We start from the raw sequence: 115,343 nt of genomic DNA on the forward strand, positions 1-115,343 counted from the left end.
CGGCACGCCGCAAGCACGCCGGCTGACCCACCCACGGCCCCTCCCCCGGTCGGCCGCCGATCGACTACGGTCGGCGGCATGACCTGGGAGAGGCTCGACGCGGAGCTGGCCGACACAGCCGGCACGGTCTCGGTGTACGCGGGACGGCTTGACGCCGCACCCGCGTACACCCGACTGCCGCAGCGCACCCACTACGCCGCCAGCACCATGAAGGTCGCGGTGCTCGGCGCCCTCTACCGGGCCGCCGACACCGGCACCCTCGACCTGGACGCGCCGGTCCCGGTCGAGAACGAGTTCGACTCCGCCCAGCCCGACGCACCCCGGTTCCGCTGCGCCCCGAGCTACGACGACGACCCCGCCGTCTGGGCCCGGGTCGGCGGCGACGCACCCCTGCGCTGGCTCGCCCACCGCATGATCGTCCGGTCCAGCAACCTCGCCACCAACCTGATCCTCGGACACGTCGGCCTCCCCGCCGTCAACGCCGTCTGGGACCTCACCGGCGCCCACCACAGCCACACCGGGCGCGGCATCGAGGACTTCGCCGCCCGGAACGCCGGCATCGACAACCCGGTCACCGCCGCCGACCTCGCCACCCTGCTCGGCGCCATCGCCCGGGGCGCCCAGGTCCCCGGCCCGCTCGCCACCCCGGCGACCTGCGCCGCCATGCTCGACGTGCTCCTCGCCCAGGAACACCACGAGGACCTCGCCGCCGGCCTACCGGCCAACACCCGGGTCGCCCTCAAAAACGGCTGGGTACGCGGCGTCCGGCACGCCGCCGCAGTGATCTTTCCCGACGACGCACCCCCGTACACCCTCGCCGTCTGCACCAGCGACCACCCCCACGACGGCAAACCCGACCAGGCCGCCCGGCGGCTGATCGCGCACGTCTCCGCCACCGTCTGGGCCGCCCGCCGCGACCTCCTCCCCGACCGAACACCCCCCGAACGATGATCACCAGCCGGTAGGGTGCCGGAATGGCCATCGCCGCCGTCCGCACCCACCGGCTCAGCGCCCCACTACACACCCCGTTCGTCACCGCACTACGCCGAACCACCACGGTGCAGAGCCTGATCGTCGAGGTCGTCGACACCGACGGGCGCGCAGGCTTCGGCGAGGCACCCCAGGTCTGGCAGGTAACCGGGGCGTCAATCGCCGGGGCACAGGCATGCGTGGAGGAACTACTCGCCCCGCTCCTGATCGGCCGGGACGCCGACGACCTCGTCGCCCGCTGCACCGAACTGCACCGAGCCGTCGCCGGCAACGAGTCAGCCAAGGCCGCCACCGACACCGCCCTGCACGACCTGGCCGCCCGACGACTCGGCGTACCCCTGGTCCGGCTACTCGGCGGCACGCGCCTGCGGGTACCAACCGACGTGACCCTGGCCGCAGGCGAAGCCGGCGCACTCGCCGCCGCCGCCACGCACAGGATCGCCGAGGGCTTCACCGTACTGAAAATCAAGGTCGGCGCCGACGCCGCCGGCGACCTGGCCCGGGTACGCGCCGTCCGGTCGGCAGCCGGACCCGACACCCTGATCCGGCTCGACGCCAACCAGGGCTGGACCCCACGCGAAGCCGTCCGCGTCATCCGGGGCATCGAGGACGCGGGACTCGACGTGGAACTCGTCGAGCAACCGGTGTCCCGGTGGGACCTCGACGGACTCGCCTGGGTCAGCGACCGGGTCACCGTACCGATCCTCGCCGACGAGTCCGTCTTCGGGCTCCGGGACCTGGTCACCGTGATCCAACGGCGGGCAGCGGACATGGTGAACGTGAAACTGGCCAAGTGCGGCGGCCTCGGACCCGCGCGCGGCCTGCTGGAACTCGCCGCCGCACACGGCATGGGCACCATCGTCGGCTCGATGATGGAGAGCCAGATCGGCCTGGCCGCCGCCGCCAGTCTGGTCGCCGCGTACGGCACCAGCACCACCTCCGACCTCGACGCCGCCTGGTGGCTCGCCTCGTCACCGGTACGCGGCGGCATCCGCTACGACGGCGCCACCGTCGTCCTCGCCGACGCACCCGGCCTCGGGGTCGACGGTCTGGACTGAGCACCGGCACCGCTCCAGGCATCGATCCTTGCCGGTCGACGGCCGTTTCCGTAGGGTCGGCCGGAAAGGCTGGAGAGGTGGGTCCCAGGTGAGGACAGAGGCTGACACCGGATCACCACTCGACGCCGGCCCACCGGCCGGCACCCGGTTACAACCGGGCCAGGAAGCGGTGGTCCGGGTGGCGATCGCGACCCTCTGGGCCGGCCCGGAGGCGATCCGGGCGGTGGACGGGCCGGCACTCACCCCGTACACCACCGACATTCCGGGCTGGGTCTCCGGCATGACCGCCGAACAGCAGGTCGGTGACTGCGTGCTGAGCCAACTCCTGCTCGGCGAACGGGTGCTCGTCGAAGAGGTCCGGCCGGACGGGTGGGTACGCCTGATCGCCACCGAACAACCCGCGGCCAAACTCGACCCCCGCGGCTATCCCGGTTGGCTGCCGATAGGACAGCTCACCGCCGCACCAGCCGGCCCCACCACCGCGCCGCTCGTGGTCGACGCCACCGCGACCGCCCTGTACGCCGCACCGGAAGGCGAGGTGGTGCTCCCGGACGTGGCCCTCGGCACCCGACTCGCCCCTGCCGGGCCGGCCGACGGCGGTTGGCGCCCGGTGCACGCCCCCGGCCACCCGCGCCCCCTCTGGGTGCCCGACGACCATCTCGCCGCGCTCCCCGAGCGGCCACCCCACGCCACCGAGGTACTCGCGGTGGCGCACCGCCTGCTCGACGTCCTCTACCTCTGGGGCGGGGTCTCCGCGTACGGGATCGACTGCTCCGGGCTGGTGCACCTGGCCTGGCGCCGGTTCGGGGTCCACCTTCCGCGCGACGCCGACGACCAGGCCAACGCCACCACGCCCGTCCCGTTCGGCGCCGAACTCCCCGGTGACCTCTATCTTTTCGCCCGCCCCGGTCGCCGCGTACACCACATCGGCATCGTCAGCAGTCCGCCCGCCAGCGGCTGTGACCGGCGGATCCTGCACGCCTCGTACTCCCAGCGGCGGGTCGTGGAGGAGTCCGTCACCGGGGACCGCGAGGCGACCCTGGTCGGCGTACACCGGGTCCGCCTGCGCGGCGACGACCGGGCCGCCGGCACCCCGCACGGGGCGACCGACGGCCCGAACAGGTAGACCGCCCGGTCAGCGGCTGGCTTCGGCGAGTTCCTTGCGGCGGTCGCTGGCCGACTTGATCAGGCTGGCCACGGTCGCGACCGCGAGCGTGCCGAGGATGACCACCAGGGAGAGCCAGATCGGTACGTGCGGTGCCCACCCGACGTGCTCGCCGCCGTTGATGAACGGCAGGTTGTTGTCGGCGAGCGCCTCCAGCACCAGCTTGACCCCGATGAAGCCGAGCACCACCGCGAGGCCGATGTTGAGATAGACCAGCCGGTCGAGCAGTCCGCCGAGCAGGAAGTAGAGCTGCCGCAGCCCCATCAGGGCGAAGACGTTGGCGGTGAAGACCAGGTACGGGTTCTGGGTGATCCCGAAGATGGCCGGGATGGAGTCCAACGCGAAGATCAGGTCGGTGGTGCCGATCGCGATCATCACGACCAGCAGCGGGGTGAAGAGACGGCGCCCGTTCTCCCGCACGGTCAGGTGGCCGCCGGCGAAGTCGGACGAGATCGGCAGCGCCCGGCGGCTCCACCGGATCAGCAGGTTCTCCTTGAAGTCCTCCTCCTCCGGCTCACCCTGCCGGAAGAAGTTGATCGCGGTGTAGACGAGGAACGCGCCGAAGATGTAGAAGACCCAGGAGAACTGGGAGATCAGCGCGGCACCGGCGGCGATGAAGGCACCCCGCATCACCAGCGCCAGCACGATGCCGATGAGCAGCACCTTCTGCTGGTACTGCCGGGGTACCGCGAAGCGACCCATGATGATCACGAAGACGAAGAGGTTGTCCACCGAGAGGCTGTACTCGGTGAGCCAGCCGGTGTAGAACTCGGTCGCCGTGGAAAGGTCCGTGGTGAGCCAGAGCCCGACCCCGAAGATCAGGGCGAGCAGGACGTAGAACCCGACCCAGAGACTGGACTCACGGATACTCGGCTCGTGCGGCCGTCGTCCGATGATCAACAGATCAACGGTCAGCAGCGCGCCCAGCGCGATCAGCGTTACGACCCACACCCAGGTGGACACGTTCAGATCATTCCTCCGGCAGACACTCGGCACACCCGAAACGGCACACCCGTGCGGGCGTGCCGTCGCTGGTACTGCCGAATGTGGTGACTGTCGGAGGTCTCTTCCACCGGTGGCACCCGGAGCGATGTCCGCCTGCCACCGACCGACGGGCCGGGTCGATCACCGGACGAACCGGAAACCGACCGTGTTGACGACGCCGTCGCAGGGGAATACTCCCCTCCTCGTCCTCATCATCCCCCATGCCGTACTGATCGGGCACCTCGGGCGGATGCGTTCTTGCCCACCCTCGTGGTGCCGCGATCGGCAGTGCTCTGGTCGCCCTGCCACCGCTGGTGCGGGGACGTGTGGTCCACCGTTAGCGCAGTGACGTTCGGTGACGACCCGCACCGCCCGCTTGGCATCCTAGGAGGCTAGGTGTCACGGGCCACGCCGGGCGACCCGGGTTCACCACAACCGGTAACCCCGGGCTCCGGCGGTGGGACAACCATGAAAAGCTGTTCCGATGGTGCTCGAAGTTGCTCTGATTGATATCCTTCCCGGCCGCGAGGACGAGTTCGCCGCCGCCTACGCCGAGGGGCACAAGACCCTGCACGGCACGCCCGGTTGCCGGTCGGTCCGGATGACCCGGGGCGTGGAGTCGCCGTCCCGCTTCGTCCTGCTGGTGGAGTGGGACACGGTGGCGGCGCACGAGGAGAACTTCCGCGCCACCGACCGCTACGTCACCTGGCGGAACCTGATCGGCCCGTTCTTCGCCGCGCCACCCGTGGTGGAGCACTTCACCGACGTACCGGCCTGAGGCCCGCCGTTCTGTCGTACCCCGGGGCTAACCTTCCCGTCGTCCACAAGCGACGTGAGGGAGCCGACGCATGTACCGACAGGGCGACGTCCTCGTCCACCCGATCAACCCGGCCGAGGTTCCGGCCGGGTTGATCCCCGCCGGCCGGGACGCGCGAGGTCGGCTGGTGCTGGCCCGGGGTGAGGCGACCGGGCACGCGCACGTGGTCAACGGCTCCGGCGTCACCCTCTGGGCCCTGCCCGACCAGACCGAGCCGTCGTTTCTGCTGATCGAGGGCTACGGCCGGCTCGGTCACGAGGAACACGGGGCGATTCCGCTCCCCGCCGGCGCCTACCGGGTGGTTCGACAGCGGGAATACCTCCCCGGCGCCTGGCGGCCGGTGGCCGACTGATGACCACCGAAGCACGGTCGGACCGCGTCCTCCCCGGTCAGAGCACGCCTCGCTCCCCCGAGGCCGCCGGCCCTCCCGACGACCGCAGCGCCGCCGCGCTGGCCCGGACCGCCGACACCTGGCTGGCCCGGGGGCTGGCCACCGGCCCGGCCGACCGGGCGACCGCGGAGGCCGCCGTCCGGCGGGCGTACGCCAGCGCCGGGCTCGACGCACCCGAGACGATCATCTGGCTCGGCTCCCCGTACGCCGGCGCACTCGCGGCCGCGTTGCTCACCGACACCACCTCCGGCGCCGCCGGACCCGGCGGGTTCGGGGCCGCCGGGCCCGGCGGCCCCTCCCCGGTGACGCCACCACCACCCGGCGGTTCCGACGAGTCCCCGACCGGACGGGCACTGGCCGAGGTCACCGGGGCGATCCGGGCACAGGGACACGAGCCGCACCGCATCGTCACCGGCCGCTCCGTCCGAGCCCGCCTGCGCACCGCACCCTGGGCCGAGGTACGCGCCGACGCGGTCGCCCGGCTCGGCCCCGCCGGCTGGGCGGCCCACTGGGCGGCCGGCGGACAGCGGACCTGGCACCTGCTCAACGAGCGGGTGGTGACCCCGCTGCGGACCCGACTCACCGACGAGGTGACCCGGGAGATGCCGGCCGACCTGGTCAGCCGGGCCCGGACCGCCCTGCTCGACGTGGTGTTCGGGCAGCACGACGCGGCCTGGCTGAGCGCGTTCGACGACGATCCCCGAGTGGCCGGGCTGGCCGGGGTCGCGACCGCAGCCGGCTGGTGGTGGCCGTACGAACGGCTCGTGATCATGACCGAACGGCCGCTCCGCGTCGAACGGGACAACCTCGGCCGGCTGCACCACGGCGACGGGCCGGCACTGGTCTACCCGGACGGCTTCGGCCTGCACGCCTGGCGGGGCATGCCGATTCCGGCCGACGTCGCCGCCGAGCTTCCCCGGCTCACCGTGGACCGAATCCGGGCCGAACGCAACGCCGAGGTACGGCGGGTCATGCTCGAACACTTCGGCTACGACCGCTACCTGCGCGAGAGCAAGGCCAGAGCGATCCACCGCGACGAGTACGGCGTGCTCTGGCGGATCGAGCTGCCGCAGGACGAACCGCTGGTGATGGTCGAGGTGGTCAACGCGACCCCGGAGCCGGACGGCACCAGCCGCACCTACTGGCTGCGGGTGCCACCGCAGACCCGGACCGCGCACGCCGGGGTCGCCTGGACCTTCGGTCTGACCGAGCAGGAATACGCCCCGCTCGTCCAGACCTGAACCAGAACGGGTCAGCGCAGGGCGCCGGCCGGTACGCCCCATCGGGCACCGGCCGCGCCCGGCGCCGGAATCCGCTCCAGGACCCCGCCGGCGAAGACCTCGTAGAGCGGCAGCGTCTTGAGGTGCACGTACCCGATGTGGCAGTCGCAGGCGACGTTCGGACAGGGACGTGGGGCCAGTGCCGGCCGGTACGACCCGTCGTAGAGGTTGCCCAACGGGGTGTCGACGAAGTGACACCGCCGCACTGTTCCGTCCCCCCGGACCGAGATGACGCTCTCACCGGCCCGGCACGGTGCTCCGGTGGAGGGATGCGGCCGGACGCTGTAACCAAAGAGCGGGTCGATCGCGGTCCACTCCGCCTCCTCGGCGGCACTGTAGGTCCACCCGTCTGCGGCGTTGACCCAGAGGTACACCTCGTCCGGCAGGGCGGCCCGCAGTGCCCTCGCCTCGTCCAGGTGGGCCGGCAGCCCGACCACACCGACGGAATGGCGTACGCCCAGCTCCACCAGACGCGTACAGCGGCGCAGGAAGGTCGCCTGGTCCACCTGCCCCGGGTGGTAGGTCGCCCAGAGCGCCACCGCCTCCCGGTCCGCGTCGGCCAACCACTCCAGCCGGCCGGCGAGATTGGTCTGGATCGCGACCCGGCTCACCTGCGGCAGTCGGGAGAGCGTGACCATCGCCTCCCGGTACCAGGAACGGGTCAGTCCCTCACCCCACGGGGTGAAAAGCACCGAGATCTGGTCGTCGTCGGGATTGCGCACCACCCAGTCGACGAACCGGTGCAGCGCCTCCCGGTCCGCGCGCAGTTGCACGGGACTGTCCCGACGCTTGGCGAACGGGCAGTACGGGCAGTCGTAGTTGCAGCTCGCCAACGGCCCACGGTAGAGGATCGAGAGGTTCACCGCAGTGCGTACTCCGCCATCGCGAGACGCACCGGCCCGGAGACCAGCCAGGGGCCGATCGCGTCGGCCCGTTCCAGCCCGGTGTCGGTCAACGCCAACCGTCCGGTCCCGGAGGTCAGCCAGCCCCGCTGCGCCAACTGGTCCAGTTGGGGGAAGTCGTCGGCGACAGCGGTGCCGAACCGGTCGTGGTACGTCCCCGGCACGAAACCCTCCGCCCGCAGCAGGGACTTCACCAGCCAACGCCGCCGCTGCTCGACCTGGTCGAGTCGGAAGCCCACCTCGGCCACGTCGAAGTCGCTCTCCGGACGGCGCAGATAGTCGTCGATGATCGCCCGGACCTGCCCGATACCGACCGCGTAGTCGAAGGAGTAGTGCAGGTCGGTGGTGTAGGAGCGGGCGCCGCAGCCGAGCCCGACCATGCCGTCGTCCTGACAGCAGTAGTCGGGCCGGTCACCCCCGACGCCGCCCGACGCCCCGACCGGCCCACCTGCGGCGTCGGCGGTCCCACTCGCGGCGTCGTCCGTGGGCAGGTCGGCCCGGCGGAAGTGACGCAGCGAGAGCTGGCGGTAGCCGGCTGCCCGGAGGGCGTCCCGCCCCTGCCGGTACAGGTCGAGCCGCTGCCGGTCCCAGCTCTCGTCCCGGGCTGCCGGGGCGTCGTCGAGCGCGACCGGCGCGGCCCCGCCACTGACACCGCCACTAACACTGACACCGCCACCGGCACCGGCACCGCGCCGGCCGAGTCCGGTGAGCGGACGGACGTAGAGCGGGTAGAGGAAGACCTCCTCCGGCCGCCAGGCAAGCGTCGCGGTCAGCGACTGCGCCCAGGTTCCGGCCGTCTGGCCCGGAATGCCGTAGATCAGGTCGAGGTTCAGCTCCACCTGGTCGTACGCCCGGATCGTGGCCAACGCCCGCTCGACCTCGGTGCGCCGCTGCGGGCGACCGGCGGCGTGCGCCTCCCGGTCGAGGAAGCTCTGCACCCCCATGCTGATCCGGCTGGTGCCCCGCTCGGCGAGCACCGCGATCCGGTCCGGGGTGGCGGTGGCCGGCGAGGTCTCGACCGCCATCGGCACCGAGCCGAGCCGGGCACCGAAACCGTCCAGTACGTCGAACATCGCGGTCAGCTCGACCGCGGTCAGGTACGTGGGGGTGCCGCCGCCGATCGCCACCCGGGCGAAGTCGGCGTCGCCACCGAGCGCGTCCCGTACCCGGCGCGCCTGCCGGGCCAACTGGTCGAGATAGCCGCTCACCTGCTCGGCGGGCGGGTTCGCGCGGGTGAACAGGTTGCAGAACCCGCAGCGCATCTCGCAGAACGGCAGGTGCAGGTAGAGGAAGAGGGCCTCGCGGCGCTCACCGGCCCAGACGTCGGCGAGCGCCGGCCGTGGCCGCAGCGGCCGGTACGCGGTCTTGTGCGGGTACGCGTACAGGTAACCCTGGTACGGCGAGCCGTCCAGACCGGTCGGCTCGCTCACTCCCAGTCCCCCGGCTTGCCCCAGTCTCCGGGTGCGAGCACGAACTGCGCGTACGGCACCGTCCACACCACCTCGTGGCCGAGCCGGTGTCCACTGTGGCCTTCCTCGCCGTACGCGGTGCCGTGGTCGGCGCAGAGCACCACCAGGCAGGGCCGGTCCCGGGAACTGGCCAGGGCGAGGAGCCGGCCGATGTGGCGGTCGACGTACTCCAGGGCGGCGGCGTGACTGTCCCGGCTGTCCCGGTCCGCGCCGGGCAGGTAGTGCCGGTTCGGCTGGTGCATGGCGGCCACGTTGACAAAGAGGAAGAGCGGCCGTTCAGCGGGGACCGTCGGTACGACGGTGGCGATGCGGTCGAGTTGCGCCTCGAAGCAACCCGGCGCCGTCACCCCGAACTCGGGTTCCCAGTGCGCCTCGGCGAAGAGCCCGGGCAGGACCGCGCCGAGCGGTGGCTTGCGGTTGAAGAAGCCGACACCGCCGACGCAGACGGTGTGGTAGCCGGCCGAGGCGAGCGCCGTCACCACATCCGGGGCGTCGAAGACCCAGGTCTCGTCACCGGTGCTCTCGCTGCCGGGGAAGGCCGCGGCAAAGAGCCGGGGATGGGGTCCGGGCGTGGTCGGCGTCGGCAGAAAACCCGCGAAGAACGCCTGGTGGGCGGCGTAGGTGAAGCTGGCTGGGCTGTGCCGGCGCTGCCAGCCGTCGGGCAGTGCCCGCGCCAGGTTCGGGGTCCGGCCGGTGGCGATCAGCTCGGCGGCCACGTCATAGCGGAGTGTGTCCAAGGTGACGAACAGCAGGTCGTGGCTGCCGATCAGGTCCTTCATCCGGCCCACCCCCTCCGAGCGGCGGCCACCGCCAGCTCCGCCCGCCAGCGGTCGAACCGACCGTCGCACAGCGCGTGCAGTTGCGCGGCGCAGCAGTCCCGCCCCGCGTGGTCGAACAGGTTGGGCAGCAGGTCGCCGAAAGCGTTCACCTCGGCCACCATATGCCGCCGCCAGTCGATGCCGATCATCAGGTCGACCCCGGCGTGCAGGCTGCCCGGGAAGCAGGCCGCGGCGCGTACGCAGTCGCGCAGCGCGGCGTCGTACGCCGGTTCTCCCATCGCCGCACGGACCGCGCCCAGGTCGCCACGGTCGTTGCCGAGATGCAGATTGGTCAGCGGTCCGCGACTGGTCCGGACCACCACGTGCCCCGGCTCGCCGGCCACCACCAGCACCCGCAGGTCGATCGTCCGGCCGCCCAGGCCCGCCTTGGGAAACCACCGCTCGACGTGCAGGCCGTCCGGGGCGAGCCGGTCCACAATCGAGGCCACCTCACGCTCGTCGCGGTAGCGACGTACCCGCAACGAGTTGAAGAGGCGACCGTCGGCCGCCAGCTCGACCGAGGTGGTCGCCTGCACCCGGCCCGGTGCGACCTCCAGGGCCAGCACCCCGGATGCGGACGAACCGTGCGTCGGCTTCACGAACACCCGCGACCAACCGGCGGTACGCATCAACGCGCGCAGGTCGCGGTAGTCACCGGGTGGGGACGGCAGGGCCGGCGGCACCGGCACCCCGGCGCCGGCGAGCCGGGCATGGCAGGCCCGCTTGTCGAACATGACCGCGATGTCGTCGGGATCGTTGAGCAGGCTGGCCCCGGCGGCCGTCGCGGCTTCGGTCAACCGGGCCAGGGCGGCCCGCAGCCCGGCGTACCAGGCGGCGGAGCCGATGATCTCGCCGTGCGCGGCCGGAGTCGCGGCTCCGCGCAGCAGCCGGTCGACCTCGGCGTCCTCGCCGGGCGAGTCGACCCGGACGATCGCCCCGTGGGGAAGCCGGACCGGGCCGGCCGCCAGCTCGCGCCAGGGCAACGGGACGACCTGCCCGGGCCAGCCGACCTCGGCGGCGGCCCGGAACGCGTCGACCCGCCGGTTGCCCGGATTGCCGACCACGACCAGCGGTGTGCCGTCGGTCATTCCGCCACGGCCACGTACCGGTCGCCGTCCTGATCGGCTTCCTCCGCGTCGGAGAGGTCGACCTCGACCCCGGGCAGCTCCTCGACCAGCCGCGCGGCCAGGTCCGGGCTGAGGTAGTGGTGGTGCAGGTCGAGCCGGCGCAGGTGGGTCAGCGGCTGCCCGGCGAGCAGCGCCGCCGCACCCTCGTCGCCGAGGATGCCGAGCGACAGGTCCAACGTGTGGAGCCGGGCCACCACCGGGGCACCGGCCAGTGCCGCCGCCACCTGGTCGGCGATCTCCGCGTCGCGCAGCCCCAGGTAACCCAGCTCCGGCAACCGGGTGCCGGCCAGAATCGGCGCGAGGTCCGCCACACCCGCGTCGCCGAAGTACTCGTCGGTGCCGAGCCAGAGTTCGAGGTGGGTCAGCGCCGGCAGGTCGGACTCGGCGACGCCGCGTACCACCGTCGCGGGCAGGCCACCGGACTCGAAGGCCAACTCCCGCAGGGCCGGATGCCGGGTCGGGGTGAACGCCAGGCCGTCCGAGCCGCGCACCCGCAGGGTTTCCAGCTCCGGGTACGCCGCCAGCAACGGCGTCACGTCCGTCTGCTTGATCCAGGAGATCTCGCATTCCTCGGAGGTCATCTCGCCGAGGAAGAGTGCGCGCAACCCGGTCAGCCGGGGCGCCAACCCGACCAGCAGTTCGACCGGGGCCACCTCCTCGTACGCGGAGCCCCACTGGCCGATGATCAGCGCCTGGACAGCGTCGGGTCCGACCTCGTGGAGAAACTGCTCGACGAGTCGGGTGAAGTCCTCCACGGAGTCGTCGTAGTCGGCGGTCAGCTTCCAGGCCACCGCGCCAGGATCGGGCGGCAGCGCCGCCTCCGGCTCGAAAACGACAACCGGTCGGCCGGCGAACTCGGTGACGTGCGTGCTGATGGTCATGTACGCGGTCTCCCGGTCGTGGGGATGCGGGCGGGCGACACCATAGCAAGCCCGACCGACACCGCACCCCCGTCCACACCGTCCGCCAAAGGGTAAGGAAGGGCCCCTTATACAACGGATTCCGATAACAAGGGGCCCTTCCTTACCTCCGGGTTTCGAAGCGGGCGCGGCGGCCGAGGTCGGTGAAGCCGAGGCGGCGGTACAGTGCGCCGGCCGGGTTGTCCACGTTGACGTCGAGCAGCGCCTCGGTCGAGCCGGCGGACCGCATCCGGCGCAGTGCCGCGACCACCAGGGCGCCGCCGAGTCGCCGCCCACGGGCTTCCGGTCGTACGCCGACCTGCACGATCCAGCCCCGGCCAGCGGTGACGAAGCCGAGGTCGGCCCCGGTCGGATCGGTGACCAGCAACGTCCACTCCGGCTGGAAGTCCTCGTCGTCGGTGGTCCACTCCAGCCACTGTTGCGCCGTCCAGTCGGGAAAGCCGGGGCGTTCCCGGAACGCGGCCTGGTAGACGGCGAAAAAACGCCCGGCCAGCTCAGCCGACCAGGTCTGTACGGTCAACCCGGCCGGCAGGTCGACCGGGGGCGGCTCGGCGCCGGCCAGGTCGAACCGGAGCACGTCCTCGGCGAAGGTCTGTTCCAGGCCCCGGGCAGCGAAGAGGGTTCGCGCCCCGTCGGTGAGTGCCTCGGTCTCCACGGTGACCCGCTCGGCCCCGACCAGTGCCGGGTCGAGAGCCCAGTCGAGCAGTGCGGCCCCCAGACCCCGCCGCCGGTGCGCGGGGTCGACCAGGCCGGTGGCGACGGCTGCCCGTACCCCGTGGGTTTCCTGGGGTCGGAGCGCGCCGGCGGCGATGAGCGTGCCGGAGGGGTCCACCGCACCCCGGGCCACCCCACCGTCGGCGGCGAACCGGCGGGCCAGGAAGGACGCGTCGCTGACCAGCGGCAGCCCGCCGTCGACGGCCAGGCAACGGGTCGCCAGGGCGGCGACCGCCGGTAGGTCGTCGCCGGTCAGCGTTCGCCAGGTCGGTGGGATGTCCACAGTCGGTTCGGTCTCCACGATCGGGCATCGTAGGCCGGCGACACCCTGGCGCCCACCGATTTCCACCGCCGCCGGCCGCCCACCGGATTCCGCTGGCGGGCGCCCACCGAATCCAGCACCGCCGGTGGGCGCCAACCGCCGGAGTCTGGCGACCACGCCGACGCCGACCCGGCCGCCAATCGCCGGTGGCGGGCGGACGGGATCGGTACGGTGTCGGCAGGACCACGACGTCGGCGGAGGAGAGCCATGCGACTGACCAAGAAGGGGCACTCCTGCATGCGGGTGGAGCAGGAAGGCACCGTCCTGGTGCTCGATCCGGGTGCGTACAGCGAGCCGGACGCGCTGGTCGGCGCGGACGCGGTACTGATCACCCACGAGCATCCGGACCACTTCGCCGAGGACCGGATCCGGGCCGCCGCGCAGAACGACCCGAGGCTGCGTCTGTTCGCCAACCGGGCGGTGGCCGCGAAGCTGGACGGGCTCGGCAACCGGGTCCAGGTGGTCGGCGACGGCGACACCTTCTCGGTCGAGGGGTTCGAGGTCGAGGTGCACGGCGAACTGCACGCGGTGATCCACCCCGATATCCCTCGGATCACCAACGTCGGTTACCTGGTCAACGGCCGGCTCTTCCACCCCGGCGACGCGCTGACCCCGCTCGGGCGCCCGGTCGACACCCTGTTGCTGCCCGCGCACGCGCCCTGGTCGAAGACGGCCGAGCTGATCGAGTACGTCCGCGAGGTACGGCCGGAGCGGGTCGTCCCGATGCACGACGCCGGGCTGAGCGAGATCGGTCGGGGCATGGTGCGCACTCTTGTCGGCGGGGGTGGGCCACAGACGCCGGCGTCGTACCAGGTGGTGGGCGACGGCGAGACCGTCGAGGTCTGAGCCAGGGCCGCGCCCGGCGAGTCACTGCACCCCGGTCGCGTCCATCCCGCGCAGTTCCTTCTTCATCTCGGCGACCTCGTCGCGGATCCGCGCGGCGAGTTCGAACTGGAGTTCGCGGGCGGCGGCCAGCATCTGGTCGTTCAGCTCCTGAATGAGCTGGGCCATCTCGGCGCGGGCCATGCCGGCGCGGACCGGAGCGCCGCCGCTGCCCTTGCCGGCCCGGCTACGGGTCTCCGGCACCGGGGCCTTGCCCCGCGACATCTGGCGTACGGCGCCGCCGACGCGGGTGCTCTCGGTGTCCTCGGCCTCCCGGTAGATGTCGTCCAGGATGTCGTGGATCTTCTTCCGGAGCGGCTCGGGGGTGATCCCGTTCGCCGCGTTGTGCGCGACCTGCTTGGCCCGTCGCCGGTTGGTCTCGTCGATCGCGTTCGCCATCGACGGGGTGATCTTGTCTGCGTACATGTGCACCTGGCCGGAGACGTTACGGGCGGCCCGGCCGATGGTCTGGATGAGCGACCGGCCGCTGCGCAGGAAGCCCTCCTTGTCCGCGTCGAGGATGGCGACCAGGGAGACCTCGGGCAGGTCCAGACCCTCGCGCAGCAGGTTGATGCCGACCAGCACGTCGTAGTCGCCCTTGCGCAGCTCGCGGAGGAGTTCGACCCGACGCAGCGTGTCGACCTCCGAGTGCAGATAGCGGACCCGGATGCCGTGCTCCAGCAGATAGTCGGAGAGGTCCTCGGCCATCTTCTTGGTCAGGGTGGTGACCAGCACCCGCTCGTCCCGCTCGGTACGCAGCTTGATCTCGTGCATCAGGTCGTCGATCTGCCCCTTGGTGGGCTTGACGATCACCTCGGGGTCGACCAGCCCGGTCGGGCGGATCACCTGCTCGACGAACTCGCCCTGGGCCTGCTCCATCTCCCAGTTGCCCGGGGTGGCGGAGAGGAAGACCATCTGCCCGACCCGCTCCAGGAACTCGTCGAACCGCAGTGGCCGGTTGTCAGCGGCGCTGGGCAACCGGAAGCCGTGGTCGATCAGCATCCGCTTACGGGAGGCGTCGCCCTCGAACATTCCGCCGATCTGCGGGATGGTCACGTGCGACTCGTCGACCACGGTGAGGAAGTCGTCCGGGAAGTAGTCGAGCAGGCAGTGCGGCGGGCTGCCCGGCTGCCGGCCGTCGATGTGCATGGAGTAGTTCTCGATGCCGGAGCAGAAGCCGACCTGGCGCATCATCTCGATGTCGTACGTGGTGCGCATCCGCAGCCGCTGGGCCTCGAGCAGCTTGCCCTGCCGCTCGAACTCGGCCAGACGCTCGGTCAGCTCCTCCTCGATGCCCCGGATCGCCCGCTCCATCCGCTCCGGTCCGGCCGCATAGTGGGTGGCGGGGAAGATCAGCAGGTGGTCGACCTCACGGACCACCTCACCGGTGAGCGGGTGCAGGTAGTAGAGCTTCTCCACCTCGTCACCGAAGAACTCGACCCGCAGGGCCAGCTCCTCGTACGCCGGGATGATCTCCAGCGTGTCGCCCCGGACCCGGAAGGTGCCTCGGTTGAAGGCCATGTCGTTGCGGGTGTACTGGATGTCGACCAGCCGACGCAGCAGCTTGTCCCGCTCGACCTCCTGGCCGACCTTGATCCGCACGGCCCGGTCCAGGTATTCGTCCGGGGTGCCCAGCCCGTAGATCGCCGAGACGGTTGCGACCACGATCACGTCACGGCGGGTGAGCAGGGACATCGTCGCCGAGTGCCGCAGCCGCTCCACCTCCTCGTTGATCGAGGAGTCCTTCTCGATGTAGGTGTCGGTCTGCGGGATGTACGCCTCAGGCTGGTAGTAGTCGTAGTACGAGACGAAGTATTCGACCGCGTTGTGCGGCATCAGCTCGCCGAACTCCTTGGCGAGCTGGGCACAGAGCGTCTTGTTCGGCGCCACGACCAGGGTGGGACGCTGCAACCGTTCGACCAGCCAGGCGGTGGTGGCGCTCTTGCCGGTGCCGGTGGCGCCGAGCAGCACCGAATGACGGTCACCTCGACGCACCCGGCGCTCAAGATCGTTGATCGCCGTCGGCTGGTCACCGGAGGGCTGGAACTCACTGACGACCTCGAAACGGCCGTCCAGTCGTGGGATGTCGAGCGCCATGCCGACAACGGTACGCCGCAGGTATGACAGCCCTGGTAGGCAACGGTGGGTACACGATCGGCTTCGATATACGCATTGTGTGGTGGAGATCACCGCGCTACCGTTTCAAGGTAGGCCGCTCGCGGCGGCCGACCGGGCACGCGACCGGGCCTCCACACCGGCCGGTCACACCCGGCGCAGTGGTTGCAGCCCCGGCCCTCGTCGGCGTGCGCACCCGACGCGGTCGCGCCAACGCGCAGACCGGCCGCCGCGAGCGCCCCCATGCACGGGCAGGATCGCCCGGGGGACCGCCCTCCTCAGTCACTCCCCTCTACGTTCCCCCAGGTCACGTCACTTTGCCCCGGATTCGACGTTCAACCACGCGTGAGCACCTCGCTGCCCCCCACCGGGCGTCGACGACCCGGCGCTGGCCGCCCGCGACCACCCCGCAGGAGCCCACAACCGCCCACCGAGGGCTGGCGAGCCGCCCCGGCCGCCACCCGGCGTGCGCGGCTCGCGGCGCTGGCCGTACTCGGCTGTCTCGCGCTCAGTTCCGGCGCCGGACTCGCCGCCGGGCTGGTCTCCTGCACCCCGCCCGCCCCGACCGACCCGGCCCGCGCGCTGACCGCCGCCGAGGCGCACCGGCTGGCCAGCATGCGGATCGTCAACTACCGGCACGGCCGGGCCGGGGTACGCGCCACCCTCGGCGGGCCGGGCACCCAGATCCAGCTCACCGGCACCGTCGACTGGCCCCGGGGCCTGGCTTACCTCCGGGTCGGCGGACCGGGATCGGGCAGCCAGCGGGGACTGCTCCAGGCCGTACCCGGGCTGGTGGTGACCCGGCCCGACGTCGCGGCCGGAGAGCCAGCCGACCCACCGCCCACCGACGCGGACCAGGCCGACGAGCGACTGGAGCCACCGCCCGAGGTGCCACCGCCGGACGGTTGGCGGGCCCGCCGCCTCGTCACCAGCGGACCGGTACCGGCGGCGATCGACTCGTTCCTCGCCCTGCTCTTCGCCGTCGCCGCCGACCGGCCGGACCCGGCCGAACCGTTGCTCACCGGGGACGGAGCCCGCTGGCTCGGTCGGGACCACGCCGGCGGCGCAGACGTCGACGTCCTGCTCGGTCCCGCCGTCCCCGGCGGGACCGGGACGACCGGGGTGCCCGAGGTGACCGGGGGGCCTGGACTGACCGAGGTGCCCGCCGTGCCCGAGGTGACCGGGCATCCCGAACCGGGGTCCGAGCCCGGTCCGGGCGACGCGGCCGTCCCCCTCCCGGCCGCGCCGGACGGACTGGCCGGCGGGGCCGTACGGTACTGGCTCGACGACGACGGGCAACTGCACCGGTTCGAGGCCCTGCTCGCCGGCGACGTACCGGTGCAGGTCGACCTGGACCGGGCCGCACTGCCCGAGGTGAACGGTGTCGCGGCGCTCGGCGGCCCGCCGGTCGAACCCCGGGCGGTCACCGCCGACGAGGCCGACCTGCTCGCCCGGGTCCGGTCGGCCGCCCGAGCGCTCGGCGGGGCGGAGATCGGTCTCACCGTGCCGACCCAACCGGTGACCGAACTGCCGGCCGCCAACCTCCGCGCCGCGGGCTGGGCCGACTGGTCGCGCGGCGTCGCCTACCTCGGCGTGCACGAACTGGACCGGCCGGCTGATCGGACCCTGCTGCGGGCCGACAGCACCGGGGTGGCGGTACGCGACGTCCCTGCCCCGAGCCCCTCGGCCAGCACCCCCGACCCCGGCACCGGTACGCGCACCCGGCCGGCCGGTGCCGTACCGCCCCCGCTGCCGCCGCCCCGGGACCAGGAGTGGAGCTACCTCAGTTGGCAGCGGCGGACGGACGCGCTCGGCGCCCCCGACCTGGATCTGCTGCTGAACGAGGCGCTGGCGATAGGCGGCGCCGGTCTCGGGTCGGCCGCGCGGCTGCGCGAGTCGGCGAACTGGCTGCGCCAGGAGAGCCTGGACGGGCGACCGGTGGCGGTCTTCGAGGTGCCCAAGGAGGCCGAGGCGTCGGTCGGACGTGGGCAGGCCCGGATGCGCTACTGGGTCGATCGGACCGGGCTGCTGCGCCGGCTGGAGCTGCGTACGCGGATCGGCGCCTTCGCCCAGCTCGACCTGGCGCCGGGCCGGGTGCCGGAGCTGCCCGCAGTCCCGGTCGACTGAGCAAGCCCCCCGCCGCCGTGGGGCGGTGTGCCGTTCCGAGCGTGCGGCGGCGGTCAGGGACGCCAGTCGGTGGTGGTGGCCCAGCGCTCGGCCCGGAGGTGCTCGGCGTCGAACCAGGGGTCCTTGGCGGCGGCGTAACTGGCGGTGTCCGGTCCTCCGGCGACCAGCCCGCGCTTGAGCGCCAGATAGCCGGCGCGTTGTTCCTCGTCCGCGCGGAGGTGATCACGCATCAGCAGCGCGTAACGCCAACCGGGCGAGCCGACCACCCGCAGGTGCAGGTTGACCGGCCGGCCCGGGTCCGCGCCGCCGTGCAGCCGCTTCTCCCACCGGGCGCCGTCGGCCGGATACCGGGGCTCGTCCCACCAGTTCCCGGCCCGTCGGGGGAAGCCGGCGGCGGCGAGGGGAGCGGCGAGGGCGTCGGCCTGCGCCAACGAGTCGACGGTGAGCTGAAGGTCGATCAGGTCCTGGGCGGCCAGGCCCGGTATCGCGGTGGAGCCGATGTGGTCGATCCGGAGGTCGGTCGGGCGCAGCGCGTGCCGGACCCGGGCGGCGATTCGGGCGTACTGGGCCTCCCAGTGCGGATCGGCTTCGACGAGCGCCACCGGCCCGCCCTGAACCGGCACCCCGTCACGCAGGTTGCGCTCGTAGGGGACCAGCCGGTCCCGCCAGAGCGTCTCGACGGCCAGGTGCAGGTCGGCCAGGTCACCGTCGTTGGCGAGCACCACATCGGCGGCGGCCCGGCGCTGCGCGTCCCCGGTCTGCGCCCGGATCCGCCGTTCCGCTTCCTCGACGGTCATCCCCCGGTCCCGGACCAGCCGGTCGATCCGGATGGCGCGGTCCGCGTCCACCACGACCACCAGGTGGTACGTCGGCGCGAGTCCCACCTCGACCAGGAGCGGTACGTCGTTGACGACGATCGCGTCGGCCGGCGCGGCGGCGGCGAGTTCTACGGTACGGGCCCGGACCCGGGGGTGGGTGATCTGTTCCAGTCGCCGTCGAGCCGACTCGTCGGCGAAGACGAGCCCGCCCAGCGCTGCCCGGTCGAGGGCCCCTTCGGCGCCGAGCACCCCGTCGCCGAAGGCCGCGACGATCTCGGCCAGCCCGTCTGTCCCGGGTGCGACCACCTCCCGGGCGATCCGGTCGGCGTCGATGATCACGGCGCCGAGCTGGGCGAGTCGGCTCGCCACGACACTCTTGCCCGAGCCGATCCCGCCGGTGAGTCCGATCATCAGCACCGGCTCAGTCAACCCTGTCCGATCGAGCCGGGGCAAGTTACCGCGATTTGATCTTCAGTCGTCCGGGCGCGTCGCTCGTGGCCCGGCCACACCCCGGTACGAACGACGGTGGCCCCGTCCTCCCGTCAGGGAGGGCGGGGCCACCGCGATCGTGCCTAACCGCGGTTACCTACCCGCGAGTTGGTGCCTGGTGCTCACTTGCCGCCGGCGAGCTTCTCCCGCAGCGCGGCGAGCGCCTCGTCGGTGGCGAGGGTGCCTGCCGGCTCCTCCGCCTGACGGGCCGGCGCCGGGGTGGACGAGGAGGTTGCCCCGCCACCGGTGGTGCTGGCCGGAGCCGGGTTGGCAGCGGCCTCGGCGTCGGCGGCGCGGGAGGTCTGCACCTGCTTGGTGTGGGCCTCCCAGCGGGTCCGCGCCTCGGCGTACTGCGTCTCCCAGGTCTCGCGCTGCTTGTCGAAGCCCTCGAGCCACTCCCCGGTCTCCGGGTCGAAGCCCTCCGGGTAGATGTAGTTGCCCTCGTTGTCGTACGTCGCGGCCATGCCGTAGAGGGTCGGGTCGAAGTGCTCCTCGCCCTCGACGAAGCCCTCGTTGGCCTGCTTGAGCGAGAGCGAGATCCGCCGCCGCTCCAGGTCGATGTCGATGACCTTGACCATGACGTCCGAGCCGACCTGGACGACCTGCTCCGGGATCTCCACGTGGCGCTCGGCCAGCTCGGAGATGTGCACCAGACCCTCGATGCCGTCGTCCACCCGGACGAACGCACCGAACGGCACCAGCTTCGTGACCTTACCCGGGACGATCTGCTGGATCGCGTGGGTACGGGCGAACTGACGCCACGGGTCCTCCTGGGTCGCCTTCAGCGACAGGGAGACCCGCTCGCGGTCGAGGTCGACGTCCAGGACCTCGACCTCCACCTCCTGGCCGACCTCGACAACCTCGGAGGGGTGGTCGATGTGCTTCCAGGAGAGTTCGGAGACGTGAACCAGACCGTCGACGCCACCGAGGTCGACGAACGCACCGAAGTTGACGATCGAGGAGACGACGCCCTTGCGGACCTGTCCCTTCTGCAACTTGTTGAGGAACTCGGTGCGCACCTCGGACTGGGTCTGCTCGAGCCAGGCCCGGCGGGACAGGACCACGTTGTTGCGGTTCTTGTCCAGCTCGATGATCTTGGCTTCGAGTTCCCGGCCCACATACGGCTGCAGGTCCCGAACCCGACGCATCTCCACCAGCGACGCGGGCAGGAAGCCCCGCAGGCCGATGTCGAGGATGAGGCCACCCTTGACCACCTCGATGACGGAACCGCGCACGACGCCGTCCTCGTCCTTGATCTTCTCGATCGTGCCCCAGGCGCGCTCGTACTGCGCCCGCTTCTTCGAGAGGATCAGCCGCCCTTCCTTGTCCTCCTTCTGGAGAACCAGGGCTTCGATGTGGTCACCTACGGAGACCACCTCGGCGGGGTCCACGTCGTGCTTGATCGACAACTCGCGCGAGGGGATGACGCCCTCGGTCTTGTAGCCGATGTCGAGCAGGACCTCGTCCCGATCGACCTTGACGACGGTGCCTTCGACAATGTCGCCGTCGTTGAAGTACTTGATGGTCTCGTCGATCGCGGCGAGGAAAGCTTCCTCAGAGCCGAGATCGTCGTGGGTGACCCGGTTGGCGCTCGAGGGGGCCTCGATGCTGCTCGTCATGTGGGCGGTTGCTCCGGTCGGATGGGTGTCACAGCAGGCGTTTGTGTCGCAGTGACCTGTTTGCGCCAGCGGATCCGTCGCCGTACACACCAAACGATCATGCGTGAGACCGTGGGATATGCCCGTCGACCGCGGACCTGCTCCCTGCCGAGGCACACGATCCGCGAGCGCATCGAATAGCTTACCGTGCGCATTACCACAGCATGCAAGCCCTCCTGCCACCTATTGCGACACGCCGTCCACGACGCGGGAACTCGCCCTGTCGACAGCGCGACACGCGGGCGACGAGGCCGCCCGCGACGTGCGCGTACCCGGCCTCTAGCGTGGCCGGGGTGACTGACGACGAGGCCGAGGGTGTGACCCGGCGCACGGTGGGCGACGCGGAAACCCGGCGAGCGAGCCGGCAGTGGTGGGACCGGGACGCCGACGACTACCAGGACGAGCACGGCGCGTTCCTCGGCGACGTCGACTTCGTCTGGTGCCCGGAACGGCTGCGCGAGGCCGACGCCCGGCTTCTCGGCGACCTGACCGGCCAGCGGGTGCTGGAACTGGGCTGCGGCGCCGCCTCGGCCGCCCGCTGGCTCACCACCCAGCAGGCCCGGGCGGTCGCCCTGGACCTCTCCGCGGGCATGTTGCGGCACGCCGCGCGAGCCGCCGAGACCACCGGGGTACGCGTGCCGCTGGTCCAGGCGGACGCCCTCGCCCTGCCCTTCGCCGACGGCGCCTTCGACATCGTCTGTACGGCCTTCGGCGCGGTGCCGTTCGTGGCCGACTCGGCGGCGGTGATGCGGGAGGTCCACCGGGTGCTGCGGCCGGGCGGGCTCTGGGCGTTCTCGGTCACCCACCCGATGCGCTGGATCTTCCTCGACGACCCGGGCGAGGGCGGTCTGAAGGCGGTGCACTCGTACTTCGACCGGCGCCCGTACGTGGAGCAGGACTCGTCCGGGGTGCCCACCTACGTCGAGCAGCACCGGACCCTCGGCGACCGGATCCGCGAGCTGGTCGGGGCCGGGTTCCGGCTGCGCGATCTGGTGGAACCGGAGTGGCCGGAGGGACACGAGCAACTCTGGGGTCAGTGGAGCCCGTTGCGAGGCCGGATCTTCCCCGGCACGGCGATTTTCATCTCGGATAAACCGCTCACGGAGGGCGAATAGTCGAGACTCACCCACGCCCGGACCGGTCCGCCGGCTGCCGTCGCCCGGACCAGTTTTCCCATGGCGACACAGGGTAGACCGGTTCATGCACAAGGACGAGAAGCTGCACAAGGGCGACCGGGTGAGCTGGCGCAGTCACGGCGGGACCGCGTACGGCACCGTCCAGGAGGAGATAACGCTGCGGACGACCGCCGCCAGACGGACGGTCGACGCGTCCAGGGACGAACCGCAGTATCGGGTACGGACGGACTCCGGCGCGGAGGCCGTCCACAAGCCGGAGGCGTTGCGCCGTGCCCCGCGCTGACGACCGGGCCGACATCTACCGCGACTTCACCGACGCGGTGAACATGAAGCCGGGTGAACTACGGAACTGGCTGGAGACCGACGACTCCAAGACGGTCGGGCAGCACTCCGGCGGCGGTGAGTCGGTCGGACACGAGTCGGGGCGGCGGATCGTCGACCTGCTGCGCCGTAAGCGGGCGGAGTTGACCGACCGGGACTACGCGCACATGCGCAAGGTCGTCGGTTACGTGCACCGGCACATGGCGCAGCGCCCCCGGGGTGACGTCAGCCACACCCGGTGGCGCTACTCGCTGATGAACTGGGGGCACGACCCAATCAAGGGCTCGTGACCGCCGATCAGTGGTCGGCGCTGTTCCAGTCCTGACCCGCGCCGACCGAGACCTCCAGCGGTACGGAGAGCGGGTGGGCGTTGCCCATCTCCCGTCGGACCAACTCCTCAAGCTGCTCACGCTCACCGGGATGCACCTCGAAGACCAGTTCGTCATGCACCTGGAGCAACATCCGGGAGCGCAACCCGGACGCCCGCAACGCGGCCTCCACGTGCAGCATCGCCACCTTGATCATGTCGGCGGCGGAGCCCTGGATCGGGGCGTTGAGCGCCATCCGCTCGGCCATCTCCCGCCGCTGCCGGTTGTCGCTCACCAGATCGGGCAGGTAGCGGCGCCGGCCGAGCATGGTCTCGGTGTAACCGTCCCGAACCGCGCGGCGCACCACCTCCTGGAGGTAGTCGCGCACCCCGCCGAACCGGGTGAAGTACTCGTCCATCAGGCCACGGGCCTCGTCCGGCGCGATGTTGAGCTGCTGGGCCAGACCGAACGCGCTCAGCCCGTACGCCAGGCCGTAGTTCATGGCCTTGATCTTGCGCCGCTGGTCGGCGGTGACCTCGGCGACCGGCACGTGGAAGACGAACGAGGCGGTGGTGGCGTGGAAGTCCTCGCCCGAGTTGAACGCCTCGATCAGCGCCTGGTCGCCGGAGAGGTGCGCCATGATCCGCATTTCGATCTGGCTGTAGTCGGCGGTGAGCAGCGTCTCGTAGCCGGTGCCGACCACGAAGGCGCGCCGGATCCGCCGTCCCTCCTCGGTCCGGATCGGAATGTTCTGGAGGTTCGGGTCGGTCGACGAGAGCCGCCCGGTCGCCGCCACCGTCTGGTTGTACGTGGTGTGGATCCGGCCGTCGTCGGAGATCGACTTGAGGAGTCCGTCGACGGTCGACTTGAGCCGGGCCACGTCCCGGTGACGCAGCAGGTGCGCCAGCACCGGGTGCGGATTCTGCGCGTAGAGCCACTGCAACGCGTCCGCGTCGGTGGTGTACCCGGTCTTGATCTTCTTGGTCTTGGGCAGGCCCAGCTCGGTGAAGAGGATCTCCTGCAACTGCTTGGGCGAGCCGAGATTGAACTCCCGCCCCACCACCTCGTACGCCGCCTGCGCCGCCGCCTTCACCTCACCGGCGAAGTGCGCCTCCAACTCGGAGAGGTAGTCGGTGTCGGCCGCGATGCCGACCCGCTCCATCTCGCCGAGAACCCGGACCAGCGGCAGCTCCACGTCGGCCAGGAGCCGGGCGGAGAGTTCCCCGTCGCGGGCGAGTTCGGCGTCGATCGCGTCGGCCAGGTCGAGCGTGGCACGGGCCCGCAGCATCAGGTTCTGCTCGACCTGGCCGTCGTCGCCCAGCCCCTCGAAGGTGAGCTGGCCGGTTTCCGGCTGGTCGACCCGCAGTTCCCGGTGCAGGTAGCGCAGAGCGAGGTCGCCCAGATCGTAGGAGCGCTGGTCCGGCCGGGCCAGGTACGCCGCCAGCGCGGTGTCCCGGCCGACTCCGCGTAGCTGCCAGCCGTGCGCGGCGAAGGCCAGCAACGCCGGCTTGCTGTCGTGCAGGACCTTCGGCCGCGCCTCGTCGACCAGCCACTCACCCACCGCCGCCTCGTCCGTCGGGTCGAGGGCGCTCGGGTCGAACCACCCGCCGGCACCGGCGGCGGTGGCGACCGCGATCCCGGTCAGGGTGCCCGTGCCGCGCCCGAAGGTTCCGGCGACGGCGACTCCGGCCGGGGTGCCGGCCGGGGTGTGCTCGGCCAGCCAGGCCGCGACCGTGCCGGTGCCGAGCACCTCGGTCGCCATCTCGAAGCCCGCCTCCGCCTCCGGCTGCACCGCCTCCAGGTATTGGTAGAGCCGGTCCCGCAGGACCCGGAACTGGAGCGTGTCGAAGACCTGGTGGACCGCCTCGCGGTCCCAGCCGGCCCAGCGCGCGTCGGCCGTGCCCAGTGGCAGCTCCAGGTCGTCGACCAGCCGGTTGAGCTCGTAGTTGCGGATCACGTCGGCGAGCCGCTCCCGCAGGCTCTCCCCCGCCTTGCCCTTGATCTCGTCGGCGCGGGCGATCACGCCCTCCACCCCGCCGAACTGGTTGATCCACTTAGCCGCGGTCTTCGGACCGACCCCCGGTACGCCCGGCAGGTTGTCACTGCTCTCGCCGACCAGCGCCGCCAGGTCGCGGTACTGCTCCGGTCCGACGCCGTACCGCTCGGTGACCGCTGCCGGGTCCATCCGGGCCAGGTCGGAGACACCCTTGCGGGGGTAGAGGACGGTGACCGCGTCACCGATCAACTGGAAGGCGTCCCGGTCGCCGGTGCAGATCAGCACGTCCATGCCGCTCTCCCGGCCCTGCCGGGCGAGGGTGGCGATCACGTCGTCGGCCTCGTAGTCCTCCTTCTCCACCACCGGCACCCGGAGGGCGGCGAGCACCTCCTTGACCAGGCTGACCTGGCCGTGGAAGTCGGTCGGGGTCTCGGCCCGGCCGGCCTTGTACTCCGCGTAGCGCTCGGTGCGGAACGAGCGGCGGGAGATGTCGAAGGCGACGATCAGGTGGGTCGGCCGCTCGTCCCGGAGGACGTTGATCAACATCGAGGTGAAGCCGTACACCGCGTTTGTCGGCTGGCCGGTCGTGGTGGAGAAGTTCTCCACCGGCAGGGCGAAGAAGGCCCGGTAGGCCAGCGAATGGCCGTCCAACAACAGGAGGCGGGGTGCGTCGGTCACCCTGCCGACTCTAGTCGGGGCCACCGACATCCCGGTCACGCCCCACGCGGCAGGGCACACCGACCAAGGGGACGAACAACACGAGTTCGGGCCCGGCGCAACCGCGCCGGGCCCGAACTGGTCGGACGCGGTCAGGCCACGCCCAGGTACGCCTCCTTGACCGCCGGGTCGGTCAGGAGCTCCTGTCCGGAGCCCTCCTTGACGATCCGGCCGGTCTCCAACACGTAACCTCGGTGCGCCCGGGAGAGCGCCTGCTGCGCGTTCTGCTCCACCAGCAGAATGGTGGTGCCCTGCTCGTTGATCCGCGTGATGATCTCGAAGATCTGCTGGATCAACTTGGGCGCCAGACCCATCGACGGCTCGTCGAGCAGGAGCAACCGGGGCCGGGTCATCAGGGCCCGACCGACCGCCAGCATCTGCTGCTCACCACCGGAGAGCGTGCCGCCGGGCTGCTTGCGCCGCTCCAGCAGCCGGGGGAAGAGGCCGTACACCATCTCCAGGTCCTCGGCGATGCCCGCCTTGTCCCGTCGGGTGTAGGCACCCATCTCCAGGTTCTCGTGCACCGTCATGCCGGGGAAGACTCCCCGACCCTCGGGCGACTGACCGATCCCGCGGATCACCCGCAGGTCGGCCCGGAGCTTGGTGACGTCGACGCCTTCGAACTTGATCGAGCCGGCGGCGACCGGGCGCAGGCCGGAGATGGCCCGCATCGTGGTCGTCTTGCCAGCACCGTTCGCCCCGATCAGGGCCACGATCTCGCCCTCGGCGACGGTCAGGCTGATGCCGTGCAGCGCCTGGATCCGCCCGTACAGCAGGGTCAGGTTGTCGATCTCAAGCAGCATCTTCCGACACCCCCAGGTAAGCCGCGATCACCTTCGGGTCGTCGCGGACCTCGGCCGGCGTACCCTCGGCGATCTTCTGACCGAACTCCAGCACCACAATCCGGTCGGTGACGCCCATGACGAGCCGCATGTCGTGCTCGATCAGCAGCACCGTGACGCCACGGTCCCGGATCTTGCGGATCAACTGGAGCAGCGATTCCTTCTCCGCCGGGTTGAAGCCGGCAGCCGGCTCGTCCAGGCAGAGCAGGGTCGGATCGGTGGCCAGCGCGCGAGCGATCTCCAACCGACGCTGGTCACCGTAGGAGAGGTTGCGGGCGAGATTGTCCATGCCGCTGTTCACGCCGACGAAGTCGAGCAGCTCGCGGGCCTTCTCCTTGCCCTGCTTCTCCTCCCGCCAGTGGCGGGGCAGGCGCAACAGCGCGCTGGGCACGCTGGTCTTGTGGTGTGCGTCCGCGCCCACCTGCACGTTCTCCAGCACCGTCATCTCCGGGAAGAGACGGATGTTCTGGAACGTGCGGGCCACTCCAAGCTTGGTGATCTTGAAGCGCTTCTGGCCACTGAGCTTGCGACCCTGGAACCGGATCTCACCCTCGGTCGGGGTGTAGACACCGGTCATCGCGTTGAAGCAGGTGGTCTTCCCGGCGCCGTTCGGTCCGATCAAACCGAGGATCTCACCCTTGTAGAGGGTGAAGTCCACCTTGTTCAGCGCCACGACCCCACCGAAGCGCAGGGTGACGTTGTCGACCTCAAGCAGTGGCTCACGGCCGGCAGGCGGCACCGCCGGACCCGGGGTCTCCTCGCGCGGCGAGGGGATCTGTGCTGCCGGGCCGTGCGCGGCCTCGGCTCCGGCGCCGGCCTCCGGCGGGGAACCCACCTCGACCCGGGCGTCTGGAGCGAGGTCACGCTCACTGGTCACGTCCCGCTCGCTGCCCATCTGCGGCTCACTCAACGACCGCCACCTCCTTCTGCCGGTCCTTGAGCTCGGCGGCACGCCGCCGGTTCGGCCACAGACCCTGGGGCCGGAAAACCATCACGATGATCAGCAATGCCCCGAAGAACACGTAGCGCAGCGAGGTGGGGCTGATGTCGTACGCCTGGCCCGCGATGTTGACCGTCTCCGGCAGACCGAAGACGTCACCGACCGACCGTAGCCACTCCGGAATGTAGATCACCATGAACCCGCCGAGGATCGCACCCGGGATACTGCCGGCGCCGCCGAGCAGCACCGCGGCCAGGACCAGGATGGAGTTCTCCAGCGAGAAGGTGGAGGAGTTGACGAAGTTCGCCTGCCCCGCCCACAGCGACCCGGAGAGGCCGCCGACCGCCGCGCCGATCGCGAACGCCCAGAGCTTGAACCGGAACGTGGGCACGCCCATCAACTCGGCCGCGTCCTCGTCCTCCCGGATCGCGACCCAGGCCCGACCCACCCGGCTCCGGGAGAGATTCCGGATCAGGAAGATCGCGATGATGATCACCGTGAGCAGCAGCCAGTAGTACGGCTTGAACGCGAGGCCGAAGATCGGAGTACCGTCCGACCACTTGCCCGGCGGGTGCGCCACCTGTGGGATACCCCGGTCGCCGTTGAGGATCCAGTCCTGGTTCTTCGCGACGATCCGGATCATCTCGGCGAAGCCCAGCGTCACGATCGCCAGGTAGTCGCCGCGCAGCCGCAGCGTCGGCGCACCGAGCAGCACCCCGGAGAGCAACGACAGGGCGATCGCGATCGGCACCGTGACCAGCCAGGGCCACGGGCTCTCCAGCCAGTTGTACTCGGTGATGAGCTTGCTCTCCGGCGAGGTGAGCAGGGCCACCGTGTACGCCCCGACCGCGAAGAAGCCGAAGAAGCCGAGGTCGAGCAGACCGGCGTAACCGACCACCACGTTCAGCCCGAGCGACAGCAGCACGATCCAGGCGCAGTAGAAGAGCACCGCGGCCATGTCGTTGCTGGTGGTGTAGAGGGGAATCCACACCCCCGGGATGTTCAGGTACTCGTAGAACGACTTGTTCGGCAGGATGTAGAGGAAGGCCACGAAGACCACGAGCCCCGCGATCCGGACCGGCTTCGGCAAAGTGTCGAACACGTGCCCGACACGGCTGGTGGCCTCGCGCCACCGGGTTCGAAAGTCGGTCATGCCCGCGCCCTTCCCAACGACTCGCCGAGCAGACCGGTCGGCCGGAACATCAGCAGGGTGATCAACACGACGAAGGCGATCAGGTCACGCCACTGCGACCCGAAGACCGCCGAGCCGTAGTTCTCCACCAGTCCGAGCAGCACACCACCGATGGCGGCGCCCCGCAGGTTGCCGATGCCGCCGAGCACGGCAGCCGAGAACGCCTTGAGCCCGAGCAGGAAGCCGATGTTGTACCGGGTGTTGCCGCTCTTCATGTCACTGAAGACCGCGGCCACGCCGGCCATCAGGCCACCCAGGACGAAGACCAGGCCGATGACCCGGCTCTTGTTGACACCCATCAACGCAGCGGTGTTCGCGTCCTGGGCCACCGCCCGGATGCCCCGGCCGAATCGGGTCTTGTTCACGAAGAAGTCCAGGCCGACCATCATGATGATGGCCACGCTCAGGGTGAGCAACTGGACCGGCGTGACGTGGAACCCGCCGATGCTGATGATCGGATCGGTCGGCAGCAGACGCGGTGCGCCGATCTGACGCCGCTGGGTCAGCGCACCCAGCAGTTCCATCAGGAAGTACGACGCGCCGATGGCGGTGATGAGGAAGGCCAGCGGTGGGGCGTTGCGCCGTCGCAGCGGACGGTAGGCCGTCACCTCAAGCAGGAGGGCGGTACTGCCGGAGAGCACAGCGGCCGTGGCTATCGCGAGCACGATCAGTAACATCGCCTTCACCACCGAGGGTGCGTCGCTGTTACTGTCCAGGCCGAAGAAGCCCCAGGTCCACACGGCGGCGAAGGTGCCGATCATGAAGACCTCGGAGTGCGCGAAGTTGATGAGGCGTAGAACGCCGTACACGAGCGTGTAGCCGAGCGCGATGAGCGCGTAGATCGCGCCCTGGACCAGCCCGGTCGTTGTCAGTTCCGGGAATCCCCGGAAGAGTTCTGCAAAGTCCACCAAAGCTCCGAGGGGTTGCGTGATACGGGTGTGGCCGGCAAGATTGCCGGCCACACCAGCACTATTCGTATGTGTTACGCACCGATCCGGTCGCGCCTGGGGCCCGATCGGATCAGCCCTTCGGGACCTCCTGATCCGGCGCCCAGGCACCGTTGGTGGCCTTGAACGCCCAGACCTTGACCTGAGCCGGGTCCAGCTCGCCGTTCGCCTCCCACTTGTAGGTCACGCCAGAGGCGGCGCCGGCCTTGTTGTAGGTGCCGAGGTAGGCCTGGATGTCGGCGCGGGTGGTCTTGCCGGCCTTGATCGCCTCAAGGTAGATGTTGGCGAGGTCGTACGACACGTCGGCGTACACACCCGGGTCGACGTTGTACTTAGCCTTGAAGTCGGTCACGAAGGTGCCCTTGGCCGCGGTGGCCGGGCCACACGGGCAGGTGGAGATGGTGCCCTCGACGTCCTTCTGGCCGGTCACCGACAGCATGTTCGCGTCGTTGATGCCGTCGCCGCCGATGAACGTACCGGTCCAGCCGTTGGCGCGGAGCTGCTTGAGGAACGGCGCCGCCTCCTCGGTGTAACCCGCGTAGAACAGCACGGTGGCGCCACTGGTCTTGACGCTGGAGATCTGCGCGCCGAACTCCTGCGCGTTGTCGACCACCTTGTCGGTCTTGACGACCAGCGGGCCGAGCACCTTCTTCGCCTCGTCGGCGAGACCGGCGCCGTACGCGGACTGGTCGTCGATGACGAAGACCTTCTCCGCCTTGATCACGGACTTGATGTAGTTGGCGATCGCCGGACCCTGCGAGAAGTCGTTACCCACGCCACGGTGGAAGACCTTCCAGCCCTTGGTGCTCAGGCTCGGACGGGTGGCCGACGGGGTGATGCTCGGCAGGGTGGCCTGCTCGAAGATGGGCAGCGCGACCTCGGACTCACCCGAGAACGCCGGCCCGACCATTCCCACGATCTTCGTGTCGGAAGCCGCGCTGGTGGCGAGACCGCCGGCCAGGTCGGCCTTACCCTGCGAGTCGAACGGGGCCACCGTTACCTGGCAGTCCGCGTTCGCCTTGTTGTACTGCTCGACAGCAAGGTCGACACCCTGCTTCATCGGCGTCACCAGACCGGCGTCCGCACCGGAGAGCGCACCGAAGAAACCGATCTTGAGGTCGCACGCCTGGCTCCCGGAGCCGGTGCCCGAACCCTCGTCCTGCTTGCACGCGGTAGCGCCACCAACTAGCAGCGCCGCCATGGCGACACCGCCGAGGACGCGTACGAAGTTTTGCCTCAAGGCTGAAACCCCTCCTCCATCCACGAGTCCGGTGCCACGGGCAGATGAGCCACGACAGCCCCGAACGAGACCGTTCACCCGGTCTGGCGGGGGACGTTATCCCACCAGCCAGACATGCCGGTAGGTCTAGCTGCCCGCTTTCACTCAACCGTTACGTAGCGTGGCAAGGTTTGCGCTCTGTTGTTATAGATGCGAGGTTCACCAGAAAGATCAGAATGTCGATGAAAGCACTGCCTGCCAGGCACGGGACTCTCGGCCGTCATCGGTAACCATCACTACCTGCCCGGACGTCGCGGCGATCGATGCCGCCGTCTCGCCGCCCGCCGGCACGGCAACCGGCAGCGCCACCGGAGACCACCGTTCGGCGGTCGCGTCCGACGTCCACAGTCGGTGACCCTCCGCTGCGACCGTGGCCGCGAGAACCCGGTCGTCGTACGTCGCCACCGCCTCCACCCCGGCGATCATTCCGGCATCCGCGACGCCGAATCCGGCGGCGGCCCGCCAACCGTCACCGGCCGCCGCCCCGCCACGAACCGCCGGCCCACCCCCGGCCGTCGGGTCCGCCAGGCGCCAGGCGCCGAACGTGGTGCCCCGCGCTCCCAGCGCCAGCACCGCGTCACCCACCCGCACCAGCCGGTGGACTGCCTCGTCGGAACCGGTGGCGGGCAGGGGAATCCGGTTCCAGGTCGACCCGTCGGGCGACCACCAGACGAACGGATCGTGGTCCGCTCGCCCGGGCGCCCGTCCACTGCCACCCACCAGCCAGCCGTCGTCGACCGCGAGCGCGTCCGTCGCGGAGGTGCGCAGCTCGACGTCGCTGGCCAGTCGGGGTGCGTTCTCGACAAGTTGGAAGTCGGCGGCATCCGGCGACCGCCAGACCGCGGCTCCACTCTCCCGTCCACCGGCGATCAGCCACCCGTCCGGTCCGCCGGCGACCCGGCTGACGTTGACCGCGGCCGGCCCTCCGTACAGTTCGAACGCGGCCGACACCTCGACCAGCGCGCCATCCGGCAGTTGCCGCCAGGTCCGCACCCTCGGGTTGCCGTGCGCGCCACCGGCCTTGGCGCCGATCACCGCGATCCGGCCCTGCCGGCAGCCGACCGCGTAGAGGATGGCCCGCTCGCCGTAGTAGCTGTTCGGCACGAGCCGTACGGCGTCCCAGTTCCGGGCGTCGGCGCTCGTCCAGGCGGCAGGTCGGGTGGCGCCGTCGACTCCGCCGATCGCGCCGACGAGATACCAGCGGCCGGCGCAGGTGACCGCGTCCCGGAGCATCGGCCGACCGTCCGGTCCGGCTGGCATCGGCAGCGTCACCACCCGCCAGTCCGGCCGAATCTGCTGCTGCCCCCGGTCGGCGGCGGGGCGCTCGCACCCGGCGATCAGCAGGGCCGACGCGACGAGCCCCGCGACGAACCGCCGGCCGGTGAGCATGTGCCGATCCTAGGGGCGATCCACAGACGACGAAGGGGGCCAATTCTCCGCCACTGGCCCCCTCGTTCCGCCGGCCCCGCGACTCAGGTTCAGCTCGCCTCGGTCGGCTCCGCGCCGGTCCCCTCGGCCAGGATCCGCTCGGCCACCTCGCGCATGGTCATCCGGTGGTCCATCGCGGTGCGTTGAATCCACTTGAAAGCCTGCGGCTCGGTCATGCCGTACGTCGTCATCAGCGCGCCCTTGGCCCGCTCCACGGTCTTGCGGATCTCCAGGCGGTCGGTCAGCCCGGCCACCTCGGACTCGAGTGCGGCGATCTCCGAGTACCGGGACAGGGCGATCTCGATCGCCGGGACCAGGTCGCTCTTCTGGAACGGCTTCACCAGATAGGCCATCGCGCCTGCCGCCCGCGCCCGCTCGACCAGGTCGCGCTGGCTGAACGCGGTGAGGATGACCACCGGGGCGATCCGGCCGCCGGCGATCCGCTCGGCCGCCGCCAACCCATCCATGATGGGCATCTTGATGTCGAGGATGACGAGGTCGGGCTTGAGTTCCTCGGCCAGGCGCACCGCGGTCTCCCCGTCGCCCGCCTCCCCCACCACGTCGTAGCCCTCTTCGACCAGCATCTCGGCGAGATCCAGCCGGATGAGCGCCTCATCCTCGGCGATCAGCACCCGCCTACGCTCGATACCCGCCTGCGTGTCGGCCACGAACCTCTACCCCCAGCGCTCTTCTTCGACACCCGCCCGGCCGGGTGTCGCCGTCATCAGCGTAGTGGGTACCCTAGACCCGGCCTACTCATCAGGTCCGTGGTTGCGTCCCCGTATTCCAACCGGTAGAGAAACGGAGCTCAAACCTCCGACAGTGTGGGTTCGAATCCCACCGGGGGCACGTCAAGGAACTGCCAACGCTTAGCGTGTTCGAACGACCACTCCCCGCAAGGAGTGTCGCGCGAATCCGGCACCACCAGCAGCGAAAGGCGCCACCTGGATTGCCAGGCGGCGCCTTTTTGATGTTGATTCAGGTATCTTGTCCGGAATCCGACACGCTCACGCGATCCGCCGCATCTCCCCGGCTGGGCCGCGCGTACCGGCGGAGGCCGACCCCTGGCTGCTAGAGTGGCTGCCGATTCATCGGGTACATGCAAGCGATCGGGAACAAAGGGGACCAGACATGGCGGGTGACGTCGACATCTCCGGGTAGAACCGGACATGTTCGGCCATCTGCGGCGCGTACGGCGCAGCCGCGGTGGCCATGGCGTCGTTCCCTCCCTCTGTTTCCCGCCGGGCGGCCCTGCCGCACGCCCGCATCACACCCAAGGGCTTCGCATGTCCGATTCGTTCATCGTCTGCTCGAACCTCTCCTTCTCCTGGCCGGACGACACACCGGTCTTCCAGGATCTCTCCTTCACCGTCGGCGCCGGCCGCACCGGGCTCGTCGCACCGAACGGCGCCGGCAAGAGCACGCTGCTCAAGTTGGTCGCCGGCGAGCTGAAACCCACCGCCGGAAGCATCTCCGTCAACGGGGTCCTCGGATACCTGCCCCAGACCCTGCCCCTGGTCGGTGACCTGACCGTGGCCGAGGTGCTGGGCATCGCCCCGGTGCTCCGGGCCCTGAACGCGATCGAGTCCGGGGACGCGAGCGAGGAACACTTCACCACGATCGGCAACGACTGGGACATCGAGGAACGTACCAGCGCGCAGCTCGACCGGCTCGGACTCGGTGACGTTCCACTCACCCGACACCTACACACCCTCAGCGGCGGCCAGGTGATCTCCCTCGGCCTGGCGGCACAACTGCTGAAGCAGCCCGACGTCCTGCTGCTCGACGAGCCCAGCAACAACCTCGACCTCGACGCGCGACACAAGCTCTACGACGTGATCGAGGGCTGGAACGGCTGCCTGCTGCTGGTCAGCCACGACCGCGCGCTGCTCGACCGGATGGACCGGATCGCCGAACTCGACCAGGGCGAACTCCGCCTCCACGGCGGGAACTTCACCGAGTACGAGGAGACGCGGGAGGCCATGCGGGAGGTCGCCGAGAAGAACGTGCGCAACGCCGAACAGGAGGTCAAGCGGGAGAAGCGAGAATTGCAGCAGGCACGTGAGCGCGCCGAGCGCCGGGCCAGCAACGCCTCCCGGAACCTGAAGAACGCCGGTCTGCCGAAAATCTTCGCCGGGACGATGAAGCGGGGCGCCCAGGAGTCGGCAGGCAAGGCGAGCCAGACACACGCCGCGCGGGTCAGCGACGCGAAGGCCCGGCTCGACGAGGCGGGCCGCGCCCTACGCGACGAGCAGAAGATCTCTTTGGAACTGCCCGGGACCAAGGTCCCCTCCGGACGCACCCTCCTGCACGGCGAACGGATGCAGGTCCGGTACGGCGAGCGGGCCCTCTTCGCCGCCACGGGTGCCGACCTGATCATCCGGGGGCCGGAGCGGATCGCGCTTACCGGCCCCAACGGCGCCGGTAAGTCCACCCTGCTGCGCCTGGTCAACGGCGATCTGGAACCGTCCGGTGGCGAGATCAAACGGGCCGAGGGCCGGGTCGCGTACCTGTCCCAACGGCTGGACCTGCTGGACCTCGACCGGACCGTGATGGAGAACCTGGCCGCGTTCGCGCCCACGATGCCGGAGGCGCAGCGGATGAATCTGCTCGCCCGCTTCCTGTTCCGGGGCTCCCGGATCCACCTGCCGGTCGGGGCGCTCTCCGGCGGCGAACGGCTGCGCGCCACCCTGGCCTGTGTCCTGTTCGCCGAACCGGCGCCCCAGTTGTTGCTGCTCGACGAACCGACGAACAATCTCGACCTGGTCAGCGTCGGTCAACTGGAGAGCGCGCTCGACGCCTACGAGGGCGCGTTCGTGGTGGTCAGCCACGACGAACGGTTCCTCGCGGAGATCCGGGTGCAACGGTGGCTCCGGCTCGACGACGGGGCACTGCTGGAGACCGGGCCGCCCGAGAGCGCCTGAGCCGCCGTACGGGAGGGCCTGGACGCATCCGGCCCTCCCGTACGGCACCCTGTTCCCCGTACGCGGCACAGGCCCGGCCGGGGGCGGAGGTCACGGCTTACGGGCCAGCCCGGACCAGTAGTAGGCGGCATTCGGGTCGACCGGGGGCTCGCCGTCGGGACGCCATGCCTTCACCGGTACGACTCCCGGCTCGACCAGTTCCCAGTCGCCGAAGAAGCGGACCACGTCGTCGCGTACCCGGGGCACCAGGGTCATCCCGCCCTGGCCGGCGGCGGCGGCGACGGCGGCCATCGCCTCCGGGTCGAAATCCTGGCCGGGGTGCGTGATCGCGACGTAGCTCCCGGAGGGCAACGCGTCCAGCAGCGTGGCGACCTTCTCCCAGGGGTCGTCGGCGTCGGCGACCAGCATCAGGATCGCGATCAGCAGCAGACCCACCGGCTGATCGAGGTCGAGCGTCAGGTTCAGCTCCGGGTCGGCCAGGATCTTGCCCGGCTCGCGCATGTCGGCGTCGAGGTAGACGGTCTGCCCCTCGGTGCCACTGACCATCAGCGCCCGCGCGTGCGTCAGCACGATCGGGTCATGGTCCACGTACGCCACCCGGGTCTGTGGCGCGATCGCCTGGGCGATCTCGTGCACGTTCGGCCTGGTCGGAATGCCGGTGCCGATGTCGAGGAACTGCCGGATGCCGGCCGACCCGGTCAGGTAGCGGACCACCCGGTGCATGAAGGCCCGGTTTTCCTGGGCCATGGTGCGGATGCTCGGGATGGCGGCGGCGAACGCGTCACCCATCGCCCGGTCGGCGGCGAAGTTGTCCTTGCCACCGATCCAGTAGTCGTACATCCGCGCGGAGTGCGCCACGCTGGTGTCGATCCCCGCCGGTGCCCACTCGCGATCCACGTTCCCGACCCCCGTTGGCTGCGACACCGTTACCCCCCAGATCGTGAAAACTTCTCGGCCCGCACACCCTAGCGACATCCGTCACGGTGCCGCGCGTCCGTCGACACGGCACGCCGTCCGTTCCGGATCGATCAGGTCAGGGCCACCCGGCTCCGGTGCCCGACTCGCGGAAGCTCGCCTTCGGCGACCGCGACGATCTCCAGGCGCTGAGTTGCCCGAGCGGGTCGACACCGTCCGCAACTCCGGCCCGCGCTCGATGCTCGACCTCGACCCGGCTGAATTCGCCGACCAGCCGAAGAGGTGACGGCGGTTCGGCGATGATAGGCATGCAGCAATCGTTGACTCAGCTCAACGATCTGTTTATGGTGACGAACACGCTTCCCCACCCCCACACCCCCAGGGAGCACCGTGTCCGTCGCCTACATCGTCCTCGCGATCCTGCTCAGCGTGATGCTGCTGGGCTCGGCCCAGGGCAAGCTGACCAAGAACGAGAAGGTCGTACAGGGACTCAGCGCCGCGAACGTGCCGCAGAGCTGGTACCCACCACTGGCCGTCATCGAGATCATCGGCGCGGCCGGTCTGATCATCGGAATCTTCTTCAGCCCTCTCGGGGTCGCCGCTGCCGTCGGCGTCACGCTCTACTTTGTCGGTGCGGTCATCGCGCACCTGCGCGCCGGCGACACCAAGGGCGCCTCCGCCCCCGCGATGATCCTGCTGATCGCCGTCGCCGCCCTCGTCGTACGGGTCCTCTCGCTCTGACCCCGCCGGCTGAACAAACCCGCGGCTCTGCGCATGAACCGAGCCGCCCCTCCGCAGTGAACGGAGAGCACTGTGGTCGGTGACTACCCCTGGAGGGGTAGTCACCGACCACAGTCGCGTCCGGTCGGGATGGCGAGCGGTGGTCGGGGTCAGAAGTCGCCCTTCGGGTCGAGGTACTGCGCCGCGTTCTCCTTCGTGACGCGTGGCGACGGCGCCCGATATTGACCGTCATCGCCAGCGCGGCCGGTGCCAGCCGGTGACAGTCGTCAATGCTGAGCCGGTGCGCCGGGGCAGCGACGCTGAATGCCCCGGCGGGCTCTCCGGAGGCACTCATGATCGGAAGGCCGAAACAGCGCGCACCCTCCTCGTTCTCCTCGTCGTCGATGGCGAACCCACGGGACCGGACGAGGTCGAGTTCGGCGAGCAGGGCCGCGCCGGTGAGGGTCCGGCTGGTACGCGCGGGCAGCGGGGCGGCGAGGATCTCCGCCCGGCGCCGCTCGTCCAGTACGGCGAGCACGGCCTTTCCCATCGACGTGCTGTGCATGGCGACCCGGCTGCCGATCCGGGAGACCGACCGGACGGACCGGGCACTCTCCACCTTGTCCACGTAGACGATCTGGTTACCGACCGGGATGCCGAGGTGCACCGTCTCCCCGCTCAGCTCGACCAGGTAGGGCCGGGCGGCGCCGCGCAGGCCGTCCTCGTCGAGGTACTGCCCGGCGAGCGCGATCAGGGTCACGCCGAGGCGGAAGGCGCCGGCCCAATCCCGTTCGAGGACGCCGAGTTCCAGTAGCGAGGTGGTGTACCGGTGGGTGTTGCTCACCGCGATCCCGGCCTCGGCGGCCAGTTCGCCCAGGGTCAGACCGGCGCCGCCGGCCTCCGAGACCGTACCGATCAGTTCGAATGCCCTATCGACGCTCGACGATTTCCGTCCACTCCTCATTCGAGTTACTCGAATCCATTTCATCGAGTTCCAGATAACGGCGATGTTTACATCATGAAACAAACCTGTCAACCTTCTGAACCCAGATACATCGGAGGTATCCAGGGAAAGACAAGATCACCAAACGGCAACCAGCCCATCAATCGCCTGACCGTAGGCGTCCCAGCGTCGAGAATCCGGGACAACCTCGCCAGCAAACACGCCATCTTGCCAAACGACCGCACAAGACATCCAATGTTTCTACCATTTTGCACATACCTTGATCAATGCGATAAGCAGCGCGCCGCCGCCTCGGCACCTCCCGACGGCGCCGGGCACCGCCGGGCCCGGATGTCGTACCAAGCGGTAGGGTCGGTTACATGACGAGTGACGAGCAGGAGCGGCGCCAGGCCGACGAGGACTGGGACCGCTTCGTCGACGGGCAACTCGCCGAGCTGGGGATCAGCCGCGACGAGCTGGCCCGCCAGGCCGCCCGGGGCGAGTTCGAGTCGGCCTCGGCCCAGCACCTCTGGACCCTGATCAGCTGATCCGGCCCGACCTACCGGTGGGCAGAATCACCCGATCGCACCGAGCGGAACAAACTGGGCGGGCCGGACGTTGACCGCCCGTGTGATCGACGTACCCCTGTCAGTTCTTGACCTTGCACCGGTCGCCGCCGGGACCACCGCCGGCCAGGCCCTGCGGCACACCACCGAGCTGGCCCGGCGGACAGAAGAGCTGGGCTACCAGCGCTTCTGGGTGGCCGAACACCACAACATGCCGGCGATCGCGTCCTCCGCGCCGCCCGTGGTGATCGCTCACCTGGCCGCCGCCACCTCGACCATCCGGGTCGGTTCCGGCGGGGTGATGCTGCCCAACCACGCCCCGCTGGTGGTCGCCGAGCAGTTCGGCACCCTGGAGGCGCTGCACCCCGGCCGGATCGACCTCGGCATCGGCCGGGCGCCCGGCACCGACCAGGTCACCGCACTGGCGTTGCGCCGGACCATGGACGGGCTCTCCGCCGAGAACTTCCCCCAGGAACTCGCCGACCTGGTCAACTACTTCACCGGAAACCGCCCCGGTCCGATCACCGCCAGCCCCGGCAAGGGCGACATGCCGGCCATCTGGCTGCTCGGTTCGAGCGGCTTCAGCGCCCAGCTCGCCGGAATGCTCGGCCTGCCGTTCTCCTTCGCGCACCACTTCAGCTCCACCAACACCCTCCCGGCGCTGGCCCTCTACCGGCAGCACTTCCGACCGTCACAGTGGCTCAAGGAGCCGTACGCGATGGTCGCGGTGAACGCGATCTGTGCCGACACCGACGAGCAGGCGCAGTGGCTCGCTGGCCCGGCCGGGCTCTCCTTCCTCAAGCTGCGCTCCGGCCGACCGGAGCCGTTGGCCACCCCTGAGGAGGCCGCCGCGTACCCGTACACCGAGATCGAGCGGCAGTTCACCCGGGACCGGATGCACGGTCAGGCGATGGGCAGCCCGGAGACGGTCCGGCGTCAGCTCGCCGCACTGCTGGAACAGACCCAGGCCGACGAACTGATGCTGACCGCGATGGTCTACGACATCGAGGCGCGGGTCCGTTCGTTCGAACTGATCGCCGAACACGTCGCGGACGGTCTGCGCCGCGAACGCTGACTCCGGGTGATCGTTCGCGCTCGATCAGCCGTGAAACAGGATCTTCACGTGGCTGTCACCGATACGCCCCGTAGCCCCGCCTAATCTCAATACCGGTGGTGGTTCGACATGCGCGGTCGGGACGGGTCGCGTCATGTCGCGGTGTGTGTCGTACCGGGCCGGGTGGGGTGGGCCCCTACCCGGCCCGGTACGACTGGGCCCTCCGGTGCGAACTCAGCGAAGGTAGATGTTCGGCGCTGGCGGCGTCGCCATCCCGTCACCGATGAAGAAACTCGGATGCGGCGGCTGGTTGTAGGCGGTGTTCTGCCAGGCGACCGCCACCCGATACTGCGGATCGTGCATCAGGGTCGTGATCCGGGTGCTGGTCGGCGTCGGCGTGCTGTAGATCCGTAGCGCGGCACTGTCGCTGGTCCGCCAGATCACCTCCTCCCGCCAGTCGCCGAGGATGTCGGCCGAGAGCGCGGGCGTGGACTTGGTGCCGTTGTTCGAGGCGACCCCGCTGCCGGTGAGCAGCCGGGTGTCGCCGCCGGTGCCGTACTTGTCGATCCGGGTGGCGTCGAGCAGTTCCCGTACCGGATCCCCGTCCCACCAGGCCAGGAAGTTGATCGACGAAGGCTTGCGGCCGACGTTCGCGCCGCTCGGGCTACGCAGCCCGTCGACCGCCGCCGACCACGACTCGGCGCCCGCGCTGCCGGCGTAGATGTCACCGGCCACGCCACGACCGTTGTCCCCGCCCGGCGCGGTGGACCAGTGGACCTGCCCGGTACGGGCGTTGGCGAACCAGGACGACGGCTTGCTGGCATCCTCGCTGACCTTGAAATACTCCAACCCGGAGCGATTCGGATCGAGGTCACCGACGTGTCCGGCGTCGCCGTGACCGTGCCCGGTGTTCCACAGCGCGGTCCCGTTGTCGTCGATGCACATCGCGCCGAAGAGGATCTCGTCCCGGCCGTCCGCGTCCACGTCGGCGACGGCCAGGCTGTGGTTGCCCTGGCCGGCGTACTGGCTGCCGGCGGAGTTGGAGTCGAACGTCCAGCGCCGGGTCAGACTGCCGTCGCGGAAGTCCCAGGCCACGATCACCGTACGGGTGTAGTAGCCCCGGGACATGATCAGAGACGGCCGCTGCCCGTCCAGGTAGGCGGTGCCGGCAAGGAAACGGTCGACCCGGTTGCCGTAGTTGTCACCCCACGACGAGACCGTGCCTCGGGCCGGCAGGTAGTCCACCGTGGAGGCCACCGCGCCGGTCCGACCGTCGAACATGGTCAGGAACTCCGGCCCGGCGAGGACGTAGCCGCTGGAGTTGCGGTGGTCGGCCGAGGACGAGCCGATCACCTGCCCGGTGCCGGAGCGGGTGCCGTCGGCGGTCTTCATCGCCACCTCGGCATCGCCGTCACCGTCGTAGTCGTAGACCTGGAACTGGGTGTAGTGCGCGCCCGCCCGGATGTTGCGCCCCAGGTCGATCCGCCACAGCCGGCTCCCGGTCAGGGTGTACGCGTCGACGTAGACGTTGCCGGTGTAGCCGGACTGCGAGTTGTCCTTGGAGTTGGACGGATCCCACTTCAGCACGATCTCGTACCGGCCATCGCCGTCCAGGTCTCCGACGGAGGCATCGTTCGCCGAGTAGGTGTACGCCTCCCCGGAGGGGGTGGTGCCGCCCGGTGGCACCTGTAGCCGTACGTCCAGGTAGCCGTCGGCGAACTGGAGCGCCGGCGCCGAGGCGGCCTGCTCGGTGCCGTTCACCACCGCCCGTACGGTGTAGGCCGCACCGGCCGGGGCACCGCTGTCGAGGTGGTTCGTGGCACCGGTGATCGGTGCGGCGTTCACCCGGGTGGTACCCCGGTAGAGGTTGAACGCCACACCGGGCCCCTCGGTGCCGAGCAGCCGCCAGGAGACCAGATTGGCGCTGCCGGACCGGACACTGACCAGGCCCCGGTCCAGGTCCTCGGCCTGTTTTGCGCCGGCGCGCGGCGGAGCCGTCGTCGGCGGGGTGGTCGGGGTGGTGGGCGGTGGGTCGGTCGTCGGCGCCGGCGGGGTGGGCGTCGGTGAGTTCGTCGGCGAGCCGGTCGGCGGCCCGGTGGTCGGCGAGACGCTGCCGGTGCAGGTGGTGCCGTTCACCGCGAAGCTCGCCGGCACCGGGTTGCTGACGTTGTCCCAGGATCCGTTGAAGCCGAACGAGACCGTGCCGAGGGTGGCGACGGCGCCGTTGTAACCGACGTTCACGGCGCTGACCTGCGGACCGGACTGGCTCACCGTCGCGTTCCACGCCTGGGTCACCCGCTGACCGGCGGCGTACGACCAGGTGAGGTTCCAGGCGGTGAGCGGGTCGCCGAGGTTGGTGAGGGTGACGCTCGCGCCGAACCCTCCCTGCCACTGGTTGGTGACCTGGTAGTCGATCCGGCATCCCGCCGCGGCGGCGGAGGCGACCACGGCGGTCATCGCACCGGTGGCGGCGAGCGTGCCGGCGGTGATGGCGGCGAGCAGCGCGGTACGGCGGGACGCGGAACGCCCCGATCCGGTACCGGCGGCGGACACGATGCGTTGTCGTGAGCTGGGCATCTCTACTCCGAGAGGACGGGGTGCGCGGCGGTGCGACGGTGTCACCGGCCGCGTCGAGCCGGACGGCCGTCGCCGGCTGCCCTGGCCGGCGGATCGCACACCGCGCGGGACGGTCGAGAATTGATCAGTTCAACGACCGCCGCGACGACAGATGAAGGCTCCGAGCGCACCTGGAGCCTAAGACAAGGCCACGACACCCACAAGATAGAGGACGGCGAATTTAAAAGGTTTCAGTTCCGGCTCGATGACAGGTGCCGGCCCACGCCTTGTCGAGAGTGCGCAGGGGGCCCTTCCTCTACCGAAAGCGATAACAGGGGGCCCTTCCTTGCCTCCGGCGCCGGTGCCGGACGGCGGCGGCCACCCGGGAGCACGGGGCCTGTACCTCCTGTTCGATGCCCCAGGCGTTACCGTGAGCTGGTTGAGCAACGTCCGCGCGACGATCGTCAACGGTCCGTGGCTGATATGGGAGGCGTCCAGTGCCCGATCCGTCCCCTGTCACCTCACCCGGCACCAGCACCGGGGCGACCGGCGAGGAAGAGCCGGCCAAGCGCCCGGACATGGTCACCATCGCCGACGTGGCCCGGCACGCGGGAGTCGCGGTCAGCACGGTGTCGTACGTGCTCAGCGGCAAGCGGGCCATCTCGGCGACGACCCGGGAACGGGTGCTGACCAGCGTACGGAAACTGGGATACCACCCGAACGCCGGTGCGCGGGCGCTGGCCAGCCGCCGGGCGAACGTGATCGCCCTGGTGCTGCCGCTGCGCTCGGGCATGCATCTGCCCGTACTCATGCAGTTCGCGACCTCGGTGGTGACCACCGCGCGCCGGTTCGACCACGACGTGCTGCTGGTCACCGCCGACGACGGACCGTCGGAGCTACACCGGATCGCGGCCAGCGCGATGGTCGACGGATTGATCCTGATGGACGTCGAGATGGACGACCCCCGGGTGCCGCTGCTGCGCCGGCTGGAACGGCCGAGCGTGCTGATCGGCTTTCCCGCCGACCCGACCGGTCTGACCTGTGTGGACCTCGACTTCTATCAGGCCGGTCAGGTCTGTGTGGAACACCTGGCGCGGCTCGGACACCGCCGGATCGCCCTGCTCGGCGCGCCGTCGGTGGTCTACGAACGGGGCACCGGCTTCGCCCGGCGGACCCGGTCCGGATTCGTCGAGACCGCCGAGCGGCTCGGTCTGAACGCGATCGCGCAGCCGTGTGAGGAGAACTTCGACTCGGTACGCCGGGAACTCACCGGACTCCTCGATCGGGAACCGGAACTATCCGGGCTGGTGGTGCACAACGAGGCGGCGGTGGGACAGGTGCTCGCCGCGTTGCCGACCCTGGGCCGCAGCGTGCCTCGGGACATCTCGGTCGTCGCGATCTGTCCGGACGAGGTGGCCGAACGGGCCAGCCCGCCGCTGACCTCGGTGCTGATCCCGGCCGAGGAGGTCGGCCAGCGGGCGGTGACGCTGCTGATGGAGAAGCTGGCCGGTACGCCGGTGCCGGAGGGAACTCTGCTGGACCCACGACTCACCGTCCGGGCCAGCAGCAGCGCCCCCGCCCTCTCCCCCACCAGCCGGTGAGCCGTCCCCGCCCACCAGCGTCGATCCCATTCGCGTCCACCGACGCCGATTCCCGCCTTGCCCACGGTCCCGATTCCTGATCGACTGGGGCATGGGCGCACACATGGACCCGGAGGAGTTCCGTCGCAACGGCTACGCGGTCGTCGACTGGATCGCCGACTACTGGACTCACCTGGGCGAACGCCCGGTGACGCCAGCGGAACCACCCGGCGCGGTGGCCGCGCTGCTGCCGGCCGGTCCACCGGAACACGGTGAGCCCTTCGACCAGATCCTGGCCGACCTCGACCTTGTCGTGGCTCCCGGCCTGACCCACTGGCAGCACCCGGCGTTCTTCGGCTACTTCCCGGCGAACACCTCCGGTCCGAGCGTGCTCGGCGACCTGGTCAGCGCGGGCCTCGGGGTGCAGGGCATGCTCTGGGCGAGCGCGCCGGCCTGCACCGAGGTCGAGACGGTGATGCTGGACTGGCTGGCCGAGCTGATCGACCTGCCGCAACGGTTCCGCTCCTCCGGCCCCGGCGGCGGGGTGATCCAGGACTCGGCCTCGTCGGCGACCCTGGTCGCCACCCTCGCGGCACTGCACCGGGCCAGCGGTGGGCGCTGGCGCGGCAACGGGGTGGACCGCCGCTACCGGGTCTACACCTCGACCCAGGCACATTCGTCGGTCGAGAAGGCCGCCCGGATCGCCGGGCTCGGCGACGACGGGGTACGCGCGATCGAGGTCGACCCGAAGACGCTCGCGATGCGACCGGATTTGCTGCGCGCGGCGATCGAGGCGGACCGGGCGGCGGGTGACGTACCGGCGATGGTGGTGGCGACGATCGGCACCACCTCCACCACCGCGATCGACCCGCTGCCGGCGATCGGTGAGCTGTGCCGGGCGTACGGGCTGTGGCTGCACGTCGACGCCGCGTACGCCGGTGCGGCAGCGGTCTGCCCCGAACTGCGCTGGTCACACGCGGGCATCGAGTACGCCGACTCGTACTGCTTCGACCCGCACAAGTGGCTGCTCACCGGTTTCGACTGCGACGCGTTCTGGGTCGCCGACCGGGCCGAACTGACCGGGGCGCTGACCGTGCTGCCGGAGTTCCTGCGCAACGCGGCGACCGAATCGGGCGCGGTGCTCGACTACCGCGACTGGCAGGTGCCGCTGGGGCGACGGTTCCGGGCGCTGAAGCTCTGGTTCGTGCTGCGCTGGTACGGCGCCGAAGGGCTGCGGGCGCACATCCGTACCGGTGTGGAGCTGGCCGGGCGCTTCGCCGACCTGGTTCGGGCCGACGAACGGTTCGAGGTGGTGGCGCCGCACCCGTTCTCACTGGTCTGCTTCCGCCTGCGCGCCGACGCCGGACCGGACGCTGACGCGCACAACGCGGAACTGCTGGCCCGGGTCAACGCGACCGGCCGGGTTCACCTCACGCACACCCGGGTCGACGGCCGGCACACGCTGCGGTTGGCGGTCGGCGCCCCGCAGACGACGTACCGGGAGGTTGCCCTGGCCTGGCGGCTGGTCGAACGGACCGCGACCACGCTGCTGGGCGGGACGGCCGACGGGAACGAGCCGACGGGCGCACCGCCCGACTGACCCACTCGGCTACCGTGACCAGCGTGAACGAGAGCATCTGGGCCGCCGTACGGGCCTGCCGGGACGTGCTGGACGAGGCGAACGGGTCCGATCCGCAGGAGTTGACCTGCCGGGTCCTGAAGGTCGCCGAGGAGGCCGGGGAGGCGGCCGGGGCCTGGATCGGCGTGCTCGGGCAGAACCCGCGCAAGGGCGTCACCCACACCCGCGCCGAGGTCGCCGGTGAACTGGCCGACGTGGCACTGGCCGCGCTGATCGCGATCGAGAGCCTCGGTTTCGACGCCCGCGAAGTGCTGGACAACTGCGCCGGCAAGGTCGGTGCCCGGCTCGCCGCCGCGGCTGGTGCCGTACCGGCGACGGTGCCACCGAACTGAACCGTCGCGAGCTGCTCAGGCTCCCACTCTTTTCGTACCTTTCGCGAAGCTTGCTCTCAGCCGACGGTGCTGCAATGGGGTCCGGTCGCGGGCCCACCGTCAGGGGTCGGCCCGGCCGGCAGCGCGAAGGAGCATCCGATGGCACTGACATCGCCCCGCCAGCCTGGCGGCGGTCCGGTCCTGGTCGGCCTGGACCGGACCAGTGGATCCGGCGACCGGCCGGATCCGGACACCCCGACCCCGGCCGGCCACAATCCGCTGGTCTTCCTCCGCCCCGAACGGGTCGTGGCCGACACGCAAGCACTGGCGGTCGCGGATCACGGCAGGTGGCGGTACCTGCGGGCGGCGTGACGCCGGCTTGTTCGGTCTGGTTGCTCAGGTCCAGGCGTTCGGGTCGGCGACCAGCTCGGTCACCCGGCCGGGCAGCTTGCCGCTGGCCACGTCCGCGACGGTGACGAGTTCGAGGATCTCCCGCTCACTGGCCCGTAACGCGATCCAGACCTCCTGGAGCGACCGGGCGGCGCCCTGGTAACCCAGATCCTCGGGGCGCTGTCCACGAATGTGCGCCAGCGGCCCGTCAATCACCCGGATCACGTCGGCGAGGGAGATCTCCGCTGCCTTGCGGGCCAGCCAGTAGCCGCCCTCCGGGCCACGCTGGGCGTGCACGATCCCGCCCCGGCGCAGTTGCAGCAGGATGCTCTCCAGGAACTTCGGCGGAATCTCCTGGGCCCGGGCGATCTGCTCGGCGGTGACCGGGGTCGGACGCCGGGCGGCGCCCTCGGCGGCGGCGGTGTCGTCCGCCGTGGCGGCGAGTTCGGCCGTCGCGCGCAGCGCGTAGTCAACCCGTGCGGAGAGACGCATGCCGGCTAGGTTAGCCCCCGGACCGGGCGGTCAGCGGCGCCGGGGTGGCAAGCCGCCCAGGGACTGACCTTCCGGGCGGAACGGGTCGTCAGGCGCCGACCCGACGAAGCAGACCCTCCTGGACCGAACTGGCGATCTGGCGGCCGTCGACGGTGAACATCCGCCCGGTGGCCAGACCCCTCGCACCGGAGGCGGACGGGCTCCAACAGTCGTAGAGGAACCACTCGTCGGCCCGGAACGGCCGGTGGAACCAGAGCGCGTGGTCGAGACTCGCGCCGACCACGCCACCCGGCCCCCAGACCTCCCCGTGTACGGAGAGGACCGAGTCGAGCAGGGTCAGGTCGGAGGCGTACGTCAGCGCGCAGGCGTGCAGCAGCGGATCGTCCGGCAGCTTGCCGTCGATGCGCATCCAGACCCGCTGGTACGGGTCCGCCGGCCGGTCGCCGGGGCGTACCCAGCCGGGCTCGCCGACGTACCGGACGTCCATCGGGCGCGGGATCATCGACCAGATGCCGAGCCGCTCCGGATAGCGGGCGAGCCGGTCGGCCATGGTCGGCACCTCGTCCGGGTGGGGCACGTCGGGCGGGACCGGGGCCTGGTGGTCGAGCCCTTCCTCCGTCCGCTGGAACGAGGCGGACATGAAGAAGATCGCCTTGCCGTGCTGTCTGGCGACGGACCGCCGGACCGAGAAGGAGCGGCCGTCCCGGATCCGTTCCACCTCGTAGTCGATCGGCTCGGCCGGGTCGCCGGGGCGGACGAAGTAGCCGTGCAGCGAGTGCACGATCCGGGCCGGGTCGACGGTCCGGCCGGCGGCCACCAGGGCCTGACCGGCCACCTGACCGCCGTACACCCGTTGCGGGCCGACCGGCGGACTCATGCCGCGAAAGGTCATCTCATCGGTCTGGGTCAGGTCGAGCAGCTCAAGGAGCTGATCGACCGCGACCTGTCCACCGACCGGCCCGCCGGACGTCACTGCAGAGCCCGTGCCGCCGCCGCGTCGACCAGGGAACCGAGCTGGTGCACCCGAAGGGTGTTGGTGAAACCGGGGGTGCCGGGCGGGCTGCCCGCCACGATCACCACGTAGTCGCCCGGGTTGCCCCGGCCGAGGCCGAGCAGCGCCTGGTCGACCTGGCGGAACATGTCGTCGGTGTGCTGCACGAACGGCATGAGGAAGGTCTCCACGCCCCAGGCGAGGGCGAGCTGGTCGCGCACCTCCGGCACCGGGGTGAAGGCGAGCAGCGGCAGGTCGCAGTGGAGCCGGGAGAGCCGGCGTACGGTGTCGCCGGTCTGCGAGAAGGCGACCAGGGCCTTGGCGCCGATCGCGCGGGCGATCTGCGAGGCGGCCACGGTGAGCGCGCCACCGTGCGTACGCGGGTCGTGCTGGAGCCGCGGGACGCCGATCGACCCGGACTCGGTGGTGGTAACGATCTTGGCCATGGTGCTCACGGTGAGCACCGGATACTTGCCGACGCTGGTCTCACCGGAGAGCATCACCGCGTCCGCGCCGTCGAGCACCGCGTTGGCGACGTCGGACGCCTCGGCCCGGGTCGGGCGAGAGTTCTCGATCATGGAGTCGAGCATCTGGGTGGCGACGATGACCGGGCGGGCGTTCTCCCGGCAGAGCTGCACGGCCCGCTTCTGTACCAGCGGAACCTGGTCGAGCGGAAGTTCGACGCCGAGGTCGCCCCGGGCCACCATGATGCCGCCGTCGAACGCGGCGACGATCGCCTCCAGGTGGTCGACCGCCTCCGGCTTCTCCACCTTGGCCATGACCGGCCGGTGGACGCCGACCTCCTGCATGATGTTGTGCGCGAGCTTGATGTCGTCGGCCGAGCGGACGAAGGACATCGCGATCATGTCGACCCCGAGGCCGAGAGCGAAGCGGAGGTCCTCCGCGTCCTTCTCCGACATCGCCGGCACGCTCACCGCGACGTTCGGCAGCGAGACGCCCTTGTTGTTGGAGACCACGCCACCCTCGGTCACCAGGACCCGGATGTCGTTGCCCTCGACCGAGCTGACCTCGACGGCGACCCGGCCGTCGTCGATCAGCAGGCGGTCACCGGGGCGGACCTCCTGGGGCAGCTTGGAGTAGGTGCAGGAGACCCGGTCGCGGGTACCGAGGATGTCGTCACCGGTGATCACGACCGAGTCGCCGGTGCGCCACTCGTGCGGGCCGTCGGCGAACCGGCCGAGTCGGATCTTGGGGCCCTGCAGGTCGGCCAGGATCGCGACCGCTTTCCCGGTCGCCTGGGCGGTCTGCCGCACCAGGTGAAAGACCTGCTCGTGGTCGGCGTGGCTGCCGTGGCTGAAGTTCAGCCGGGCCACGTCCATGCCCGCCTCTACGAGGCCCCGGATCCGCTCCGGGGACGATGTCGCAGGGCCAAGCGTGCAGACGATTTTCGCGCGGCGTGTCACGCCCATCAGGCTAGTCTCTCTCCCAGATCGGTCCACGGGCCGACCCTGTCGGATTCTGGAATATTCGTCCAACGCCGTGCGGTACGCAGATGTCCGGCGGGTGTCTCTCGCCGATGACCGGCGGGGGTCGTCTCACCGGGCGACGTCGGGGTGGCGGGCATCAGCGACCGCGCGACCGGAAGCGTACCGCCGTCACCTCATCCACGACACGCCCGGGTTTACCGCGGTCGTCGATGTGGCCCGAATCCGGCTCGCCCACGAGCGCGGCGGGTGCCGCTAATTCGGGCCAAGCACCTCTAGTGGGACGAGTGCCCGATTAGCTGGCATACCAGACAGGAATCGATGAGCGTCTTGACGTCCGGAAACGCCGGCGTAACACTCGTCGGGAGAGCGCTCTCACACCTCTGACCCGCAGGCGCGGGCCGGCCGCCGGTACCGCCGACGACCGGCCGAACCCCACACCCGGCCCGGCACCGCCACGCCCCGCCGGGCAGCCCAGCGCGCCCTCATCCCGACAGGTGGGCCCCATGGAAGTTCCTCGTCGCACCACCCGCACACCCTCGAAGCGGTCCCGCTGGAGCGTGCTCGCCGCGCTGGCCGCCGCACTGCTGGCACCCGTACCGTTCATCAACACGCCGACCGCGCAGGCCGCCCCCGTCCTGATCTCCCAGGGCAAGACGGCCACCGCGTCCTCCACCGAGAACGGCGGCACCCCCGCCTCGGCGGCGGTCGACGGCAACACCGGCACCCGCTGGTCGAGCGCGTTCAGCGACCCCCAGTGGCTCCAGGTCGACCTGGGCGCCACCGCCACCCTCAGCCAGGTGGTGCTGCGCTGGGAGACCGCGTACGGCCGCGCCTTCGAAATCCAGGTCTCGCCGACCGGAGGCAGCCCCTGGACGACGATCTACTCGACCACCACCGGCACCGGCGGAGTGCAGACCGTCAACGTGACCGGCAGCGGGCGCTACGTGCGGATGTACGGCACCACCCGGTCCACCGGCTACGGCTACTCACTCTGGGAGTTCCAGGTGTACGGCGAGTTCGGCACCGTCCCGCCGACCACCCCACCGACCACCCCGCCCGGCACCCCGGTGGAGCCGACCGACCCGCGCAACCCGAACCTCGGGCCGAACACGTTCGTCTTCGACCCGTCGACGCCGACCTCCACGATCCAGAGCCGGCTGAACACGATCTTCACCCAGCAGGAACAGAACCAGTTCGGCCCGGAGCGGTACGCGGTGCTGTTCAAGCCCGGCACGTACACCGCGGACGTGAACCTCGGCTTCTTCACCCAGGTCGCCGGGCTCGGCTTCTCCCCCGACGACGTGAACCTCAACGGACACGTACGGGCCGAGGCAACCTGGTTCGGCGGCAACGCCACCCAGAACTTCTGGCGCGCGGCGGAGAACCTGTCGGTGACCCTGCCGGCCGGTGTGATCGTCGAGCGCTGGGCGGTGTCGCAGGCAGCCCCGTACCGCCGGATGCACCTGCGCGGCGCGCAGAACCAGATCCAGCTCTGGAACGGCGGCGACGGCTGGTCCAGCGGTGGGCTGATGGCCGACACCAGGATCGACGGCCTGGTGGTCAGCGGCTCACAGCAGCAGTGGTACTCCCGTAACAGCGAGTTCGGCAACGGCTGGACCGGTTCGGTGTGGAACATGGTCTTCCAGGGGGTGACCGGTGCCCCGCCGCCGAACTTCCCCAACCCCTCGCACACGGTGATCGGCACGACCCCGACCGTCCGGGAGAAGCCCTTCCTGTACGTCGACGGGACCGGTGAGTACCGCGTCTTCGTCCCGGCACTGCGCCAGAACAGCTCGGGCACCACCTGGTACAACAAGACGCCGGCCGGCAGTTCGATCTCGCTGAGCCAGTTCTTCATCGTCCGGCAGGGCACCCCGGCGGCGACCATCAACGCCGCCCTGGCCCAGGGCAAGAACCTGCTCTTCGCCCCAGGCGTGCACCGGGTCAACGACACCATCCGGATCACCCGGGCGGACACCGTCGTGCTCGGCCTCGGCCTGGCCACGATCGAGCCGCAGGGCGGCGTGACGGCGATGAGTGTCGCCGACGTGAACGGGGTGAAGGTCGCCGGCATCATGTTCGAAGCCGGTACGACCAACTCCGCCACCCTGATGGAGGTCGGCCCGGCCGGCTCCAGCGCGGACCACGCGGCCAACCCGACCTCGCTGCACGACGTGTTCTTCCGGATCGGTGGCGCGGTCGCCGGCAAGGCGACCAACAGCCTGGTGATCAACAGTGACGACGTGATCGGTGACCACATGTGGCTGTGGCGTGCCGACCACGGCAACCCGGGCACCTACGGGTGGACCGTCAACCCGGCCGACACCGGCCTGGTCGTCAACGGCGACGACGTCACCATGTACGGCCTCTTCGTCGAGCACTACCAGAAGTACCAGACCATCTGGAACGGTGAACGCGGCCGGACGTACTTCTACCAGAACGAGATGCCGTACGACCCACCGAACCAGGCAGCCTGGATGAACGGGTCGACCCGGGGGTACGCCGCGTACAAGGTGGCCGACGCGGTCAACACGCACGAGGCGTGGGGGCTGGGCAGCTACTGCTACTTCAACGTGAACCCGGCGGTGGTCGGCGAACGCTCCTTCGAAGTGCCGAACAAGACCGGGGTCAGATTCCACAACATGGTCTCGGTCTCGCTCGGCGGCGTAGGGACGATCAACCGCGTCATCAACAACACCGGTGGTCCGGCTAACCAGGCCACCCAGACCATCTACGTGGTCAACTACCCGTAACCCGCTAGCCCTACCCCCTTTCCCCACGCCCCCTTCCCTCACAGCGCCCGGCCCGGGTCTCCCGACCCGGCCGGGCGCTCTCGTCGGCGGGAGCGGGCCGGCGCAGCGGGCGCGGTGAGCGGATTGTGCCCTGCCAGGAGAGGCACACCCGGTAGTGGTCCGCGCCGCGGTGCAGGCCAAGGTGCCCGCCGATCCCGATGTCCTGAGCTGTGCGATGAATGTTCGGGTCCGGGACAGGCCGGCTGACCACATCCGGTACGCCAACCAGGGCCCGCCGGCACGACGCGAGCGGCTTCAGCCACGTCGACCGGAACGCCACGTACTCCGGTCAGGAGACGGCGAGGGCCGCTCGCAGCAGGTCCCGGGTCGGCTCGTCGAAGGCGACCAACCGGATCTGTTCGACCCGGGTCGGAGTCGCCCGGATCGCGTCGACCGCGATCCGGGCCGCCAGCTCGGCCGGGAAGCCGTAGACGCCGGTCGCGATGGCCGGGAACGCGACACTGCGGGCGCCCAACTCGTCGGCGACCAAAAGGGACCGCCGGTAGCAGGAGGCAAGTATCTCCGCCTCGCCCTCGTCCCCGCCCTCCCAGACCGGGCCGACGGTGTGGATCACGTACCGCACGGGCGGGTCAAGGTCGTACGCCGGTGTCGCCTTCGCGTCGCCCGGGTCGCACGGGGCGATCGCCCCGCCCGCCTCGGCCAGGCGTCGCCCGGCGGCCCGGTGGATCGCGCCGTCCACCCCGCCACCCCCGAGCAGTGACTCGTTGGCGGCGGTCACCACCGCGTCCACATCCTCGCGGGTGATGTCGCCCAGCACGACGTCGATCGTGGCCATCACCCCATCATCGCAGCAACCGCCCCTGCACGCGGGCAACCGCCCCTGCACGCGGGCAACCGCCCCTGCACGCGGGCAACCGCCCCTGCACGCGGGCGACCGGTCCCGGTCCCGGTCCCGGGCGAATCGGGTCTTCCGCCGGCCACCCATGTATGTCGATACTTGGTGAGCTGTCGATCATGGCCGGTTCTTCACCGCCGGCCGCCACTCGCGAGGAGACGCGTGAAAAGCTCGCTCACCCTGCCGGCCGCCGTACTCGGTCTGGTCCTGGCGACCAGCATGGCGCCGGCGCCGGCCCACGCCCACACCACCGCCGTCGCACCGACCGAAAGCGGCACCACCGCGAACCTCACCGAGGAGCAGACCCGGACCCTGGTCGAACGGCTCAAGTCCGGATTGCCCGAGGACTACCAGGCCCGGATCGCCGCGCTCGACGCCACGGTCGGGCTGCCACCGACCCGTCCCGGGCAGACGAACGCCGGAGCGACCGGCGTGGGACCGAGCCGCCCGGTGCCGGCCGGTGGGCGGGGTGCCAGCCCGGAACCTCGGCTGACTGATCGGGACGACGAGGTCTGCCAGACGACGCCGCTGTTGCAGTGGCAGACGGCGGCCTACGCGGAGTGGACCGAGTACGACCTCGCCGAGGTCGTACCGTGGATCGACTTCTTCCGGATGTACGACGCCGTCCTGTTCGGCACCGAGGCCGGCCACCAGTACTACGGCTCCGACGGGCAGTTCACCACCCGGGTACGGCAGACGGCCCGGGAGCTGAAACGCTTCTGGGACATCCCGTCCGGCGAGATCCAGGTCGTACCCATGCACGCCACCGTGGCGCTCGACCAGGCGAAGGTCGCGCGGCTGATGGAGTTGCTCATGCTCTACCCGGCCGACCAGGCGGCGCAGTTCGCCGCCGACTTCGTACCCCTGGTCAACCAGGAGAAGTTCGACTACGGCATGCACCCGGCGCTGAGCTTCGACGCGTTCGCCTACTACGGCGGCGAGGTCGCCGGTGTCGGAGTCATCCCGCCGAAGATCCTCGTCGGCGACGGGATCCTGGAGGCGTACGGCAACCTCGGGCTGGGCAATATCGCACCCAGGGCGATTGTGGCGCACGAGTACGCCCACCACGTCCAGTACGTACGGGGCCTGTTCGCCTCGGAGCTGACCGGCGCCGAACTCGCACGGCGGGCGGAAATGATGGCGGACGCGTACGCCGGCTACTTCCTGGCCCACGTACGGGGTGCCGGCCTGGACCGGGGGCAGACGAAGCAGGTCAACCAGACCTTCTTCCAGCTCGGCGACTGCTATCTCACCAGCCCCGGTCATCACGGCACGCCGAACCAGCGGATGCGGGCCGCCGACTGGGGTGCCCAGGTGGCGAAGGGCGGCTTCCCACGGGGCCGGATCCTGCCCACCGTCACCATCGCCCAACGCTTCGACGCGCACCTGTCTGAACTCGTCGCCGCCAACCCCGCCTGACCGCTCGTCTCCGAGCGGCTCCCGTACGGCGAGGACCGGCTGCTACCAGGGGGGTAAGGAAGGGGCCCTTGTTAACGCATAGCGTTAACAAGGGCCCCTTCCTTACTTGCGCCGCCCGTCATGGGGTACGCCGGGTGCCGTCCAGCAGGTCGGCACCGAGTGGGGTGAGGGTGTGCAGTACCGCCCGGCCCTGCCGCGCGGTGACGATCAGCCGGCCCGCCGCAGCACCGTCGCGTGCTCGCTCGCGCTGGCCAGCGAGACGTCGAGCCGCTGCGCGAGCTGCCCCGTGGTGCAGGCTCCGTGGCCGACCGCGGCGAGCGCGCCTCAGCGCAGCGACAAGAGGTTTACCAGAGAGTCCATTGGTGGCTGCCGTCGGCTGAAATGCTCTGCGACCGTGCCGCCGCTGGCCGCGTACGCCCGTCCCGATCCTGTACCTGTTCAGCACCTGGTTGTCGCGGTCAGCGCCCCACCCGGACCGAGCAAGGCGCTGACCGCGACTCAAGGCATCAGGCGACCTTGAAGCTCCGGTAGGCGGTGGTGGAGGTGTGGAGGTCGCTGACCGGGACGGTGATCGCGGTGCCGGTGCAGTTGGCACCCTGGTAGAGCTTGAGGGTCTTGTTGGTCAGGTTGACCCAACCGTGGATGGCGATCGGGGTGTTCACACAGCCGGAGCTGAGCGGGGCGGTGTACTCCACCTCCTGGCCGGTGAACCAGATCGAGTCGACGAAGCAGACCGCACCGTTCGCGTAGGAGCAGGTGCTGCTCGGCGCGGTGGTGGTCGGGGCGGCGGACGCCGGGGCGGCGAATGCCGCCGAGGCCATCGCCGCGGCGGACGCGGACGCGAGTACGGACGTGAGGGACGGCTTGCGGAGACGCATGAATCCTCCTGTGAACAGGGGGTCGATGGGCACTGCCGCGCGGCATAACTGGTGTGGAAACGCACAAAAGCGCCGACACCAGATAGTTGAATCTTGCACTACCTCGAAGGTGACGTCAACACCCTGAGAGCACCGTGGGATGGGCGCGGATTCGGTCCACTCTCGAATCCCGTGGTCCACGGCGTGAGCAGGACTGACCGTCTGTGCCCAATCCGGTACGGTCGGCTCCGGGGAAGGACGACCGAGACCGGGAGGACGATGTCATGGCGTCGATCGAGGAGATCAAGGCCGGGGTGGCCCGATTCAGCAGCGAGACCAGCCAGCAGGCAGCCACGATCCGGGGCATCGCGGACTCGCTGGAACAGAGCACCGCCCTGCTGCGTAGCCTCACCCAGGGAACCAGTCACTCCCGCGTCGGCGAGGCGCTGTCCCGAATGGAACAGGCAAAGCAGAAGCTGCACGAGGCGACGACGCTCGCCCAGGGCGCGGTCGAGGCCACCAACAGCTACGCCGCCAGTTTCTGACCAAGGGGTACGTCATGCCAACCGTCATCGTGCCCGTCGGGCTCTCCATGGGACCGCGCTACCGCTACGTACGCCCGCCGGACCCGACGCCCGAGTGCTACGAGATCCACCTCGGCGACGACCTGGTCGAACTGACGGAGACGGAGGCAGCGGTCTGGGCGGCGGCCTTCGTGGATGCCGAACGGCACGCCAAACTCGCGGTCAACCGGAAGTCGCTGATTCAGCTCGTCCAGACCGCGCCGAAGCCCGAGCCACGGGCCGCCGAGATCGTCGACAACCTGATCGCACGGGGGCTGCTGGTCGAGTTTGATCCGGAAGGCGACCTCGAACCCGTCTTCCGCCGCCACAAGCTCCTCCCCCTGGGACAGGGCCTGGGCTCCACCGCCGACGAGCCCCACTTACACCGCATCGGTTTCGCCAACCAGCCCATCCTGGCCATCCCCAACGCCGTCTATGGATTGTGGTCGTTTTCGTACCACAGTTCCGATCTGTGGGACGCCTGCACCTTCTACGCGGCGGCAGACGAAGAGGAGTTGGAGGTGGGGGAAGAGCCACTGGGGTTGACAGCCGAGAACATCGCGCGAGAGGTCGGCCTCCAGCTACCCATCTTGCTCGCCACGAACTGCGCGTTCCTTGATCCAGTGGTCTCGGATGCGTTGGCGTAGGAGGCAGTACCGGGCGGGCGAGCGACTAGAGCGCCCGTTCGCCCGGCGGTTCGGCTACGAGTCCGTCAAGGAGGGCACCGGCAACCTGGTGCAGCAGGCCGCGATGGGCCTTGGTGCTCTAGTAGGTCTGCTCAGCAGTAGATGGGGCTTGCCTGCCACCGCATCCGTGATCACTGGTGCGATCATCGGTAACGCGGCGGGCTCGATCGGCAAGGGTTTCGTAGCCGCAACTGTTGATCATGTACGCGAGCGCCACGAGCAACGCGCTTCAGGTTCGAGTACTGGAGGTGCCACCCGGGGCGCCAACGGCGGTAAAGCCGGCGCCAGCGGCTTACGCGCCCGACGTCGTGGTCGTGGCGGGGCCTCGACTGGACCCCGGCAACGGGTAGCGGGCGGCGGGTCGGGCGGAATCGCCGGGCAGGTGATCTCGGGGATCGAGCGGGTCATCGAAGAGGTCGAGCAGACTGCGAAAAAGATCAACGCTGTCGGCACCAGCATGTGGCACAGCCAGGACGGGATGATGGTGCTACTCAACGGTGGCCGACAGGATGTCGTGCGGTGTACCCACGACGCCATGAGCGAGGCGCGGGACAGGATGTCGGAGAGCGCGGTCCTGCTTCGAGCGGCCGGCGAGGACCTGAACGCCTACCGGGCAAGCATCTGACGATGCACTGTGGCGGATTACTGCCCCTATGAGCCCCTATGAGGGTAGGAAAACGCCACAGTCGGGTCGGCGCTCGGCGACAAACACCCCCTGCACCAGGCATGCCGACGACGAGGCCCTCGGCCTTAAGACTGATCATGGCGTTCCGAACGACGATGGCGGAGACCTTGTGCTGTTGACATAGCGGTGAGGTGGACGGCCGCCTTGCGCAACACTTGGTGGATAGCGGCACTCCCTGCTCGACGCCATGTCCCTGTTCGCCGTCGACCGGCGGTTCCGCCTCGGTCAGGACTGCGCCCCGGTCATCCGGTTCGTCGCCGAGGTACGCGAGCGATACGACCACAGCGGTGTGGAAATCAACCCGGCGACGGCCGAGTCGCTGATCCAGGCCACCCTCGGTCGGCACCCGCCACCGTCCATGGAGCGCCACCACCATCGCCGCCCAGACCATGTTGGTCGCCGGCCTGCTCGACGACGAGGGTCTCCCCCACCGAGCTGACCACGTTGCTCCACCCCGGCCGAACGGCACGTGGCGGGCGCCGGGGCAGCGTCAGGGCGTGACCCAGAAGCAGGTGGTGATGGCCAGGGCGAGGAAGCAGAGGAAGAAGCCGAGTCTGGCGTACAGGTTCGGTTGGTTGGCGCCGAGCCGGGGACGCCCCCAGATCGTCAGGCTGATGTAGGCACCGAAGAACGCCAACGCGGGTAGACCGGCGAGCATCCAGGCAAGCGCGGTGAACGCGCCGACCGAACCGGACTTGTAACCGCCTCCGAGGAGCGCCTGGGGAATGTTCGCGGCCACGATGAAGATCAGGTAGGCGGCGAGCGCGCGACCGAGCGGTGAGGAGGTCGGCAGGAACGCCGGCTGACCGGCCTGCGACTCGACCCGTTCGGCCGCCTCGTCCGCCGCCGCCGTGGCCCGGTACGCCAGATCCAGTTCGGCGTCCGGGTTCACCGGCACCACCGGGGCCGGGTGTGGGAACTGTTGGGTCGGCGGTCCGTCCGCCCCCGACATCGGCAGCCGTGGACCGGGCACCGACGGCGTCGGGGCGGGAGTGGCGGCCAGCGCCACCCGGTCGACGCCGGCCGCCAACTCCGGGTACGCCTCCTGTCCGGCCACCCCGCCCTGCGGTGATGGGCCGGCCGGTGCGCCGAGGTGGCCGGTCACGGAAAGCGGCGGCAGCGGAGCGGGCGCGTTCCACTGCGGCACCGGCTCGCCGATCAACTGGGCGAGTTCGGTCAGTCGCTGCTGCTGCAGGGTGAGCCTCTGCCCGAGCTGGTCGATCGCGTCCCCGGTGCTCTCCCGCCGGGCGGCAGCCTGCTCCGTCGTACGCTCGCCGCTGCGCTGGAGTTCGTGCAGGTGCCGGGCCAGGGTCGCGTACTCGTCGAAGCCTTGCATCGTCACAGCCCCTCGTCCAGCTCGTACCCGGGTCGGACGTACGGCACGATCAGTTTGCTGCGCTGGTCGTGCCGGTCCACCAGCAACGCCCGGTTCGCCCGTGGCGTGTACGCCAGATCGTGCACGCCGAGGTACATGCCCAGTTCCTGGCCGGGCACGTTCAACGCCACCAGGCAGGCGATGTCGTCCTTGTTGTGCGTCCCGCCGATGTCGTCGGCGAGCCGGCGCAGCCCCCGCCACCAGCCGAGCAGGTGCACCCCGTACGCGGGGCCCTGACGCAGCACCTGCTGGAGGTCGTCCAGACCGGACCGGTAGTTCTGGTCCTTCGCGGCGAGTACCCCGCTGGCCGCGTCCATCCCGAACACGACCACGTACGTCCGCTCCGTCGGCTGGGCCACCGGCTCGGCCAGCTTGCGGATCTCCTCCCGCAACGCCACCGGGTCCAGCCGGGTCACCGAGTGACCGGCGGTCAGCAGGGTCTGCTCGGTGGCGTCGCCCACCTCGTCGGCGGCGGCGACCAACGGGGCGAGCAGGAAACGGGCCGTCCCGGGCTGGGCCTGGCGGGCCAGGCTCAGGGTGGCGGCCTGCAACACGTCGGCACCGACCGGGGTGGTGCCGACGATCGCCAGGTGCCGACCGGGGGTGGCGTCGAGCATGAACATCGCCGAGGTCAGGTTCACGTCGACGACCCGGCCGACGAGGGCGAGCGGACGTCGTCCGCCCGGTGTCAGGCCACGGAAGGTGGGATCGTCCTCGACGTGTGCCCAGTCGTACCCCTTGAAGACCGCGGGTGGGAACGAGCCCTGCGCCCGCGCCTGCCACAGTTCGTGCCGCAGTGCCGCGACCCGGGCCGCGCCGCCGTGCGCGTCCGGGAAACGGACGACGGTGTTCGCCGAGGCCAGGCCGGCGGCCGGGTTGATGATCGCCGACCCGAGCGGGAGCGGTCCGGCGGCGTCGTTCAACGCGTCGAGCACCCCGGAGCCACCCGGCAACGCCACCCGGAGCGGGAACTGACCGAAGATCGAGTCGACCTTGCCGTAGAGCGCTTCGATCCCGGACATGCTCTGCGAGGCGAGCACCAGGTGGATGCCGTACGAGCGGCCCTTGCGGGCCAACTCCTCCAGCAACGCCACCGCCTCCCGGGCGAGCGCGTCGTTGCCGGCGAAGAGCACGTGGAACTCGTCGATCACGGCAACCACCCGGGGTACGGGTTTGCCGTCGCGGGGCAGGTCGGCGAGTTTGGTGACGCCGTGCCGTTTGAGCGCGTTCGCCCGCCGGTTCAGCTCCCGCCGAAGCTCCCGCAGGACCGCCACACCGTATTCCCGGTCGGACTCGATGCCGACGGCGCGGGCGTGCGGGATCCAGGAGCCGTCGTGCCCCGTCGGCACGAACTCGGTGAAACTGACCCCCTCCTTGAAGTCGAGCAGGTAGAGGGCCAGTTCGTCCGGGGAGTAACGGGCCGCGAGTCCATAGAGGACGTCGAGCAGGAAGACGGTCTTACCGGAGCCGGTTCGGCCCCCGACCAACCAGTGCGGGGTGGCGTCGTCGAAGGCCAGGGTCGCCGGCTCCCGACCGGCCCGGCCGATCACCGTGCGGAGCCCGGTGGCGGCCGACTCGGCCCAGTTGCGGGCCGGGAGCAGGTCGGTGAAGTCGAGGCTGGTGTCGCGGCGGGTGGCGTCGCCGTGTCGTCGGGCGACGGCGTCGATGGTGCCGGTCGGCGGGTCGCCGTCGAGCAGGACCGGCACCACCAGGCCGGTTCCGTCGGTGCTGTACGGCCACCACGGCGGGTCCCCGACCCAGGCGTAGTCGCCGTCGCGGGTGACCCGGGTGGTGTTGCCGAACGGCGGTGGTTCCAATCCGGTGGAGCGGGGCGGGTAACCGGCGGCGAGCACGCAGACCCCCGCGGTCGGGCCGGCGTGGGTCAACGCGGCCAGCCGGGTCAGTTCGGCCCGCCCGTCCGGCATCGACGCCGCGACGACCAGCAGCAGCGGGCCACCGTTCTCGGCGGAGTGACCGGCGCGGGCGTGCCGCTCGGCGTCGGCGAGCAGCGCACCGATCTCCTCGTCGGTGGTCGCCGGCGGGGCCAGTACACCGGCGTCGACCAGTGGCCGCAGCGGCAGGAACGTCGCACCGAGCGCGGCGTTGTCGATCGCCACCACCCGTACCGTGCCGGCGGGCGCGAGCATGAGTAGACGGATCACCAGGGAGCGCAGCAGCGCCGCCGTACGCGGGTCGCGGGCGTCCGTGTCGACCGCCAGGTGCGCCCCGCCGACGAGGGGTACGACCACCGGAAAGCCGCCGTCCGAAGTGGTCGCCTCGGCGAGCCGGACCGGCATCGGCCGACCGGGGAACTCCGGCCCCGCCGACGCCGCGCTGAGCGCCTCGCCGACCCTGCGCAACCGCGCCACCATGTCGGCGGTCTCGGCGGGCGGGGCCGGGGCGGTGACTCCGGCCAACGCCTGGCGCGCGGCGTCGAGATGCGCACGCGCCTGCCGGTGTGCCGCGACCGCCCGCCCGTACGTGGCTGCGAGCCTGCCCACCCTGCCCCCCACCCCTGTCGGCGTGCGTAGTCACCGGAACACTAACCGAAGCACCGCCGTACGGGCACCTGGACGTGCCAGCGGTGTCCGCTGTCTGGACACTGTCGGGAGGACGCGCTGGGCTGGGGAGGCACGCGGGGCTCTGGCGGAAGGGCGCGCGGGGCTCTGGGGCTCTGACGGAAGGGCGGAAGGGCGGGCTGGGCTCTGGCGGAGGGGTGGGCTGACGGATCGGCGGCAGACGCCACAGCCGACGGCCTGGCCGGCGACCACGTCGGACCGGGAGGGCGCGCCGAACGACTCTATGGTGCGTGGCGCAGCCGGAGGATGTACGTCGCGGTAAGCGCGACGACACGGTCCTCGTCGTGCGCCAGGTCCGCGAGGGCGCGTGCGGAAGTGATCCCCGGAATGTCCGCGAGCGCCTGTGTCAGCCGTCGACGCGCGGACGATTCGACGGTGCTGCCGGCGAGGCGGCCGACGAGCCTGGCAGCGATCTGATCCGCCAACACGGGATCACCCGCCAACGTGCTCAGCGCATCGGCCGCGTCGACGTCGTTCGTCTCCTCGACGACCATGTCGACGAGAGTCGGGACCGCGTCGGCCACTCCACGTGCCCCGAGCGCCAGAGCCGCATACCTGCGGACCACGATGTCCGGGTTGACAAGGGCGTCCCGCAGCAGTGCGGTCGCGTCACCGTACGGGATCTCGGCGATGGCCTGGACAGCACGTTTGCGTACCTCGGCCACGGGTGCGCCGAGGCCCTCCGCCAGCAGTGCCAGTCCGCCGTCGCCCGATTGCGCCAGAGCCCATCGAAGGGCTCCGGCGACGTTCGGGTCCGTCTCGCTCAGCGCCGCCTCGACGAGTGCCTCCACTGGCGCCGGAACCCCTTCGACCGATGACAGTGCCGCGCGCTGGCGCTTCCCCGCGCTCTCCGATCCCAGTGCCTGCAGGAGTGCCACGGTCTGGAGGACGTCCTCCCAGCCGGCGGGTTCCGCGGCACCGATCCGGCGGAGACGGGTGAGTAGTTCCGTCTCGGCCGCGATGCGTTCTCGCGTCTGGCGGATGAGGTCGTCGACGAGTTGTGCGGGCGCGAAGGCGGGACCGTCGAGCGCGCGCCCGACGTCGCGCAGCGACAGCCCCAGTGACCGCAGGCTCTCGATATGGAAGATCCGCCGGATGTCCTCGCTGGAGTACTCCCGATAGCCGGCCTCGGTACGACCCGTCGGCCGTACCAGGCCGAGCGAGTCGTAGTGCCGGAGCATGCGGGCGCTGACCCCGGACCGTCGCGCCACGTCACCGATCAACACTGTCTCTCACCCTTCCTGGCTGGTTCCGCCGAGGGCCACGACGCGCTTTGCCTCCTCGATCGCGAACTCGAATCCGGCATCCGGGTCGCGCAGCAGCCGTTCCGTGGCGATCGCGTGGGCGCGTACGCGAGGATCGAGGTCCGTCCTCGCCGCCCGCACTGTCGGCATGATCACTTCACCGAGTGCGATCAGCGCCCGGCTGAGGCTCAACTGCGTCTCCCGCTTGCCGCGCCCGAACTGTGTCGTCAACACCGCGGCCAACTCGGGCTCTTCACCCTCGGGGACGAGTACGACCGCTGCTCGCCAGGCGCTCCGCGCCACCTCGTCGTCGTCATCGGTCAGCAGTGCCCGCGTGATCGCGGGCCACGCCTGCCGATCACCGATCTTGGACAGCGTGTGCAACGCCTGGCTTCGTGCCTGCGCACGCTCCGAGCGGAGCGCGTCGACGAGCCTCGGGACCGTCATGGACGACGAGTGGCGGGCGAGTGCCCAGGTGAGCATCTCGCGGACGTAGAACTCGGGCTCGACCGCGCACCGCTCGACGAGCTTGTCGACGAAGCGCGGGTCAGGGGTGGAGCCGACCGCCAGCGCCGCCCGCAGCCGCACCGACGGGTTGCCGCTCTCCAACCCCTGGAGAGCCCGCACCGTGTCCGTGTCCTCTTGCGGCATGGTCATCGACCCCACCTCCCTGACACAGTGAAGACCTTGTCACTGTGTCAAGGTCAAGCGGACTGTGTCGCCAGACCAGACAACCACCGTCCCCACCGCACCCTCGTGGATCCGAGATCGTGGAAACGTGCCGTCGTCGTGACGACGGGCCGTTCCACGATCTCGGGTCGGCGACAGCGGGGAGCGGGTAGCTGGTCAGCGGGCGGCGGAGAGGGGCTGGGCGGAGGAGGTGACCGGGGCGGGCAGGGTGCCCGAGCCGTCGAGGTACGTGTGGATCGCGGCAGCGGCGGCCCGACCCTCGGCGATCGCCCAGACGATCAGTGAGGCGCCCCGGTGCATGTCACCGGCGACGAAGACCCCGTCGGCCGCGGTCTGCCACTGCGCCGTGGCGTCGATCGCGCCGCGCCGGTTGCGGTGCACACCGAACTGGTCGAGCAGCGGCTGCTCCTCGGTCCCCTCGAAGCCGATCGCCAGCAGCACCAGGTCGGCCGGAAGTTCCCGCTCCGAGCCCGGCTTGACGGTCACGATCCGCTGCCCGTCGACCTTCTCCACGCTGACCTCGGCGACCCGGACGGCGCGTACCTGGCCGGTGCCGTCGTCGACGAACTCCTGCACGGCGACCGCGAAGACCCGCTCGCCGCCCTCCTCGTGCGCCGGGTAGTCGCGCAGGATCCACGGCCACGTCGGCCACGGGTCGCGGGACTCGTCGCGGGTGCCCGGCGGCTCCGGGTAGAGGTCGAGCTGGTGTACGCCGGCCGCGCCCTGCCGGTGCGCGACACCGAGGCAGTCGGCCGCGGTGTCGCCGCCACCGATGATCACCACGTGCCTGCCGGCGGCGTCGATCGGGGTGCTCGACTCCCGGCCGCTCACCACCCGGTTCGCCGCGACCAGGTGCTCCATCGCCTGGTGCACCCCGCGCAGCGCACGGCCGGGGGTGGCCGGGGTGTCCCGGCCCTGCAACGCGCCGCAGGCGAGCAGGACCGCATCGTACTCGGCGCGTAGCTGCGCGGCGGTGATGTCGACGCCGACGTTGACGCCGGTGACGAAGCTGACGCCCTCGGCGGTGAGCTGTTCCAGCCGCCGGTCGATGTGTTCCTTCTCCAGCTTGAAGTCGGGGATGCCGTAGCGGAGCAGTCCGCCGATCGCGTCGTCGCGCTCGTACACGGTCACCGCGTGCCCGGCACGGGCGAGTTGCTGGGCAGCGGCGAGGCCGGCCGGGCCGGAGCCGACCACGGCGACCCGCTTACCCGACGGCTTCGCCACCACCTGCGAGGTGATCAGACCCAGGTCGACCGCCCGGTTGATGATCTCGACCTCGACCTGCTTGATGGTGACCGGCTGCCCCCCGGAGATGCCGAGTACGCAGGCCGCCTCGCAGGGCGCCGGGCAGAGCCGCCCGGTGAACTCCGGAAAGTTGTTCGTGGCGTGCAGTTGCTCGATCGCGTGCGACCAGTTGCCGGTCCGGACCAGGTCGTTCCAGTCCGGGATGCGGTTGCCCAGCGGGCAGCCGTCGTGGCAGAACGGGATGCCGCAGTCCATACAGCGGGTGGCCTGCTCGCGGATCAGGTCGTCGGGGGCGGACGGGTAGACCTCCCGCCAGTCGCTGATGCGCACCGGCACCGGACGGCGGGCCGGCATCCGGCGGCCGTAGCGCAGGAAACCGTTCGGGTCAGGCACGAGCCACCTCCTGGGACGCGCGCGGTGCCGGCGCGGCGGACGACGGTGCGGACCCGGCCGCCGGTGCCACCGGGACGGCCAGCGCGGTCATCACCGCCTCGTCGACGTTCTGGCCGGCGGCTTCGGCGGCCCGCATGATCTGCATGACCCGCTTGTAGTCACGGGGTACCACGGCGGTGAACTCCTCGACCGCCTCCGGCCAGCGCTTGAGCAGCCGCTCGGCGACCGCCGAGTCGGTCTCGGCGAAGTGCCGCTGGACCAGGTCGTGCAGGGTGACCCGCTCGTCGTCGGTGAGCGGGGCGAGGTCGACCAGTTCGGGGTTGACCCGACGCCGGTCGAGCCGCCACACGAAGGCGGCGCCACCGGACATGCCGGCGGCGAAGTTACGGCCGGTTGGCCCGAGCACCACCACGGTGCCACCGGTCATGTACTCGCAGCCGTGGTCGCCGACCCCCTCGACCACGGTCACCGCGCCGGAGTTGCGCACCGCGAACCGCTCCCCCACCCGTCCCCGGAGGAAGAGTTCGCCGGCGGTCGCCCCGTACAGGATGGTGTTGCCGGCGATGATCTGGTCCTCGGCGCCGGGCGTACCGTCGCCTCGGTCCGTGGCGCGGGCGGCGAACGGCGCGGCGGCGTCCGGGCGGACGACCAGCCGGCCGCCGGAGAGTCCCTTGCCGACGTAGTCGTTGGCGTCGCCGTGCAGCCGCAGGGTCACCCCGGCCGGCAGGAACGCGCCGAAGGACTGGCCGGCGGTGCCGCTGAGCGCGAACTCGATGGTGTCGGCGGGCAGGCCGGCACCGCCGAACCGGCGGGTCACCTCGCCGCCGAGCATCGCGCCGACGCTGCGGTGCTCGTTGCGGACCCGGATCGAGGCCCGGACCGGGGTGCCGTCGGCCAACGCCGGGGCCGCGAGAGCCAGCAGCTCGTTGTCCAGGGCGGCGGCGAGGCCGTGGTCCTGGGCGCGGATGCCGCGCCGGGCGGCGCCCGGGGGCAGTTCCGGCACCTGGAGTACGGGGCGCAGGTCGAGTCCGCGCGCCTTCCAGTGGTCCAGTGCCGGGGCGAGGTCGAGCAGCTCGGTCTGGCCGATCGCCTCCTCCAGTGTGCGGAAGCCCAGCTCGGCCAGGTAGCCGCGGACCTCCTCGGCGAGGAAGAGGAAGAAGTTCTCCACGAACTCCGGCTTGCCGGTGTAGCGCTCGCGCAGCACCGGGTTCTGGGTGGCGATGCCGACCGGGCAGGTGTCGAGGTGGCAGACCCGCATCATGACGCAGCCGGCGACGATCAGCGGGGCGGTGGCGAAACCGAACTCCTCGGCGCCGAGCAGTGCCGCGACGAGCACGTCCCGACCGGTCTTGAGCTGGCCGTCGACCTGCACGGTGACCCGGTCGCGGAGCTTGTTCAGGAGCAGCGTCTGCTGCGCCTCGGCCAGGCCCAGCTCCCACGGGGTGCCGGCGTGTTTGAGCGAGTTCAGCGGGGAGGCGCCGGTGCCGCCGTCGTGTCCGGAGATCAGGATGACGTCGGCCTTGAGCTTGGCCACCCCGGCGGCGACCGTACCGACGCCGATCTCGCTGACCAGTTTGACGTGCACCCGGGCGGCCGGGTTGACGTTCTTCAGGTCGTGGACGAGCTGCGCCAGATCCTCGATCGAGTAGATGTCGTGGTGCGGTGGCGGGGAGATCAGGCCGACGCCGGGGGTCGCGTGCCGGGTACGGGCGATCCACGGCCAGACCTTGTTGCCGGGCAGTTGTCCGCCCTCGCCGGGCTTCGCCCCCTGCGCCATCTTGATCTGGAGGTCGTCCGCGTTGACCAGGTATTCGCTGGTCACGCCGAACCGACCGCTGGCGATCTGCTTCACGGACGAGCGGCGGCGCGGGTCGTAGAGGCGCTCGACGTCCTCGCCGCCCTCGCCGGTGTTGGACTTGCCGCCGAGGTTGTTCATCGCGATGGCGAGGGTCTCGTGTGCCTCGGCCGAGATGGAGCCGTACGACATGGCGCCGGTGGCGAACCGCTTGACGATCTCGCTGGCCGGTTCCACCTCGTCCAGTGGCACCGCCGGCCGCACCCCCGTGCGGAGGGTGAAGAGCCCGCGCAGCGAGCCGGCCTTCGCGGCCAACTCGTCGACCTTGCTGGTGTAGTCGCGGAAGACGTCCCACTGGCGGCTGCGGGTGGCGTGCTGGAGCAGGAAGACCGTCTCCGGGTTGAACAGGTGCAGTTCGCCCTCGCGGCGCCACTGGTACTCGCCGCCGACCTCCAGCCGGCGGTGTGCGCCGGCCGCCGCGCTCGGCGGGTACGCGACGGCGTGCCGGGCGGCGATCTCCTCGTGGATGCCGGTGAGGCCAATCCCGCCGATCCGACCGTGGGTGCCGGCGAAGTAGCGCTGGACCAGGCGGGAGTCGAGGCCGACCGCCTCGAAGACCTGCGCCCCGCAGTACGACGAGACGGTGGAGATGCCCATCTTCGACATGATCTTCAGGACGCCCTTGCCGAGCGCCTTGACGTAGTTGCGCACCGCCAACGCCTGCTCGATGCCGGTCAGCGCACCGGTGGCGATCAGGTCCTCGACCGACTCGAAGGCCAGGTACGGGTTGACCGCGGCGGCACCGTAGCCGATCAGCACGGCGGCGTGGTGCACCTCCCGGCAGTCACCGGACTCGACGATCAGCGCGGCCCGGGTCCGGGTCTGCTCGCGTACCAGGTGCTGGTGCACGGCCGCGGTGAGCAGCAGCGACGGGATCGGGGCCAGGTCGGCGGTGGAGTCGCGGTCGGAGAGGACCAGGATGCGGACCCCGTCCTCGATCGCCTCGGAGACGTGCCGGCAGATCTCGGTCAACCGGGCCCGGATGCCGGCCGCGCCGTCCCGCAGGCGGTAGAGGCCGGAGACCCGGACCGCCTTGAAGCCGGGCAGGTCGCCGTCCTCGTCGACGGAGAGAAGCTTGGCCAGCTCGTCGTTGTCCAGCACCGGGTACGGCAGCGTGATCTGCCGGCAGCTCGCCGGTCCCGGGTCGAGCAGGTTGCCCTCCGGGCCGATGGTCGACTGGAGGCTGGTGACCAGTTCCTCCCGGATCGCGTCCAGCGGCGGGTTGGTGACCTGCGCGAAAAGCTGGTGGAAGTAGTCGTAGAGCAGCCGGGGGCGGGTGCTCAACGGCGAGATCGGGGTGTCCGTCCCCATCGAACCGAGCGGTTCGGCACCGGTCCGCGCCATCGGCCCGATCAGGATCTTCAGCTCCTCCTCGGTGTAACCGAAGGTCTGCTGGCGGCGCTGGACCGAGTCGTGGGTGTAGACGGTGTGCTCGCGGGCGGGCAGGTCGGCGAGGTCGATCAGCCCGGCGTGCAGCCACTCGGCGTACGGCTGCTCGGCGGCGAGACCGGCCTTGATCTCGTCGTCGTGCACGATCCGACCGGCGGCGGTGTCGACCAGGAACATCCGTCCCGGTTGCAGCCGCCCCTTGGCCACCACGGTCGCCGGGTCGAGGTCGAGTACGCCCGCCTCACTGCCGAGGACCACCAGTCCGTCGCTGGTCTGCCACCACCGTCCGGGGCGCAGTCCGTTGCGGTCGAGTACCGCGCCGACGATGGTGCCGTCGGTGAAGGCGACCGACGCCGGCCCGTCCCAGGGCTCCATGAGGCTCGCGTGGAAACGGTAGAAGGCCCGCTCTGCGGGGGCCATCTCGGTGTCGTTCTCCCACGCCTCGGGGATCATCATCAGCACCGCGTGCGGCAGGCTCCGCCCGGCCAGGTGCAGCAGTTCGAGGACCTCGTCGAAGTTGGCCGAGTCGGAGCCGCCGGGGGTGCAGACCGGGAAGAGCCGCTTGATGTTGCCGGGCAGGGCGGGGCTGGCGAGCAGCGCCTCCCGGGCGTTCATCCAGTTCTTGTTCCCCCGGATGGTGTTGATCTCTCCATTGTGGGCGATGAACCGGTACGGGTGCGCCAACGGCCAGGACGGGAACGTGTTCGTGGAGAACCGGCTGTGCACCAGGGCGATCGCACTGGTGACCCGCTCGTCGGTGAGGTCGGGGAAGAAGGTTGGCAACTGGTCCGGCGTGAGCATGCCCTTGTAGACCATGGTCCGCGCGGAGAGCGACGGGAAGTACGCCGGGACGCCGCGCTCAGCCGTCTCCCGTTCGGTCTGCTTGCGTACGCAGAACGCGACCCGGTCCAGGTCGAGGCCGGTCAGCGCGGTGCCGGCGGGACCCGCGGCCGAGCCGGTGAGGCGACGGGCGGCAAGGAAGACCTGCCGGATCAGCGGACGGGCGTTCAGGGCGGTCTCGCCCAGGTCGGTCGGGTCGACCGGCACGTCCCGCCAACCGAGGATCTCCGCCCCCTCGACCAGGGCGTACTTCTCCAGAACGGCGGTGGCGCGCTGGCGCTCGTCCGGGTCGTTCGGCAGGAAGACCAGGCCGGTGGCGTACTGCCCGGCCGGTGGCAGCGGGAAGTCGACCGTCTGGCGGAGGAACTCGTCCGGCACCTGGAGCATGATGCCGGCGCCGTCGCCGGTGTTCTGCTCCGCGCCCCGGGCGCCCCGGTGGTCGAGCCGGCAGAGCGCGCCGAGCCCCTTGGCGACCACGTCGTGCGAGCGCCGGCCGTACAGGTCGGCGATGAAGGCAACCCCACACGCGTCACGCTCGTAGGCGGGGTCGTACATCCCCTGCGCTTCGGGGGGCCCGGCCAGGGTCGCGTTACCCGAGGCCGGCGACGCCGGCGGGGCGGGCGGCGAGGAGAGGCGCGGTCCCTGAGGGTACGGAAAAACCACCGGGTCTCCTGTCGTCACTCACGTTCAATCATGGGTCGGGACGACGTCGGCCCTGCGAGGTTCCTTGAGTCTACGTTAGGGCCTACCTCGCACCACCAGTACGGATTGATCACACTTCCAGAGAGTGGGACATGTAGTCTCGCGCGGTGGGCCTGGTGCATCCTGAGGTATTCGAGCGGTTAGAACGCTTTTATGACGGCGTGCCCCGTGACGTAGCTCACGCCGAAACGTACGGGGGCTTGGTGCTTTTCGTTCGTGACGGGGCCGGATGGCCGTTCTACGCCCGACCCCGCCCTGGCGCGTCCGAGCCACCGAGCGCCGCCGACGTCAGCACCGTACGGGAGCGCCAGCGTGCCCTCGGCGTCCCGGAAGCCTTCGAGTGGGTGCACGAGAACCATCCGGAACTGCTGGCGGTGGCCCGCTCGGCCGGACTCGCCGTGCTGGAGGCACCACTGATGGTGCTCGACCCGACCACCCTGCCCCCGGCCGAGCGCCTGAGCGACGTACCGGTGCGGCTGGCCGACCCGGCGTCGCCGGAGTTCGGCCGCGACGTCGCCGCCCAGCGGGCCGTGGCCGCCGTCGGCTTCGCCGCCCCCGGCACCGCCGTCGGCGATGCCGGACCGCTCGCCCGCGACGCCGCCCTCGTCGCCCTCACCTCCCGCCGGGTGGACGAGGAACGGGCCCAGGCCGCCGACGGGCGGCGGGCCTACGCGCTGGCCGAATCGGCCGGCGAGGGTGTGATCGCCGCCGGCATGGCGATGCGGGTCGGCGACGTGGCCGAGATCGCCGGCATCGCCACCCTGCCGTCGGCCCGGCGGCGCGGGCTGGCCGCGGCGGTCACCGCGGCACTGGCCCGGCACCTGCTCGACCACGGGACCGAGTTGGTCTTCCTCTCCGCCGGCAGCGAGGAGATCGCCCGGATCTACCTACGGGCCGGGTTCCGTCGCCTCGGCACCGCCTGCATCGCCGAACCCGCCCCGGTCACCGCCTGAACCCCGTCGCCCGCCTTTCATCCGCTGCCTGCTGCCTGCTGCCTGCCGTCTGCTGCCTGCCGTCTGCTGCCTGCTGCCTGCCGTCTGCTGCCTGCGCAAACGTTGATCGACTAGATACTCTCCAGTGGCGGGCCCTAGCCGGTCAGGGGAAGGGATGCGGCGGGTCTGGGAGCCCGGTCGCCCCGGCCCGGAAAGGCGGCGAGCAGGCTGTCCAGCGGCGCGCTGAGACCGTAGCCGTGCGCGACGACAAACCCGGCATCACCGAGTTCACCCCGGAGCGCCCGCCCGGTCGCCTCGGTGTCCGGGCGTTCACAGGCCGGCACCGGCGCGCCGATCTCGGCCCGAATCCCGGCCGCCGCACCGAGCAGCCGCGCACCGCGCACCGCGTCGCCCTCCAACCGGGCCACCTCCGCCAACGCCTCCAGCACGCTCGCCGTACGCCACCGGTCGCCGACCTGCCGATGGGCGGCCAGGCTCGCCAGCAGGTGCGCACCGGCCCGATCGGGTCGCCGGGCCCGCAACTCCACCAGTCCACGCAGGTTGTGCGCCCAGCCCACCCCCTCCGGGAAACCGACCTCGGAATACCGCCGGAGCGCCACGTCCAGCAACGACGCCGCCCGGTCGGTGTCGCCCCGGTAGAGCGCCACCGCGCCGAGATTCATCAACGTCTCGGCCTCCGCCCGCGGGTCGCCGAGCCGCTCGTACCAGCGGCGACTGACCCGCAACCGCGAGTCGGCCCGGTCCAGGTCACCAGAGAGCCAGGCGGTGAAACCCCGCAGCTGTACGGTCTGCGCCTCGCCCCACTCGTCGCCGTACTCGGCGAAGGTCGCCGCGGCGGTGGCGAGGTACACAGTGGAGTCGACGTACCGCGCCTGCTCCCGGGCGATCGAGCCGAGGGTGAGCAACACCCGCGCCACCCCCGCCTGGTCGCCCACCTGTCGGTACGCCACCAACGCCGCCTCGGCACGCCTGGTCGCCGCCGGATAGTCGCAGCTCAGCATCGCCAGCATCGCCGCCGCCGCACCGGCACCGGCCCGCACCTCGGGCGGCGCCTCCGGGTGCCGGTCCAACGCGGCGGCGAGCCAGCGGTGCCCGTCCCGGTAGTGCCCGTCGAGTCGGCAGTAGCGTGCCAGCGCCGCGGCGAGGCGCAACTCGGCGTAGGGCGGCACGTCCGCGCTCGCACCCGCCTCCGCCAGCCACGACATCGCGGCCCGCAGGTTCGCGGCCTCCGCACGTAGCCGGCGCAGCCACCACTCCTGATCCGTTCCGCGTAGCCGGGCGTCAGCCCACTCGGCCAGCCCCAGGCAGTGTTTCGCCAACGCGGTACGCGCCGCCGCCTCGCCGTCACCGAGCAGGACGAGCGCGTGCCGGCGGATCGGCACCAGCATCCGGTAACGCGGCGGCAGGGGCGACCCACCCGGGGACGGCTCGGTGGGCAAGGGCTCCCCCGGCCGGTCCCCGCCCCACCCGGCCTCCGGCGGCGCCAACCCGGCGGGTGACAGGCCGGCGGGTGACAGGCCGGCGGGTGACAGGCCGGCGGGTGACAGGCCGGCGGGTGACAGGCCGGCGGGTGACAGGCCGCTCGATGGCAACCCTGCCGGTGTCAGGCCGGTCGGCGCGAGTCCGGCCGGTGGCGGCAGACCGGGTGGCAGGGTCGCCGGCAACGGCGGCGCGGCCAGCGGCGCCGGCACCACCAGCGACGACTCGACCAACGCCGCCAGCGCGGCCGGCGCGTCCGGCCCGGCCACGGCGCTGGCGGTCTCCCCGTCGAAGCCGCCGACACAGACCGCCAACCGCTCGAAGAGCGCCCGCGCCGCCGGGTCCAACCGCTCGACGCTCGTCTCCACCGCCGCCGCCAGCGTCCGGTGCCGGCTCGGCGCGGTCGGGTCCGGACTGGAGAGCAACCGAGGGTCGGTGCGGAGCCGGGCGACGATCTCACCGACACCGAGCACCGACACGTGCGCCGCGGCCAGTTCGATCGCCAACGGCAACCCGTCCAGTTCGACACAGAGCTGGGCCACCGCGTCGGCGCTCGCCTCCGGCACCGGTCGTCCGGAGCGGGCCCGTGCCCGTTCCAGGAAGAGCCGGGTGGCCGGATGGGCGCTGAGCCCGGCGATGGTGTTGCCGGTCACCTCCGGCGGTACGGCGAGCGTCGGCACCGTCACCACCGCCTCCGTCGGCAACCGCAGCGGCACCCGGCTCGTCGCCAGCACCAGCAGTCCCGGGCAACGGCCCAACAACCGGTCGACCAGTTCCGCCCCACCGGCGATCAGGTGCTCACAGTTGTCCAGCACCAGCAGGGCCGGGGTGCCCCCGATCTCCTCGGCCAGGGTGTCGACCACGTCCCGCCCCGGCTCCGCCCGTACGCCGAGCGCTGCGGCGGCGGCCTCCGGCACCCGTACCGGGCTCTCGACCGAGCTGAGGTCGACGAACCAGGCGCTGCCGAAACGACTCGCGGCGGCAACCGCGAGTCGGGTCTTGCCGGCACCGCCCGGCCCGGTCAGGGTCACCAGCCGCTGCGTCGCGAGCCGCTGGTTGACCACGGCGAGCAGCGCGTCGCGACCGAGCAGTGGTGTCATCGGCACGGGCAGCGGAGCTCGGGCAACGGCCCGCTCGGCGAGGCGGGAGACCGGCTCGGGCCCGTACGAGGGAAGCCACCGTTGGGCCAGGTCACCGCGTTGCGCCGCGGCGGCGAGGAACCGCAGTCGCTCACCTGGTTCGACACCCAACTGTTCCCGGAAGGTGTCCCGCGCCCGCTGCTCGACCTTGGCGGCCGAACTGCGGCCCGCACCGATCGCGGATGCCACCAGCAACAGTTCCCAGAGCCGCACCCGCAGTGGGTGCCGGGCCAGGGCCGCCTCCAGTTCGCCGACCGCCGCGAGCCCGGTACGCGCGGCGGCGAGCCCGGCGACCACCGAGGCACGGTCCACGGTGGGCCCGCCGGCGGTCGCCTGCGCGGCGAGGGCGAGCCGCAGAGCGCACTCCCAGCGCTCCTCGACCGCCGCGACCCGGCCCTGGACCAGCCGTCCGACCTCGGCGGCGAGCCAGCCGGACGGGCGCGGCGGGCAGCCGCCGAGCGGGTCGCTGTGCAACGGCACCCGCCAGAGCCGCAGCGCGGCGTCGAACAGGGGCAGCGCCCCGGACCACTGCTCGGCCGCCATCCGGCGACGGGCCCGGGTGATCAGGCGGGTGAACCGCTGGACGTCGACCCGGCGCGGCGGTAGGCGCAGCAGGTAGCCGATGGGGTGGGCGACCACCGCGTTCGGCAGTCCGGCGCGGTCCAGTGCGGCGGCGAGTGCGGCGGCGGCACCGTCGAGGGAGTGGATCTCCGGGGTGGCACCGGGCGGTAGGACGCCACGCAGGTCGGCGGCGGCGACCGGTTGCCCCGCCCGGAGCGCGAGCAGACCGAGCATCCGGCGTACCTCGTCGGTGAGCGGAACCGGCCCGTCCGGGCCGATCAGCTCGACCGGGCCGAGCAGTCGCACCGCGCGTCGGGCCCGATGTCCCGAGCCCACGGAGGTCCGCGAAACCGGCACACTACCCCGCACCTGGAAGCCCTCGCTCTCAGTCCCGGGTAGTCTGCGCTGTGTTTCCCCCCGAGGTCATCCCCCCGTCCGGCCCGATCGGATAACGAAGAGGACGAATCCCCGCACCGCTCGGCCCTCGCGCCACCACCCACCGCGCCAGATTCTGGGCGGTGCCTCGCCGGGATCCACCGTGCGGGTCGGGCGTCCCGAGGACCGGAACGGCGCCCGGGACGCGGGGCGGATGCCTGCGGGGCGGATGCTGCGAGGGCGGGTGCTGCGGGGGCGGACCGGAGGGGAACGGGTCAGGCCGGGGGGCGCCAGGCCGCGGCGGCGGTCGCGGCGCTGCCCATCAGCCTCGGAGTGATCGTGCCGAGGGCGGCGTCCCGGGCGCGCAGCGCCAGCCGGCCCCGGCTCTGCAACACCGCCGACATGCGGCGGGTCTGGCGTACGACGGTGACGGCGCGCGGCCGGCGAGCCCGGTTGTACGCCTCGACGGCACCACGCAACGGCTCGCCGGGGACGGCGTCCCGGACCGCCGAACGGAGCGTCGCCGCGTCCTCGAACGCCAGGCAGGCGCCCTGTCCCAGGTGGTGTGGCATCGCGTGGGCGGCGTCGCCGAGTAGCACGATCCCGCCGGGTCCGGACGGGAAGGCGAACCCCCGGGGCAGCGGACGCAGCTCGCGTACCTCCTGCTGGACCAGGTCCTCCGGCTCGGTCGCGGCGAGCAGGTCGCCGATCGGCGCCGGCCAGTTCGCGTACCAGCGGCGGAGCAGGGCGAGCTGGGTCTCCGGCGGCTCGGGCCGAGACGCGCCCGCCGCGGTCGCCACCCAGTAGATGCCGCCCCGGGTGGAACCACCGGACGAGCCACGCTCGCCGAGCGAGATCGCCACGAACCGGTAGCCGGCACCCAGGGTCTCGCCGTTGACGGACTGGTCGGCGGGGAGCTTCGGCGCCCGGTACCAGGGGATCACCGCACGCCAGGCGGCGGAACCCGAACTGACCACCGTCGCCTCCGGTGCCAGTCGCTGCCGGATCACGCTGTCCACGCCGTCGGCGGCGACCACGAGGTCGGCCTCCCACTCGGTGCGGCCGTCACCGACCGCCGGGCGGTCCGCCGCCGACGTGCGCACGGTACGCACCTGCACCCCGGTACGGATCTCGACCCGGTCACCGAGTCCGGCGATCAGGGCGTCGTGCAGGTCCTCCCGGTGCACCACGACCGGGGCCCGCTCGTCGACCATCGGGCGCGGCTGGACCAGCCAGTGCCCGTCCGGGCGCCGGACCCCGACGTCGGGCAGGGCGGTGGCGATCGCGTCCAGGCCGTCGCCGAGCCCGAGCGCGCCGAGCGCCCGTACCCCGTTGGGCCAGAGCACCAGTGCGGTCTGCTCGGCCCGCAGCCGGTCACCCCGCTCCAGCAGGGTGACCTGCCAGCCGGAACGGGCGAGGGCACCGGCGACGGCGAGGCCACCGATTCCCGCGCCCACCACCACGGCCGTACGCATGGCTGCGGTTCCTCCGCTCAGCTCTCGCGGTCCGCGTTGCCCGGCGGCGCGGCGCCCGCCCGAGCCTGCCCGGTGTCCCCCGTCGGCCGCTCGTCGTCGTCGGACCGCTCGGTCGCGGTCGGCTCGTCCGACTCGTCGTCGTCGATATCGTCGATATCGTCGAGGGAGCGGTCCGCTCCGTCGGTCGTGCCGGGCTCCGGCTCGGGCAGCTCACCGGTGCGCAGGTACGTCTGGTACTGCTCCTCGGTGACCACCCGGTAGCCCTCGGGGATGCCGCTGGCGTCGGGGGCGAGGGTACGCCGGGAGAGGTCGACCTGGGAGATGTCGCTCTTCGCCGCGGGCTCACCGTCGGTGCCGTCGATCTCGTCGTCGCTCGGGGCGACCGTGGTCGACCGGGCACCCAACGGCACCAGGAACTGCTGCGGCCCACGGACCCGCAGGAAGTAGATCAACGCACCGAGGAAGACCACCACGGCGGTCCAGACGTTGAGCCGGACACCGAGGATCTCGTTGGCCTGGTCGGTACGGAGCAGCTCGATCCAGAACCGGCCGACGGTGTAACCCATCACGTAGAGCGCGAAGGCGCGCCCCCGGCCGAGCTTGAGCTTGCGGTCGACCAGGAACACCAGCAGGGCCACGCCGACGTTCCAGAGCGCCTCGTAGGCGAAGGTCGGGTGGTAGAGCCCGGGCTCCAGGATCGGGTTGCCGTTCTCGTCCAGCAGTGCGTGACCCGGGTTGCCGGAATCCATCCGGTGGATCTCCAGGCCCCAGGGCAGGGTGGTGCGTCCGCCGAAGAGTTCGTTGTTGAACCAGTTGCCGAACCGGCCCACCGCCTGGGCCAGTGGCAGACCCGGGGCAAGCGCGTCGGCGACCACGGTGAGCGGGATGCCGAGCTGGCGGGCGGCGAGCCAGGCACCGACCGCACCACCGGCGACCGCTCCCCAGATACCGAGGCCGCCCTCCCAGATGTAGAGCGCCCTGATCGGGTCACCGTCCGCACCGAAGTACGCCTGCGGCGACGTGATCACGTGGTAGATCCGCGCGCCGACGATGCCGAACGGCACCGCCCAGACCGCGATGTCCAGGATCGCCCAGGGCGCGACTCCGCGCGCACGGAGCCGGTACTCGGCCACCACCGCGGCCACGACGATGCCCAACACGATGCAGAGCGCGTAGGCCCTGATCGGGATCGGCCCGACCTCCCAGACGGCGGTGCTCGGACTGGGCAGGGATGCCAGCGGGGACACTGAGGCTAGGGTCACGATTGCACACGGTACCGCCGTACCCGCTCGGTGTGGCACCCCGGGCAGGCAGCTTCTACCCGAGTGGCCTCAGCTCTGCTCGGTCCTGCGCGTTTGTCCGTGAGCCCGCTCACCATCGGGAAGCACCGGCGACGGACCTGCTCGACCGGCAGGACACGCCACGAATCGGCTACCAGCCGGGAGGCGGACCGGCCGGGGAACGTAGGCCCGCCGGGGCGGACCGGCCAGGAAGCGCCGGCGACCGCCCTCACCCCCGTACGGCGACCGCCGGACCGGCCGGGCGGGACGCCGGGCGGACCCGTCGCGCCAACCCGGTCGGTACGGCCCGGGTCAGCGAACCGGCCGGGGTGTGGCCGGGTGGTTGCCGGCGTTGACCAGTTCGGCCACCGCCTCGCGTGGGCTCTTCTGGGTGACCAGTCCCTCGCCGACCAGCACCGCGTCGGCTCCCGCCGAGGCGTACCTGATCAGGTCGTGCGGTCCCCGTACGCCCGATTCGGCGATCTTGACGACGCTGTTCGGCAGGCCGGGGGCGATCCGCTCGAAGACCGAACGGTCGACCTCCAGGGTGCGCAGGTTGCGGGCGTTCACGCCGATCACCTGGGCCCCGGCCTCCAGCGCCCGGTCCGCCTCCTCCTCGTCGTGCACCTCGACGAGGGCGGTCATGCCGAGCGACTCGATCCGCTCCAGCAGGCCGACCAGCGCGTTCTGCTCCAGCGCGGCGACGATCAACAGCACCAGGTCGGCGCCGTGGGCTCGCGCCTCGTGCACCTGGTAACTGGAGACGACGAAGTCCTTGCGGAGCACCGGGATGTCGACCGCTGCCCGGACGGCGGCGAGGTCGGCCAGCGATCCGCCGAACCAGCGCCCCTCGGTCAGCACGCTGATGCAGCGGGCGCCGCCACCGGCGTACTCACCGGCCAACTCGGCCGGATCGGCGATCTCGGCCAACTGACCCTTGGACGGCGACGAACGCTTGACCTCGGCGATCACGCCGACGCCGGGGCGTCGCAGCGCCGCGTACGCGTCGCGGGGCGGGGGCATGGCTGCGGCCAGCTCCCGGATCCGCTCCAGCGGGACCTCGGCCTGACGGCGTTCGACGTCCTCGCGCACTCCGGCCAGGATCTCGTCGAGCACACTGACGGGGGCGGCCGGCGCGGCGCCGTCCCCCTCCGCGTGTGGATGCTCAGCAGTCACCAACGGACTCCCCTCTCCGGGCGTCATGGGCCGATGCTAGGGGGCGCCGGGCTGGGGCCGGAGCCGGGGGGTATGGCGCACCTCACCAGGTGGGCTCGGGCATAATGGCCGACCGCTGGTGAGGGGACTATCACCCACTGCCACCGGCACCATCGACGGTCATCGGGTAATCACACCACGCTCGGGCGGACCGCGCAGCCCGCCGAATCGTCGCCCGTACCGCCTCGTACGGCACAGTTGACCGCCGGGTCACCGGTTCGAAACACCTCATGGGCACCATCGACGTCGGGCAGACTGGTCGCGGGGTGGCCGCGGCGGCGTCGTTCGATCATCGTGCGGGGTGGACCATGAGCAGCACCGGGCCGGGCTCGACCATCGACCTGACCAGCATCCCGCGCGCGGTGGCCTCGGTGGCGATCGGCGTGGTCCACTCGGTGGAGCGGGCCGTGGTCGGCGACGCCCGGGCCAGCACCGCCCGGGGCAACGCCTGGGCCGCGATCTGCGCCGACCGGGACCGGGCGCACCAACGGGACGAGGTCCGGGCGATGGTGGCCGCGCTCACCGCGTCCCGTACCGCTGCCGCCGGCCGGACCAGCGGGGCGGCCCGTACCGCTGCCGCCGGCCGGACCAGCGGGGCGGCCACGCCTGGTAGCCGGGCCGCCTCCCCGGTCAGTTGATTGTCGGGTCCTCGCCCCGGTCGAGCGCGTCCCAGGCGGCGACGGTCCGTCCGGCCTCCACCCGGCCGCCCTTCTCGGTGGTGTCGGCCGGAGCGTGGCCCGTGCCCGGAGTGCCGGGACGCGACCGGTCGTACCGGGCGCCCATCGCCGGCCAGGTGTGGCCGCGTACGGCGGTGATCAGGCCGGCGGCGACGACCAGCAGTCCGCCCAACCCGCAGAGCACCGCCCAGACCAGCTTCGTCTGGTGACCCTCCAGACCGACGAGCCCGTTCACGCCACCGGCCGCGACACCGAGTCCGACCAGCACCATCAGCCCGCCGACCAACCGCCGACCGGCCCCCCGGGTGGCGAGCAGGGCACCGGAGGCGGCCAGGCCGACCAACGCCAGCGCCGGCAGCCAGGGCAGCAGGTCGCCGCCGGTCTGGGTGACGATCTTCGAGGGTAGTGGCGTCGCCCGGACGGTGACCACCACCGACCAGGTCCTGGTCGCCGCGTAGAGCGCCAGCCCCGCACCGGCCAGGCAGAGCAGCACCGCGTACGTCAGCTGCCGTCGAGCCGGACGAGCCGGCCGGGTGCTCATCGGGCCGCCCGGAGGGTCTCGGCGGCGGCGATGGCGGCGAGTACGGCGGCGGCCTTGTTCCGGGTCTCCTGGTCCTCGGCCGCCGGGTCGGAGTCCGCGACGATCCCGGCGCCGGCCTGCACGTAGGCCCGGCCGTCCCGGATCAGGGCGGTCCGGATGGCGATCGCCATGTCCATGTCGCCACCGAAGCCGAAGTAGCCGACGGTGCCGCCGTAGAGGCCCCGCCGGGTCGGCTCCAGACTCTCGATGATCTCCATCGCCCGTACCTTGGGCGCGCCGGAGAGGGTGCCGGCCGGGAAGGTCGCGGCGAGCGCGTCGAACGCCGTACGGTCCTCCCGCAGCGTGCCCACCACGGTCGAGACGATGTGCATGACGTGGCTGTACCGCTCGATGGTGGCGAACTCGGGCACCTCGACGGTGCCCGGCTGGCAGACCCGGCCGAGGTCATTGCGTCCCAGGTCGACCAGCATCACGTGCTCGGACCGCTCCTTCGGGTCGGCGAGCAGTTCGGCGCCGAGCCGGTTGTCCTGCTCCGGGGTGCCGCCGCGCGGTCGGGTCCCGGCGATCGGGTGCAGCATGGCCCGGCGGGAACCTCCCTCGGCGGCGGTCACCTTGAGGTGCGCCTCGGGTGACGAGCCGACGATGTCGAAGCCGTCGAAGCGGAGCAGGTACATGTACGGGCTCGGGTTGGTGGTCCGCAGCACCCGGTAGACGTCGAGCGGATCGGCCCGGGTGTCCCGTTCGAAACGCTGGCTGAGCACGATCTGGAAACACTCGCCGGCCCGGATCGCCTCCTTGGCCTCCTCCACCGCCAACGGATACTCGCCGTCGGGCGTACGGCAGAGCACCTCACCGGGGGGCTGGCTCTCCACCGTCGAGATCATCGGCGGGATCGGGCGGGAGAGCGCGGTGGTCATCGCGTCGAGCCGGCCGACCGCCTGGTGGTACGCGGCGAGCACCCGCCCGGCCCGGTCCGGCTCGTCCGGCGGCGGCAGCACCGCGTTCGCGACCAGGATCGCCGAGCCGTCGAAGTGGTCCAGCACCACCAGGTCGGTGGCGAGCATCATGCCCAGTTCGGGCAGGCCGAGGTCGTCCTTGGCCTGCGACGGCAGGCGTTCGAGGCGGCGGACGAAGTCGTACCCGAGGTAGCCGACCATGCCACCGGTCAGCGGCGGCAGGGTGTCGGCTCCGGCGCTGGGTTCGGGTCCGGCCAGCGCGGCGACGGTCTCCCGGAGGGCGCGTACCGGGTCACCGGCGGTCGGCACACCGGCGGGCGGCTGCCCGAGCCAGTGTGCCTCGCCGTTCCGTTCGACCAGGGTGGCACTGCTGCGTACGCCGATGAAGGAGTAGCGGGACCAGGCGGCGCCGCCCGGCCCGGCGCCCTGCTCGGCCGACTCCAGCAGGAAGGTTCCCGGACCGCCGGCCAGCTTCCGGTAGACGCCGACCGGGGTCTCGGCGTCGGCGAGCAGTCGCCGGGTCACCGGCACCACCCGTCGGCCGTCGGCCAGGTCGCGGAAGGTCGCCTCGTCCGGGTTGACCGCGCCGGTGGTCTGGCTCATCGGGTCACCGCCGGGGTCTCGGGCCGGACGTGGGCCGGGTTCGACTGCGCGGTGGCGGGGTGTTCGGACGGTGCCGTGGCCGGGTCGTGGAGCCCGGTGACCGGCAGGTGGTCGGCGAAGCAGCTCCGGTTGCCGGTGTGGCAGGCCGGTCCGACCTGGTCCACGCTGACCAGCAGGGCGTCGCCGTCGCAGTCGAGCGAGACGGAGCGGACGTACTGGTGGTGGCCGGAGGTGGCGCCCTTGACCCAGTATTCGCGGCGGCTGCGTGACCAGTAGGTGGCCCGGCCGGTGGTGAGCGTCCGGTGCAGCGCCTCGTCGTCCATCCAGGCGACCATCAGCACCTCGCCCGAGTCGTGCTGGCGGACCACCGCCGCGACGAGGCCGTCGGCGCCCCGGCGCAGGCGGGCGGCGATCGCTGGGTCGAGCCCGGAACGGGGGCCGGTCGGGGCCGGGGCGGTCGGGGTGGCGGGCGGGGTGGCCGGCGGGGCGCCTACCGGCAGGTCAGGTACGGGCACAGTTACCGATTGTTCCGCACGGGGGAGGGTGCGCGTCCACCCGTACCCGCCCGGCCCGGTCGTTGGCGGTGACCTCAGTCCGCGCGTTCCTGCTGGCCGTACACCTCGATCTTGAAGTTGAGCACGGCCAGGTCCTGTTCCAGCTCCGCCATCCGGGCCAGCACCCGTTCCCGGTGGGCCTGGAAGAGCTGGCGCCGGGCGCCCAGGGTGTGGTCTCCCTGGCGGGCCAGTTCGGCGTAGCGGCGCATGTCACGTACGGGCATGCCGGTGCGGCGCAACCGGGTGAGCAACATCAGCCAGTCGATGTCGGAGGTGGTGTAGCGCCGTCGGCCGGCCGAGTCCCGACCGACCGGCGAGACCAGTCCCTCCTGCTCGTACCAGCGCAGGGTGTACGCGGTCAGGCCGACCCGCTCCGCGGCCTCGCCGACGGTGAGCGTGGTGTCGTCCAGTCGGGTCTCCATCGCCCCAGGCTTCCAGGGTTACCCGGGTCGGCGTCAAGGGTCCGGGACCGAACTCGGGGTCGATTGTGGGACGGCCGGGCGATTGCCGGACGTCAAGATTTCAACTAGCGTTGAGTTCAACAAGCGTTGAATTAATCGGAGGAGGTGCCATGAACACCGCGATCGATCTGCGCGACCTCGTCGTCGACCGGGGCGGGCGGCGGGTGCTGCACGGCCTGACCTGCGCGCTGCCGCGCGGCAGCGTCACCGGCGTGCTCGGGCCGAGCGGCAGCGGCAAGACCACCCTGCTGCGGGCCGTGGTCGGCGTGCAGATCGTCACTTCCGGCACGGTCACCGTGCTGGGCGAGCCGGCCGGCAGCGCCTCGCTGCGCCACCGGCTCGGCTATCTGACTCAGGCGCCGAGCGTCTACACGGACCTGACCGTCCGGGAGAACGCCCGCTACTTCGCCACCCTGCAGGGGCGCAGCGCCCGGGAGGCCGATCGGGCGATAGCCGACGTCGGCCTCGCCCCGGCCGCGCACCAACTGGTCGGCACACTCTCCGGCGGGCAGCGCAGCCGGGCGTCGCTGGCCTGCGCCATCGTCGGCGAACCCGAACTGGTGATCCTCGACGAGCCCACGGTCGGGCAGGACCCGGTGCTCCGGGCCGAGTTGTGGGACCGGTTTCACGCCATGGCCGCCGCGGGCACCACCCTGGTGGTATCCAGTCACGTGATGGACGAGGCGGCGCGCTGCGATCGGTTGCTGCTGATCCGCGGGGGCCGGCTGATCGCCGACGACACCCCCGCCGCCGTACGCGCCAGCGCCGGCACCGACGACCTGGAGGAGGCCTTCCTCCGTCTGATCAGGAGGAACGAGGCGAGCCGGACCGAAGCGTCCCCGCCCCGCCCCCACCGCCGTCCCGGGCACCGGCCGACGGCGCCACCGAGACCGGGACGGTGACCCGATGAACGTCCGACTGCTCGCCGCCACGACCGGGCGGATCCTGCGCCAGCTCCGCCACGACCCGCGTACGGTCGCGATGCTGGTGGTGGTGCCGACGGTGCTGCTCACCCTGCTCTACTTCATGTTCGAGAACCAGCCCACGATGCCCGGCCAGCCGAGCACCTTCGACCGGATCGCGCTGATCATGCTCGGCGTCTTCCCGTTCGTCATCATGTTCCTGGTGACCAGCATCGCGATGCTGCGTGAACGCACCTCCGGCACGCTGGAACGGTTGCTCACCACCCCACTGGGCAAACTCGATCTGCTCTTCGGCTACGGCATCGCGTTCGGGCTGGCGGCGGCGGTGCAGGCGAGCGTCGCCACCGGTGTGGCGTACTGGCTGTTCGACCTGCACACCACCGGCAGCGCCGGTCTGGTCATCCTGATCGCGGTGGTCAACGCCGTGCTCGGGGTCGCCCTCGGCCTGTTCTGCAGCGCCTTCGCGCAGACCGAGTTCCAGGCCGTACAGTTCATGCCGGTCGTGGTGATCCCGCAGCTCCTGCTCTGTGGCCTGTTCGTCGGACGGGACCGGATGGCCGACTGGCTCCAGGCGATCAGCGACGTGCTACCGCTGTCGTACGCGGTCGAGGCGCTGCAACAGGTGGGTGCGCACGCCGAGCCGACCGGCACCATGTGGCGCGACCTGGCGGTGGTGGTCGGCGCGGTGCTGGTGGCCCTGGTCCTCGCCGCGGCCACGCTGCGTCGGCGCACCGGCTGACGCGGGACGACCGCGCACCACCACGGGACGAGGACGAGGTACGGCGATGGCACGACGGACCGGGCGGCGGCCGGGCAACCCCGACACCCGCGAGGCGATTCTCACCTCCGCCCGGGAGGCGTTCGCCGAACGTGGCTTCGACGGCGCCTCGATCCGGACGATCGCGGCCGGCGCCGGGGTTGACCCGGCGCTGGTCCACCACTACTTCGGGGCCAAGAACAAGCTCTTCATGGCCGTGATGAACGTTCCCTTCGACCCGGACGAACTGCTGCCGCAGGTCCTCGCCGACGGGCCGGACGGGGTGGGAGAGCGGCTGGTCCGGACCTTCCTGCGGGTCTGGGACTCTCCCGCCGGTGCGGCCGGAGTGGCCCTGCTCCGGTCGGTCATCAGCAACGAGTGGACCGCCCGGCTGATGCGCGAGTTCGTGGTCACCCAGATCCTCCGTCGGGCCATGGCCGGGCTGGACCTGCCCCCGGCGGAGGCGCCCCTGCGCACCTCCCTGGTCGCCTCCCAACTGGTTGGGCTGGCGATGGCCCGCTACCTGCTCCGGATCGAGCCGCTGGCCGTCGTGCCGGCCGAGGTGGCGGTGGCGGCGATCGCGCCAACCGTGCAGCGTTACCTCACCGGGGATCTGACCGACGTCTTCGCGGCCCAAACGGTGCCGGGGACGCCGCATTCCGTGCCGGGGACGCCGCACTCGGTGCCGGGGACGCCGCATTCCGTGCCGGGGACGCCGTGCTCGGTGCCGGGGACGCCGGCCGGGGTGTCGACGGGCGCACCACCGACGGCCTGAGCCGAGCCACCGGCCCGGCGGGTCAGGAGGCGGTGGGTCCGCCCTGGTGGAGCCGACCCCGTTCCGGCTGGGCGTGACGGGCTGGCCAGAGCACCGGGTGCAGCAACTGGACCAGGTCGGCGTGGTCGCGTACCGGCCGGGGGAAGGCGAGTCGGGCCCGGTAACGGGAACCGGGCGCGCCGAGCAGCACCACGAAGCCGTACCGGTCCAGGCGGACCACCCGCGGCGGCGGACCCTCCCGGTGCGGGCCGGCGGATTCGCCGAGTTGCCGCAGCACGAACTCGGTGATCTCCCGCTGGTGGTGGTCGGCCAGGTCGGCCAGGAGTTCCCGCTCCAGGTGGTGCAGCGGATCGGGCTCCGCCGCGCCGTACTCGGCCGGGTCGACGTGGATGGTCTCGCCCTCCCGCTCCAGTCGGACCTCGGCCGGCTCGAACCGGTACAGCACGAACCGGCTGCCGACGTCGAGCAGGTCGCCGGTGGGTTCGATCTCGGCGTAGTCCAGCGCGGCCTGCTGGGCCTCGGCGCCGTCGAGGGCGGTCGCCCACCCCGAGATCCAGGCCCGGCCCAGCGGCGGTGCGCCGGCCGTCGGCGGCAGGTCGCGTACGTCGAGGACGAGCGCGGTGTCGTCGGTGCCCGGCACCGGGCGCAGGGCCAGCGCCAGGTCGTCGATGACCGGGACGAGCAGGAGCACCCGACCGAGCGCGTCGCTGACGTGTCGCGTCCGGTACGGGCCGGGACGGTTCGCGACGTACGCGCTGGCGGCGATCCGGCCAGCGGCCAACGTACGGGCGACCTCGGCGGGAGTGGGTTGCATGGCCGGACCTCCGAGTGGTGTCTTAGGGTGGGCTAAGTTAGGGCAGGCTAACCTACGAAGCAGGAGACGTCCACGTGAACCAGGCAAGACCCAAGGTCCGAATCTCCCGTGCCCTCGGCATCCCGCTCACCGCGAAGTGCGTGAAGTACTTCGAGCGGCGGCCGTACCCGCCCGGCGTACACGGCCGGCAACGCCGCAAGACCTCGGACTACCAGGTACGACTCCTGGAGAAGCAGCGACTGCGGCACCAGTACAACGTCAGCGAGACACAGCTGCGACGCGCCTTCGACGACGCCGTACGCCTCGACGGCAAGACCGGCGAGAACCTGGTCGGCCTCCTCGAACGGCGCCTCGACGCGGTGGTGCACCGGGCAGGTCTGGCCCGCACGATCTACCAGGCGCGGCAACTGGTGGCGCACGGACACTTCGTCGTGGACGGCGTCAAGGTCGACCGCCCGTCGTACCGGTTACGCCCGGGCCAGACCGTACGGGTGCGCGAGCGCAGCCGGCAGAAGCCGCCGTTCCAGCTCGCCACCGCGGGTGCGCACAGCGGCGACGGGCCGACCGCCCCGTACCTCTCGGTCAGCCTCACCGACCTGACCGCGACCCTGGTCCGTACGCCCGTCCGGCGCGAGGTTCCGGTGATCTGCGACGAGCAGCTCGTGGTCGAGTTCTACTCCCGCTGACCCCCACAGCGCTCCACCCCGCGTGTAAGGAAGGGGCCCTTGTTAACGCATAGCGTTAACAAGGGCCCCTTCCTTACACCTCAGCGGGTTTGTTCGAGCCAGGAGGCGTAGAGGAGGCCGTAGGTGGAGGTGGGGTCGAGGACCAGGTCGTCGTGCGGGCCGCGCTGCACGATCCGACCCCGGTCGACCACGATCACCTCGTCGGCTGCCTGGGCGGTGGAGAGCCGGTGCGCGATCGCCACCGTGGTCCGGCCCCGGGTGACCGCGTCCAGGGTCCGCTGGAGGCGTACCTCGGTTGCCGGGTCGACCGCGCTGGTCGCCTCGTCGAGCACGAGCAGGTCCGGGTCGGCCACGTACGCGCGGGCCAGCGCGACCAGTTGGCGCTCGCCGACACTCAACGCCTCGCCGCGTTCGCCCACCCGGGTGTGCAGCCCTTCCGGTAGCCCCTCGACCCAGTCGGTGAGGCCGAGTTCGTCGAAGGCCGCCGCCAACTCCTGCTCGGAGCAGCCCGGACGACCGAAGCGGACGTTCTCCGCCACCGTCGAGTCGAAGAGGAAGCCGTCCTGCGGGACCATCACCACCCGGGAGCGCAGCGACGAGAACCGCACCCGGTCCAGCGGGACACCGGAGAGGAGCACCGTACCGGTGCTCGGGTCCATCAGCCGGGTGAGCAGCTTCGCGAAGGTGGTCTTGCCGCTTCCGGTTTCGCCGACGACCGCCACCCGGCTCTTGGCCGGGATCTCCACGTCAATGTCGGTCAGCACCGGCGGGCCGCCCGGATAGGCGAAGCCGATCTCGGCGAACCGCACCTCGATCGGTCCCGCCGGCAGGTCGACGCCCTGCTCGCCGGGGTCGGCGACGTCCGGGGCCAGGTCGAGTACGTCGAGCACCCGACGCCAGCCGGCGACCGCGTTCTGCGCCTCGTTGAGGACCTCGGTGGCGATCTGGACGGGCTGGATGAAGAGGGTCACCAGGAAGAGGAAGGCGGTGAGCTGCCCGATGCTGAGCGTCCCGTCCACACCGAGCCGGACACCGAGCACGACCACCGCGGCGAGCGCCAGGCCGGCGGAGATCTCGCCGGTGGAGAAGCTCACCACGCTGGTCCGGATCGCCTTCTGCTGGGCGGCGCGCTGGCCGGCGATCGCCTCGTCGAGCCGGGCGGCGGTCCGACCCGAGACGCCGTACGCCCGGATGACCTGGGCTCCGACGACGCTCTCCGCGATCACTCCGAGCAGGGCGCCCATCCGTTGCCGGACCACCCCGTAGACCTTGGCGAGCCGCTTCTGGAAGGCCCGGATGACCAGGACCGCGGGAATGAACGCGGCGAACACCACCAGGGTGAGCTGCCAGGAGTAGACCGCCATCACGATCGCGGTGACCACCACCTGACCGGCGCTGATCAGCAGGATCACACCGCCCCACTGGAGGAACTGGGTGATCTGGTCGACGTCGCTGGTGACCCGGGAGACGAGCGAGCCGCGCCGCTCCGACTGCTGGTGCAGCATCGACAGGTCGTGCACGTGGCGGAAGGCACGGGTGCGTACCCCGGCGAGCGCGGTCTCGCTGACGGTGAAGAGCCGGCGCATCATCAGGTAGCCGCAGACCGTGGTCAGCACCAGCACCGCGGCGGTGAGGGCGACCACCAGGCCGACCACGCCGAGGTCCGGGCCGCCGGCCGCGCGCAGGCCGCGGTCGATGCCCTGTTGGATCGCGACCGGTACGGCGGCCCGTCCGATCATCGACACCAGGGCGAACCCGAGCGTGCCGGCGAGGCCGGTACGCAGTTCGGGGGAGAGTGCGAGGCCACGGCGCAGGGTGCGCCAGGTGCCCTCGGTCGGTTCGGTGCCGGCCACGGTCGTCGCGTCGGTGCTCACGCCTTCACCTCGCTGACGTCGTCGTCCGACTCTTTCACGTACGCCTTCTCCCGTTCGCGTTCGGCTTCCGCCTTCTCGTAGGCGGTGACCAGGTCGGCGTAGCCCGGCACGGTGGCCAGCAGTTCGGGGTGGGTGCCCCGGGCGATCACCCGGCCCTGCTCGACGTAGATCACCTCGTCGGCGAGCGCGATGGTGGCCCGGCGGTAGGCGACCACCAGGATCGAACTGGCCATCGGCCTGGTCGGCGGGTTCCCGGTGCCGTCGGCCGGTTCCTCGGTGCCGGCGGCGGCGCCGCGGCTGAGGGCGGCGAGGATGGCGGCCTCGACTCTCGGGTCGACCGCGCTGGTGGCGTCGTCGAGAACCAGCAGGCGGGGCCGCCCGGCGAGCGCGCGGGCGAGGGTGAGCCGCTGGCGCTGGCCACCGGAGAGGGAGGTGCCGCGTTCGCCGACGGCGGTGTCCAGCCCGTCCGGCAGGGCCGCGATGAACCCGTCCGCCTCGGCCAGCCGCAGTGCCGCCCAGACGTCGTCGTCGGTGATGCCCGGCCGGTCGAGGGCGATGTTGGCCCGGACGGTGTCGTCGAAGACGAACGGCACCTGTGCCACCAGGGCCACGGTGTCGGTGAGCGAGGCGGCGGTGAGCGACCGGACGTCGGTGCCGTCCAGGCTGATCGTGCCGGACTGCGGGTCGACCAGCCGTACGCCGAGCGACACGATCGTGGACTTGCCGGACCCGGTCGGTCCGACCAGGGCGACGGTACGGCCGGCCGGCACGGTGAACGAGACGTCCCGCAGCACCGGTACCCGGCCGCCCGGCCGACGTCCCGGTCCGGCCGGGCCGTCGCCGGCACGCTCGGCGGCGGCGGTGGCGTCGTCCGGGTCGGCGAGCAGGTCCACTCCCACCGGGTCGGCCGGGACGTCGACGCCGTCCGGGTCGGTGGCGGTGGGCGGGCCGCCGAGAGCGGCCGACTCGTCGTCGGACTCGGGCGGGTCGTAGCCGAACTCGACCCGGTCGAAGACGAGCGTGGCCGGCGCGTCTCCACGCCGGTCCAGCACGGTCTGCCCGTACGGCATGTCTCCGGTGGCGGTGAGCACCCGCTGCACCCGGTCCCAGCCGGCGACGCTGCGCGGGAGTTCGGCGAGGACCCAGCCGATCGCGCGTACCGGGAAGGCCAGCACGGTGAAGAGGAAGGCGACGCTGACCAGTTCGGTCACGGTGACCGCGCCCTGGCGCAGCCGGAGCGCCCCGACCAGCAGCACGGCGAGGGTGCCGAGGCTGGGCAGGGTGTCGAGCATCGGGTCGAAGACGCCGCGCAGCCGGCCGACCGCGATCAGGGCGTCCCGCAGTTCAGCGGCCCGGTCGCCGAACCGGGCCGTCTCCTGGGCCTCCCGGCCCATGGTCTTGACCACGAGGGCCCCGTCGAAGCTCTCGTGCGCGATCGCGCTGACCTCGCCCCGTAACTGCTGCGCCCGCGCCTGGCGCGGCGCCATCCGGCGGGAGTAGACGACGTTGAGCGCGAAGAGCGCGGGGAAGATCGCCACGCCGACCATGGCGAGCACCCAGTCGGTGAAGAAGAGCGAGCCGATCGCGGCGACCAGCATCACCAGGGTGCCGACCGCGAAGGGCAGCGGCGCGATCGGGTACCAGGTCGCCTCGACGTCGGAGTTGGCGTTGGAGAGCAGGGTGCCGGTGGCGTGCCGGTGGTGCCAGGCCAGCGGGAGGTCGAGGTAGCGCCGGGTGACCCGGCGACGGTAGGTGGCCTGGAGCCGGTACTGCATGTAGCCGGCGGCGATCCGGCGTCCGAAGACGCCGAGCACCTTGAGCAGGCTCACCCCGACCAGGGCGGCGGCGGCGAGCGCCACCAGCGCCGCGTCGGCCCGCCGGTCGGTGATCGCGGGAACCACCACGTCGCCGACGATCGCCCCGACCACGTACGCGCTGGCGATGGTCACCAGCCCGAAGAGCACGCTGCCACTGACCGAGATGGCGAAGATCCGAGGTTCCTCGCGGATCGCCCGGCCGAGCACCCGCATCCCTCGACTGAGTACGTCCCGACTTGTCTTGCTCGCCACTCGCTCCCCCGACGTAAGCCACCGGTGCCTACCTCATCCTTACCGCCCGGCGTCCATCACATCCTTACCGATCTGGCTGATCGGGGACGATCTGGGGCTGAATGTGGCAGCGGTCACCCCCATCCTCACCCGGCGGGCGGTCCGGGCCGACCTGGCGGGTGTGATCGCGCCTACGATCGGAACCATGCCTCGGTACGCCGAATCGGAACGTCAGTCCCTCGCCGACCTTCTTGTCACGCTCGGTCCGGAGGCGCCGACCATCAACGAGGGATGGGGCACCCGTGAACTCGCCGCCCACCTCGTGATACGCGAACGGCGGCCGGACGCCGCGGTCGGGCTGGTGGTCCGCCCGCTGGCCGGGTACACCGAACGGATGCTGCGGCGGGCGGCGCGGCGCCCGTACCCCGAGCTGGTCGACCAGGTGCGCCATCCACCCCGTTGGAGTCCGCTGAGCAGCGTGTGGCTCGACGAGGCGGCCAACGGCATGGAGTTCTTCGTCCACCACGAGGACGTGCGTCGCGCCCAGCCGGACTGGGCTCCCCGCGACCTCTCCCCCGGGCACCAGGCGTTCCTCTGGAAAAAACTGCCGCTGCTGGCGCGGATGGCGCTGCGCCGCTTTCCGGCCGCGCTGCTCGTCCAGGCACCCGGGTACGGCGAGACGTCGACCGGCGCCGGCGGCGAACCCGTACGCCTGGTCGGCTCCCCGGGTGAGCTGGTGCTCTTCCTGATGGGGCGCCAACGTGTCGCCCGAACCCAGCTGACCGGGCCAAACACGATGACCGAACGGCTGCGTACGACCCGGCTGGGCGCCTGACGGGAACCGCCGTTCCGCCGGACCCACCGGGTGGACCGGTCACCGCCGGACAGGCACCGCCCAACGCGGCGGACCGACACTCCGCCGAGCCTGACGAATCTTGTGCCCGGCACTGTAACCGCGTGTCGCTCCGTGGCCGTAGGCTTCACCCGCACCTCTCCCGGACACCGTACGGCCGACGGCCCTCGGGGTCCGGTCCACCTCTCGGTCAACATCAACGGCGCGGACCTGATGCGGCGGGTCACGGCCGGTTGGGAGACGAGAGGCGCACACCGGCACACCCCCTGGTGCCCGACTGCCGTGGTGACGCGGTTGGTCCGTCCGTTACGGACGCCAGCGTGCCGTGCGCGTCTCGATGCCCGATCGCCGCCGCCGCGACGAGCATCGCGCGACAGGGGGCAACATGCGGTCCTTCGCCGTGGTGGCACTCATCGCGCCACCGTTTCCGGCGCGAGTCCACCCGCACGCCGCGCAAGCGGCCCAACGGTCGGCCCGGTGGGCCACCGAACTCGGCCTGATCGTCACCGCCGACGCCGCTCGCCGGCTCGACCGGGCGAACGCCGGCGACCTCGCCGGCCGGGCCTGCCCGGACGCCCAACCGGACCGGCTCGACCTGCTCACCGACCTGGTGACCTGGCTCTTCGCCTTCGACGACGCCTGCGACGACGACGGGCTCGGCGCCGACCCACGTCGGCTCTCCCCGGTGGTGAGCCGACTGCTCGACGTACTCGACCTGCTCGGCGACGACGCACCACCGACGTTGCTCGCCGCCGCCGGGCCGACCGGTGTCGCACTGCACGACCTGTGCCGCCGGTTACGCGGCGGCGACCACCCCGACCTGCTCGTACGTTTCGCCGCACAGGTCCGCGACTATCTGCTCTCCCTGCTCTGGGAGGCCGCGAACCGGGAACACCACCGGGTTCCGGCGGTCGACGAGTACATCCAGATGCGCCGGCACACCGGCGCCGTCCATCCCAGCTTCACGCTGACCGACCACGCCCGGGACGCCCGGCCGAGCTGGTCCGCGCTCGCCGATCCGCGTCTGTCCGCACTGGACCGTCTCGCCGCCGACCTGGTCTGCTGGTGCAACGACGTCTTCTCGTACGGCAAGGAGCGCCGCCTGGAACAGGACGGACACAACCTGACCCTGGTGATCGCCCGGGAGACCGGGCAGGACGAGCAGACCGCGCTCGCCGAGGCCGCCGACCGGTTCAACGCCGCACTCGACGCGTACCTGGCGTTGGAGCGGACCGTGCTCGACGGCGCCGACCCGGCGGTCACCCGGACCGTGGAGGGTCGCCGGGCCTGGATCCGGGCCACCTACGACTGGTCCATGAACGCCAGCCGGTACGCCTGACCGGCGCCACGGTCAGGCGTACCGGACGTCGGCCGCTCCCACCGGCCTGACGGGAGCGGCCGACGTCCGGCGTCCCGGAACAGGCCGGTGCCCGGCTCGGCTCCCCGTGGGGGTGCCGGGCCGGGCAGCGACGCGTACAGGTCAGTTCACGACGAAGAGGAGCCGGTTCGGCGAGCCGCTGCCCGGGCTGCCCACCACGTTGGGGGTCGCGTTGTTGTAGAGGTAGTTGCGCACCTGGGTCGGGGTGTAGGACGGGTTGGTCGAGAGCACCAGGGCCGCCGCGCCGGCCACGTGCGGCGACGCCATCGACGTACCGCTGATGCTGTTCGAGGCGGTGTTGCTGGTGTACCAGGCCGAGGTGATCGCCGAGCCCGGCGCGAAGAGGTCCAGGCAGGTGCCGTAGTTCGAGTACGAGGCGCGGGCGTCGGTGTTGGTGGTGGCGCCGACGGTGATGGCCGAGGGGGTACGGGCCGGGGACGAGTTGCAGGCGTTCGCGCTGGAGTTGCCGGCGGCGAGGGCGTACGTCACGCCGGAGGTGATCGAGTTCGCCACCGCGTTGTCGAGCGCGGTGCTCGCGCCGCCGCCGAGGCTCATGTTCGCCACCGCCGGCTTGACCGCGTTCGAGGTCACCCAGTTGACGCCGGCGATGACGCCCGCGTTGGTGCCGCTGCCGGAGCAGTTGAGCACCCGTACGCCGATCAGCCGGACCGCCTTCGCCACACCGTACGCGGCCCCGCCGACGGTGCCGGCGACGTGCGTACCGTGCCCGTTGCAGTCGTCGGCCGAGCCGCCGTCGACCGCGTCGTAGCCGCTGGTCGCCCGGCCGCCGAAGTCGTTGTGCGAGAAGCGGATGCCGGTGTCGATGATGTACGCGCGCACGTTGCTGGCGGTGTTCGGATAGGTGTACGACCGACTCAGCGGAAGATTGCGCTGGTCGATCCGGTCGAGGCCCCAGGACGGTGGATTGGTCTGGGTGGCGTTGAGGGAAACCACCTGGTCCTGCTCGACGTAGGCGACGTCCGGGTGGGCGGCGAGCCGCTCGGCCGCCTTGGCGCTCATCCTCGCCTCGAAGCCGTTGAGGGCGGCACCGAAGACGCGGGCCACGCTCCCCCCGTACCGGCTGGTCAGCTCGCCGGCCTTGGCCGGCACCGCGGCCGTGGCTCGGGCCGTGCCGGCCGCCGCGCCGACCGCGCCGTCGTTGAGTACGACGATGTAGCTTCCCGCGACCGCGGTGGCGCTGCCGGCGAGCCGGACCTCACCGGTCGCCGGTGCGGCCATCGCCGGGCTGCTGGTGGCCACGACGCCGGTGGCCGCGGCGACGAGGATTCCTAGCGCCAGCCGGCGCGCGTGGCGTAAGTCCGCACGTATCATCTTCCGACTCCTCCCTGACCGTCCCGCATTGGTCCGATCGAGGTCAGCCTAGGGAAAAACATCAGCGTTCCTCTATATCGAAATCCTCATATCACGAACCGTCCGGACCATCCCCGACCCCGACGTTCGGCCATCGACGCAACCGGTCACTCCGGGGGTAGCCGAGGTCCGACCCGAACGAATACTGTCTAGTAACCAACATTTAACGTGATGCCCGTCACGCACCCATATTCGGAAGGCTGACCCCTCATGGCTTTCGACCTCCCGTACCGGTCCGTCCCGGACATGCTCCTGCAACGCATCGCGGCCACACCGGACCTGAGAGCGTTCGGTTCCCCCGCACCGGACGACTCCGGGCCGGTCTGGCTGACCTGGGCCCAGGTCGGCCAGCGGGCCAAGGCGATCGCCGCCGGCCTGCACGCGCTCGGCGTCGGCCGCGAGGATCGGGTGGCGATCCTGGCCAGCACCCGTCTCGACTGGGTCGTCGCCGACCTCGGCGTGATGTGCGCCGGCGGTGCGACCACCACCGTCTACCCGACGACCGAACCGGAGGACGCGAGTTTCATCGTGGCCGACTCAGGTTCCCGGGTGCTGATCGCCGAGAACGCCACCCAGGCGAAGAAGATCGCCGGAGCGGACCTGCCCGCACTGACCCACGTGGTCCTCATGGACGGCACCGCCGACCCGGCCGCGGCCGTACCCCAGCTCACCTTCGACGACCTGGAGATCCGGGGTACGCAGCTAATCGAGGAGGAGCCCGACCTGATCGAACGGATCGTCGCCGGGATCGACGGGGACGACCTGGCGACCCTGATCTACACCTCGGGCACCACCGGCCGCCCGAAGGGGGTCGAGCTGCTGCACGCCGGCTGGGTCTGGGAAGGGGTGCGGCAGGCCGAGTTCGAGCTACTCAGGCCGGACGACCTGCAGTACCTCTGGCTGCCCCTGTCGCACTCGTTCGGCAAGACGCTGATCTGCGGGGTGATCCACGTCGGGCTGCCGACCTATGTCGACGGTCGGGTGGACAAGCTGGTCGACCTGCTCGGGGTGGTCCGGCCGACGCTGATGTGCGGGGCACCCCGGGTCTTCGAGAAGGTCTACAACCGGACGGTCACCACGGCCCAGTCCGCGGGCGGCGCCAAGGCTAAGATCTTCGCCTGGGCGGTCCGGACCGGCAAGGAGAAGGTGGCGCTGGAGCAGGCCGGCGCGCCGGTGCCGGGCGGCCTCGCGTTCCGTTACCGGATCGCCGAGAAGCTGGTCTTCAGCAAGCTCCAGGCACGCCTCGGCGGCCGGATGCGGGTGATGGTCTCCGGCGCCGCCCCACTGAGCCCGGAGATCGGCGCGTTCTTCGCCGCCGCGAACCTCCCGGTCTCCGAGGGGTACGGCCTGACCGAGACCAGCGCGGGCAACTTCGTCAACCGCCCCGGCCACCTGAGGATCGGTACGGTCGGGCAGCGTCTCGGTGACCTCGAATGCAAGATCGACACCGATGGTGAGGTGCTGCTGCGTGGCGCGCCGGTGATGCGCGGCTACCACAACCTGCCGGAGGAGACCGCCGCCGCCTTCACCGAGGACGGCTTCTTCCGCACCGGTGACATCGGGAGCCTCGACGATGAGGGCTACCTGAAGATCACGGACCGGAAGAAAGACCTGGTGAAGACCTCCGGCGGCAAGTACATCGCGCCGACGCACATCGAGGGGCTGTTCAAGGCGCTCTGCCCGTACACCTCACAGACCGTGGTGATCGGGCAGGCCCGCAACTACTGCGTCATGCTGGTCACCCTGGACCCGGACGCGGTGGCCGCGTGGTCGGTCGGCGGCCCGCTGGAGGGCAAGCCGTACGCCGAGATCGTCGCCTCACCCGAGGCGCGGGCGATGGTCGACGGTTACGTGGCCGAGTTGAACGGCAAGCTGAACCGCTGGGAAACCATCAAGAAGGTCACGATCCTCCCCCGCGACCTGACGATCGAGGACGGCGAACTGACCCCGTCACTGAAGGTCAAGCGTCGCGACGTGGAGGCGAACTTCGCCAGCGAGATCGACAAGATGTACGAGGGCACCCTCGCCGAGATCTGATCTCCGCACTCGGCCGCTCCCCCGGTCGAGGCCGATCAGGGGCTGCCTGGCACGGTGGCACACCCCGCCTGGCGAGCAGCCCCTGACTCGGCCCCACCCCACCCCGCACCGCACCGCAGGGTTAGGAGGGGCCCCTTCCTCTACCGAATGCGATAACAGGGGGCCCTTCCTTACGCGATGACGGCGGGTTGGCGCCGGTGTGGATGGGTGGGCGCGCGGTCGAGGTCGTAGCGGACCGTGGCGATGCGGTGCACCGCCTCGACGAGTTCGGCGGCGGGCAGGGTGAACGGCAGTCGGAGGAACCGCTCCAGGGTGCCGTCCAGTCCGAACCGGGGGCCGGGTGCCAGCCGTACCCCGACCTCCTCCGCCGCCCGGGACAGGGCGCTGGAGACCGGCCCGTCCAGTTCGGCCCAGAGGGTGACGCCGCCGCTGGGCACCACGACCTGCCAGTCCGGCAGCGAGGCGCGTACCGCGGCGACCAGGGCGTCGCGCTGGACGGTCAACTGGGTACGCCGGGCGGCGACGATCGTCTCCGCCTCCGCGAGCAGCCGTACGGCGACCAGTTGGTCCAGCACCGGGCTGGCCATGTCGACGCCGACCCGGGCGGCGGCGAGCCGCTGCACCTGGGGTGCGGACGCGCGCACCCAGCCGATCCGCAGCCCACCCCAGTACGGCTTGCTCATTCCGCCGATGGAGATCACCCGCGAGTGCCGGTCGAAGACGGCGGTGGGCGGCGGTACCGGTGTGCCGTCCAGGGGAAGGTCGACAAAGGACTCGTCGACGACCAGGTCGGTGCCGCCGGCGTGGGCCGCCGCGACCACCCGTTCGCGCAGCTCGGCGGACATCAGGTGCCCGGTCGGGTTCTGGAACTCCGGAATCAGGTAGGCCAGTCGTGGCCGACTCTGACGCACCGCGCTGAGCAGCAGTTCGGCGTCCCAGCCGGAGCCACCCGGGGCCAGGCCGTGGGTGGCGATGCGGGCCCGCCGGGCGGCGAGGGCGGCCAGCGCGTTCGGGTACGTCGGTGACTCGACCAGTACGCTCCCGCCGGTCGGCAGGGCGAGCCGCAGTACGAGGTCGAGTGCGTGCTGCGTACCGCTGGTCACCATGATCTGCTCGGCGCTGGTCGGTAGCCCGCGCTCGGTGTAGCTGCGGGCCACCGCCTCGCGCAGTTCGACGATGCCGGTGGGGTGGTAGCCGGCCCCGCCGAGGTAGCGGGGCAGGTCCTCGGCGGCGGCGCGGGCGGCGGGGACCAGTTGCGGTGGCGCGGAGAGCGCGGCACAGCCCAGGTCGATCATGTCCAGGTCGTCCTGGGGGGTCCAGAGACCGGAGCTGGCCACCCGGTGTCCACCGGGGAGCATGGTCCAGCTACCGGCACCGCGCCGGCTGTTCAGGTGGCCGCTTTCGCGCAGTTCCCGGTACGCAGCGGTGACCGTGGTACGGCTGACCCGCAGCGCCTCGGCCAGTTCCCGTTCGGCCGGCAGTCGTACGCCGAGCGCCAGCCGACCGTCGGCGAGCAGGCCGCGTACGGAGCTGGCGAGGGCGAGGTAGTCCGGGTTGCGCCGACGGCCCGGCAGCGCGTGCCACTGGCCGAGCAGTCGAGCCAATTGTGTGCCACGTACCAGCACCGTCATGGCCACCTACCCCCGATTGGCTCTCTTCTGGCTCCAGAATTGGTACTTAGAGTGGCATCCGTGACCGAGATTGGCAACCTTCGCGACCGGCTGACGCGCCGCCTGGTCCAGCTCAACGTCGGCCTGGTGCTCTACGGCTTCAGCATGGCGTTGATGATCGAGTCAGCCCTCGGCCTCGACCCGTGGGATGTCTTCCACCAGGGGGTGGCGGAACGCACCGGGCTCTCCTTCGGCACCGTGGTCATCCTGGTCGGTGCCGTGGTGCTGCTGCTCTGGATTCCGCTGCGGCAACGACCCGGCATCGGCACGGTCAGCAACGTGGTGGTGATCGGGCTGGTGGTGGACGGGGCCCAGGCGCTCCTGCCGACCCCGTCCGCACTCGCCGCCCGGATCGGTTTCCTGGTCGCCGGCATCCTGCTCAACGGCGTGGCCACCGGTCTCTACCTGGGCGCCCGTCTCGGCCCCGGGCCCCGCGACGGGCTGATGACCGGCTACGTCGCCCGCCGCCCCGGCCGCTCCATCCGGCTGGTCCGTACGGTGATCGAGCTGACCGTTCTCATCGTGGGACTGCTGCTCGGCGGAACGGTCGGCTTCGGCACGGTCGCGTACGCGCTCGCCATCGGCCCACTGGCCCACCTGTTCATTCCGATGTTCCGGGTCACACCGACCGGGCCGACCGGTCCCGCACCTGGTCGACCGGCCACCGCCGGAACCGGCATCGGATAGACCATGTTCACTTCACGGCACTGGGGTCGCGGGCGGCAGTGAGGCGGGAAACACAGTCGCGGCAATGGTTCCCTCCACGGCGATCACACGGCATCATTTCCCCATGGGGGAAGAGGGTTGGCGTTGGGCAGACGCCTGGATCTTCGTGTCGCTCGTGATCGCCGGAGGTGCCGGACGGCACCGACGGTCGGCGACCACCCGGCGACCGGAGGGCGTACGCCTGGCCGACGTGCTTTCCACGGCGGACCACCTCAACCACGCCATCCCCGGCCGGCACGAGGTCGAGGCGGCCGTACGCCGGCTCGCCGGAGCCGGGCTGATCAATGTGGCGGACGGCTGGTTCCGGGTCACGCCCGCCGGTGAGCAGCTCTGGCGCACCCGGCCACGGGGCGGTCTGGCGACCACGGTCGAGACGGTGCACGGGGTGCTGACCCGGCGAACCGCCCCCGGCTCGGCCGACTGGGCGCTGGACGAGGAGGAACACGCGGCGGCGGTGCAGGAATTCTCCGCCCGGACCAGCGCGCCGAGGCCCCGGCGCTCCCCCGAGGGCGGACCGCACTAGCGCCGGACCGGGTGCCCGGCCTTCCGCAGGGCGTCCTTGACCTCACCGATGCTCAGCTCGCCGAAGTGGAAGACGCTGGCCGCGAGCACCGCGTCGGCGCCCGCCGCGACCGCAGGTGGGAAGTCGCCGACGGCACCGGCACCGCCGCTGGCGACCACCGGCACCTCCACCACCCGACGTACCGCCTCGATCAGCGCCAGGTCGAAGCCGGCCTTGGTGCCGTCGGCGTCCATCGAGTTGAGCAGGATCTCCCCGGCGCCGAGTTCGGCGCCGCGCCGCGCCCATTCGACCGCGTCCAGACCGGTGCCCCGACGCCCGCCGTGGGTGGTCACCTCGAACCCGCTGGCGGTGGTGCCGTCCGGGGCCCTGCGCACGTCCAGCGAGAGCACCAGCACCTGCCGGCCGAAACGGTCGGCGATCTCGGCGATCAGCTCTGGCCGGGCGATCGCGGCGGTGTTGACCCCGACCTTGTCAGCGCCGGCGCGGAGCAGGGTGTCGACGTCGGCGACCTGCCGGATGCCGCCGCCGACGGTGAGCGGGATGAAGACCGACTCGGCGGTCCGACGGACCACGTCGAGCATGGTGCCCCGGTCGTCGACCGAGGCGGTGACATCGAGGAAGGTCAGCTCGTCCGCCCCGGCCCGGTCGTACGCGGCGGCCAACTCGACCGGATCGCCCGCATCGCGCAGATCGAGGAAGTTGACCCCCTTGACCACCCGGCCGGCATCCACGTCCAGACAGGGAATCACCCGTACCGCCACCGTCATGGACCGAGCTTAACCGCCCGCCCTGGCCGGTCGGCCGGGGCGGGCGGCTGGTCAGAGCCGAATCAGCAGCTCCCCGCGCGGCAGGCCGAGCAGGGCCGACGGCGCGTACGGCTTACTTGGTCTGCCCGACGCGCAGCGTGACCTCGATGTTGCCCCGGGTGGCGTTGGAGTAGGGGCAGACCTGGTGGGCCTGCTCGACCAGTTGTTCGGCGCCCGCGCGGTCAAGCTCGGGCAGGTCGACGACGAGCGTGACGGCGAGGCCGAAGCCGCCGCTGTCGCTGCGGCCGAGGCCGACCTCGGCGGTGACCGCGGAGCCGGTGACGTCGGCCTTGACGCGCCGCCCGACCAGCTTGACCGCGGAGTGGAAGCAGGCCGCGTAGCCGGCGGCGAAGAGTTGCTCGGGGTTGCTGCCGCCGCCCTCGCCACCCATCTCCTTGGGCACGGCGAGGTCGATCTCAAGCGTCCCGTCGCTGGTACGCACCCGGCCGCCCCGGCCCTCGCCGGTGGACTGGGCCTCGGCGGTGTAGAGCACCTGCATGGCGATCACTGCTCCTTCTGCTGGTGGATCAGTTGGGTGATCTGGTTCAGGGTGCCGCCGGGTCAGTCGCGCCCGGCCAGCACCGCGAGCGCCTCGGCGACGGTGAAAGCGCCCGAGTAGAGTGCCTTGCCGGCGATCACACCCTCCACCCCGATCGGCTCCAACGCGGCCAGCGCCCTCAGGTCGTCCAGGCGGGAGACGCCACCAGAGGCGACCACCGGCGCGTCGGTCCGGGCGCAGACCTCACGCAGCAGGTCGAGGTTCGGCCCGCGCATGGTGCCGTCCTTGGTGATGTCGGTGACCACGTACCGGGTGGCACCCGCCTTGTTCAGCCGCTCCAGTACCTCGAACAGGTCACCGCCGTCGCGGGTCCAGCCCCGGGCCGAGAGGGTACGGCCGCGCACGTCCAACCCGATCGCCACCTGGTCGCCGTACTCGCCCAGCACCCGGTCGCACCAGACCGGATCCTCCAGCGCGGCGGTACCGATGTTGACCCGGGCCGCACCGGTGCCGAGCGCGGCACGCAACGACTCGTCGTCCCGGATGCCGCCGGAGAGTTCGACGTGCACGTCCAGCCGGCGGACCATGTCGGCGAGCAGGTGGGCGTTGGAGCCCCGGCCGAAGGCCGCGTCGAGGTCGACCAGGTGGATCCAGGTCGCCCCGTCCGCCTGCCACGCCAGCGCCGCCTCCAACGGGTCGCCGTAGGTCGTCTCGCTGCCGGCGGCGCCCTGGAGCAGGCGTACCGCCTGGCCGTCGGCGACATCGACGGCGGGAAGCAGGGTGAGGCTCAAGGTGGATCTCCTGTCTGGTCGGGGCCGGATCCCCCGGTTCGGGCCGGATCGGGCGGGGAGCCGCGCTGGTGTCGGCCCCGGGACGGTCGCGTGTCAGATCCGGCGTCCGAGCGCTACCACCACGACCGCCGGTAGGACGAGCAGCAACAACACGATCAGCGCCAGGCGCAGCCCCAGGTCGTCGACGAGGAACCAGATGGCGCCGAGGGCCGCGATGGAGAGCACCGCCACGCCGGCCCGCTCGGCTCGGCTGCGCCGGGCGAAGAGCCGCCCGGTACGCCGGTCCGGCAACCGGGGCGTGAGGCGGCGCAGCAGTACTCGGCGCCGCTGTCGACGAGCCACCCGCCGGGCCCGCGCCGCCTTCTCCCGTTCCGCCTCGGCCTGGCGCACCGCGCGCAGCCGTGCCCGCTCCTTGCTCACCGGGCCACCCCGCGACCCGTCAGCCGGCCGGACGACCCGCTCACAGCGTGCCCAGCCAGTTGCGGAGCAGGGTCGCCCCGCTGTCGGCGGACTTCTCCGGGTGGAACTGCGCGGCGGAGAGCGGACCCCGCTCCACCCCGGCGACAAACGGGTTGCCGTGCCTGCTGGTGGTCACTCGGGCACCCGCACCGGCCAGCGCGACCGTGTCGGCGGCGGCGTACGAGTGCACGAAGTAGAACCTGCTCCCCTCGGGCAGCCCGGCGAAGAGCACCGAGTTGGTGGCCGGCTCGACGGTGTTCCAGCCCATGTGCGGCACCCGCTGCGCGGCGAGCCGGGTCACGCCGCCGGGCAGCAGCCCCAGCCCCTTGGTCACCACGCCGTGCTCCTCCCCGTACTCGAAGAGGATCTGCATGCCGACGCAGATGCCGAGCACCGGACGACCGGCGGTGACTCGCTCGGTGATGACCGGGCCGGCGCCGAGCGCCTCGATCCCGGCCATGCACGCCGCGTACGCGCCCACTCCCGGCACCACCAGGCCGTCGGCGGCGAGCGCCGCGTCCAGGTCGTCGGTCACGGTGACCTCGGCGCCGACCCGGGCCAGGGCGCGTTGCGCGGAACGGATGTTGCCCGACCCGTAGTCGAGCACGACCACGCCGGGCATCACGCGTCGCCCGGCATCAGCCAGAGCACGCCCCCGGCGGTGGCCATCAGCGCGAGCACCCCGACGAAGACGACCACGCCGACCGTGGCGCCCTGCCGGTGCAGCGACCAGGCCCCGCCGACCAGCACACCGGCCAGTACGAAGAGCGCCGGTGCCACTACAACGCCCCCTTGGTGCTGGGTATCGCACCGGCGTTGCGCGCCTCCACGGTGACCGCCTCGCGCAGCGCCCGGGAGACCGCCTTGAACTGCGCCTCCACCACGTGGTGCGCGTCCGGGTGGCCACCCTCGCGGGCGGCCCGCAGAACGGAGACGTGCAACGTCATCCGGGCCGACTGGCCGAACGACTCCCAGACGTGCCGGGTCAGGCTGGTCGGGTAGACCGGTCCGATGTACGGCGCCAGCGCCGGCTCGTCGTGCACCACGTACGGCCGGCCGGAGAGGTCGACCGCGGCCCGGACCAGCACCTCGTCCATCGGGATGGTCGCCGAGCCGTACCGCCGGATGCCGGCCTTGGCGCCGAGCGCCTGGTCGAACGCGGCACCGAGCGCGAGCGCGGTGTCCTCCACCGTGTGATGCGCGTCGATCTCCAGGTCGCCGACGGTCTGCACGGTCAGGTCGAACCCGCCGTGCCGGGCGATCTGGTGCAGCATGTGGTCGTAGAAACCGACCCCGGTGCTGATCTCGGCCTGACCGGTGCCGTCGAGATCGATCTCGACCAGGACCTTGGTCTCGTTGGTGGTCCGCTCGACCCGGGCGGTTCTGCTCACAGTGACTCCAGCACGATCGTCAACTCGGTCAGGAAGGCGTCCGTCTCGGCCGGGGTGCCCGCGGTCACCCGCAGCCAGCCCGGCAGGCCGACGTCGCGGACCAGCACCCCCCGGTCGACCAGGGCCCGCCAGATCACGCCCTGGTCCCCGCCGACCTCGAACAGGACGAAGTTCGCGTCGCTCTGGGCGACCCGCAGTCCCCGCTCCCGCAGCACGGTCACGATCCGGTCCCGTTGCGCCTTGATCGCGTCGACCGTGGTGAGCAGGGCGTCGCGGTGCGCCAACGCGGCCCGCGCGGCGGCCTGGGTGAGTGCGGAGAGGTGGTACGGCAACCGGACCAACTGCACCGCGTCCACCACCGCCGGATCGGCGGCGAGGTAGCCGAGCCGGCCACCGGCGAAACCGAACGCCTTGCTCATGGTCCGGGTCACCACCAGCCGGGGGTGGCCGGGGAGCAGGCTCAACGCGGTCGGTGTGCCGGGGCGGGCGAACTCGGCGTACGCCTCGTCCACCACCACCACGCCGGGCGCGGTGGCGAGTACCGCGGTCACCACCGCCGGGTCCAGCGCGGTCCCGGTCGGGTTGTTCGGCGAACAGAGCAGCACCACGTCCGGCCGGTGCGCCTCGACCTGGGCGACCGCGTCCGCGGCGGTCAGGCCGAACTCCGCGCCACGGCGGCCGTCGACCCAGGTGGTGCCGGTGCCGAGCGCCAGCAGCGGGTGCATGGAGTACGCCGGGGTGAAGCCCAACGCGGTCCGCCCCGGTCCGCCGAACGCCTGGAGGAGCTGCTGCTGGATCTCGTTCGACCCGTTCGCCGCCCAGAGGTTCGCCGTGCGCAGACCGTGGCCGAGGTAGTCGGCCAGATCGGCGCGGAGCGCGAGCGCGTCCCGGTCCGGGTAGCGGTTCAGGTCGGCGAGTTCCGCGTGCAGCGCCTTGCCGATCGCGTCCACCACGGTCTCCGGCACCGGGTAGGAGTTCTCGTTGGTGTTCAACCGCACCGGTACGTCCATCTGCGGCGCCCCGTACGGCGAGCGCCCACGCAGCTCGGGGCGGAGCGGCAGGTCGTCGAGGGAGGTCACGACGGTTACCGGTACCGCTCGTCGGGGAACCGGGCCGCGACCGCCTGCCCGTGCGCGGGCAGGTCCTCGACCTCGGCCAGGGTCACCACGTGCCGGGCCACGTCCCGCAGGGCGGCCTCGTCGTACTCGACGATGTGGATGCCGCGTAGGAACGACTGCACCGACAGTCCGGAGGAGTGCCGGGCGCAGCCACCGGTGGGGAGCACGTGGTTGGAACCGGCGCAGTAGTCCCCGAGCGACACCGGCGCGTACGGACCGACGAAGATCGCCCCGGCGTTGCGTACCCGCAGCGCCCACTGCCGGGCGTCCCGGGTCTGGATCTCCAGGTGCTCGGCCGCGTACGCGTCGACCACCCGCAGCCCCGCTTCGAGGTCGTCGACGAGCACCACCCCGCTCTGGGCACCGGAGAGCGCCTCGGTGATCCGCGGGCTGTGCTTGGCCGAGGCGACCTGACGGGTCAGCTCCCGCTCGACCGCGTCGGCCAACTCCAGTGAGGGGGTGACCAGCACGCTCGCCGCGAGCGGGTCGTGCTCGGCCTGGCTGATCAGGTCGGCCGCGACGTGCGCCGGGTCGGCGGTCTCGTCGGCCAGTACGGCGATCTCGGTCGGTCCGGCCTCGGCGTCGATGCCGACCACACCGCGCAGCAGCCGCTTCGCGGCGGTGACCCAGACGTTCCCCGGACCGGTGATCATGTCGACCGGGGCGCACCGGGTCTGTCCCGAGGCGTCGGTTGTCGCGCCGTACGCGAGCATCGCCACCGCCTGCGCGCCGCCGACCGCGTACACCTCCTCGACGCCGAGCAGGGCACAGGCGGCGAGCACCCGGTCGTCGGGCAGGCCGCCGTTCTCCTGCTGCGGCGGGCTCACGATCACCAGCGACCGGACTCCGGCCGCCTGCGCCGGCACCACGTTCATCACCACGGTCGACGGGTACATGGCCAGGCCACCGGGAACGTAGAGGCCGACCCGCTCGACCGGCACCCAGCGCTCGGTGACGGTGCCACCGGGGACCACCTCGGTCACCGTCTCCGTACGCCGCTGGTCGTCGTGCACCCGGCGGGCTCGGGCGATGCTCTCGTTCAGGGCGGCCCGGACCGCCGGGTCGAGCGCCCGCTCGGCGGCGGCGATCGCCTCGGCCGGCACCCGGAGCTGGTCGAGGGTCACTCCGTCGAATTGATGGGTGGCCTCCCGGATGGCCCCGAAGCCATGCGCGCGCACCGCCTCGACGATCGGGCGGATCTGCTCCACCGCGACCGAGACGTCCAGTTGGGCCCGGGGCAGCAGGCCCCGCGGGTCACGCGCGCTGCCGCGCAGGTCGATCCGGTTCAACACGTCCCCGAGTCTAGGCGGCGCGGATCGGGAGGGCCGACGCGCGCCCAGCCGGCGGGACGGTGAGTCAAACCACTCCCACCCGAGGTGTGCGAAACCAGCTAGGCTCGACCGGTGCGTGCGCGGCTGCCGGTGTTTCCGCTCGGAACGGTGCTTTTTCCCGGTCTGGTCCTGCCGCTGCACATCTTCGAGGAGCGGTACCGGGAACTGGTACGGCATCTGATCGGCCTCCCCGACGGGACCCCACGCGAGTTTGGCGTGGTCGCCATCCGCAGCGGTTGGGAGACCCGGCCCGTCGCCGGCCAGGGCGGGCCCGGCGGCGCGGTCACGCTGCACGAGGTCGGCTGCACCGCCGAGGTGCGCCAGGTCACCGAACTCCCCGACGGCCGGTTCGACCTGGTCACGGTGGGGCGCCGCCGGTTCCGGATCAACGAGGTCGACGAGTCGGCGGCACCGTACCTGACCGCCGAGGTGGAGTGGCTGCCCGAGCCGGAAGGTCAGGAGGCCGCCGCCGACCTGCTGGCGCCCCGGGTGCTCGCGGTGTTCCGTCAGTACCTGAGCGTGGTCCGGGCCGAGTCGGAGGAGATCTCGGAGCAGTTGCCGGACGACCCGACTGTCCTGTCCCACCTGGTGGCGGCCACCGCGTCACTCACCGTGGCGGACCGGCAGCGCCTGCTCGCCACCCCGGACACCGCCGGTCGGCTTCGGGCAGAGCTGCGACTGCTCAGTCGCGAGGCGGCTCTGTTGCGCCAGGTGCGGGCGGTGCCGGTGCCGTTGACGGAGCTGGGAGCGCCACCGAGTCCCAACTGACCCCGACCGGTTCCGGTTCGGCGCCGAGCCCGGCGTACCGGGACCAACCAGCGAGCATGGTGTACATCACCACCGCACCGAAGGCCGGCACCAGCAGGTCACCACGGAGCGCCGGGATGAACCCGAAGATCCACTCGAATCGGCCGGCGCGCAGGTCCGGAGGCTTGCCGAAGGTGCTTCCGGCGGCCGAGGTCTCCAACAGGTGGTGGTATTCACCGAGCCCGATGTGGCGCCCCACCTGCCAGGCGACCACCGCCGCGCCGAGTGATCCGAGGCCAGCCACCACCATGCCGATCGGACCCCGGTAGCGGCGTAGGAAGAGCCAGACCAGGATCGCCGCCAGCAGGCCGAAGATCAGGCCGAAGAGGGCGAACCAACCGTCGGCGGCGACGAACTCCTCCGGCTGCGGCTGAGCCAGCACGGCCCCGCCGTCGGCCTGGATCACCGGCACCGAGGGCGCGACCGCCCGCCAGACCAGCCCGAGCGGCGCACCGAGCAGGACCAGCACCAGCACCGCGACCACCCCTGCGGCGAGCGTCCGCCACGGTTTGCCGCGCCGGGCTGGCACCGGTAGGTCGTACGCCGGAACCTCACCCTCGGCTGGCGGATGCGCCACCTCGCCGGCACCCCCCGCCTCCCCTTCCGGGACGCCGGCACCACCCGCGCCGACCGCGTCCGGCTCGGTCGTCGCGGACCGTGGCTGGTCGTCGGAGGTTTCCGGGGCGGTACGCGGCACCCCGTCCCGGACGGGGCTGGCCTCGTCCGCGGGTTGCTCGTTCTCGGGGGTTGCCGGGCTCACTCCGTGATCCTCTCAGGCCACCCAGTCGCGCCGGGCGGCGGATCCACGACTCGACCCTGACCTGTCTGGCGCGTCGCACGTCGGCGTGTCCGGCGACCGACGCGGCGCCGAGCGGTCCGGCCAGCCGGCGACCGACGCGGCGCCGAGCGGTCCGGTTAGCCGGCGACCGACGCGGCGCCGAGCGGTCCGGTCAGCCGGCGACCGCGCTCGGGCCGAGCAGCGCCTTGAGGTCGGCCATCAGCGCGGTGCTCGGCGCGACCCGCATCCGGCCGAGCCGCAGCAGGGTGGCCCGGGATCCGTTGACGAGCTTGACGTGCACCTCGGCCGAACCGGGATGACTGGTCAGCACCTCACGGAGCCGTTCGACCAGGGGCGGGGTGCAGCGGGACGGGGGCAGTGCGAGCACCACCGGCTTGACCTCGTCGGCCGCGGTGATCTCCGGCATGGACATGTCCATCGCCATCAGCCGGGGCTGGTCGTCGCGCCGGTCCACCCGGCCCTTGACCACCACGATCGCGTCCTCGGCGATGTACTGGCCGACCACCTCGTAGGTGTTGGGGAAGAAGAGCACCTCGACCGCGCCGCCGAGGTCCTCCAGGGTGGCCGAGGCCCAGGCCCGGCCCTGCTTGGTGATCCGGCGCTGCACCCCGGAGAGGATGCCGGCGAGGTTGACGATCTGGCCGTCGGCGACGTTGCCCTCCTCCGCGAGCGAGGCGATCGACATGTCGGCCGCGGCGGCGAGGACGTGCTCCACACCGAAGAGCGGATGGTCGGAGACGTAGAGGCCGAGCATCTCCCGCTCGAAGGTGAGCAGGTCCGTCTTGTCCCATTCGGTGGTGGGGATGGTGGGCGTGACCGAGATACCGGGGACCGCCGCCTCGCTCTCGAAGGCGGTACCGAAGAGGTCGTACTGACCGGTCGCCTCCTTCTTCTTCACGTCGAGGAAAGAGTCGATCGCGTCGGTGTGCACCGCGAGCAGCCCCTTGCGGGTGTGCCCGAGCGAGTCGTACGCCCCCGCCTTGATCAGCGACTCGATGGTCTTCTTGTTGCAGGCGACCGCGTCCACCTTGCGCAGGTAGTCGTAGAAGTCGGTGAACCGGCCCTTCTCCTTGCGGGTCCGGCGGATCGACTCGACCACGTTCGTGCCGACGTTGCGGACCGCCGCCAGACCGAACCGGATGTCCTCGCCGACGGCGGCGAAGCGGGCGTTGGACTCGTTCACGTCCGGCGGCAGGACCTTGATCCCCATTCGCCGGCACTCGGCCAGGTAGACCGCGGACTTGTCCTTGTCGTCACCGACGGAGGTGAGCAGCGCGCCCATGTACTCGGCCGGGTAGTTCGCCTTCAGGTACGCGGTCCAGTACGACACCACCCCGTACGCCGCGCTGTGCGCCTTGTTGAACGCGTAGTCGGAGAAGGGGACGAGGATGTCCCAGAGGGTCTTGATCGCCTCGTCGCCGTAGCCGTTGGCCTTCATACCGGCGGCGAACGGCTTGAACTCCTTGTCGAGGATCTCCTTCTTCTTCTTACCCATCGCCCGACGCAGCAGGTCCGCGGCGCCGAGGGTGTACCCGGCCACCTTCTGCGCGATCGCCATGACCTGCTCCTGGTAGACGATCAACCCGTAGGTGTCGCCCAGGATCTCGGAGAGGGACTCGGCCAGCTCGGGGTGGATCGGGACCACCGGTTTGCGCTTGTTCTTCCGGTCGGCGTACTCGTTGTGCGCGTTGGCGCCCATCGGGCCGGGCCGGTAGAGCGCGCCGACGGCGGAGATGTCCTCGAAGTTGTCCGGCGCCATCGAACGGAGCAGGGCCCGCATCGGCCCGCCGTCGAACTGGAACACGCCCAGGGTGTCGCCGCGGCCGAGTAGTTCGTACGTGGCCTTGTCGTCCAGCGGCAGGTCCTCCAGGACCAGGTCGATGCCCCGGTTGTCCTTGATCGACTCCAGGCAGTCGTCCATGATGGTCAGGTTGCGCAGGCCGAGGAAGTCCATCTTCAGCAGGCCGATGGTCTCGCAGGCACCCATGTCCCACTGGGTGATGATCGAGCCGTCCTGCTCGCGCTTGTGGATCGGCAGTACGTCGAGCAGCGGATCCCGGGACAGGATCACGCCGGCCGCGTGTACGCCCCACTGGCGCTTGAGTCCCTCCAGCCCCTTGGCCGTGTCGACGATCTTCGCGACCTCGGCGTCGGAGTCGTAGAGCGCCCGGAACTCGGCCGCCTCCTGGTAACGCGGGTGGTTCGTGTCGAAGATGCCGCCGAGCGGGATGTCCTTGCCCATCACCGCCGGCGGCATCGCCTTGGTGATCCGGTCGCCGACCGCGAACGGGTAACCGAGCACCCGGGCGGCATCCTTGATCGCCGCCTTCGCCTTGATCGTCCCGTACGTGATGATCTGCGCGACCCGGGCCTCGCCGTACTTCTCCGTGGCGTAGCGAATCATCTCGCCGCGCCGACGCTCGTCGAAGTCCATGTCGATGTCGGGCATCGAGATGCGGTCCGGGTTCAGGAACCGCTCGAAGAGCAGGCCGTGCTGCATCGGGTCGAGTTCGGTGATGCCGAGCGCGTACGCGATCAGGGCACCGGCGGCCGAACCACGACCCGGACCGACGCGGATTCCCTCTCGCTTGGCGTACGCGATGAGGTCGGCGGTGACCAGGAAGTAGCCGGGGAAGCCCATCTTGAGGATGACATCGAGTTCGTACTCGGCCTGCCGGAGCCGGTCGTCGGGCACCCCGTTCGGGAACCGCCGGTTCAGCCCCCGCATGACCTCCTTGCGCAGGAAGGTCTCCTCGGTCTCGCCCTCGGGCACCGGGAACTGTGGCATCAGGTTCCGGGACGCGAACATCACCGAGTAGTCGCCGATCTTCTCGGCGATCTCCAGGGTGTTGTCGCACGCCCCCGGCACCTCGGCGTCCCAGATCGCCCGCATCTCGGCCGGCGACTTCAGGTAGAAGTCCCGGGCGTCGAACCGGAACCGCTTCGGGTCGGCCATCGTCGAACCGGACTGCACGCAGAGCAGCACCTCGTGCGCGTCCGCGTCGGCCGCGTGGGTGTAGTGCAGGTCGTTGGTGGCGATCGGCTTCAGGTTCAGGGTCTTGCCGAGCCGGATCAGGTCCTGCCGGATCCGGGTCTCGATGTCGAGACCGTGGTCCATCAACTCCAAATAGAAGTTGTCCGCGCCGAAGATGTCCCGGAACTCCGCCGCAGACGCGCACGCCTTCTCGAAGTTCCCGATCCGCAACCAGGTCTGGATCTCACCGGACGGACAGCCGGTGGTGGCGATGATGCCCTTGCCGTACTCGTGGAGCAGTTCCCGGTCGGCGCGCGGCTTGTAGAAGTAACCCTCCAGGCTCGACCGGGAGCCGAGGGCGAAGAGGTTGCGCAGCCCGTCGGCATCCTGGGCCAGCATGGTCATGTGGGTGTAGGCGCCACCACCGGAGACGTCGTTCTCGCCACCGTCGGCCCAGCGCACCCGGGTCCGGTCCCGCCGGTCGGTGCCCGGGGTCAGGTACGCCTCCAGGCCGATGATCGGCTTCACCCCGGCGGCGGTCGCCTGCTTGTGGAAGTCGTACGCGCCGAACAGATTGCCGTGGTCGGTCATCGCGAGCGCGGGCATACCGAGCCGGTTCGTCTCGGCGAAGAGTTCCTTGAGCCGGGCCGCCCCGTCGAGCATCGAATACTCGGTGTGCGTGTGCAGGTGCACGAACGAGTCAGACACCGGGACCCCCTTCACCTCAGCGTCAGCACGAACGGGCGTCCCCGGCGACCGACCCAGGGGCCGGTCCGGGGTCGCCAGACCGAGAAGCCTAGTCCTGTGACCCGGGGACCGGGACTGCCGACACCCGGGCGGGAGAAGAGACACATCGCGGGTTTCCGGCGGCCACACCGTTACCGCCTCCCGGCGCCAGTCACCGACTGCGATACCGTCTCAATCCAGTCGTGGCAGTCCGCCATGCAGCCATAGCTCACCTGTCGAAGGAAGAACCATGACCGCCCACGACAGCACGGTCGTACCAACCCCGCGGCAGGAGGTGACGGCCCCGCTGCATCAGGGCGAAACGGTACTTACCGACCTCCCGGAGGCCGCCAACCCGGCCTACGCCGGAGACGGCGGCACCGGTGGTACGGGCACCAGCAAGACCCGCCGGCCCCTGTGGTTCGCGCTTGAGGTAGTGGCCAGCGTCACCACGGCGGTCGCGTTCCTGGCCTGGAGTCGGAACATCGACGTCGACCCTCTCGACCGCAAGGGGCAGGTCAGCGGACTGGCCGCACTACAGTTCCGGTTCGCGGTGGTCGCCATCGTCGTGGTCGCGGCCCTGGTGGTGGCACACCGACTCCTCGACGACACGCGCCGCAAGCAAGCGGTCACCATCGGTTGCGCGGTTATCGCCGGCCTGACCACCGGACTGGTCGCCGGCGGCATCGACGTCGCCCTGCGCGGCACCCAGTGGGGTCTGTGGGCCGGCGGCGGCGACTACAGCTGGATCCTCGACTGGATCAGCCGGATGCAGCGCGGCGAAGCAGTGCCGAACCACTACCCGCCGGTCATCTTCTGGCTGATCCGGGGCTGGGCCAAGCTGAGCGACCAGCCCGCCGCGTACGCGATCAAGGAGATCCAACTGGTCGGCACCGCCCTGTTCGGGCCGGCCGCCTACCTCGCCTGGCGCCTCGTCCTGCGCCCCGTCTGGGCGCTCGGCATCGGCGTGGTCGCCATGCTGCCGTTCATCGAGCCGGTCAAGCCGTACCCGCAGATCACCCTCGTGATGCTGATGCCGGTCCTGGTCAGCTTCCTGCAACTGATCCGGCGCAGCGCCACGCTCAGCACCCGCCAGGCGATCGGGTTCGGCGTCGCGTTCGGCGTCGGCCTCGGACTGCTGTTCCTGCTCTACTCCGGTTGGTTCGTCTGGTGCGCCCCCGGCGCCGCCGCGGCCTTCCTGCTGCTCGCCCCGTGGCGGCGAGGTTGGGCCAAGGTGCTGACCGTCGGCACCTCGGCTCTGGTGTCGATGATCCTGGTCTCCTGGGTACACCTGCGCGGACTCCTCTCCGACACCGGCGGGACCTCGGACAACTACTTCTACTTCGACACCAACACCGAGCCGGCCTACTTCGCCATGTGGCGCAACGACCGGCCCGCCGACGTCGGCCCGGTCTGGCCGCCGCTGGGCGAACTCGGCGGTGTCGGGCTGTTCACGATCTTCCTCGCGGTCGGGCTCGGCCTCGCGCTCTGGTTCGGCTGGCGGCGGACCGTGGTCGCCACCATCGGACTCAGCGCGGTCAGCAGTTGGCTGCTGCGGATGTGGCTGGCCAGCGAGCAGTGGGAGACGCTGACCGTACGCCTGTACCCACGGACCACCATGATCCTGCTCTACTGCATGCTGATCCTCGCCGGCTTCGGTGTGCTCTTCGCGTTCACCGCCCTGCGTGAACGACTCCGGGCCAGCCCGCTGCTCACCCCGGTGACCGGGCGGCGGGTCGGATCGGGGGTGCCGATCGGCATCATGTTCATCCCGCTGTTGCTGGTCCTGGCCTCGGCCGGTTCCGCCACCGCCAACCACTACATGCCGGACAGCCGCCGGGACAGCACCGGCTACTTCGCCTGGATCGCCCAGACGAGGTGGTACCCGCACGAGAAGACCTGCTCGGCGTACGGCCGCCTGCACGACTGCGGTACGTCCGACCGGTCCACCTCACCGGCCGCGGTCAACACCCCGCCGCCCAGCCCCAGCGTCACGGCGACGCCCACCCCGGCGACGGCGACGCAGCCGGCACCGCAGACCTCCAGCGGCGCACCGGCACGACGGCCCTCGCCGAGCAGCACGGCGACCCGCTGATCGGGCAGAACGACAACTGACCGGTCCGACCCTCAGAGGGTCGGACCGGTCAGTTTGTCCACCACTCGCCAGCGCCGGCATCGGCCGGGTCAACGGGCGAAGGGCTCGACCATCACCGAGGCCGCCTTCAGCCACGCCTGCCGGGTCTCGTGCTGGAGGTTGGCGTACTCGATCGACGAGCCGCTCTCCAGCGCCGGGTCGTACGGCACCACCACCACCGCCCGGGTACGGGTGGCGAAGTGCCGCTCCAGGTCCGCCTGCAGGGGCGAGCGGCCCGGCGTCGGGCAGGAGACCAGGGTGACCGCGTTGTCCGCCAGTTCACCCATGCCGACCTCGTGCAGCAGGTCGAGCATCCAGTCGGCGGCGAACGCGGCGTCCTCCCTCGGCACGGTGGTGACGACCAACTGGTCGGCGGCCTGGATCACCGTCTGCCAGTTGACGCTCTCCACGTTGTTGCCGGTGTCGACGCAGATCACGTCCTGGGTACGGCGCAGCAGGTCGAGCACCCGTCGCACGGTCTCCTTGTCCAGCCGGGAGGCGAACCGCGGGCTCTCCTCCCCGGCGAGGACGTTGTACGAACCGTCCGAGGCGTGCCTCAGGTAGTCGTCGAGACGCCCGGTCAGGTCCGTACCGTTGCGGATCTCGACCTCGGCCAGGTCGGTGATGAGGTGCCGGATGGTCCGGGCATGCCGAGCGCTGCCCGCGCGCAGCCCCAACGTGCCACGAAGCTCGTTGTCGTCCCAGGCCAGCACACCCCGGCCCCGCACGCTGCCGACGGTGGCCGCGGCGAGCACGGTCGCGGTGGTCTTGTGTACCCCGCCCTTGGGGTTGGCGAAGGCGAGGACCCGGGGCGTGCCGAGGTCGCGGCGCAGCACGCTCACCGCCCGCTCGACCTCCACGTCCGGCTCGCCGTCACGCCACTCGACCCGACCCTGTCCGTAGCCGTTTCCGTTGGCGGGCACCGCGGCGGCACGCGCGGCGGCGGCGCCCCGCACGGGCGCGACCCGCGCCGCCGCCGTCACTGGGCCGGGCGGCGGAACGGGGTCCGGCAGCGGCGGCGCGACCGGCGCCTGGGTCGGCATCGGGGCGACCGCGGCGGCACCGGCACTCGGCATGGGTACGCCCATCGGGCCGGTGACCGGCACCGAGGCGGCGCCGACGGGACCGGCTCCGACGGGGGCGGGACCCACCGGTGGCGCGGCGACCTGGGCGGCACCCATCGGCGGTACCCCGACCGGAGTCGGGCGGCTCGACGGATAGGCCGGATCGACCCGCCCGTACGCACCGGGCTCCGCCCGACCGTAGTCCTGGTCCCCCCGCACGTAGTCCGGCTCGACCCGACCGTAACCGGCAGCGGGCTCGGGCCGACCGTACTCCGGCTCGGCGCGTCCGTAGCCGGGCGTCTCGGGCCGACCGTAGTCGTTCTCCGGTGCGCTGCGACGGGTGCCCAGGTCGGCGCGACCGCGGCCGGCTGTCGGCTCGGGCCGACCGTAACCCGGCTCCGCCTGACCGTAACCAGCGCCGACCTCCGGGCGGCCGTACGCCGGCTCGGGCTGACCGTAACCACCGGGAGCACCCGGTCCGCCGGGACCACCGGGTCCGGCGGCCACCTCGGGCCGGGCATAACCCGGCTCCGCCTGACCGTAACCCGCGCCGACCTCGGGCCGGGCGTAACCGGGGTCGACACGACCGTAGTCCACGTCCCCCGCGGCCCGCCGGTAGTCGGACTCCAGCGCCGCGTACCGGGACTCGATTGGTGGACCCGGGTCGCGGTAACCGTTGTCCAGCACCGCGTAGCGGGACTCGGACAGTTGCCCGGCACCGGGGTCGTAGCCCCCACCGGCGGGCTCTGCCCGGTATCCGCCGTCACCGGGTTCGTCGAAGTCCCAGCCGGACCGCCCACTGCTGGCACGGGGACCGGCGAGTTCGGCCGACCCACCGGCCGCCCGGATCTCGTCTACCCAGCGGTCCTCCGGCTCGGCCTGCTGTTCGGTGGAACGGCCGCCAAGCCGTGCTCGGTCCAGCAACGCGCGCCAACGCGGCGCTGGTTCCGCCGGCCGGCTCCAGCCGGTCTCGGTGCCGTCCACGGCTCGCCCTCCCAGCGCCTTCGGTGCCCCGCCTGACAAGGCTATGAGGCAAACCCTATTAAGGCCACACCGGAGCCCGTACACCAGTGTCCGGTTCGCCGGACATTGCGCCTACCGCGACGCCGTGACCTGGCCTCTCACCGCGCCTCCACCACGACGATCTCCGTAGGCTCTACCAGGACATCGTCGGCGACGGTCGGCACCGTCGATGCCGCCGGCGGGGCCGGCGGGTCCGGCGTCGATGGTTCGACCGGTGGCGTCGGCGGGGTGGTGGCCGGCCCCGAGGTCGGCGGGCTCACACTCACCGGCGCGGTCGGCGGCGTCGACGGCCGGGGCGTCGGGTCGAGACTGGGGTTCGGTGCCGGCGTCCCGCTCGCGCCGCTGCCGGGGGCGGTGGTCGAACCGCCGGGCGGGGTGGGCAACCCGCCGTCGGCCGGCGGACGCACCACGTCCCGCTGCTCGGGCAGGGGCGGGGTGAACACGGCCCGGTCGAGACGACGCACCTCCGGCGCCGCGTCGACCGCGCGTACCCCGGGCCGGGCCGCGACCCGGTCGAGCACCGCAGGGGTGGCGCGGACGATCGCCGCGTAGACACACGAGCAACCCGAGCCGTACGCGGTCGCCTCGTCGAGCGCGACCTGCGCGCCGCTGTCGTACAGCCGGCGGAGTTCCTGGTCGGCGTCGGGGGGCAGCTCGGCCGCGCGGGCCCGGTAGTCGGCCGCCTCCCGGTCCTTGCGCTCGGCGACCCGGCGCATGCCGGCGACCACGTCCGCCGGGATGCGCATCGCCGGGATGCGGACGAGTTCGGTCTGGGTCTGCGGTCGGGGCACCCGACCGAGGACCTCCGACACCGACACGTCGCCGAGGATCGGGGTCAACCGGTCGGGCGCCAGGTACGCCGCCAGGGTGACCAACGCGTACGTCTTGCCGCCCGGTTCGTCCGGCGGGGTGGCGACCAGCGCCTTCAACTCGGTACGGCTGGACTCGACGTAACCGGGGATCGACTCGCCCTCGATCACCCCGACCCGGGTCACCTCACCCACCGTGGTGTCGCCCCCGGGTTGTGCCCGGTCGGCCGCCCAGACCGCGGTGACCAGCACCGCGACCGAGGAGAGCAGGGCGGCGGTGGTGAGCACCCGCATCCGTACCGGCCCCTGACCGAGCCGGGCCAGACCCCTGGCGAGCGGGGGCAGCAGGCGTCGGTCCAACTGTCGCAGCAGGTCCCCGGGGCGCACGGACGGAACTCCCCCTCGTCGGGCGGTCGATAGCGGTCGCGTCGACGCTCAGTCGCGGAGTATCGCGAGAGCGTTCTTCAGATCGTCAGGGTAGTCGCTGACGAAGCGAACCTCTTCGGCCGTACGGGGGTGGAGGAAACTGAGCTCTCGGGCATGCAGCCACTGCCGTTCCAGTCCGAGTCTGCCGGAAAGCGTCGGATCCGCACCGTACGTCAGGTCACCCACGCAGGGGTGGCGCAGCGCGGAGAGGTGTACCCGGATCTGGTGCGTACGGCCGGTCTCGAGCCGGACGTCGAGCAGGCTCGCCGCCGGAAACGCCTCGATCGTGTCGTAGTGGGTGATGCTGGGTTTGCCGTCGGCGACCACCGCCCAGCGGTAGTCGTGGTGCGGGTGGCGGTCGATCGGGGCGTCGACCGTGCCCCGCAGCGGGTCGAGATGGCCCTGCACGACGGCGTGGTAGCGCTTCTCGACCTCACGCACCTTGAACGCCCGCTTGAGCGAGCTGTACGCCTGTTCGCTCTTGGCCACCACCATCACGCCGGTGGTGCCCACGTCGAGGCGGTGCACCACGCCCTGCCGCTCGGCCGCACCGCTGGTGGCGATGGTGTGCCCGATGCCGGCCAGGCCGCCGATCACCGTCGGGCCGGTCCAACCCGGGCTCGGGTGGGCG

97 protein-coding genes, 1 tRNA gene and 1 pseudogene (2 of these 99 only partly in view) are annotated in these 115,343 nt (G+C 71.2%); 40 read left to right on the forward strand and 59 right to left on the reverse strand.

Annotation, left to right across the window (positions count from 1 at the left end):
* The 4 genes from typA to ACIBF5_RS00935 form a co-directional block, all read left to right on the forward strand.
* On the forward strand, positions 1–26 hold the end of the coding sequence (typA, locus tag ACIBF5_RS00920; RefSeq protein WP_396806748.1) for a translational GTPase TypA. It extends 1,843 nt beyond the left edge of the window; only the last 26 of its 1,869 coding nucleotides appear in the window; its start codon lies beyond the left edge, outside the window; the stop codon is at positions 24–26.
* 52 nt (positions 27–78) lie between these two features.
* Positions 79–951: a serine hydrolase gene (locus ACIBF5_RS00925; protein ID WP_396806750.1), complete on the forward strand. Its 873-nt coding sequence runs from the start codon at positions 79–81 to the stop codon at positions 949–951.
* 23 nt (positions 952–974) lie between these two features.
* Entirely contained in the window at positions 975–2,048 is a 1,074-nt protein-coding gene (locus tag ACIBF5_RS00930; protein WP_396806752.1) for a mandelate racemase/muconate lactonizing enzyme family protein, read from the forward strand.
* Between the two features lie 88 nt (positions 2,049–2,136).
* Complete coding sequence (locus tag ACIBF5_RS00935; RefSeq protein WP_396806755.1) at positions 2,137–3,174, forward strand: NlpC/P60 family protein; 1,038 nt, start codon at positions 2,137–2,139, stop codon at positions 3,172–3,174.
* Positions 3,175–3,183: 9 nt separating this feature from the next.
* On the opposite strand, the gene ACIBF5_RS00940 is transcribed toward ACIBF5_RS00935, so the two are convergent.
* Positions 3,184–4,182: a TerC family protein gene (locus ACIBF5_RS00940; RefSeq protein WP_396807345.1), complete on the reverse strand. Its 999-nt coding sequence runs from the start codon at positions 4,180–4,182 to the stop codon at positions 3,184–3,186.
* Between the two features lie 499 nt (positions 4,183–4,681).
* On the opposite strand from ACIBF5_RS00940, the gene ACIBF5_RS00945 reads away from it, so the two are divergent.
* From ACIBF5_RS00945 to ACIBF5_RS00955, 3 genes are all read left to right on the forward strand, one after another.
* On the forward strand, positions 4,682–4,975 hold the full coding sequence (locus ACIBF5_RS00945) for an antibiotic biosynthesis monooxygenase family protein (protein ID WP_396806757.1): 294 nt from the start codon (positions 4,682–4,684) through the stop codon (positions 4,973–4,975).
* A 70-nt stretch (positions 4,976–5,045) separates the two neighbouring features.
* Positions 5,046–5,366: a hypothetical protein gene (locus ACIBF5_RS00950; protein ID WP_396806759.1), complete on the forward strand. Its 321-nt coding sequence runs from the start codon at positions 5,046–5,048 to the stop codon at positions 5,364–5,366.
* Positions 5,366–6,646 (forward strand): DUF6745 domain-containing protein, encoded by a 1,281-nt coding sequence (locus ACIBF5_RS00955; protein WP_396806761.1) that lies wholly within the window; start codon positions 5,366–5,368, stop codon positions 6,644–6,646. Before ACIBF5_RS00950 ends, ACIBF5_RS00955 begins: the two co-directional genes overlap by 1 nt.
* Before the next feature lie 11 nt (positions 6,647–6,657).
* Here ACIBF5_RS00955 and ACIBF5_RS00960 read toward each other — a convergent pair whose 3' ends face one another.
* From ACIBF5_RS00960 to ACIBF5_RS00985, 6 genes are all read right to left on the reverse strand, one after another.
* Complete coding sequence (locus ACIBF5_RS00960) at positions 6,658–7,548, reverse strand: STM4011 family radical SAM protein (RefSeq protein WP_396806763.1); 891 nt, start codon at positions 7,546–7,548, stop codon at positions 6,658–6,660.
* Positions 7,545–9,017: an STM4012 family radical SAM protein gene (locus ACIBF5_RS00965; protein ID WP_396806765.1), complete on the reverse strand. Its 1,473-nt coding sequence runs from the start codon at positions 9,015–9,017 to the stop codon at positions 7,545–7,547. The genes ACIBF5_RS00960 and ACIBF5_RS00965 overlap by 4 nt, the downstream gene beginning before the upstream one ends.
* Positions 9,014–9,835, reverse strand: coding sequence for an STM4013/SEN3800 family hydrolase (locus ACIBF5_RS00970; RefSeq protein ID WP_396806766.1), 822 nt, complete (start codon positions 9,833–9,835; stop codon positions 9,014–9,016). The genes ACIBF5_RS00965 and ACIBF5_RS00970 overlap by 4 nt, the downstream gene beginning before the upstream one ends.
* Entirely contained in the window at positions 9,832–10,962 is a 1,131-nt protein-coding gene (locus tag ACIBF5_RS00975) for an STM4014 family protein (protein ID WP_396806768.1), read from the reverse strand. The genes ACIBF5_RS00970 and ACIBF5_RS00975 overlap by 4 nt, the downstream gene beginning before the upstream one ends.
* A complete protein-coding gene (locus ACIBF5_RS00980; protein WP_396806770.1) occupies positions 10,959–11,882 on the reverse strand; it encodes an STM4015 family protein in 924 nt (307 codons plus the stop codon). The genes ACIBF5_RS00975 and ACIBF5_RS00980 overlap by 4 nt, the downstream gene beginning before the upstream one ends.
* 142 nt (positions 11,883–12,024) lie before the next feature.
* Positions 12,025–12,936, reverse strand: coding sequence for a GNAT family N-acetyltransferase (locus ACIBF5_RS00985; protein ID WP_396806772.1), 912 nt, complete (start codon positions 12,934–12,936; stop codon positions 12,025–12,027).
* Positions 12,937–13,164: 228 nt separating this feature from the next.
* On the opposite strand from ACIBF5_RS00985, the gene ACIBF5_RS00990 reads away from it, so the two are divergent.
* Positions 13,165–13,803, forward strand: coding sequence for an MBL fold metallo-hydrolase (locus tag ACIBF5_RS00990; protein WP_396806774.1), 639 nt, complete (start codon positions 13,165–13,167; stop codon positions 13,801–13,803).
* Positions 13,804–13,824: 21 nt separating this feature from the next.
* Here ACIBF5_RS00990 and uvrB read toward each other — a convergent pair whose 3' ends face one another.
* Complete coding sequence (gene uvrB, locus ACIBF5_RS00995; protein ID WP_396806776.1) at positions 13,825–15,936, reverse strand: excinuclease ABC subunit UvrB; 2,112 nt, start codon at positions 15,934–15,936, stop codon at positions 13,825–13,827.
* Positions 15,937–16,299: 363 nt separating this feature from the next.
* On the opposite strand from uvrB, the gene ACIBF5_RS01000 reads away from it, so the two are divergent.
* Complete coding sequence (locus ACIBF5_RS01000; RefSeq protein WP_396806778.1) at positions 16,300–18,081, forward strand: hypothetical protein; 1,782 nt, start codon at positions 16,300–16,302, stop codon at positions 18,079–18,081.
* Positions 18,082–18,134: 53 nt separating this feature from the next.
* Here ACIBF5_RS01000 and coaE read toward each other — a convergent pair whose 3' ends face one another.
* Positions 18,135–19,316 (reverse strand): dephospho-CoA kinase, encoded by a 1,182-nt coding sequence (coaE, locus tag ACIBF5_RS01005; RefSeq protein WP_396806780.1) that lies wholly within the window; start codon positions 19,314–19,316, stop codon positions 18,135–18,137.
* Positions 19,317–19,510: 194 nt separating this feature from the next.
* A complete protein-coding gene (gene rpsA, locus ACIBF5_RS01010; protein WP_396806782.1) occupies positions 19,511–21,007 on the reverse strand; it encodes a 30S ribosomal protein S1 in 1,497 nt (498 codons plus the stop codon).
* Between the two features lie 332 nt (positions 21,008–21,339).
* Here rpsA and ACIBF5_RS01015 point away from each other — a divergent pair, with 332 nt between their 5' ends.
* The 3 genes from ACIBF5_RS01015 (at position 21,340) to ACIBF5_RS01025 (ending at position 22,793) form a co-directional block, all read left to right on the forward strand.
* The gene (locus ACIBF5_RS01015; RefSeq protein ID WP_396806784.1) at positions 21,340–22,161 is read left to right on the forward strand and encodes a class I SAM-dependent methyltransferase; all 822 of its coding nucleotides are present in this window, start codon (positions 21,340–21,342) and stop codon (positions 22,159–22,161) included.
* A gap of 85 nt (positions 22,162–22,246) precedes the next feature.
* On the forward strand, positions 22,247–22,465 hold the full coding sequence (locus ACIBF5_RS01020; protein ID WP_396806786.1) for a DUF2945 domain-containing protein: 219 nt from the start codon (positions 22,247–22,249) through the stop codon (positions 22,463–22,465).
* Entirely contained in the window at positions 22,452–22,793 is a 342-nt protein-coding gene (locus ACIBF5_RS01025; RefSeq protein ID WP_396806788.1) for a DUF3140 domain-containing protein, read from the forward strand. Before ACIBF5_RS01020 ends, ACIBF5_RS01025 begins: the two co-directional genes overlap by 14 nt.
* 7 nt (positions 22,794–22,800) lie before the next feature.
* Here the strand turns inward: ACIBF5_RS01025 and polA are convergent, their stop codons facing one another.
* The 8 genes from polA to ACIBF5_RS01065 all read right to left on the reverse strand — a co-directional run bounded on the left by polA (position 22,801) and on the right by ACIBF5_RS01065 (position 32,820).
* The gene (polA, locus tag ACIBF5_RS01030; protein ID WP_396806790.1) at positions 22,801–25,515 is read right to left on the reverse strand and encodes a DNA polymerase I; all 2,715 of its coding nucleotides are present in this window, start codon (positions 25,513–25,515) and stop codon (positions 22,801–22,803) included.
* Between the two features lie 101 nt (positions 25,516–25,616).
* Entirely contained in the window at positions 25,617–26,327 is a 711-nt protein-coding gene (locus ACIBF5_RS01035; RefSeq protein WP_396806792.1) for an ABC transporter ATP-binding protein, read from the reverse strand.
* Entirely contained in the window at positions 26,317–27,276 is a 960-nt protein-coding gene (locus ACIBF5_RS01040; RefSeq protein WP_396806794.1) for an ABC transporter ATP-binding protein, read from the reverse strand. The genes ACIBF5_RS01035 and ACIBF5_RS01040 overlap by 11 nt, the downstream gene beginning before the upstream one ends.
* Positions 27,269–28,459 carry a branched-chain amino acid ABC transporter permease gene (locus tag ACIBF5_RS01045; RefSeq protein ID WP_396806796.1) on the reverse strand — a complete coding sequence of 397 codons (1,191 nt, stop codon included), beginning with the start codon at positions 28,457–28,459 and terminating at the stop codon, positions 27,269–27,271. The genes ACIBF5_RS01040 and ACIBF5_RS01045 overlap by 8 nt, the downstream gene beginning before the upstream one ends.
* Positions 28,456–29,406 carry a branched-chain amino acid ABC transporter permease gene (locus ACIBF5_RS01050; RefSeq protein WP_396806798.1) on the reverse strand — a complete coding sequence of 317 codons (951 nt, stop codon included), beginning with the start codon at positions 29,404–29,406 and terminating at the stop codon, positions 28,456–28,458. Before ACIBF5_RS01050 ends, ACIBF5_RS01045 begins: the two co-directional genes overlap by 4 nt.
* A gap of 112 nt (positions 29,407–29,518) precedes the next feature.
* Complete coding sequence (locus ACIBF5_RS01055; RefSeq protein ID WP_396806800.1) at positions 29,519–30,685, reverse strand: branched-chain amino acid ABC transporter substrate-binding protein; 1,167 nt, start codon at positions 30,683–30,685, stop codon at positions 29,519–29,521.
* A 210-nt stretch (positions 30,686–30,895) separates the two neighbouring features.
* On the reverse strand, positions 30,896–32,113 hold the full coding sequence (locus ACIBF5_RS01060; RefSeq protein ID WP_396806801.1) for a hypothetical protein: 1,218 nt from the start codon (positions 32,111–32,113) through the stop codon (positions 30,896–30,898).
* An 89-nt stretch (positions 32,114–32,202) separates the two neighbouring features.
* Positions 32,203–32,820, reverse strand: a complete 618-nt coding sequence (locus ACIBF5_RS01065) for an ANTAR domain-containing response regulator (protein ID WP_121155576.1) — start codon at positions 32,818–32,820, stop codon at positions 32,203–32,205.
* A gap of 107 nt (positions 32,821–32,927) precedes the next feature.
* Between ACIBF5_RS01065 and ACIBF5_RS01070 the strand changes: the two genes are divergently transcribed.
* Together ACIBF5_RS01070 and abc-f are read left to right on the forward strand one after the other, a co-directional pair.
* Positions 32,928–33,001 (forward strand) — tRNA-Leu (locus ACIBF5_RS01070).
* A 437-nt stretch (positions 33,002–33,438) separates the two neighbouring features.
* Complete coding sequence (gene abc-f / locus ACIBF5_RS01075; RefSeq protein ID WP_396806803.1) at positions 33,439–35,076, forward strand: ribosomal protection-like ABC-F family protein; 1,638 nt, start codon at positions 33,439–33,441, stop codon at positions 35,074–35,076.
* A gap of 90 nt (positions 35,077–35,166) precedes the next feature.
* Here abc-f and ACIBF5_RS01080 read toward each other — a convergent pair whose 3' ends face one another.
* Positions 35,167–35,973 carry an SAM-dependent methyltransferase gene (locus tag ACIBF5_RS01080; RefSeq protein ID WP_396806805.1) on the reverse strand — a complete coding sequence of 269 codons (807 nt, stop codon included), beginning with the start codon at positions 35,971–35,973 and terminating at the stop codon, positions 35,167–35,169.
* 408 nt (positions 35,974–36,381) lie between these two features.
* Between ACIBF5_RS01080 and ACIBF5_RS01085 the strand changes: the two genes are divergently transcribed.
* A complete protein-coding gene (locus tag ACIBF5_RS01085) occupies positions 36,382–36,732 on the forward strand; it encodes a DoxX family protein (protein ID WP_396806807.1) in 351 nt (116 codons plus the stop codon).
* Here ACIBF5_RS01085 and ACIBF5_RS01090 read toward each other — a convergent pair.
* Positions 36,629–37,699: an IclR family transcriptional regulator gene (locus ACIBF5_RS01090; protein ID WP_396806809.1), complete on the reverse strand. Its 1,071-nt coding sequence runs from the start codon at positions 37,697–37,699 to the stop codon at positions 36,629–36,631. The two genes, ACIBF5_RS01085 and ACIBF5_RS01090, sit on opposite strands and share 104 nt — an antisense overlap.
* 335 nt (positions 37,700–38,034) lie before the next feature.
* Between ACIBF5_RS01090 and ACIBF5_RS01095 the strand changes: the two genes are divergently transcribed.
* Together ACIBF5_RS01095 and ACIBF5_RS01100 are read left to right on the forward strand one after the other, a co-directional pair.
* On the forward strand, positions 38,035–38,202 hold the full coding sequence (locus ACIBF5_RS01095) for a hypothetical protein (RefSeq protein WP_396806811.1): 168 nt from the start codon (positions 38,035–38,037) through the stop codon (positions 38,200–38,202).
* Positions 38,203–38,272: 70 nt separating this feature from the next.
* The gene (locus ACIBF5_RS01100) at positions 38,273–39,295 is read left to right on the forward strand and encodes an LLM class flavin-dependent oxidoreductase (RefSeq protein ID WP_396806813.1); all 1,023 of its coding nucleotides are present in this window, start codon (positions 38,273–38,275) and stop codon (positions 39,293–39,295) included.
* Positions 39,296–39,508: 213 nt separating this feature from the next.
* On the opposite strand, the gene ACIBF5_RS01105 is transcribed toward ACIBF5_RS01100, so the two are convergent.
* The gene (locus tag ACIBF5_RS01105; RefSeq protein ID WP_396807347.1) at positions 39,509–41,731 is read right to left on the reverse strand and encodes a cellulose binding domain-containing protein; all 2,223 of its coding nucleotides are present in this window, start codon (positions 41,729–41,731) and stop codon (positions 39,509–39,511) included.
* Positions 41,732–42,327: 596 nt separating this feature from the next.
* Between ACIBF5_RS01105 and ACIBF5_RS01110 the strand changes: the two genes are divergently transcribed.
* From ACIBF5_RS01110 to ACIBF5_RS01125, 4 genes are all read left to right on the forward strand, one after another.
* Positions 42,328–43,431 carry a LacI family DNA-binding transcriptional regulator gene (locus ACIBF5_RS01110; protein WP_396806815.1) on the forward strand — a complete coding sequence of 368 codons (1,104 nt, stop codon included), beginning with the start codon at positions 42,328–42,330 and terminating at the stop codon, positions 43,429–43,431.
* A 91-nt stretch (positions 43,432–43,522) separates the two neighbouring features.
* A complete protein-coding gene (locus ACIBF5_RS01115) occupies positions 43,523–45,010 on the forward strand; it encodes a pyridoxal-dependent decarboxylase (RefSeq protein WP_396806818.1) in 1,488 nt (495 codons plus the stop codon).
* A 23-nt stretch (positions 45,011–45,033) separates the two neighbouring features.
* Positions 45,034–45,381: a hypothetical protein gene (locus ACIBF5_RS01120; RefSeq protein WP_396806820.1), complete on the forward strand. Its 348-nt coding sequence runs from the start codon at positions 45,034–45,036 to the stop codon at positions 45,379–45,381.
* Between the two features lie 138 nt (positions 45,382–45,519).
* Positions 45,520–45,732 (forward strand): hypothetical protein, encoded by a 213-nt coding sequence (locus ACIBF5_RS01125; RefSeq protein WP_396806822.1) that lies wholly within the window; start codon positions 45,520–45,522, stop codon positions 45,730–45,732.
* 24 nt (positions 45,733–45,756) lie between these two features.
* On the opposite strand, the gene ACIBF5_RS01130 is transcribed toward ACIBF5_RS01125, so the two are convergent.
* The 3 genes from ACIBF5_RS01130 to pyk all read right to left on the reverse strand — a co-directional run bounded on the left by ACIBF5_RS01130 (position 45,757) and on the right by pyk (position 48,663).
* Positions 45,757–46,242: an RrF2 family transcriptional regulator gene (locus ACIBF5_RS01130; RefSeq protein WP_396806824.1), complete on the reverse strand. Its 486-nt coding sequence runs from the start codon at positions 46,240–46,242 to the stop codon at positions 45,757–45,759.
* Positions 46,243–46,330: 88 nt separating this feature from the next.
* Positions 46,331–47,215 carry an acyl-CoA thioesterase gene (locus ACIBF5_RS01135; protein WP_396806826.1) on the reverse strand — a complete coding sequence of 295 codons (885 nt, stop codon included), beginning with the start codon at positions 47,213–47,215 and terminating at the stop codon, positions 46,331–46,333.
* On the reverse strand, positions 47,212–48,663 hold the full coding sequence (gene pyk, locus ACIBF5_RS01140) for a pyruvate kinase (RefSeq protein WP_396806827.1): 1,452 nt from the start codon (positions 48,661–48,663) through the stop codon (positions 47,212–47,214). The genes ACIBF5_RS01135 and pyk overlap by 4 nt, the downstream gene beginning before the upstream one ends.
* 521 nt (positions 48,664–49,184) lie before the next feature.
* Between pyk and ACIBF5_RS01145 the strand changes: the two genes are divergently transcribed.
* Entirely contained in the window at positions 49,185–51,434 is a 2,250-nt protein-coding gene (locus ACIBF5_RS01145; RefSeq protein WP_396806829.1) for a discoidin domain-containing protein, read from the forward strand.
* A 328-nt stretch (positions 51,435–51,762) separates the two neighbouring features.
* Here the strand turns inward: ACIBF5_RS01145 and ACIBF5_RS01150 are convergent, their stop codons facing one another.
* Positions 51,763–52,269, reverse strand: coding sequence for an O-acetyl-ADP-ribose deacetylase (locus ACIBF5_RS01150; protein WP_396806831.1), 507 nt, complete (start codon positions 52,267–52,269; stop codon positions 51,763–51,765).
* 222 nt (positions 52,270–52,491) lie between these two features.
* On the opposite strand from ACIBF5_RS01150, the gene ACIBF5_RS01155 reads away from it, so the two are divergent.
* Positions 52,492–53,748, forward strand: coding sequence for a hypothetical protein (locus ACIBF5_RS01155; protein ID WP_396806833.1), 1,257 nt, complete (start codon positions 52,492–52,494; stop codon positions 53,746–53,748).
* A 506-nt stretch (positions 53,749–54,254) separates the two neighbouring features.
* Here ACIBF5_RS01155 and ACIBF5_RS01160 read toward each other — a convergent pair.
* On the reverse strand, positions 54,255–54,626 hold the full coding sequence (locus ACIBF5_RS01160) for a hypothetical protein (RefSeq protein ID WP_396806834.1): 372 nt from the start codon (positions 54,624–54,626) through the stop codon (positions 54,255–54,257).
* A gap of 263 nt (positions 54,627–54,889) precedes the next feature.
* Here ACIBF5_RS01160 and ACIBF5_RS01165 point away from each other — a divergent pair, with 263 nt between their 5' ends.
* The 4 genes from ACIBF5_RS01165 (at position 54,890) to ACIBF5_RS01180 (ending at position 56,978) form a co-directional block, all read left to right on the forward strand.
* Positions 54,890–55,150 carry a hypothetical protein gene (locus ACIBF5_RS01165; RefSeq protein WP_147456931.1) on the forward strand — a complete coding sequence of 87 codons (261 nt, stop codon included), beginning with the start codon at positions 54,890–54,892 and terminating at the stop codon, positions 55,148–55,150.
* Positions 55,151–55,164: 14 nt separating this feature from the next.
* Positions 55,165–55,815, forward strand: coding sequence for a hypothetical protein (locus tag ACIBF5_RS01170; RefSeq protein WP_396806835.1), 651 nt, complete (start codon positions 55,165–55,167; stop codon positions 55,813–55,815).
* Positions 55,802–56,479 (forward strand): hypothetical protein, encoded by a 678-nt coding sequence (locus tag ACIBF5_RS01175; protein ID WP_396806836.1) that lies wholly within the window; start codon positions 55,802–55,804, stop codon positions 56,477–56,479. Before ACIBF5_RS01170 ends, ACIBF5_RS01175 begins: the two co-directional genes overlap by 14 nt.
* Before the next feature lie 247 nt (positions 56,480–56,726).
* Positions 56,727–56,978 carry a hypothetical protein gene (locus ACIBF5_RS01180; protein WP_396806838.1) on the forward strand — a complete coding sequence of 84 codons (252 nt, stop codon included), beginning with the start codon at positions 56,727–56,729 and terminating at the stop codon, positions 56,976–56,978.
* A 51-nt stretch (positions 56,979–57,029) separates the two neighbouring features.
* Here ACIBF5_RS01180 and ACIBF5_RS01185 read toward each other — a convergent pair whose 3' ends face one another.
* The 6 genes from ACIBF5_RS01185 to gltB form a co-directional block, all read right to left on the reverse strand.
* Positions 57,030–57,881: a hypothetical protein gene (locus ACIBF5_RS01185; RefSeq protein WP_396806840.1), complete on the reverse strand. Its 852-nt coding sequence runs from the start codon at positions 57,879–57,881 to the stop codon at positions 57,030–57,032.
* Positions 57,878–60,415, reverse strand: coding sequence for an FtsK/SpoIIIE domain-containing protein (locus tag ACIBF5_RS01190; RefSeq protein WP_396806842.1), 2,538 nt, complete (start codon positions 60,413–60,415; stop codon positions 57,878–57,880). Before ACIBF5_RS01190 ends, ACIBF5_RS01185 begins: the two co-directional genes overlap by 4 nt.
* A 299-nt stretch (positions 60,416–60,714) precedes the next feature.
* A complete protein-coding gene (locus tag ACIBF5_RS01195) occupies positions 60,715–61,719 on the reverse strand; it encodes a HEAT repeat domain-containing protein (RefSeq protein ID WP_396806844.1) in 1,005 nt (334 codons plus the stop codon).
* Positions 61,720–61,725: 6 nt separating this feature from the next.
* Positions 61,726–62,394, reverse strand: coding sequence for a HEAT repeat domain-containing protein (locus ACIBF5_RS01200; RefSeq protein ID WP_396806846.1), 669 nt, complete (start codon positions 62,392–62,394; stop codon positions 61,726–61,728).
* 189 nt (positions 62,395–62,583) lie between these two features.
* A complete protein-coding gene (locus ACIBF5_RS01205; protein WP_396806848.1) occupies positions 62,584–64,065 on the reverse strand; it encodes a glutamate synthase subunit beta in 1,482 nt (493 codons plus the stop codon).
* A complete protein-coding gene (gene gltB, locus ACIBF5_RS01210; protein ID WP_396807349.1) occupies positions 64,058–68,704 on the reverse strand; it encodes a glutamate synthase large subunit in 4,647 nt (1,548 codons plus the stop codon). The genes ACIBF5_RS01205 and gltB overlap by 8 nt, the downstream gene beginning before the upstream one ends.
* Positions 68,705–68,958: 254 nt before the next feature.
* On the opposite strand from gltB, the gene ACIBF5_RS01215 reads away from it, so the two are divergent.
* Positions 68,959–69,804 (forward strand): GNAT family N-acetyltransferase, encoded by an 846-nt coding sequence (locus ACIBF5_RS01215; RefSeq protein ID WP_396806850.1) that lies wholly within the window; start codon positions 68,959–68,961, stop codon positions 69,802–69,804.
* A gap of 134 nt (positions 69,805–69,938) precedes the next feature.
* Here the strand turns inward: ACIBF5_RS01215 and ACIBF5_RS01220 are convergent, their stop codons facing one another.
* From ACIBF5_RS01220 to trpC, 4 genes are all read right to left on the reverse strand, one after another.
* A complete protein-coding gene (locus ACIBF5_RS01220; protein ID WP_396806852.1) occupies positions 69,939–73,319 on the reverse strand; it encodes an AfsR/SARP family transcriptional regulator in 3,381 nt (1,126 codons plus the stop codon).
* A gap of 314 nt (positions 73,320–73,633) precedes the next feature.
* Positions 73,634–74,833 (reverse strand): FAD-dependent oxidoreductase, encoded by a 1,200-nt coding sequence (locus tag ACIBF5_RS01225; protein WP_396806854.1) that lies wholly within the window; start codon positions 74,831–74,833, stop codon positions 73,634–73,636.
* Between the two features lie 17 nt (positions 74,834–74,850).
* Positions 74,851–76,095, reverse strand: a complete 1,245-nt coding sequence (gene lgt, locus ACIBF5_RS01230; RefSeq protein ID WP_396806856.1) for a prolipoprotein diacylglyceryl transferase — start codon at positions 76,093–76,095, stop codon at positions 74,851–74,853.
* Between the two features lie 330 nt (positions 76,096–76,425).
* Entirely contained in the window at positions 76,426–77,229 is an 804-nt protein-coding gene (trpC, locus tag ACIBF5_RS01235) for an indole-3-glycerol phosphate synthase TrpC (RefSeq protein ID WP_211349572.1), read from the reverse strand.
* Between the two features lie 407 nt (positions 77,230–77,636).
* Between trpC and ACIBF5_RS01240 the strand changes: the two genes are divergently transcribed.
* Positions 77,637–77,966 carry a hypothetical protein gene (locus tag ACIBF5_RS01240; protein ID WP_396806858.1) on the forward strand — a complete coding sequence of 110 codons (330 nt, stop codon included), beginning with the start codon at positions 77,637–77,639 and terminating at the stop codon, positions 77,964–77,966.
* Here the strand turns inward: ACIBF5_RS01240 and ACIBF5_RS01245 are convergent.
* The 4 genes from ACIBF5_RS01245 to ACIBF5_RS01260 all read right to left on the reverse strand — a co-directional run bounded on the left by ACIBF5_RS01245 (position 77,959) and on the right by ACIBF5_RS01260 (position 81,081).
* Positions 77,959–78,546 carry a Trp biosynthesis-associated membrane protein gene (locus ACIBF5_RS01245; RefSeq protein ID WP_396806860.1) on the reverse strand — a complete coding sequence of 196 codons (588 nt, stop codon included), beginning with the start codon at positions 78,544–78,546 and terminating at the stop codon, positions 77,959–77,961. The two genes, ACIBF5_RS01240 and ACIBF5_RS01245, sit on opposite strands and share 8 nt — an antisense overlap.
* A complete protein-coding gene (locus ACIBF5_RS01250) occupies positions 78,543–80,105 on the reverse strand; it encodes an anthranilate synthase component I (protein WP_396806862.1) in 1,563 nt (520 codons plus the stop codon). The genes ACIBF5_RS01245 and ACIBF5_RS01250 overlap by 4 nt, the downstream gene beginning before the upstream one ends.
* Positions 80,102–80,620, reverse strand: coding sequence for a phosphoribosyl-AMP cyclohydrolase (gene hisI / locus ACIBF5_RS01255; RefSeq protein WP_396806864.1), 519 nt, complete (start codon positions 80,618–80,620; stop codon positions 80,102–80,104). Before hisI ends, ACIBF5_RS01250 begins: the two co-directional genes overlap by 4 nt.
* Before the next feature lie 74 nt (positions 80,621–80,694).
* Positions 80,695–81,081 (reverse strand): MerR family transcriptional regulator, encoded by a 387-nt coding sequence (locus ACIBF5_RS01260; RefSeq protein ID WP_396806865.1) that lies wholly within the window; start codon positions 81,079–81,081, stop codon positions 80,695–80,697.
* A 149-nt stretch (positions 81,082–81,230) separates the two neighbouring features.
* Between ACIBF5_RS01260 and ACIBF5_RS01265 the strand changes: the two genes are divergently transcribed.
* The 3 genes and pseudogenes from ACIBF5_RS01265 to ACIBF5_RS01275 form a co-directional block, all read left to right on the forward strand.
* A complete protein-coding gene (locus ACIBF5_RS01265) occupies positions 81,231–82,022 on the forward strand; it encodes an ABC transporter ATP-binding protein (protein ID WP_396806867.1) in 792 nt (263 codons plus the stop codon).
* Positions 82,023–82,026: 4 nt separating this feature from the next.
* A complete protein-coding gene (locus ACIBF5_RS01270; protein ID WP_396806869.1) occupies positions 82,027–82,782 on the forward strand; it encodes an ABC transporter permease in 756 nt (251 codons plus the stop codon).
* Positions 82,783–82,828: 46 nt separating this feature from the next.
* Positions 82,829–83,416 (forward strand): annotated as a pseudogene (locus ACIBF5_RS01275) (TetR family transcriptional regulator); the annotation flags it as partial.
* A 181-nt stretch (positions 83,417–83,597) separates the two neighbouring features.
* Here the strand turns inward: ACIBF5_RS01275 and ACIBF5_RS01280 are convergent.
* The gene (locus tag ACIBF5_RS01280) at positions 83,598–84,389 is read right to left on the reverse strand and encodes a DUF2470 domain-containing protein (protein ID WP_396806871.1); all 792 of its coding nucleotides are present in this window, start codon (positions 84,387–84,389) and stop codon (positions 83,598–83,600) included.
* A 74-nt stretch (positions 84,390–84,463) separates the two neighbouring features.
* Between ACIBF5_RS01280 and rpsD the strand changes: the two genes are divergently transcribed.
* A complete protein-coding gene (gene rpsD / locus ACIBF5_RS01285) occupies positions 84,464–85,075 on the forward strand; it encodes a 30S ribosomal protein S4 (RefSeq protein ID WP_396806873.1) in 612 nt (203 codons plus the stop codon).
* An 80-nt stretch (positions 85,076–85,155) separates the two neighbouring features.
* On the opposite strand, the gene ACIBF5_RS01290 is transcribed toward rpsD, so the two are convergent.
* Both ACIBF5_RS01290 and ACIBF5_RS01295 read right to left on the reverse strand, forming a co-directional pair.
* Entirely contained in the window at positions 85,156–86,949 is a 1,794-nt protein-coding gene (locus ACIBF5_RS01290; protein WP_396806875.1) for an ABC transporter ATP-binding protein, read from the reverse strand.
* Positions 86,946–89,018: an ABC transporter ATP-binding protein gene (locus ACIBF5_RS01295; RefSeq protein WP_396806878.1), complete on the reverse strand. Its 2,073-nt coding sequence runs from the start codon at positions 89,016–89,018 to the stop codon at positions 86,946–86,948. Before ACIBF5_RS01295 ends, ACIBF5_RS01290 begins: the two co-directional genes overlap by 4 nt.
* 184 nt (positions 89,019–89,202) lie before the next feature.
* Here ACIBF5_RS01295 and ACIBF5_RS01300 point away from each other — a divergent pair, with 184 nt between their 5' ends.
* Together ACIBF5_RS01300 and ACIBF5_RS01305 are read left to right on the forward strand one after the other, a co-directional pair.
* Positions 89,203–89,832: a TIGR03085 family metal-binding protein gene (locus ACIBF5_RS01300; protein WP_396806880.1), complete on the forward strand. Its 630-nt coding sequence runs from the start codon at positions 89,203–89,205 to the stop codon at positions 89,830–89,832.
* Between the two features lie 403 nt (positions 89,833–90,235).
* Entirely contained in the window at positions 90,236–91,189 is a 954-nt protein-coding gene (locus tag ACIBF5_RS01305) for a terpene synthase (RefSeq protein ID WP_396806881.1), read from the forward strand.
* A gap of 141 nt (positions 91,190–91,330) precedes the next feature.
* On the opposite strand, the gene ACIBF5_RS01310 is transcribed toward ACIBF5_RS01305, so the two are convergent.
* Entirely contained in the window at positions 91,331–92,560 is a 1,230-nt protein-coding gene (locus tag ACIBF5_RS01310) for a S8 family peptidase (RefSeq protein WP_396806883.1), read from the reverse strand.
* 249 nt (positions 92,561–92,809) lie between these two features.
* Here ACIBF5_RS01310 and ACIBF5_RS01315 point away from each other — a divergent pair, with 249 nt between their 5' ends.
* Positions 92,810–94,636 (forward strand): AMP-dependent synthetase/ligase, encoded by a 1,827-nt coding sequence (locus ACIBF5_RS01315; protein ID WP_396806885.1) that lies wholly within the window; start codon positions 92,810–92,812, stop codon positions 94,634–94,636.
* 170 nt (positions 94,637–94,806) lie between these two features.
* Here ACIBF5_RS01315 and ACIBF5_RS01320 read toward each other — a convergent pair whose 3' ends face one another.
* Positions 94,807–96,267 carry a PLP-dependent aminotransferase family protein gene (locus tag ACIBF5_RS01320; RefSeq protein ID WP_396806887.1) on the reverse strand — a complete coding sequence of 487 codons (1,461 nt, stop codon included), beginning with the start codon at positions 96,265–96,267 and terminating at the stop codon, positions 94,807–94,809.
* A gap of 60 nt (positions 96,268–96,327) precedes the next feature.
* On the opposite strand from ACIBF5_RS01320, the gene ACIBF5_RS01325 reads away from it, so the two are divergent.
* Positions 96,328–96,993, forward strand: coding sequence for a YitT family protein (locus ACIBF5_RS01325; RefSeq protein WP_396806889.1), 666 nt, complete (start codon positions 96,328–96,330; stop codon positions 96,991–96,993).
* 103 nt (positions 96,994–97,096) lie between these two features.
* Positions 97,097–97,555 carry a hypothetical protein gene (locus ACIBF5_RS01330; RefSeq protein WP_396806890.1) on the forward strand — a complete coding sequence of 153 codons (459 nt, stop codon included), beginning with the start codon at positions 97,097–97,099 and terminating at the stop codon, positions 97,553–97,555.
* Here ACIBF5_RS01330 and hisF read toward each other — a convergent pair.
* The 9 genes from hisF to hisD all read right to left on the reverse strand — a co-directional run bounded on the left by hisF (position 97,552) and on the right by hisD (position 103,911).
* Positions 97,552–98,322 (reverse strand): imidazole glycerol phosphate synthase subunit HisF, encoded by a 771-nt coding sequence (hisF, locus tag ACIBF5_RS01335; protein WP_396806892.1) that lies wholly within the window; start codon positions 98,320–98,322, stop codon positions 97,552–97,554. The genes ACIBF5_RS01330 and hisF overlap by 4 nt on opposite strands.
* 112 nt (positions 98,323–98,434) lie before the next feature.
* Positions 98,435–98,860: an organic hydroperoxide resistance protein gene (locus ACIBF5_RS01340; RefSeq protein WP_396807351.1), complete on the reverse strand. Its 426-nt coding sequence runs from the start codon at positions 98,858–98,860 to the stop codon at positions 98,435–98,437.
* A 62-nt stretch (positions 98,861–98,922) separates the two neighbouring features.
* The gene (gene priA / locus ACIBF5_RS01345; protein ID WP_396806893.1) at positions 98,923–99,651 is read right to left on the reverse strand and encodes a bifunctional 1-(5-phosphoribosyl)-5-((5-phosphoribosylamino)methylideneamino)imidazole-4-carboxamide isomerase/phosphoribosylanthranilate isomerase PriA; all 729 of its coding nucleotides are present in this window, start codon (positions 99,649–99,651) and stop codon (positions 98,923–98,925) included.
* A gap of 93 nt (positions 99,652–99,744) precedes the next feature.
* A complete protein-coding gene (locus tag ACIBF5_RS01350; RefSeq protein ID WP_396806895.1) occupies positions 99,745–100,071 on the reverse strand; it encodes a hypothetical protein in 327 nt (108 codons plus the stop codon).
* 40 nt (positions 100,072–100,111) lie between these two features.
* Positions 100,112–100,732 carry an imidazole glycerol phosphate synthase subunit HisH gene (gene hisH, locus ACIBF5_RS01355; RefSeq protein ID WP_396806897.1) on the reverse strand — a complete coding sequence of 207 codons (621 nt, stop codon included), beginning with the start codon at positions 100,730–100,732 and terminating at the stop codon, positions 100,112–100,114.
* Positions 100,732–100,890: a hypothetical protein gene (locus ACIBF5_RS01360; RefSeq protein ID WP_170208518.1), complete on the reverse strand. Its 159-nt coding sequence runs from the start codon at positions 100,888–100,890 to the stop codon at positions 100,732–100,734. Before ACIBF5_RS01360 ends, hisH begins: the two co-directional genes overlap by 1 nt.
* On the reverse strand, positions 100,890–101,501 hold the full coding sequence (gene hisB / locus ACIBF5_RS01365) for an imidazoleglycerol-phosphate dehydratase HisB (protein ID WP_121155719.1): 612 nt from the start codon (positions 101,499–101,501) through the stop codon (positions 100,890–100,892). The genes ACIBF5_RS01360 and hisB overlap by 1 nt, the downstream gene beginning before the upstream one ends.
* Positions 101,498–102,580: a histidinol-phosphate transaminase gene (locus tag ACIBF5_RS01370; protein WP_396806900.1), complete on the reverse strand. Its 1,083-nt coding sequence runs from the start codon at positions 102,578–102,580 to the stop codon at positions 101,498–101,500. The genes hisB and ACIBF5_RS01370 overlap by 4 nt, the downstream gene beginning before the upstream one ends.
* A 5-nt stretch (positions 102,581–102,585) precedes the next feature.
* Positions 102,586–103,911, reverse strand: coding sequence for a histidinol dehydrogenase (gene hisD, locus ACIBF5_RS01375; protein WP_396806902.1), 1,326 nt, complete (start codon positions 103,909–103,911; stop codon positions 102,586–102,588).
* Between the two features lie 111 nt (positions 103,912–104,022).
* Here hisD and ACIBF5_RS01380 point away from each other — a divergent pair, with 111 nt between their 5' ends.
* On the forward strand, positions 104,023–104,718 hold the full coding sequence (locus ACIBF5_RS01380) for an LON peptidase substrate-binding domain-containing protein (protein WP_396806903.1): 696 nt from the start codon (positions 104,023–104,025) through the stop codon (positions 104,716–104,718).
* Here the strand turns inward: ACIBF5_RS01380 and ACIBF5_RS01385 are convergent.
* Together ACIBF5_RS01385 and dnaE are read right to left on the reverse strand one after the other, a co-directional pair.
* Positions 104,633–105,454 (reverse strand): DUF2567 domain-containing protein, encoded by an 822-nt coding sequence (locus tag ACIBF5_RS01385; RefSeq protein WP_396807353.1) that lies wholly within the window; start codon positions 105,452–105,454, stop codon positions 104,633–104,635. The genes ACIBF5_RS01380 and ACIBF5_RS01385 overlap by 86 nt on opposite strands.
* Before the next feature lie 253 nt (positions 105,455–105,707).
* Positions 105,708–109,238 carry a DNA polymerase III subunit alpha gene (gene dnaE, locus ACIBF5_RS01390; RefSeq protein WP_396806905.1) on the reverse strand — a complete coding sequence of 1,177 codons (3,531 nt, stop codon included), beginning with the start codon at positions 109,236–109,238 and terminating at the stop codon, positions 105,708–105,710.
* A 268-nt stretch (positions 109,239–109,506) separates the two neighbouring features.
* On the opposite strand from dnaE, the gene ACIBF5_RS01395 reads away from it, so the two are divergent.
* The gene (locus tag ACIBF5_RS01395) at positions 109,507–111,351 is read left to right on the forward strand and encodes a hypothetical protein (protein WP_396806907.1); all 1,845 of its coding nucleotides are present in this window, start codon (positions 109,507–109,509) and stop codon (positions 111,349–111,351) included.
* Positions 111,352–111,440: 89 nt separating this feature from the next.
* Here ACIBF5_RS01395 and ACIBF5_RS01400 read toward each other — a convergent pair whose 3' ends face one another.
* The 3 genes from ACIBF5_RS01400 to ACIBF5_RS01410 all read right to left on the reverse strand — a co-directional run.
* Positions 111,441–113,162: an AAA family ATPase gene (locus ACIBF5_RS01400; protein ID WP_396807355.1), complete on the reverse strand. Its 1,722-nt coding sequence runs from the start codon at positions 113,160–113,162 to the stop codon at positions 111,441–111,443.
* A 413-nt stretch (positions 113,163–113,575) separates the two neighbouring features.
* Positions 113,576–114,673: a hypothetical protein gene (locus ACIBF5_RS01405; RefSeq protein ID WP_396806909.1), complete on the reverse strand. Its 1,098-nt coding sequence runs from the start codon at positions 114,671–114,673 to the stop codon at positions 113,576–113,578.
* A 48-nt stretch (positions 114,674–114,721) separates the two neighbouring features.
* Positions 114,722–115,343 carry the 3' portion of an RluA family pseudouridine synthase gene (locus ACIBF5_RS01410; protein WP_396806911.1) on the reverse strand. It continues 338 nt past the right edge of the window, so the window shows 622 of its 960 coding nt (coding positions 339–960); the start codon falls outside the window, past its right edge — the gene reads right to left on this strand; its stop codon occupies positions 114,722–114,724.

It is taken from the genome of Micromonospora sp. NPDC050417 (genome assembly GCF_044458865.1).
In the GTDB taxonomy this organism is placed as follows: domain Bacteria; phylum Actinomycetota; class Actinomycetes; order Mycobacteriales; family Micromonosporaceae; genus Micromonospora_G.

Excerpts from the sequence above, each read along its gene's own strand:
- ACIBF5_RS00925 (WP_396806750.1), top strand. The coding sequence starts at position 79 with ATGACCTGGGAGAGGCTCGACGCGGAGCTGGCCGACACAGCCGGCACG.
- ACIBF5_RS00930 (WP_396806752.1), top strand. The coding sequence starts at position 975 with ATGGCCATCGCCGCCGTCCGCACCCACCGGCTCAGCGCCCCACTACAC.
- ACIBF5_RS00945 (WP_396806757.1), top strand. The coding sequence starts at position 4,682 with ATGGTGCTCGAAGTTGCTCTGATTGATATCCTTCCCGGCCGCGAGGAC.
- ACIBF5_RS00950 (WP_396806759.1), top strand. The coding sequence starts at position 5,046 with ATGTACCGACAGGGCGACGTCCTCGTCCACCCGATCAACCCGGCCGAG.
- ACIBF5_RS00955 (WP_396806761.1), top strand. The coding sequence starts at position 5,366 with ATGACCACCGAAGCACGGTCGGACCGCGTCCTCCCCGGTCAGAGCACG.
- ACIBF5_RS00970 (WP_396806766.1), bottom strand. The coding sequence starts at position 9,835 with ATGAAGGACCTGATCGGCAGCCACGACCTGCTGTTCGTCACCTTGGAC.
- ACIBF5_RS00975 (WP_396806768.1), bottom strand. The coding sequence starts at position 10,962 with ATGACCGACGGCACACCGCTGGTCGTGGTCGGCAATCCGGGCAACCGG.
- ACIBF5_RS00980 (WP_396806770.1), bottom strand. The coding sequence starts at position 11,882 with ATGACCATCAGCACGCACGTCACCGAGTTCGCCGGCCGACCGGTTGTC.
- ACIBF5_RS00990 (WP_396806774.1), top strand. The coding sequence starts at position 13,165 with ATGCGACTGACCAAGAAGGGGCACTCCTGCATGCGGGTGGAGCAGGAA.
- uvrB (WP_396806776.1), bottom strand. The coding sequence starts at position 15,936 with ATGGCGCTCGACATCCCACGACTGGACGGCCGTTTCGAGGTCGTCAGT.
- rpsA (WP_396806782.1), bottom strand. The coding sequence starts at position 21,007 with ATGACGAGCAGCATCGAGGCCCCCTCGAGCGCCAACCGGGTCACCCAC.
- ACIBF5_RS01020 (WP_396806786.1), top strand. The coding sequence starts at position 22,247 with ATGCACAAGGACGAGAAGCTGCACAAGGGCGACCGGGTGAGCTGGCGC.
- polA (WP_396806790.1), bottom strand. The coding sequence starts at position 25,515 with ATGTCGGTGGCCCCGACTAGAGTCGGCAGGGTGACCGACGCACCCCGC.
- ACIBF5_RS01035 (WP_396806792.1), bottom strand. The coding sequence starts at position 26,327 with ATGCTGCTTGAGATCGACAACCTGACCCTGCTGTACGGGCGGATCCAG.
- ACIBF5_RS01045 (WP_396806796.1), bottom strand. The coding sequence starts at position 28,459 with ATGACCGACTTTCGAACCCGGTGGCGCGAGGCCACCAGCCGTGTCGGG.
- ACIBF5_RS01060 (WP_396806801.1), bottom strand. The coding sequence starts at position 32,113 with ATGCTCACCGGCCGGCGGTTCGTCGCGGGGCTCGTCGCGTCGGCCCTG.
- abc-f (WP_396806803.1), top strand. The coding sequence starts at position 33,439 with ATGTCCGATTCGTTCATCGTCTGCTCGAACCTCTCCTTCTCCTGGCCG.
- ACIBF5_RS01090 (WP_396806809.1), bottom strand. The coding sequence starts at position 37,699 with ATGAAATGGATTCGAGTAACTCGAATGAGGAGTGGACGGAAATCGTCG.
- ACIBF5_RS01095 (WP_396806811.1), top strand. The coding sequence starts at position 38,035 with ATGACGAGTGACGAGCAGGAGCGGCGCCAGGCCGACGAGGACTGGGAC.
- ACIBF5_RS01105 (WP_396807347.1), bottom strand. The coding sequence starts at position 41,731 with ATGACCGCCGTGGTCGCCTCCGCCGCCGCGGCGGGATGCCGGATCGAC.
- ACIBF5_RS01115 (WP_396806818.1), top strand. The coding sequence starts at position 43,523 with ATGGGCGCACACATGGACCCGGAGGAGTTCCGTCGCAACGGCTACGCG.
- ACIBF5_RS01125 (WP_396806822.1), top strand. The coding sequence starts at position 45,520 with ATGGCACTGACATCGCCCCGCCAGCCTGGCGGCGGTCCGGTCCTGGTC.
- ACIBF5_RS01130 (WP_396806824.1), bottom strand. The coding sequence starts at position 46,242 with ATGCGTCTCTCCGCACGGGTTGACTACGCGCTGCGCGCGACGGCCGAA.
- pyk (WP_396806827.1), bottom strand. The coding sequence starts at position 48,663 with ATGGGCGTGACACGCCGCGCGAAAATCGTCTGCACGCTTGGCCCTGCG.
- ACIBF5_RS01145 (WP_396806829.1), top strand. The coding sequence starts at position 49,185 with ATGGAAGTTCCTCGTCGCACCACCCGCACACCCTCGAAGCGGTCCCGC.
- ACIBF5_RS01150 (WP_396806831.1), bottom strand. The coding sequence starts at position 52,269 with ATGGCCACGATCGACGTCGTGCTGGGCGACATCACCCGCGAGGATGTG.
- ACIBF5_RS01160 (WP_396806834.1), bottom strand. The coding sequence starts at position 54,626 with ATGCGTCTCCGCAAGCCGTCCCTCACGTCCGTACTCGCGTCCGCGTCC.
- ACIBF5_RS01165 (WP_147456931.1), top strand. The coding sequence starts at position 54,890 with ATGGCGTCGATCGAGGAGATCAAGGCCGGGGTGGCCCGATTCAGCAGC.
- ACIBF5_RS01170 (WP_396806835.1), top strand. The coding sequence starts at position 55,165 with ATGCCAACCGTCATCGTGCCCGTCGGGCTCTCCATGGGACCGCGCTAC.
- ACIBF5_RS01175 (WP_396806836.1), top strand. The coding sequence starts at position 55,802 with ATGCGTTGGCGTAGGAGGCAGTACCGGGCGGGCGAGCGACTAGAGCGC.
- ACIBF5_RS01180 (WP_396806838.1), top strand. The coding sequence starts at position 56,727 with ATGTCCCTGTTCGCCGTCGACCGGCGGTTCCGCCTCGGTCAGGACTGC.
- ACIBF5_RS01200 (WP_396806846.1), bottom strand. The coding sequence starts at position 62,394 with ATGACCATGCCGCAAGAGGACACGGACACGGTGCGGGCTCTCCAGGGG.
- gltB (WP_396807349.1), bottom strand. The coding sequence starts at position 68,704 with ATGTACGACCCCGCCTACGAGCGTGACGCGTGTGGGGTTGCCTTCATC.
- ACIBF5_RS01225 (WP_396806854.1), bottom strand. The coding sequence starts at position 74,833 with ATGCGTACGGCCGTGGTGGTGGGCGCGGGAATCGGTGGCCTCGCCGTC.
- ACIBF5_RS01240 (WP_396806858.1), top strand. The coding sequence starts at position 77,637 with ATGAGCAGCACCGGGCCGGGCTCGACCATCGACCTGACCAGCATCCCG.
- ACIBF5_RS01245 (WP_396806860.1), bottom strand. The coding sequence starts at position 78,546 with ATGAGCACCCGGCCGGCTCGTCCGGCTCGACGGCAGCTGACGTACGCG.
- ACIBF5_RS01250 (WP_396806862.1), bottom strand. The coding sequence starts at position 80,105 with ATGAGCCAGACCACCGGCGCGGTCAACCCGGACGAGGCGACCTTCCGC.
- ACIBF5_RS01260 (WP_396806865.1), bottom strand. The coding sequence starts at position 81,081 with ATGGAGACCCGACTGGACGACACCACGCTCACCGTCGGCGAGGCCGCG.
- ACIBF5_RS01265 (WP_396806867.1), top strand. The coding sequence starts at position 81,231 with ATGAACACCGCGATCGATCTGCGCGACCTCGTCGTCGACCGGGGCGGG.
- ACIBF5_RS01270 (WP_396806869.1), top strand. The coding sequence starts at position 82,027 with ATGAACGTCCGACTGCTCGCCGCCACGACCGGGCGGATCCTGCGCCAG.
- ACIBF5_RS01280 (WP_396806871.1), bottom strand. The coding sequence starts at position 84,389 with ATGCAACCCACTCCCGCCGAGGTCGCCCGTACGTTGGCCGCTGGCCGG.
- ACIBF5_RS01300 (WP_396806880.1), top strand. The coding sequence starts at position 89,203 with ATGCCTCGGTACGCCGAATCGGAACGTCAGTCCCTCGCCGACCTTCTT.
- ACIBF5_RS01305 (WP_396806881.1), top strand. The coding sequence starts at position 90,236 with ATGCGGTCCTTCGCCGTGGTGGCACTCATCGCGCCACCGTTTCCGGCG.
- ACIBF5_RS01310 (WP_396806883.1), bottom strand. The coding sequence starts at position 92,560 with ATGATACGTGCGGACTTACGCCACGCGCGCCGGCTGGCGCTAGGAATC.
- ACIBF5_RS01315 (WP_396806885.1), top strand. The coding sequence starts at position 92,810 with ATGGCTTTCGACCTCCCGTACCGGTCCGTCCCGGACATGCTCCTGCAA.
- ACIBF5_RS01320 (WP_396806887.1), bottom strand. The coding sequence starts at position 96,267 with ATGACGGTGCTGGTACGTGGCACACAATTGGCTCGACTGCTCGGCCAG.
- ACIBF5_RS01330 (WP_396806890.1), top strand. The coding sequence starts at position 97,097 with ATGGGGGAAGAGGGTTGGCGTTGGGCAGACGCCTGGATCTTCGTGTCG.
- hisF (WP_396806892.1), bottom strand. The coding sequence starts at position 98,322 with ATGACGGTGGCGGTACGGGTGATTCCCTGTCTGGACGTGGATGCCGGC.
- ACIBF5_RS01340 (WP_396807351.1), bottom strand. The coding sequence starts at position 98,860 with ATGCAGGTGCTCTACACCGCCGAGGCCCAGTCCACCGGCGAGGGCCGG.
- hisH (WP_396806897.1), bottom strand. The coding sequence starts at position 100,732 with ATGCCCGGCGTGGTCGTGCTCGACTACGGGTCGGGCAACATCCGTTCC.
- ACIBF5_RS01395 (WP_396806907.1), top strand. The coding sequence starts at position 109,507 with ATGACCGCCCACGACAGCACGGTCGTACCAACCCCGCGGCAGGAGGTG.